Origin of the sequence: Shewanella sp. ENK2, assembly GCF_043568515.1 — a bacterium.
GTDB lineage: Bacteria > Pseudomonadota > Gammaproteobacteria > Enterobacterales > Shewanellaceae > Shewanella > Shewanella japonica.
Genome location: NZ_CP171406.1, coordinates 2,933,500 through 3,048,842 on the forward strand (window position 1 = coordinate 2,933,500; position 115,343 = coordinate 3,048,842).

General features: G+C 41.0%; 93 protein-coding genes and 6 pseudogenes (1 of these 99 running past the window's edge). 53 read left to right on the forward strand and 46 right to left on the reverse strand.

Going from position 1 to position 115,343, the window contains the following annotated elements:
• Positions 1–685, forward strand: the 3' portion of a protein-coding gene (locus ACGEDC_RS12770) for a sensor histidine kinase (RefSeq protein ID WP_394493626.1). 449 nt of this gene lie to the left of the window's left edge; only the last 685 of its 1,134 coding nucleotides appear in the window; its start codon lies off the left edge, out of view; it ends in the stop codon at positions 683–685.
• A gap of 102 nt (positions 686–787) precedes the next feature.
• On the opposite strand, the gene ACGEDC_RS12775 is transcribed toward ACGEDC_RS12770, so the two are convergent.
• From ACGEDC_RS12775 to ACGEDC_RS12800, 6 genes are all read right to left on the reverse strand, one after another.
• A complete protein-coding gene (locus ACGEDC_RS12775) occupies positions 788–3,220 on the reverse strand; it encodes a S8 family serine peptidase (protein WP_394493628.1) in 2,433 nt (810 codons plus the stop codon).
• Positions 3,221–3,784: 564 nt separating this feature from the next.
• On the reverse strand, positions 3,785–4,423 hold the full coding sequence (locus ACGEDC_RS12780; protein ID WP_055022538.1) for a TetR/AcrR family transcriptional regulator: 639 nt from the start codon (positions 4,421–4,423) through the stop codon (positions 3,785–3,787).
• 285 nt (positions 4,424–4,708) lie between these two features.
• Positions 4,709–5,458, reverse strand: coding sequence for a DAPG hydrolase family protein (locus ACGEDC_RS12785; protein WP_394493631.1), 750 nt, complete (start codon positions 5,456–5,458; stop codon positions 4,709–4,711).
• Positions 5,459–6,028: 570 nt separating this feature from the next.
• Positions 6,029–6,736: a tRNA (guanosine(18)-2'-O)-methyltransferase TrmH gene (gene trmH, locus ACGEDC_RS12790; RefSeq protein ID WP_394493633.1), complete on the reverse strand. Its 708-nt coding sequence runs from the start codon at positions 6,734–6,736 to the stop codon at positions 6,029–6,031.
• A gap of 207 nt (positions 6,737–6,943) precedes the next feature.
• A complete protein-coding gene (locus tag ACGEDC_RS12795) occupies positions 6,944–7,771 on the reverse strand; it encodes a mechanosensitive ion channel family protein (protein ID WP_394493635.1) in 828 nt (275 codons plus the stop codon).
• Between the two features lie 328 nt (positions 7,772–8,099).
• A complete protein-coding gene (locus ACGEDC_RS12800) occupies positions 8,100–8,630 on the reverse strand; it encodes a DedA family protein (RefSeq protein ID WP_394493637.1) in 531 nt (176 codons plus the stop codon).
• Positions 8,631–9,462: 832 nt separating this feature from the next.
• On the opposite strand from ACGEDC_RS12800, the gene ACGEDC_RS12805 reads away from it, so the two are divergent.
• The 5 genes from ACGEDC_RS12805 to ACGEDC_RS12825 all read left to right on the forward strand — a co-directional run bounded on the left by ACGEDC_RS12805 (position 9,463) and on the right by ACGEDC_RS12825 (position 15,086).
• Positions 9,463–11,016: an ammonia-forming cytochrome c nitrite reductase subunit c552 gene (locus ACGEDC_RS12805; protein WP_282167970.1), complete on the forward strand. Its 1,554-nt coding sequence runs from the start codon at positions 9,463–9,465 to the stop codon at positions 11,014–11,016.
• 250 nt (positions 11,017–11,266) lie between these two features.
• Positions 11,267–11,827 (forward strand): sugar O-acetyltransferase, encoded by a 561-nt coding sequence (locus ACGEDC_RS12810; RefSeq protein ID WP_394493640.1) that lies wholly within the window; start codon positions 11,267–11,269, stop codon positions 11,825–11,827.
• 18 nt (positions 11,828–11,845) lie between these two features.
• Positions 11,846–12,238, forward strand: coding sequence for a ribosome recycling factor family protein (locus ACGEDC_RS12815; protein ID WP_119967615.1), 393 nt, complete (start codon positions 11,846–11,848; stop codon positions 12,236–12,238).
• A gap of 197 nt (positions 12,239–12,435) precedes the next feature.
• Positions 12,436–13,296 (forward strand): penicillin-insensitive murein endopeptidase, encoded by an 861-nt coding sequence (gene mepA, locus ACGEDC_RS12820; RefSeq protein WP_394493642.1) that lies wholly within the window; start codon positions 12,436–12,438, stop codon positions 13,294–13,296.
• Between the two features lie 182 nt (positions 13,297–13,478).
• Positions 13,479–15,086: an ABC-F family ATPase gene (locus ACGEDC_RS12825; protein WP_082972425.1), complete on the forward strand. Its 1,608-nt coding sequence runs from the start codon at positions 13,479–13,481 to the stop codon at positions 15,084–15,086.
• A gap of 216 nt (positions 15,087–15,302) precedes the next feature.
• Here the strand turns inward: ACGEDC_RS12825 and ACGEDC_RS12830 are convergent, their stop codons facing one another.
• Together ACGEDC_RS12830 and ACGEDC_RS12835 are read right to left on the reverse strand one after the other, a co-directional pair.
• Positions 15,303–16,547 carry a 4Fe-4S binding protein gene (locus ACGEDC_RS12830; RefSeq protein ID WP_394493644.1) on the reverse strand — a complete coding sequence of 415 codons (1,245 nt, stop codon included), beginning with the start codon at positions 16,545–16,547 and terminating at the stop codon, positions 15,303–15,305.
• A 385-nt stretch (positions 16,548–16,932) separates the two neighbouring features.
• A complete protein-coding gene (locus tag ACGEDC_RS12835) occupies positions 16,933–17,787 on the reverse strand; it encodes a PA4780 family RIO1-like protein kinase (RefSeq protein WP_394493646.1) in 855 nt (284 codons plus the stop codon).
• Between the two features lie 179 nt (positions 17,788–17,966).
• Here ACGEDC_RS12835 and ACGEDC_RS12840 point away from each other — a divergent pair, with 179 nt between their 5' ends.
• From ACGEDC_RS12840 to ACGEDC_RS12880, 9 genes and pseudogenes are all read left to right on the forward strand, one after another.
• Positions 17,967–18,482 (forward strand): VF530 family DNA-binding protein, encoded by a 516-nt coding sequence (locus ACGEDC_RS12840; protein ID WP_394493648.1) that lies wholly within the window; start codon positions 17,967–17,969, stop codon positions 18,480–18,482.
• Positions 18,483–18,688: 206 nt separating this feature from the next.
• On the forward strand, positions 18,689–18,979 hold the full coding sequence (locus ACGEDC_RS12845; protein WP_394498338.1) for a hypothetical protein: 291 nt from the start codon (positions 18,689–18,691) through the stop codon (positions 18,977–18,979).
• A gap of 247 nt (positions 18,980–19,226) precedes the next feature.
• Positions 19,227–20,615, forward strand: coding sequence for a DASH family cryptochrome (locus ACGEDC_RS12850; RefSeq protein WP_394493650.1), 1,389 nt, complete (start codon positions 19,227–19,229; stop codon positions 20,613–20,615).
• Positions 20,615–22,198 carry an FAD-binding domain-containing protein gene (locus ACGEDC_RS12855; RefSeq protein WP_394493653.1) on the forward strand — a complete coding sequence of 528 codons (1,584 nt, stop codon included), beginning with the start codon at positions 20,615–20,617 and terminating at the stop codon, positions 22,196–22,198. Before ACGEDC_RS12850 ends, ACGEDC_RS12855 begins: the two co-directional genes overlap by 1 nt.
• A 144-nt stretch (positions 22,199–22,342) precedes the next feature.
• A pseudogene (locus tag ACGEDC_RS12860) lies at positions 22,343–22,468 on the forward strand (DUF2256 domain-containing protein); the annotation flags it as partial.
• A 92-nt stretch (positions 22,469–22,560) separates the two neighbouring features.
• Positions 22,561–24,132, forward strand: a complete 1,572-nt coding sequence (locus ACGEDC_RS12865) for a cryptochrome/photolyase family protein (RefSeq protein WP_394493655.1) — start codon at positions 22,561–22,563, stop codon at positions 24,130–24,132.
• Between the two features lie 154 nt (positions 24,133–24,286).
• Positions 24,287–24,994, forward strand: coding sequence for a flavin reductase family protein (locus tag ACGEDC_RS12870; protein ID WP_394493657.1), 708 nt, complete (start codon positions 24,287–24,289; stop codon positions 24,992–24,994).
• 169 nt (positions 24,995–25,163) lie between these two features.
• Positions 25,164–27,350, forward strand: coding sequence for an OsmC domain/YcaO domain-containing protein (locus ACGEDC_RS12875; RefSeq protein ID WP_394493659.1), 2,187 nt, complete (start codon positions 25,164–25,166; stop codon positions 27,348–27,350).
• 625 nt (positions 27,351–27,975) lie between these two features.
• On the forward strand, positions 27,976–28,953 hold the full coding sequence (locus ACGEDC_RS12880; protein ID WP_394493661.1) for a hypothetical protein: 978 nt from the start codon (positions 27,976–27,978) through the stop codon (positions 28,951–28,953).
• Positions 28,954–29,118: 165 nt separating this feature from the next.
• Here ACGEDC_RS12880 and ACGEDC_RS12885 read toward each other — a convergent pair whose 3' ends face one another.
• From ACGEDC_RS12885 to ACGEDC_RS12905, 5 genes and pseudogenes are all read right to left on the reverse strand, one after another.
• Positions 29,119–29,607, reverse strand: a complete 489-nt coding sequence (locus ACGEDC_RS12885) for a zf-TFIIB domain-containing protein (protein WP_394493663.1) — start codon at positions 29,605–29,607, stop codon at positions 29,119–29,121.
• 408 nt (positions 29,608–30,015) lie between these two features.
• Positions 30,016–32,195 (reverse strand): annotated as a pseudogene (katG, locus tag ACGEDC_RS12890) (catalase/peroxidase HPI).
• Between the two features lie 657 nt (positions 32,196–32,852).
• Entirely contained in the window at positions 32,853–33,743 is an 891-nt protein-coding gene (locus tag ACGEDC_RS12895; RefSeq protein WP_394493665.1) for a sterol desaturase family protein, read from the reverse strand.
• A gap of 9 nt (positions 33,744–33,752) precedes the next feature.
• Positions 33,753–34,340, reverse strand: a complete 588-nt coding sequence (locus ACGEDC_RS12900) for a hypothetical protein (RefSeq protein ID WP_394493667.1) — start codon at positions 34,338–34,340, stop codon at positions 33,753–33,755.
• A gap of 72 nt (positions 34,341–34,412) precedes the next feature.
• A complete protein-coding gene (locus tag ACGEDC_RS12905; protein ID WP_394493669.1) occupies positions 34,413–34,997 on the reverse strand; it encodes a TetR/AcrR family transcriptional regulator in 585 nt (194 codons plus the stop codon).
• A 343-nt stretch (positions 34,998–35,340) separates the two neighbouring features.
• On the opposite strand from ACGEDC_RS12905, the gene ACGEDC_RS12910 reads away from it, so the two are divergent.
• Positions 35,341–36,507 carry an aromatic ring-hydroxylating oxygenase subunit alpha gene (locus tag ACGEDC_RS12910; RefSeq protein ID WP_394493671.1) on the forward strand — a complete coding sequence of 389 codons (1,167 nt, stop codon included), beginning with the start codon at positions 35,341–35,343 and terminating at the stop codon, positions 36,505–36,507.
• Between the two features lie 136 nt (positions 36,508–36,643).
• Positions 36,644–37,135, forward strand: a complete 492-nt coding sequence (locus tag ACGEDC_RS12915) for a tyrosine-protein phosphatase (protein ID WP_394493674.1) — start codon at positions 36,644–36,646, stop codon at positions 37,133–37,135.
• Positions 37,136–37,505: 370 nt separating this feature from the next.
• Here ACGEDC_RS12915 and ACGEDC_RS12920 read toward each other — a convergent pair whose 3' ends face one another.
• A complete protein-coding gene (locus ACGEDC_RS12920; protein ID WP_394493676.1) occupies positions 37,506–37,724 on the reverse strand; it encodes a DUF7661 family protein in 219 nt (72 codons plus the stop codon).
• Positions 37,725–37,979: 255 nt separating this feature from the next.
• Between ACGEDC_RS12920 and gloA the strand changes: the two genes are divergently transcribed.
• From gloA to ACGEDC_RS12945, 5 genes and pseudogenes are all read left to right on the forward strand, one after another.
• Positions 37,980–38,357: a lactoylglutathione lyase gene (gene gloA, locus ACGEDC_RS12925; protein ID WP_080915010.1), complete on the forward strand. Its 378-nt coding sequence runs from the start codon at positions 37,980–37,982 to the stop codon at positions 38,355–38,357.
• Between the two features lie 56 nt (positions 38,358–38,413).
• Entirely contained in the window at positions 38,414–39,514 is a 1,101-nt protein-coding gene (locus ACGEDC_RS12930; RefSeq protein ID WP_055024830.1) for an alkene reductase, read from the forward strand.
• Positions 39,515–39,916: 402 nt separating this feature from the next.
• Positions 39,917–40,768, forward strand: coding sequence for a DMT family transporter (locus ACGEDC_RS12935; RefSeq protein ID WP_394493679.1), 852 nt, complete (start codon positions 39,917–39,919; stop codon positions 40,766–40,768).
• Between the two features lie 268 nt (positions 40,769–41,036).
• A pseudogene (locus ACGEDC_RS12940) lies at positions 41,037–42,062 on the forward strand (IS4 family transposase); the annotation flags it as partial.
• A pseudogene (locus tag ACGEDC_RS12945) lies at positions 42,058–42,194 on the forward strand (cytosolic protein); the annotation flags it as partial. The pseudogenes ACGEDC_RS12940 and ACGEDC_RS12945, both read left to right, overlap by 5 nt.
• Here ACGEDC_RS12945 and ACGEDC_RS12950 read toward each other — a convergent pair.
• Both ACGEDC_RS12950 and ACGEDC_RS12955 read right to left on the reverse strand, forming a co-directional pair.
• Positions 42,191–44,698, reverse strand: a complete 2,508-nt coding sequence (locus tag ACGEDC_RS12950; RefSeq protein WP_394493681.1) for a bifunctional diguanylate cyclase/phosphodiesterase — start codon at positions 44,696–44,698, stop codon at positions 42,191–42,193. The pseudogene ACGEDC_RS12945 and the gene ACGEDC_RS12950 sit on opposite strands and share 4 nt — an antisense overlap.
• Positions 44,699–45,045: 347 nt before the next feature.
• Complete coding sequence (locus tag ACGEDC_RS12955) at positions 45,046–45,966, reverse strand: LysR family transcriptional regulator (protein ID WP_394493683.1); 921 nt, start codon at positions 45,964–45,966, stop codon at positions 45,046–45,048.
• Positions 45,967–46,090: 124 nt separating this feature from the next.
• Between ACGEDC_RS12955 and ACGEDC_RS12960 the strand changes: the two genes are divergently transcribed.
• From ACGEDC_RS12960 to ACGEDC_RS12980, 5 genes are all read left to right on the forward strand, one after another.
• The gene (locus ACGEDC_RS12960; RefSeq protein WP_394493685.1) at positions 46,091–47,998 is read left to right on the forward strand and encodes an alkyl/aryl-sulfatase; all 1,908 of its coding nucleotides are present in this window, start codon (positions 46,091–46,093) and stop codon (positions 47,996–47,998) included.
• 107 nt (positions 47,999–48,105) lie between these two features.
• Positions 48,106–48,426 carry a hypothetical protein gene (locus tag ACGEDC_RS12965; RefSeq protein WP_394493687.1) on the forward strand — a complete coding sequence of 107 codons (321 nt, stop codon included), beginning with the start codon at positions 48,106–48,108 and terminating at the stop codon, positions 48,424–48,426.
• A gap of 185 nt (positions 48,427–48,611) precedes the next feature.
• Positions 48,612–49,154, forward strand: coding sequence for a magnesium transporter (locus tag ACGEDC_RS12970; protein WP_394493689.1), 543 nt, complete (start codon positions 48,612–48,614; stop codon positions 49,152–49,154).
• The gene (locus tag ACGEDC_RS12975) at positions 49,151–50,140 is read left to right on the forward strand and encodes an efflux RND transporter periplasmic adaptor subunit (protein ID WP_394493691.1); all 990 of its coding nucleotides are present in this window, start codon (positions 49,151–49,153) and stop codon (positions 50,138–50,140) included. Before ACGEDC_RS12970 ends, ACGEDC_RS12975 begins: the two co-directional genes overlap by 4 nt.
• Positions 50,141–50,219: 79 nt before the next feature.
• Positions 50,220–51,440 carry an OmpP1/FadL family transporter gene (locus ACGEDC_RS12980; protein WP_394493693.1) on the forward strand — a complete coding sequence of 407 codons (1,221 nt, stop codon included), beginning with the start codon at positions 50,220–50,222 and terminating at the stop codon, positions 51,438–51,440.
• A 162-nt stretch (positions 51,441–51,602) separates the two neighbouring features.
• Here the strand turns inward: ACGEDC_RS12980 and ACGEDC_RS12985 are convergent, their stop codons facing one another.
• From ACGEDC_RS12985 to ACGEDC_RS13000, 4 genes are all read right to left on the reverse strand, one after another.
• Positions 51,603–52,439 (reverse strand): polysaccharide deacetylase family protein, encoded by an 837-nt coding sequence (locus ACGEDC_RS12985; RefSeq protein WP_394493696.1) that lies wholly within the window; start codon positions 52,437–52,439, stop codon positions 51,603–51,605.
• Between the two features lie 261 nt (positions 52,440–52,700).
• On the reverse strand, positions 52,701–54,167 hold the full coding sequence (locus tag ACGEDC_RS12990) for a phospholipase D family protein (RefSeq protein WP_394493698.1): 1,467 nt from the start codon (positions 54,165–54,167) through the stop codon (positions 52,701–52,703).
• Between the two features lie 171 nt (positions 54,168–54,338).
• Positions 54,339–56,408: a carboxylesterase family protein gene (locus ACGEDC_RS12995; protein ID WP_394493700.1), complete on the reverse strand. Its 2,070-nt coding sequence runs from the start codon at positions 56,406–56,408 to the stop codon at positions 54,339–54,341.
• Between the two features lie 290 nt (positions 56,409–56,698).
• A complete protein-coding gene (locus ACGEDC_RS13000; protein ID WP_394493702.1) occupies positions 56,699–58,381 on the reverse strand; it encodes a hypothetical protein in 1,683 nt (560 codons plus the stop codon).
• A 677-nt stretch (positions 58,382–59,058) separates the two neighbouring features.
• On the opposite strand from ACGEDC_RS13000, the gene ACGEDC_RS13005 reads away from it, so the two are divergent.
• Complete coding sequence (locus ACGEDC_RS13005; protein ID WP_394493704.1) at positions 59,059–60,234, forward strand: patatin-like phospholipase family protein; 1,176 nt, start codon at positions 59,059–59,061, stop codon at positions 60,232–60,234.
• 207 nt (positions 60,235–60,441) lie between these two features.
• On the opposite strand, the gene ACGEDC_RS13010 is transcribed toward ACGEDC_RS13005, so the two are convergent.
• Positions 60,442–61,302 carry a patatin-like phospholipase family protein gene (locus tag ACGEDC_RS13010; RefSeq protein ID WP_065109944.1) on the reverse strand — a complete coding sequence of 287 codons (861 nt, stop codon included), beginning with the start codon at positions 61,300–61,302 and terminating at the stop codon, positions 60,442–60,444.
• Between the two features lie 298 nt (positions 61,303–61,600).
• On the opposite strand from ACGEDC_RS13010, the gene ACGEDC_RS13015 reads away from it, so the two are divergent.
• A complete protein-coding gene (locus ACGEDC_RS13015; RefSeq protein ID WP_055024816.1) occupies positions 61,601–62,260 on the forward strand; it encodes a nitroreductase family protein in 660 nt (219 codons plus the stop codon).
• Positions 62,261–62,407: 147 nt separating this feature from the next.
• On the opposite strand, the gene ACGEDC_RS13020 is transcribed toward ACGEDC_RS13015, so the two are convergent.
• The 3 genes from ACGEDC_RS13020 to ACGEDC_RS13030 form a co-directional block, all read right to left on the reverse strand.
• Positions 62,408–63,610: an ammonium transporter gene (locus tag ACGEDC_RS13020; RefSeq protein WP_394493707.1), complete on the reverse strand. Its 1,203-nt coding sequence runs from the start codon at positions 63,608–63,610 to the stop codon at positions 62,408–62,410.
• Positions 63,611–63,892: 282 nt separating this feature from the next.
• A complete protein-coding gene (locus tag ACGEDC_RS13025; protein ID WP_394493709.1) occupies positions 63,893–64,150 on the reverse strand; it encodes a hypothetical protein in 258 nt (85 codons plus the stop codon).
• A gap of 185 nt (positions 64,151–64,335) precedes the next feature.
• Positions 64,336–64,830, reverse strand: coding sequence for a type II secretion system protein (locus ACGEDC_RS13030; RefSeq protein WP_080915027.1), 495 nt, complete (start codon positions 64,828–64,830; stop codon positions 64,336–64,338).
• A 187-nt stretch (positions 64,831–65,017) separates the two neighbouring features.
• Here ACGEDC_RS13030 and ACGEDC_RS13035 point away from each other — a divergent pair, with 187 nt between their 5' ends.
• On the forward strand, positions 65,018–65,662 hold the full coding sequence (locus tag ACGEDC_RS13035) for a TetR/AcrR family transcriptional regulator (RefSeq protein WP_394493711.1): 645 nt from the start codon (positions 65,018–65,020) through the stop codon (positions 65,660–65,662).
• 47 nt (positions 65,663–65,709) lie between these two features.
• Positions 65,710–66,693 carry an MDR family oxidoreductase gene (locus ACGEDC_RS13040; protein WP_394493713.1) on the forward strand — a complete coding sequence of 328 codons (984 nt, stop codon included), beginning with the start codon at positions 65,710–65,712 and terminating at the stop codon, positions 66,691–66,693.
• Positions 66,694–66,768: 75 nt separating this feature from the next.
• Here ACGEDC_RS13040 and ACGEDC_RS13045 read toward each other — a convergent pair.
• Positions 66,769–68,849 (reverse strand): annotated as a pseudogene (locus tag ACGEDC_RS13045) (M13 family metallopeptidase).
• Between the two features lie 478 nt (positions 68,850–69,327).
• Here ACGEDC_RS13045 and ACGEDC_RS13050 point away from each other — a divergent pair.
• A complete protein-coding gene (locus tag ACGEDC_RS13050) occupies positions 69,328–69,618 on the forward strand; it encodes a hypothetical protein (RefSeq protein WP_394493715.1) in 291 nt (96 codons plus the stop codon).
• A complete protein-coding gene (locus ACGEDC_RS13055) occupies positions 69,591–70,010 on the forward strand; it encodes an energy transducer TonB (RefSeq protein WP_394493717.1) in 420 nt (139 codons plus the stop codon). The genes ACGEDC_RS13050 and ACGEDC_RS13055 overlap by 28 nt, the downstream gene beginning before the upstream one ends.
• A 119-nt stretch (positions 70,011–70,129) precedes the next feature.
• Here ACGEDC_RS13055 and ACGEDC_RS13060 read toward each other — a convergent pair whose 3' ends face one another.
• Entirely contained in the window at positions 70,130–71,029 is a 900-nt protein-coding gene (locus ACGEDC_RS13060) for a LysR family transcriptional regulator (RefSeq protein WP_394493719.1), read from the reverse strand.
• A 168-nt stretch (positions 71,030–71,197) separates the two neighbouring features.
• On the opposite strand from ACGEDC_RS13060, the pseudogene ACGEDC_RS13065 reads away from it, so the two are divergent.
• Positions 71,198–72,204 (forward strand): annotated as a pseudogene (locus ACGEDC_RS13065) (aldo/keto reductase).
• Between the two features lie 56 nt (positions 72,205–72,260).
• Positions 72,261–74,087, forward strand: a complete 1,827-nt coding sequence (locus ACGEDC_RS13070) for an alpha-amylase family glycosyl hydrolase (protein ID WP_394493721.1) — start codon at positions 72,261–72,263, stop codon at positions 74,085–74,087.
• A gap of 286 nt (positions 74,088–74,373) precedes the next feature.
• On the opposite strand, the gene ACGEDC_RS13075 is transcribed toward ACGEDC_RS13070, so the two are convergent.
• Positions 74,374–74,553 carry a PA3496 family putative envelope integrity protein gene (locus ACGEDC_RS13075; RefSeq protein ID WP_394493723.1) on the reverse strand — a complete coding sequence of 60 codons (180 nt, stop codon included), beginning with the start codon at positions 74,551–74,553 and terminating at the stop codon, positions 74,374–74,376.
• Between the two features lie 625 nt (positions 74,554–75,178).
• Here ACGEDC_RS13075 and ACGEDC_RS13080 point away from each other — a divergent pair.
• Complete coding sequence (locus ACGEDC_RS13080) at positions 75,179–76,168, forward strand: hypothetical protein (RefSeq protein WP_394493725.1); 990 nt, start codon at positions 75,179–75,181, stop codon at positions 76,166–76,168.
• Positions 76,169–76,283: 115 nt separating this feature from the next.
• Here the strand turns inward: ACGEDC_RS13080 and ACGEDC_RS13085 are convergent, their stop codons facing one another.
• On the reverse strand, positions 76,284–77,159 hold the full coding sequence (locus ACGEDC_RS13085) for a radical SAM protein (RefSeq protein ID WP_065109955.1): 876 nt from the start codon (positions 77,157–77,159) through the stop codon (positions 76,284–76,286).
• A gap of 146 nt (positions 77,160–77,305) precedes the next feature.
• On the opposite strand from ACGEDC_RS13085, the gene ACGEDC_RS13090 reads away from it, so the two are divergent.
• Positions 77,306–77,482 (forward strand): hypothetical protein, encoded by a 177-nt coding sequence (locus ACGEDC_RS13090; protein WP_394493728.1) that lies wholly within the window; start codon positions 77,306–77,308, stop codon positions 77,480–77,482.
• A 45-nt stretch (positions 77,483–77,527) separates the two neighbouring features.
• Here ACGEDC_RS13090 and ACGEDC_RS13095 read toward each other — a convergent pair whose 3' ends face one another.
• Positions 77,528–78,334, reverse strand: coding sequence for an SDR family NAD(P)-dependent oxidoreductase (locus tag ACGEDC_RS13095; RefSeq protein ID WP_055024803.1), 807 nt, complete (start codon positions 78,332–78,334; stop codon positions 77,528–77,530).
• 403 nt (positions 78,335–78,737) lie between these two features.
• On the opposite strand from ACGEDC_RS13095, the gene ACGEDC_RS13100 reads away from it, so the two are divergent.
• From ACGEDC_RS13100 to ACGEDC_RS13115, 4 genes are all read left to right on the forward strand, one after another.
• Positions 78,738–79,007: a type II secretion system protein gene (locus ACGEDC_RS13100; protein WP_394493731.1), complete on the forward strand. Its 270-nt coding sequence runs from the start codon at positions 78,738–78,740 to the stop codon at positions 79,005–79,007.
• Entirely contained in the window at positions 78,986–79,300 is a 315-nt protein-coding gene (locus ACGEDC_RS13105) for a hypothetical protein (RefSeq protein WP_394493733.1), read from the forward strand. The genes ACGEDC_RS13100 and ACGEDC_RS13105 overlap by 22 nt, the downstream gene beginning before the upstream one ends.
• A 165-nt stretch (positions 79,301–79,465) precedes the next feature.
• On the forward strand, positions 79,466–79,786 hold the full coding sequence (locus ACGEDC_RS13110) for a hypothetical protein (RefSeq protein WP_055024791.1): 321 nt from the start codon (positions 79,466–79,468) through the stop codon (positions 79,784–79,786).
• Between the two features lie 341 nt (positions 79,787–80,127).
• Positions 80,128–80,526, forward strand: coding sequence for a YgiW/YdeI family stress tolerance OB fold protein (locus ACGEDC_RS13115; RefSeq protein ID WP_394493735.1), 399 nt, complete (start codon positions 80,128–80,130; stop codon positions 80,524–80,526).
• A gap of 105 nt (positions 80,527–80,631) precedes the next feature.
• Here the strand turns inward: ACGEDC_RS13115 and ACGEDC_RS13120 are convergent, their stop codons facing one another.
• From ACGEDC_RS13120 to ACGEDC_RS13130, 3 genes are all read right to left on the reverse strand, one after another.
• Positions 80,632–81,159, reverse strand: coding sequence for a hypothetical protein (locus ACGEDC_RS13120; RefSeq protein ID WP_192022200.1), 528 nt, complete (start codon positions 81,157–81,159; stop codon positions 80,632–80,634).
• Positions 81,160–81,224: 65 nt separating this feature from the next.
• Positions 81,225–82,289 (reverse strand): YHYH protein, encoded by a 1,065-nt coding sequence (locus tag ACGEDC_RS13125; RefSeq protein WP_394493738.1) that lies wholly within the window; start codon positions 82,287–82,289, stop codon positions 81,225–81,227.
• A 427-nt stretch (positions 82,290–82,716) separates the two neighbouring features.
• Complete coding sequence (locus ACGEDC_RS13130; RefSeq protein WP_394493740.1) at positions 82,717–83,529, reverse strand: hypothetical protein; 813 nt, start codon at positions 83,527–83,529, stop codon at positions 82,717–82,719.
• Positions 83,530–83,818: 289 nt separating this feature from the next.
• On the opposite strand from ACGEDC_RS13130, the gene ACGEDC_RS13135 reads away from it, so the two are divergent.
• Positions 83,819–84,493 (forward strand): Crp/Fnr family transcriptional regulator, encoded by a 675-nt coding sequence (locus ACGEDC_RS13135; protein WP_394493742.1) that lies wholly within the window; start codon positions 83,819–83,821, stop codon positions 84,491–84,493.
• A gap of 79 nt (positions 84,494–84,572) precedes the next feature.
• On the opposite strand, the gene tsgA is transcribed toward ACGEDC_RS13135, so the two are convergent.
• Positions 84,573–85,736, reverse strand: coding sequence for an MFS transporter TsgA (gene tsgA, locus ACGEDC_RS13140; RefSeq protein WP_394493744.1), 1,164 nt, complete (start codon positions 85,734–85,736; stop codon positions 84,573–84,575).
• Positions 85,737–85,775: 39 nt separating this feature from the next.
• A complete protein-coding gene (deoD, locus tag ACGEDC_RS13145; RefSeq protein WP_055024784.1) occupies positions 85,776–86,480 on the reverse strand; it encodes a purine-nucleoside phosphorylase in 705 nt (234 codons plus the stop codon).
• A 161-nt stretch (positions 86,481–86,641) separates the two neighbouring features.
• Here deoD and ACGEDC_RS13150 point away from each other — a divergent pair, with 161 nt between their 5' ends.
• The 3 genes from ACGEDC_RS13150 to ACGEDC_RS13160 all read left to right on the forward strand — a co-directional run bounded on the left by ACGEDC_RS13150 (position 86,642) and on the right by ACGEDC_RS13160 (position 89,373).
• On the forward strand, positions 86,642–87,172 hold the full coding sequence (locus ACGEDC_RS13150) for an NUDIX hydrolase (RefSeq protein WP_394498341.1): 531 nt from the start codon (positions 86,642–86,644) through the stop codon (positions 87,170–87,172).
• A 203-nt stretch (positions 87,173–87,375) separates the two neighbouring features.
• Positions 87,376–87,873, forward strand: coding sequence for a type II secretion system protein (locus ACGEDC_RS13155; RefSeq protein ID WP_394493747.1), 498 nt, complete (start codon positions 87,376–87,378; stop codon positions 87,871–87,873).
• Between the two features lie 303 nt (positions 87,874–88,176).
• Positions 88,177–89,373 carry an alginate export family protein gene (locus ACGEDC_RS13160; protein WP_394493749.1) on the forward strand — a complete coding sequence of 399 codons (1,197 nt, stop codon included), beginning with the start codon at positions 88,177–88,179 and terminating at the stop codon, positions 89,371–89,373.
• A 104-nt stretch (positions 89,374–89,477) separates the two neighbouring features.
• Here ACGEDC_RS13160 and pdxY read toward each other — a convergent pair whose 3' ends face one another.
• The 4 genes from pdxY to ACGEDC_RS13180 all read right to left on the reverse strand — a co-directional run bounded on the left by pdxY (position 89,478) and on the right by ACGEDC_RS13180 (position 95,416).
• Positions 89,478–90,332, reverse strand: coding sequence for a pyridoxal kinase PdxY (gene pdxY / locus ACGEDC_RS13165; RefSeq protein ID WP_394493751.1), 855 nt, complete (start codon positions 90,330–90,332; stop codon positions 89,478–89,480).
• 349 nt (positions 90,333–90,681) lie between these two features.
• Positions 90,682–92,298 (reverse strand): bifunctional aspartate transaminase/aspartate 4-decarboxylase, encoded by a 1,617-nt coding sequence (locus ACGEDC_RS13170; RefSeq protein WP_065109966.1) that lies wholly within the window; start codon positions 92,296–92,298, stop codon positions 90,682–90,684.
• 105 nt (positions 92,299–92,403) lie between these two features.
• Complete coding sequence (aspT, locus tag ACGEDC_RS13175) at positions 92,404–94,107, reverse strand: aspartate-alanine antiporter (protein ID WP_394493754.1); 1,704 nt, start codon at positions 94,105–94,107, stop codon at positions 92,404–92,406.
• A gap of 286 nt (positions 94,108–94,393) precedes the next feature.
• Positions 94,394–95,416 carry a LysR family transcriptional regulator gene (locus tag ACGEDC_RS13180; protein WP_394493756.1) on the reverse strand — a complete coding sequence of 341 codons (1,023 nt, stop codon included), beginning with the start codon at positions 95,414–95,416 and terminating at the stop codon, positions 94,394–94,396.
• A 405-nt stretch (positions 95,417–95,821) separates the two neighbouring features.
• Here ACGEDC_RS13180 and ACGEDC_RS13185 point away from each other — a divergent pair, with 405 nt between their 5' ends.
• The 5 genes from ACGEDC_RS13185 (at position 95,822) to ACGEDC_RS13205 (ending at position 100,540) form a co-directional block, all read left to right on the forward strand.
• Positions 95,822–96,025: a DUF1656 domain-containing protein gene (locus ACGEDC_RS13185; RefSeq protein WP_055024777.1), complete on the forward strand. Its 204-nt coding sequence runs from the start codon at positions 95,822–95,824 to the stop codon at positions 96,023–96,025.
• A 24-nt stretch (positions 96,026–96,049) separates the two neighbouring features.
• A complete protein-coding gene (locus ACGEDC_RS13190; protein WP_055024776.1) occupies positions 96,050–96,913 on the forward strand; it encodes an efflux RND transporter periplasmic adaptor subunit in 864 nt (287 codons plus the stop codon).
• An 83-nt stretch (positions 96,914–96,996) separates the two neighbouring features.
• Positions 96,997–98,556 (forward strand): FUSC family protein, encoded by a 1,560-nt coding sequence (locus tag ACGEDC_RS13195; RefSeq protein ID WP_394493759.1) that lies wholly within the window; start codon positions 96,997–96,999, stop codon positions 98,554–98,556.
• A gap of 273 nt (positions 98,557–98,829) precedes the next feature.
• Positions 98,830–99,780, forward strand: coding sequence for a hypothetical protein (locus ACGEDC_RS13200; protein ID WP_394493761.1), 951 nt, complete (start codon positions 98,830–98,832; stop codon positions 99,778–99,780).
• A 226-nt stretch (positions 99,781–100,006) separates the two neighbouring features.
• Positions 100,007–100,540 carry a hypothetical protein gene (locus tag ACGEDC_RS13205; RefSeq protein WP_055024773.1) on the forward strand — a complete coding sequence of 178 codons (534 nt, stop codon included), beginning with the start codon at positions 100,007–100,009 and terminating at the stop codon, positions 100,538–100,540.
• A 14-nt stretch (positions 100,541–100,554) separates the two neighbouring features.
• Here the strand turns inward: ACGEDC_RS13205 and ACGEDC_RS13210 are convergent, their stop codons facing one another.
• Entirely contained in the window at positions 100,555–101,502 is a 948-nt protein-coding gene (locus ACGEDC_RS13210) for a LysR family transcriptional regulator (RefSeq protein ID WP_055024772.1), read from the reverse strand.
• Between the two features lie 170 nt (positions 101,503–101,672).
• Here ACGEDC_RS13210 and ACGEDC_RS13215 point away from each other — a divergent pair, with 170 nt between their 5' ends.
• Both ACGEDC_RS13215 and ACGEDC_RS13220 read left to right on the forward strand, forming a co-directional pair.
• Entirely contained in the window at positions 101,673–101,891 is a 219-nt protein-coding gene (locus ACGEDC_RS13215; RefSeq protein ID WP_394493764.1) for a hypothetical protein, read from the forward strand.
• A complete protein-coding gene (locus ACGEDC_RS13220) occupies positions 101,885–102,847 on the forward strand; it encodes a sodium-dependent bicarbonate transport family permease (protein WP_394493766.1) in 963 nt (320 codons plus the stop codon). Before ACGEDC_RS13215 ends, ACGEDC_RS13220 begins: the two co-directional genes overlap by 7 nt.
• 32 nt (positions 102,848–102,879) lie before the next feature.
• On the opposite strand, the gene ACGEDC_RS13225 is transcribed toward ACGEDC_RS13220, so the two are convergent.
• From ACGEDC_RS13225 to ACGEDC_RS13240, 4 genes are all read right to left on the reverse strand, one after another.
• Positions 102,880–104,949: a putative bifunctional diguanylate cyclase/phosphodiesterase gene (locus ACGEDC_RS13225; protein ID WP_394493768.1), complete on the reverse strand. Its 2,070-nt coding sequence runs from the start codon at positions 104,947–104,949 to the stop codon at positions 102,880–102,882.
• Between the two features lie 4 nt (positions 104,950–104,953).
• Positions 104,954–105,493 carry a YfiR family protein gene (locus tag ACGEDC_RS13230; RefSeq protein WP_055024768.1) on the reverse strand — a complete coding sequence of 180 codons (540 nt, stop codon included), beginning with the start codon at positions 105,491–105,493 and terminating at the stop codon, positions 104,954–104,956.
• Positions 105,494–105,501: 8 nt separating this feature from the next.
• Positions 105,502–107,535: a TonB-dependent receptor plug domain-containing protein gene (locus ACGEDC_RS13235; protein WP_394498343.1), complete on the reverse strand. Its 2,034-nt coding sequence runs from the start codon at positions 107,533–107,535 to the stop codon at positions 105,502–105,504.
• Between the two features lie 465 nt (positions 107,536–108,000).
• Positions 108,001–109,815 (reverse strand): polysaccharide lyase family 7 protein, encoded by a 1,815-nt coding sequence (locus tag ACGEDC_RS13240; protein WP_394493770.1) that lies wholly within the window; start codon positions 109,813–109,815, stop codon positions 108,001–108,003.
• A 1,044-nt stretch (positions 109,816–110,859) separates the two neighbouring features.
• Between ACGEDC_RS13240 and ACGEDC_RS13245 the strand changes: the two genes are divergently transcribed.
• Positions 110,860–112,326 carry a carbon starvation CstA family protein gene (locus ACGEDC_RS13245; RefSeq protein WP_055024765.1) on the forward strand — a complete coding sequence of 489 codons (1,467 nt, stop codon included), beginning with the start codon at positions 110,860–110,862 and terminating at the stop codon, positions 112,324–112,326.
• A 70-nt stretch (positions 112,327–112,396) separates the two neighbouring features.
• Here the strand turns inward: ACGEDC_RS13245 and ACGEDC_RS13250 are convergent, their stop codons facing one another.
• The 3 genes from ACGEDC_RS13250 to ACGEDC_RS13260 form a co-directional block, all read right to left on the reverse strand.
• Positions 112,397–112,822: a hypothetical protein gene (locus ACGEDC_RS13250; RefSeq protein WP_394493773.1), complete on the reverse strand. Its 426-nt coding sequence runs from the start codon at positions 112,820–112,822 to the stop codon at positions 112,397–112,399.
• Positions 112,823–113,081: 259 nt separating this feature from the next.
• Positions 113,082–114,398 (reverse strand): putative bifunctional diguanylate cyclase/phosphodiesterase, encoded by a 1,317-nt coding sequence (locus tag ACGEDC_RS13255; RefSeq protein WP_394498345.1) that lies wholly within the window; start codon positions 114,396–114,398, stop codon positions 113,082–113,084.
• Positions 114,287–115,009, reverse strand: a complete 723-nt coding sequence (locus ACGEDC_RS13260; RefSeq protein ID WP_394493775.1) for a hypothetical protein — start codon at positions 115,007–115,009, stop codon at positions 114,287–114,289. Before ACGEDC_RS13260 ends, ACGEDC_RS13255 begins: the two co-directional genes overlap by 112 nt.
• Positions 115,010–115,343 lie beyond the last annotated feature (334 nt).

Sequence of the window (115,343 nt, forward strand, 5' to 3'; positions counted from 1 at the left end):
TCCTAATTTTCATTACAGTGAACTAAACACGTTAGCCGACATAGTACAGTCAAGTTTAAGCTCTGTGCAGGAAACCTTAGACAGAGAAAAACGCTTTTTAGGCTATGCAAGCCATGAGCTGCGCACTCCTATTGCAGTTACTCGTACCAATGCTGAGCTATTACGTAAAATGATAACGAAGCAATTGTCCGCAGAAAAACAACTGGCTGTGCTTGATAGAATAGAGCGAGCAGGGCTAACAATGACTGATTTAACTGAAACCTTATTGTGGTTAAACCGTCAAGAAGGCAAGTCATTACCGACCAGTGATGTGGCCGTTGGCGCGTTAGTCGAAGCGATTACAGCAGAGTTACATTATCTTTTACAAGGTAAAACGGTAGAAGTCACTTTGAGTACAGACGATACTGAATTAACCATGTCTGAAGGCTTATATCGGATCATTATTACTAACCTTATTCGTAATGCATTTCAGCATACTTTTAACGGCAAGGTGGTGATTGAGCAGTTAAACGATCATTTATCGATTACCAATTATAACCTTGACCCTGATGATCAAAATCAAGCGGATGATTTGGGCTTTGGATTAGGGTTAGAGTTAACTGAAAAATTAGTGAATCAATATGGATGGCATTATCAAGTGACAGAAGTCGAAGGCGGCCGCAAGGTTGAACTTAACTCTAAGTGATTGATAAAAAATGCCTGCCAGAGGGGAGCTGGCAGGCATAAGAAAGATATAGTGCTACAGCAACATAGGCACTATAACTTGCCCATTACGGACAGGGTCGAGTTATTGAAAACTTAACTCCCAAGCGTTTATTGTTCCAGTATCTCGTCGTGCACTATCAACCGCTTTTAGCGTCCAATCTCCTGATGACTCAACACCTGACATATCAACCGTATAGGTGTTAACTATGTCATTGGCACTGCCGCCACTGTTGTCATGCAATACAGCAACTTGACCAGTAGGGCTATATAGCTCGACTTTTAAATCACCGATGTAAGTATGACTAATATTGACGCTGACGGTGATTTCACCTGAGTCACCCGTGCGTGTTGCAGATAAGGTGCTACTAGCGCCTACACTGCTGTTATCAGGAATGTTATAGCTGGTATTGTTTGAGTAAGTTGCAGCGCCGCCGGTGCCGCCACTGCCACCGCCAGTCGAATCAGTGTAGTTAGCCACTAAACTCACGCCACTAAATGCACTATAACCTCGCACCATGACATGGTATGTCCCCGTTTGCGCTGAAGCGATAGGACAAGATTCAGCATTTCCGCCTTTCCAAGGACGACAGTCATAGCTGCTGGTGGTTGGTGCTGCGCCATATTGCACGTATAAATCAGCGTCACCGCTACCGCCGCTCATAGTAAAGCTTAAGTCTGTAGCACCTGCTGGTACATCAATTGTGTAAAATAACTCATCACCTGTCGCGCCACTTAAATTAGATTTAGCCACACCATTGACCAGCTCATTATCACCGACACCTGTGCCAGGATCTGTTGGTCCATTACAAGAGGCATCCAAATAAGCTTTAGCTGCTTGGGCATCAACCAAACCATAACCGGTTCGGTTATCACGACCTGCAACATCTAAGTCTTCTGCTGTTGCATTAAGCGCAGCACGTACTTGGGCCGCACTACATTCTGGGTGATGACTCCATACTAAAGTAGCGACACCAGATACATGTGGTGTGGCCATAGATGTACCATTGTAGTATTCGTAATCTTCATTATCGGTATTGCTGACAGTTGCAGTAGCGCCGATTTGACTTCGCAGTGCCAGACCTGTAGCGCGATCGACTGAAACAGACACAATAGGGGCTTCGTTATTACTGTCGACTAAAAATGGGTTTTGTAGTCCTGGTAAGGCGGTATTACTGTAGACAATTGACGCGCTAGCACCTGCGGCTTCACAAGCTTTAACTGCGTTAATATCAGGGTAACTTGTCCCTTGGTTGCCAATACGTTCAACTAAACAAATTTTATTGTTCATGTTGCCACAGTTAAAACTACTGCCGTTAACAGTACATTCTGCCAACTCACCCGTCGCAGAGCCGATAAAAGGAGTACTGACATGGTTTGAACCAGAAAGTACATAGCGGTTATGCGGCACAACGCCATTATCAAAATACGATTGGCCGTTAATAGTAATATCGGCTAAACGACCTTCGCCTCGGGTCACCGTTGATAAAATTGCTTCACCAGGACCTGAGATTTCGACTTGCGCAGTGAACTGTGAAAATGCCGCATGGTCTTTATTGCTATCGACCGCCGCTACTGACATGACAGAGTCATAAGATGCTGGGTAGCTCAGAGTTGAATTACCATCATTACCTGCAGCTGCAATCAATAACACACCGTTATTTTCATGGGCAGCGAGCGCATTTCTCTCTGTGTTACTAGAGCCTGAACCACCTAAACTCATGGTGACAACATCAGCGTTGTTATTCACACAAGTATCGACAGCTGCGACTAGATCGGATGAGTAACCCCAGCCAGAAGCATTAAACACTTTAATCACATGGATGTTCGCGTTTTGGTTTGGCATAACACCAACAACACCTTCATTGTTAGCGATAGCCGCAATGGTACCTGCAACGTGAGTACCGTGGGCATTTCCAGCTCCAGGCTCATACCAATTGTTAGTACCAGAGTTATTGGTGCCAGTGACATTGTTGGCGTTTAAGTCGTTATGACCCAAGTCGTATCCAGAATCAATAATACAGATTGTACGATTGCCCGCTTGGCTATCACTGACAGCTGTCGCGCCGACATAAGTCTGACCCCAAGGAGTGCTTTCACTTAATAATCGACGTGGTACATCTTCTTCAACGTAATCAACATCGGCACGATATCTCAGTGCTTGTAGGTTTTTACTATCAAGCTTAACGCTATAGCTATTGCTGCGCCCAATTCGCTTCATTTCTTTCGCTGAAACACTGTTCATGGCGCGAAAGTGAGAAAAGACTTCATTGGTTCTAGGTTCGTATTGGGCATCACTTATGGCATCGGAGGATGCAGATGTTGAAAAGCCAGCTGCTGCAGCATTGGCGTTTTTAAATTTAACGATATAACGCTTTGGCAGTGGGTTTTGTTGGTTGAGCTGAGGTGAATTACTATTCACATTTGGTGTGAAAACAGGTGCTGCGTTGATGCTGGCAGAGATCGAAAGTGCCAACACAGACAGTCCTAGCACTGTTGTGGCTTTATTTTTTGTCATAACTATCTTCCATGTTATTCAGAGTAAAAAATTGTTTATTATAATTTTTGCAGCGTAAAAAGCTGTTTTATCTCGCTGCGACGATCAATGTATCTTTAGTTGTTACAGTTGTAAAATAAATGTAAATAAAATTGAGTGAAGGAGTCGTGCTCGATGAAATGAATTTTTGGTGAATAAATATTCAAATTGAGATGGGGTTTATTGTTCTGTTTTGCGAAGTGTGTGATTTAATATTCAGTGATATGCAGTTTTTATTTGAAAAAGGGGAGCGGGTTTAGGTATTGAGTTAAAGTCAATAAAACTATATAACCATATGATTTATTTAGTTTATATTTTTTTGTGCATTATTTTTGTAAATTATTTTTAAATTGGCCGTCGCAATAGCGTTATTTTGTTTAGGTAATCAAGAGGGCATTCAACTTTGGCGTATATCGGTTTTGCTCAATATCCGCTCCGGCAAATATATGGCAGAGTGGCGATGTTGACAACGACAAAGATTGACCAAGACTTAACTATTATTACAGGTTCATGCTCATGTGTTGGCACTTGTGAAAAAGCTTAGGCTTAATGAAATAATGTCGATAATATCAGTGCTTTATAGTGAGCCCTAAAGTCATCACTATTGATATTAGTTTGGGTTAATGTTTTCTGCAAAATAGGAAATAATGCAGGTGCTGAAATAAGCCCAAGCAGCATTACTAAAAAGGTATCAGCATTATATTTTTGCAGGCAAGGTTCTTTTTCTCTTGCAGCTTCAAATAAGCCAGATACTAAATGGTGTGACTCACTCAATTTAGCTGCTAAGAACAATGCTCTTTTATTGTCCGTATCGTGTTCCATACTCATTAAGCGGACTAATTGTGGGTGCTTTAATAAGGTGTCGATTAGCACTTCAACGGCAGTTTTAAAAATACAAAGTGTACCCACTTCATGACGTATCGCTTGGCCTAGCTTAGTTTCAAGTTGCTTACGATAACTATTGATATTGCGGTGGGCTATGGCATACCAGATATCAATTTTGGCACCAAAGTGGTGAGTTATTGTACTGTGCGTGACTTGTGCTGTATTGGCTATTTCACGTAAAGATGTTGCATCAAAGCCTTTGGTTGAGAATAACTCTGAAGCACTTGCGAGTATTTGTCCGCGGGTTCTTTCTGCTTCCTCGGCATTTTTACGCCCGCTGTTGGCTAAGTTGGGTTTCAAATGTATAGACCTCGGTAAACGTATTATTCGGCAATGATTTAACTAATCGTTAGCTATGACTTGGCTATATATGAGAGTGACAAACAGCCAAGTTTCTATGGTGTTTAATAGTAAGTGAATAGCCGAATAATACATAGATTTTGATGCAATCTTTAACCTTATATTGAGCCTTTTATCTCAAAATTACTTTGAAATATCTCCGACATTGATAGAGACAGTGGTTGTTATAATCACTGTCATTGTTACAGTCATTAAGCCTTTATCTGATAAATATTATTGCTAGAGTTAATGAGAGTGTAACACTTGCTTTGATAGCACTTCTTGTTGATATAGATCAGGCAGAAAGTTTGCTAGAACATTCATTTCTTCGATGGCATGGGTCATTAAATCAATTGAGTCCTGTTTGCTAATAAGAAACATACGCGCCATTGCCGTATTACCTAAAACACTTTCAATAGAGGTTACTGTGTCATTGCCATCACGTTTTTCAACATAACCCATCCAAAAAGCTGAACGCATTTGGGCACCATATTCAGTATTTTGCACGACATGACACATGTGTGTCGCATTGAGAGGCTTTTCAAGTAAACCAGCTCGGGCACAAATAACAAAACGATCGTTTCTAGGCTCATAATCATCGAGTATTTCTTTAGGATCGACAAACTGAATACGTAACTTGTGTAATGTCGTACCGAGATATTCATGGACTAAATGACTGGCGCCTATCACTTCTCCAGGAACTTTGTTTTCCCAGTTCATCCAAACATGTGCGTTAGGATGCCACCTCTTATATTGCTCAGTTGTTTGCAGGTAATCAGCAAACCACCAACGCACCATTTCAGCACTAACATTTGGCATTCTAGTCAGGGCTCTAACTTCATAAATACCATTTGCTTTGCGTTCAGTACCTGTTTCTAGCGAAGTATAAGTATTAGATAGCACCTTAGAACTTTTATTGCTGGTAGCCCAAGGGTTAAAGCCAAAAGCTGCGATGATAAAACTGATGATCCCAAGTGATATTAAAATGTATTTCATTTTCGCTCTCAATATTAGCAATACGACTGTATTGTTATTTTGCAATACGATTGTATTGTTATCAATGGGCGTTGCTATTTTTATGAGCATTATCACAATCAAAGTGAACGCAAAATCAGGTTTTTGAAAGATTAAAAACAGGGAAGATGAAAGACATATATTAATAGAATGAATCAACATTTAGATTTATATTATTGATTAAACGTTAGTTATTACTTTTTGTTATTTGGCAACTTTAGATTTAATCACTCTAGATTTACTGAAAAACAAATCAGCATAACGACTACAGGAGCTCCCATTCAACATCACTGAGGTAAAAGCCAGAGCTAATTACATAATTAAGGCGGGGGCTTGTATTCTTTTGTATAGGTTGATTGACATTGAATATGCAGAAGAAAGCTGCACAAGGTTAAGTTAATGACAAGGTTAGGGAAATGAGAAGACTAGGTAAATCGGGTTTTATGGCAGTGACTATCTGCAGCTTATTTTATGAGATATTGACATATAAAAATAAGCTGCATTCGAGTGATCTGAACTGAACATAAAATATAAGGCTTAAACCACAATTCTTTAAGCTTCAGTATCTAGCGCTTCTGGATCGGGAGCGCGCATGCGATCCCACCAGTCATCATCAGCACTGATTTGTCCTAATTCATCTATCTCAGGGTAAGGAATATTCTTTCTTCGACAGGCTTTAGCGTAAACAGGGTGGCCTTGCTCAAATAACTTAGTTTGGCAATATTCATGGTCTAATTGCCTGTTATTATACAGTCCAGCCTCTTGGCGTTGACGCTGCGCCTCATACATGATCAAAGCACCAGCAACAGAGACATTCAGTGATTGCACCATGCCTACCATAGGAATAATGATATGCTGATCGGCGCAGTCAATTGCTTCTTGGCTAACACCATCTCGTTCGTTACCCAGTACAATTACCGTCGGTTTAGTGTAATCAATCTCACGAAAATCCACGGCTGTGTCTGAAAATGTCGTCGCTAATACCTGCATTCCCTGTGCTCTAAACTGCTGATACGCTTCTTGATAAGTTACATGCTTAATCGTGTTAACCCAGCGGTGACTACCTGACGATGTATTACCTGACACCCACAATGAGTCTTCTGGCATGACAGCATGAATTTGATGAATACCTACGCTGTCGGCAGTGCGGACTGTAGCAGCGATATTATTGGTTTTATGAACCTTATCGAGACACACAGTGAGGTCGACTTGGCGGTTATCAAGCATTTCATTGATGCGGGCTAAACGTTCTGGCGTCATGGGGTTATTTCTACTTCTTTGAATAATAGGATGAATCGTTATCACGATTTTTTGCGCAGGGATTATAACGTTAAAACGGCGATAAACTCGACTGAAATGTGTTTTAAGCGAAGGATTGAGGCTCAAGGGGTAACAATAGCAAGTTATGATAAATAGAAAACGAGCAAGGCTATAGGCGCTTGCTCATTAATGATAATCGCTAATTGACTATTTTTCTTTCTCAATAATGACTTTTCTGTGTGGGAAAGGAATTTCGATTCCCGCTTCATCGAGGGCTTTTTTAACCTGCTCAGGGATCGAGTACAAGATGTCAAAGTAGTGTTCACCATGACAAAATGGCCTTACGAGAAAATCCACTGAACTGTTATTGAGGGTTTCAACTTCAACAAAAGGAGCTGGGTCTTGTAACACATGAGGATGAGCGGCAAGCACTGCATCAATCACTTTTCTGACTTCATCGGTATTCTCTTTGTAAGCCACGCCAAAATGCATATCAACACCACGAATATCATGGAAGGAATGGTTAACAATTTGCGCGCCCCAAATTTGGCTGTTAGGAACAATAATATGTTGATTATCGAAGGTTTTAAGAATGGTTGTGAATAAATCAATTTCTTGAACATTACCGAATCGATCGGCTGCACTAATAAAGTCGCCCACTTTATAAGGGCGGAATAATAACAGCATAACGCCGGCAGCTAAGTTAGACAGCGTCCCTTGCAGTGCTAAGCCAACTGCTAAACCTGCTGCACCTAATAAAGCAACAATGGATGCGGTTTGTACCCCAAAGCGGTTTAATACGGCAATGGCCACAAATGCAAGAATGACATACTTAGCGACACTGCCTAAAAAACGAAATAGGGTGTTGTCGAGTTTATCGTAGCTCTCACCAATTTTATTAATAATTGCGCTTGCTTTGTTAGCGAAATATAGGCCAACGATGAGTATAAGCGCAGCGAGTAATACATTGATCCCGCCATCGATGATGATGGGCAAATATTGATTAATATCGATTTGACTCACATAGTCTTGCATTTAATGCCTCCTGCATAAAAGGGATACTTACCTTAGATTCAACAAATATGCTGTATTGGATTGAACATAACTGAGCTGCTAGTTAGGCAAGTTATTTCAAGCTAATGACTTGATATTATTGATATCAAATGAAGCTTAGCACAACCCAGTGCTATATGTGATGACAAGCGCTTTACGCTAATACTTTTGCTTTAGACAATCAGTAGAAATCATTGATTATGACTTTTAGACTTTTTTGAAAAACGAAACACCATGGCAGCAGTAGCTGATAGCATTAAGCTCATACTCACCACTAAAAATGCTTTATTTAAGGTTTCTTGATAGTCACTTAACAGGGGTTATTCATTACCCATTGACCGATAAATAACAGGGTTGTGGTCCATATCAGTGCACTGGTAACGCTCATTAATACAGTGCGCTTAACGCCAAGCTTTCTGATCCCCATTAGCATTGGAGTGAGTACCCGCACAAAAGGTATAAACCGTGAAAAAAACAGTGCGAGGAAGCCATACTTCTCGAGTAAATCAGATGCCCGCTGTAAGGTATTGTCTGGTAGTCCTTTCTCGATTTTGTTGACCATAGGGTGGTGTGACAGCCATCGTCCTTGCATATAGGCAATAAAGGAGCCTAGACCCGCAGCAACGGTCAGTAATGCGATGGCTAATTGCAGCTCAACAACACCTAAACCGACTAAGCCGCCAACAAATAGCACTAGACCATCACCGGGGAGGGGTAAGAATACAAAGCTTGATTCTAGAAATAAGATTAACGCTAATATCAACATTAAGTGATATATCGAAACAGTTTCCATTAAAGCATCAAAATCTTGATGCCAAATTGAAAGCAGTACATCAAACATTAACTATCCTTAAATTAAATTTAAGCCAAGCAAATAAATAGTGAAGACATTGGCATATTAGGGAAAATATTAATTGTCTAGGGTATCACTCAATATCGTTTTTTTATATTAAATAACGGTCATCTTTATACAGAGTAACCATTAACGAATGTGTCATTTTGTTATTGTTTACTGATACTAAATTAGGTTCTTTTATTATATTTTTTACTAAATTTGCTGTTAATAATATAAGCTGAAATGATAATTAATTTATATTTAAGGTTAAATTAAGCTTGGTGATCTAGTAATTTTATTTTCTGAAAATATTGCAAGTTAGATAGGTTGTTTAACTTGATCTTGATTATATTTAAATGATTTTTGTGAGGTGAAAATGTGCTAACTGTTACCCATTTAAGATTCGAGTGAATTTTAATTACATTATTTTCAATAAATTTAAGATTCTGTTTTTTAATGGATTTTCATTTTGTTTTATTTGATTTTCTGCTTCATCTAAACATTATTGCTGTTTTTTACCTTAATAGGTTGAAAGTTAGGCACGGCCATTTTGAATTTATTAGCAAACCTTACCCCTAAAGGGGTATCTCTTTTAGAGGTAAAAATTTGAACTGAGACAAGTAAATAGCGTTGGTTTGTAGGGGGTCACATTAATATAGCAAAGCCCTGTTTCACCTAGCTCATTATGATAATAATTGTTTTAAATAGTTTAGATTTTTAAATTTTAAAAAATCTCTAAGAGCACTAATTGCTTTAACGAGAGTATTTAAAATGTGTTTGGTAATTGTAGGGGATAACAATGCCAGCATAAATATAATAATCCTAATGAGGAATGATGATGAAATTAAGAAAACTAGCTGTTGCAGTAATGCTTACTACCGCATTTACTGGCTATAGTGTTGCTGGCGAAGTTGATTTATATAAAAGTGAAAACTGGCAAAAAACTTTCCCAGAACAATATAAAACTTGGGCTGAAACAGAAGAAAGCACGCCAGCATCAGGCAAACTTGACGACTTACTTGCCAGTAATCCAAATCTCGTGAGTGCTTGGGCTGGGTATGGTTTCGCTAAAGACTACAACCGTGCACGTGGTCATCACTTTGCGCTAACAGATATCATTAAAACCTTACGTGTAGGTCATCCAATGGTCGGCCATGATGGAAAAATGGTTGGTGAAGCAATGGCTGCAAGTTGTTGGTCATGTAAAACCCCTGATGTAGCACGTATGTATGATGAAGTGGGTGAAGGCAAGTTTTCAGACAATGCATGGTCTACTTGGGGCCACGAAATGTCGAACACCATTGGTTGTGCGGATTGTCATGAGTTAGGTAAAGAAGACTTACGTCTTAGCCGTCCTTATGCTGACCGTGCAATGAAAGCCATTGGTAAAGAGTTTTCTAAGCAAGATGCAACGATGCAAGCAAGCCAAACTTGTGCCCAGTGTCATGTTGAGTACTACTTCGATGGTACTGATGAAAAGAAAGTGAAATACCCAATGGATTACTGGGTGCCAGGTGAGAAAACAGACTACAAACAGTTTGTTGGTTACACAGGTACAGACGGTTTATATGAAGGTTTTGCTGCTGAAGCGCAACTCGCTTACTTTGATAACCGTGGCTTTAAAGATTGGACTAACGCCGTATCTGGTGCCCCAATGCTTAAAGCACAACATCCAGAATATGAGAACATGATGGATCGTACCGAACACGCTATGGATAACCATTTAGAGTTTGGTTGTACGACGTGTCATATGCCAAAAGCAACAAACGACAAAGGGGCTAAGTACTCGAACCATAAAGTGACATTTGAAGCAGATACATTACCGAAAAGCTGTATCGGCTGTCATGATGGTGCTGACTTCAAAGAAATCTTTGCTGAGCGTAAAGCTGAAATCAACAAGCTACGTTTTGAAGCTGACGGTACCGACCCTCGTTTGACTGAAGTTCACTTCAAAGCACAAGCTATTTGGGCTGCCAATGGTGTTGAAGGTTTAGAAGCGAATAAAGGTATTGCTGAAGCTAAAGCGAACTATGAAGCTGCGCTAAAAGCGAAAACCCCACTAGCAGGTGAAATGAATAGCTTACTGATTAAAGTCAGAAATGCGCAATGGTTCTGGGATAGCGCAACTGCGTCTCACGGTATCCATGCTCATAACCCTGAAGAAGCAATTCGCCTACTTGAGAAGTCTAATGCCATCCTAGATGCGGCATTAACTGAAGCAAATGCGTTATTGAAGAAGTATGCGCCTGAGTACAAGTACGATGCGACTAAATACGACACTAAAGAGAAGGTTCAACCTCTTGTCGGTTTAGACTTAGAAGCAATGAAAGCGTCAAAAGCATTGTTCCTAGAAAAACGCGTTGAGAAAGAATGGCCAGCTGAACTTAAGTAATTAAGTTTAGACAGTGTGATTTGAATACATAGACACTCCACTATCACCGTTCAAATCAAATACTGTTACAGCCTAATGCCAGTCGATGTAAATCGACTGGCATTTTTTTATCTTCAAAAACACGATTCTCTTATCTCAAAAAGTTTAGGCATGTCGCTAAATTCACACAAACTGAAAGCATCTCAACCCATTCCCAAGTATTATCTTTGAAAGTGATGAAAGGTAAATAATTGACTGACGAAGGATTAACATGAGCGAGTTTGAAAAAATGACATCGGGTCAGGCATTTAATGGTGGCGATAGAGAATTAAACTCCATGCGTGATGAAGCAACCTTGATGTTAGTAGAGCTTAATCAGACCGTTGATGACGCAAGTCGCCTTGGGCTATTTAAGCGCTTATTTGCTCACTTTGGTGAAGGCAGTGTCATTCGTTCACCTTTTTCATGTGAGTTTGGTAAAACGATTTCAATAGGTGATAACAGCTTTATTAATCTTAATGTCACCATGCTTGATGGCAGTTTTATCACGCTGGGGAATAATGTCCTTGTGGGGCCGAATACTCAGTTTTACTCGGCAAGCCATGATTTAGATTATCGTCAGCGCCAGCAATGGCAGACCCATTGTTTACCTATTGTGGTTGAAGATGATGTATGGATTGGTGGTAATGCAATTATCAATCAAGGGGTGACAATTGGCGCTCGCTCAGTGATTGCTGCAAACTCTGTGGTGACAAAAGATGTGCCTGCGGATTGCCTCTACGGTGGCACCCCTGCTAAGTTAATTCGACATTTATCTGAAAATAACACCTAAGAATAAAATCTAAATCCTATGCATAAAGACGCTATCACTATTTCACTGCCTTCGCTTATTCATCGCATCGGCAGAGAGAGTGTTAATCAAGCAAAAGTGATAGCTGTTGAGCATCATTGTGAACTTAAGCGCGTGCGCCGTTCAAGAAACTGGACTCTAGTAGGAGAGGCTATTAAGGTTCAATCTTTTAATAGTCAACTTAACTCAGTAAGCCAAGAATCCTTTGCCTATCTGAGTAAGAAAATATCAGCGGCGTTAATTGTGCATGCCGATAAACTGGAACCTTTAGAAGCTAAACTGATCCGATTAATCACCGAAACCCCTAGTATTACGCTTGCAGAGCTTATCCAGCAAACGCAATGTACCGAAGTGCAAGCTAGAACTGCCAGATTTGAAGCGGATACTTGGTAACTGCGCAAAACGTTTTGACAGCTTTTTTCATTGTTAATTCGACTTGCTTTATGCTCTGCTATAGCAATCTTCTATTAATTTTAATCAAACAGTAACCACCTTCTTGTGATTCCCCTCTACACTTATAAAACTGAAGCTTAACCTAGCTTTGAGCCTTGCTAGTACCTTGCTTTATGTCCAATTAAAAGAGAGTCGTTATGCGGTATTTTTCTGTTGTTATTATTTTGATGCTACTTATGGCGAGCTCAAATATTCAGGCACGCTTTAACCCTTGGGAGCATACTAAAATACCTTTTGAAGGGCCCGCTGCAGCTATTGGCGAGTATGCAAATGGCTGTTTATCAGGCGGCCAAGCTTTGCCCTTATCAGGCAAAGGGTTTCAAGTGATTCGGCCGCAAAGAGATCGATATTATGGTCATCCGAATTTGGTGAACTTTGTGCAGCAATATGCTGTTCAATTGCAAGCTGAAGGGATTGAGCAAATTCTAGTGGGGGATATGTCGATGCCCCGTGGTGGCCAGTTTGATTATGGCCATAGCAGTCATCAGATTGGTTTAGATGTTGATATCTGGCTGAGACTAACTGAGAAGCCGCTTAGTAAAGCTGAGCTTAAATCGCCGCGTGCGCTGACTGTGGTAGATAACCAAGAGTTCGCAATCGATACCGCAGCTTGGAACCCACAACATAAACTGATGATAAAAGTTGCTGCTCAAGATCCGCAAGTTGCACGAATATTTGTTAATGGTGCAATCAAACAGCAGCTGTGTAATGAGCACACACAAGCTGATGATGCTTGGCTTAATAAAGTCCGCCCTTGGTGGGGGCATAGTGCTCATATGCATGTTCGCCTAGCTTGCCCTGAAGGCGATAGTGATTGCCGACCACAGCAAGCCATTAAACCAGGCCATGGATGTGAGGATATTGCTTGGTGGAAACAACAATTTTACACCGCAAAATCAGCACCTAAAAAAGCCGTAGATAAAAACAAAAAAGTGCAACCAAAACCATTAAAGAAAAAGCCCCAGCAATGTGAACCATTAACAGTCGCCGCGCCTTAATTATCTACTTAGCTATGTGATTTGATGTCGCACTGCTAACATAGCGGTGTTTAGGTTCAAATTTATTTATACCTCCTTATATTTAACTGATCATTGCCCTATCTAATAAACAGCATAATCTGTATACTGCCGCGCTGCTTTTAAGCTCACTTTTTCTACTATTTACCCCGAGGGTTACCACTATCATTAGTACAAACAACATCACCATGCAGTTTGGCGCAGAGCCATTGTTTGAAAATATCTCCGCTAAATTTGGCCACGGTAACCGTTATGGTCTAATTGGTGCTAATGGTTGTGGTAAATCAACATTCATGAAAATCCTTAGCGGCGCGTTAGCACCGAGTTCTGGTAATGTCTCGATTACTCCTGGTTTGAAAGTCGGTACATTGAGCCAAGATCAGTTCGCATTCGAGCAATACAGTGTGGTTGATACTGTGATCATGGGTGATGCAAAACTATGGGAAGTGAAGCAAGAGCGTGACCGTATTTACTCGTTACCAGAAATGAGTGAAGAAGACGGCATGAAAGTCGCTGAACTTGAAAGTGAATTTGCTGAAATGGATGGCTACAGCGCAGAATCTCGTGCCGGTGAAATCCTATTAGAAGCAGGTATTGAAGAGCATTATCATTTTGGTTTAATGCAACAAGTTGCACCGGGCTGGAAACTAAGGGTTTTACTGGCACAGGCACTATTTTCAAACCCAGATATTTTGTTACTTGATGAACCAACCAACAACTTGGATATTCATACTATTTCTTGGTTGGCAGGTGAACTTAATCAACGTAAGTGCACCATGATTATCATTTCACATGATAGACATTTCTTGAACTCCGTTTGTACTCACATGGCCGATATTGATTACGGTGAGCTGCGAATTTATCCTGGTAACTACGAATACTTCCTTGAAGCTTCTGGGTTAATTCAAGAACAATTATTAGCAGGTAATGCTAAAAAGAGTGCCGAAATGGCAGAGCTGCAAGACTTCGTTAATCGTTTCGGCGCCAATGCCTCGAAAGCAAAACAAGCAAGCTCTCGTGCTAAAAAACTTGAGAAAATCAGTTTAGATGAAGTGAAGTCATCGAGCCGTATGACGCCATCACTGCGATTTGATGAAAGTAAAAAAATGCACCGTCAGGCATTAGTGCTTGAAGAATTAGGTCATGGCTTTGACGGTGAAAGCTTATTTGCAGGTGGCGATTTAATATTAGAAGCGGGCGCTAAGCTTGCGGTTATTGGCGAAAACGGTGTCGGTAAAACCACATTACTGCGTTGTTTAGTCAACGAATTAGCTAATAACCATGGCACCATCAAATGGTCTGAAAACGCTGCGATTGGTTACTGTCCACAGGACAGCAGCAAAGACTTTGATAATGACTTGTCTTTGTTTGATTGGATGTCGCAGTGGCGAACGCCAAAGCATAACGATTTAATGGTGCGTGGCATGCTAGGGCGTTTGTTATTCACTGAAGACGATGCCAACAAAAAAGCCCGTAATTGCTCAGGTGGTGAAAAGAATCGCTTGTTATACGGCAAGTTAATGATGCAAGACGTTAACGTATTAGTCATGGATGAACCGACCAACCACATGGATATGGAAGCTATTGAAGCATTAAATAACGCCCTTAAATTATTTGAAGGTACGTTGATTTTTGTTAGCCATGACCGCGAGTTCGTATCGTCATTGGCAACTCATATCATTGATGTGAAAGACAAGCAGTTAGTGAGCTTCCACGGTACGTTTGATGAATACTTAGCAAGCCAGGCAGAAGCTGCAAGTAAAGCGGCATAGTGCCTCAAATACAGTTGAACTGAGCGAGTAAAAGTAATGCCGCTAACCTCAATGACGTTAGCGGCATTTATATGGATGATATTGTGGATTCATTGATATCACTTTGAATTTAACAAATAGCTGTTAATGACCAATACTGCCTCAATGACGTTAGCGGCATTTTTAAGGATGATATTGTGGATTCATTGATATCACTTTGAATTTAACAAATAGCTGTTAGTGACCAATACTGCCTAAGTGTTGTATTAACATCATTCTTATTTCTGTTGGAGTTTCGCTATGCCAAAAACCACCAACATATGCCCATAGTGGGATCATAAATAGCAATGACAGCAGTAATATTGTTAAGCCTCTGGCAGACATTTTAGTTCCCCAACGAGTGCTAAGATGCAGCGCCTCTTGTTTAGGGCAAGCTGAGATGCACTTCATGCAAGCTTGGCATTCGTCGCTACGAATTGTCGTTTGAGTGTGAACGATAATGTTAGCTGGACAAGCGCGAGTACATTTATCGCACTTCATCCCTTTGCCTTCAATTAAACATTGTTCAGTGGTGCGGCGTATTTTGAATGGACTTAAAAAACTGAGTAGCCCTAAAAATGCACCATAAGGGCAAATATATCGGCAAAATCCTTGTTTCTTCCAAGCGGCAATACCAAGAATAATACTGAAACAGATAAGGCTTATGATGGTAGGTTTTAAGAAAAACAGCGCCATCTTTAAGTCCGCGACTTTGTGATAATAACCATCAAGATAATGAGGAATACTGGCTAGCGGCATAGTGAAGACTAATAAAATCAGCGCTGCCATTAGCAAGTATTTAAGCATGCGCAATATCCAGTCTAACCAAGCTGGTGGAGCAAACTCTTGTTTGATGAACCTCTTTCTAAGGGCGTAAAGGTAATCGCCAGCTAATCCAAGTGGGCATCCCCAACCACAAAAGGCGCGCTTACATAATAAGCCTGTGAGTAAAACCACCACTAACATGACGGCTGCAGAAGGGTGGTTTTTATCCCATAATCCCAGCCCTAAAATGGCTTTAAGCTCTATTCCACCTGCAATCGGTAAAAAGGCATCGCCAATATCTGGACGAACCAATATGGGTTCGACTCCTGCTTTAAGCATGGCGGAATTGATGGCAAATTGTACCCCAACAAGCAGCATAGATAACGCCAGTAAGTGCCTTATCATTTCTCGTAATTGGTTGGCTTTGTTATTGCCTCTTGAGCTTTCGCCAGCAACAGCGCCGCCTTGGGCTAGTGCAGGTTGAAACTTATTTAACATTGTCACAGCAATCAGTGCCACGACTAGGCCGACAAATAACGGCCAATGGAGAGTCATTAACAGGGCAGAGCTAAGTAATACAGCGCTAATGGCCGCGCCCCATTTTTGTTTACTCCAGTAAAGTAAACTGATGCTATAGACTAGTGCTAGCATTAAGGTGATTGATTCGATAGTACTCATAAGATGACTTATTTATTGTGTAAGTGCTTATGAGAGCCAAGCTCGCTAATCTAAGTTCGTTATCCCATTTCAGATTGTGAATGAGTTCGTAAATTTAATATAAAAATCACAAATAAAATGCGCAATATCACTAACCTGGAATTAACATTGTTAACGGGGGTAGTATTTTCAAATTGATTTGATAGGAGGGAGAAACTTAGCTAAATAGGCTGGTTGTATGATGAAGCCCAATGTTCAGTGCTCTTGGGCTTTAGTGATTGCTTTAGTGATTGCTTTCGTGATTGCTTTAGTTGAGTTTATGGTTACCAAAGCGAGTGAGTAAGTTGTTTCACTCGCTGGTAGATACGGTTTGCATTCAGGTTTCGCTTAACAATTTTCATTGGCATCAATCTTCATTAGCATCAATAATGCGCTGCAGTCTTTCTTGCTCTTCTTCACGGGCGGCGTTGATTTCTTCAAGTACAGAATCAACATCGGCGATATGTTCACTTTCTGCAAATTCACCAGTGAGCACTGATTCAGGTGTAAGCTCACCCGCTTCAAATAATGCCCACATTTCTTTGGCATATTGGGTGTTAGCAAGCTCTGGGGCAAACTGGCTGTAGTAGTTTGTCATGTTGTTTACATCACGGGCGAACATCCACACAGCATTATTGTTGGCTGCGGCATCAACCGCTTGTGGCAAGTCGATAATCACCGGTCCTTTGTCATCAACCAGTACGTTAAACTCTGATAAGTCTCCGTGAATAAGCCCAGCACATAACATTAATTTAGCGTATTCAATCATACTGGCGTGATCGCGTATGGCATCTTCTTTTGAAAAGACAACATCATTAAGTCGAGGGGCGACAACGCCCTCACTGTCAGTGACGAGCTCCATTAGTAACACACCAGAAAAACAACCATAAGGCTCAGGCACGCGAACACCCGCAGCGGCTAATTTATATAGCGCATCAACTTCGGCGTTTTGCCAAGCTTCTTCTTGCTGATCTCGGCCGAACTTAGAGCCTTTCTCCATCGCTCGGGCGCGACGGCTATTACGAACTTTTCGTCCCTCTTGGTATTGAACGGCTTGTTTAAAGCTGCGCTTATCAACATCTTTATAGACTTTGGCGCAGCGAATATCATCGCCGCAGCGCACAACATAAACACTGGCTTCCTTGCCGCTCATTAATTGGCGCAGGACGTCGTCGACTAAGCCTTCTTCGACCAGAGGTTGGATTCGTTTTGGGATTTTCATTGCGCCGTTATACCGAGTTTATTAGAACAAAGAAAGACCAATTATCGCCATCAGAGTAAAAAGTGTCGTAGTGAACAGAAAAAGCTTTTGGGATAAACACCCAGCGAGATAGCTAAGCGTGTAGATTGCTTGCTATTATGAGGTTTATATTTCGCTCATCGGCATTTTTGGGATCTCTTATGGTTGAACTACAACGAAACAATCCACTACATGGTTTAAAATCAGAAACAATGGTCGCTGAGCTAGTCGATTTTTATGACTGGAAGATTTTATACGCAGCCCTGCGCTTAGAGTGTTTCAATAATAATCCCAGTTTAGAGTCATGCCTTAAGTTTTTAAAGAAAACCGAATGGGCGCGAGAGCGCGTTGAAAGCTTTTATCTGTATCGTTTTAAAAGCATGCCTAAAGGCAATGCTGCCCAGTTTGAGCTAAAACCCCGTGAGCGTGGCTTTGCTGATGGCATCGTGCCACGTAAGCCGCAAGAGCTGACAGTTGAGTTAATTGCAGAAATGCGTGAAAAGGCCACAGCTGATTACGAAGAAATGAAGCGTAATAACAGTCGCCCTAACAACTACGGTAAAGATAAATCCAGAGCGCAAGATAACTATGCTCAAAATAATCATGCTCAAAATAAATCTCGTAATAAAAACCGCCCAGCGCCATCACAAGATCCAAATAACCCTTGGGGTAAATAGGTTGGTTACTTAAGCACTAAGCGTTTTGCTAGACGATATAAGTTACCGTTTAAAAAACTTAGGCTAAGAATAAGTTGCTTAATTTGAATGGGTAGATCAAGCGTCTCATGTTTACCTAGAATAAGGATGTAGAGCACCTAAATACCGATATACGCTCGATTCGAGATATAACTTGCTCAGATTTATTATCAAGGACGTGAACCATGATAAAAAGCTCAACGTTAATAGTGATACTTAGAACTTGTATTTGTTGTGGCATTTGTCTGATTTTACTTGGTATTTATCTACACAACTTTAACCACACTGTTGAAGTGATGGGAGTGAAGGGGATTATTCTCAGCGCCATGTGTGTGGCGATTGGGATGGTGTTGTCATTGCCGACGAAAATGTATTTAACCCTAGTGCTGGTTAATCATGAAAACCATCAACGTGAACTTGAGCAGCAACAAAGTGCCAGTCGCAAGGCTCACACCAAAGGGCAGCCAAACGATCCCTAACATCTCCTTTAGCTGTGAATCAAAAGCCATAGCAGAGCGGCATAAGCCATAGCAGAGCGACTTAACCCTTAGCAAAGCGCTATAAACCATAGCTGAGCGACATAAACTTTAGCAAAGCGGTATAGCCTATTTGCTATTGATGAGTACAGAACTTCCCACCTCTCAATTAATTGTTCACTTTTCTAGTAAACCTTTCTGGTGTGCGCTTCGTATTAATAGCATGTTTGAATAATCTCTAGGGTGTGTTTTGTCAGACAATCGCCGCTTATTTGTGTTTACTCAAGACCTTCGCTTACACGACAACGTGGCGCTGAATTCGTTATTGCGTCACGCGCAATCAGTGCAGCATGGTGGTCGCTCAAACCAGCAAACGCCAAGTTTGGCTTTTGCCTATGTGTTTGATGAGCAATGGTTTACACCAAGATGTTACCAGCAGCAATCAATGGGACCACACAAACTCAGTTTTTTACTGCAATCCTTGGCAGACCTTCAACAACAGCTCAGTGTATTAGGGCACTCATTGCAGTTATATTTTGGTAATCCTGTTGCAGTGATTACTCAGTTGGCCGAACAAAATCGCATTAATGCGCTAGGTTACAGTAAATCAGTGGGCTGGGATGAAAGGCAATCTTGGCAGCAAATAGGTAAAAACCTGCCAGATGTCACTCTACTTGCACAGTGGAATAATGGTTTGTTCAATCAACAGCAAATGACGCCTTATATTGATGCAATGAACAGCTTCTCGCAGTTCCGCCGTAAAGTTGAAAAGGCGAAGTTAGCAGTGGAGTTACCTTGCGATACCTTCAATGGTATTTCGCTACAACCAATCACCTTAGTCAGCCAATATGAAACCGACTTCAGTCAGTTTCAAGCGCCATCTTCCGCTATATTTTCTGGCGGTGAAAAGGCGGCTAATAAGCATATTGAGCATTATTTTTCGAGTCATTACGCCAGCGATTATAAACAAACTCGTAATGCACTCGATGGCTTTGAACATTCGACTAAATTCAGTCCATTTCTCGCTTTCGGTAATGTGTCGGCAAGGGCGTTATGGTCACAGCTAAAGCAATATGAGCGCATACATGGCGCGAATGAGTCTACATACTGGATAGGCTTTGAGCTGCTTTGGCGGGAGTATTTTCATTGGCTTGCTTGGCAACATGGTCCGCAGTTATTTCATTTTAAAGGCCAAGCAACAGTCAAGCCTCTGACGAGTTTTTTCCCTGAGCGATTTAAAAAATGGTGCTTAGGTAATACTCCTTATCCTTTGGTCAACGCTTGCATGAAACAGCTTAATACGACGGGTTACATGTCTAACCGTGGGCGACAGATTGTAGCCAGTTGTTTAGTGAATGAATTAGGCCTTGATTGGCGCTATGGCGCTGCCTATTTTGAGCAACAGTTGATTGATTATGATGTGGCATCTAACTGGGGAAACTGGCAGTACATTGCTGGTGTTGGTGTCGATCCACGTGGTGGTCGCCATTTCAATATCGAAAAACAAACAGCCATGTACGACCCTCAGCATGTTTTTATTCGCCATTGGTTGGGCGAGCAATGGCAGCAAGAGCTTGCGTTTAACTTAGATAGCCTTGATGCTGCGGATTGGCCACAAGAACATCAGGAGGCTGGCTAATGCCTATAGCGGTTGTGTGGCTTAAACGAGACCTACGCCTTTCTGATCACGCGCCTTTATTGGAGGCAATTAATTCGGGTTTGCCTGTATTACTCTTATATTGTTTTGAGCCCATAGTCGTTAACGACAAACACACTTCCGCTCGCCACTTACAGTTTATCAATCAATCCTTACAGGATATCCAGCACCGAGTCCCTCAAGGTGCATTACGTTGCAGCCTTGATAACGTGACAGAAACTTTAACAGACATACATCAGCAATTTGGTATATCGGCGTTATATTCACATCAAGAGGTGGGGCTTAATAGTACCTTTGAACGTGACATCGAGCTGGGGCAATGGTGTGAAATTCAAGGCATTGATTGGCATGAAACACCCTATGCGGCAGTGGTACGAGGTTTATCTGATAGGCAAAATTGGGACAAGCACTGGCAAAAGGTCATGCGTGCGCCCTTAGCAAATATTGATTTATCGGTAATTGATTGGCTGATTGATGATGAAGCGAAAGGTTCATTGAGCCGATGTGCTGCCTCGCTGCCCAACGCTATAGGCACATTTCAATATGGTGGCGAACAATCAGCTTGGCAAACGCTAACGTCGTTTTTTGAAGGGCGTGGCCAATCTTATGCGTACTCATTATCGAGCCCACTGTTAAGCCAAACCCACTGTTCACGCCTGTCGGCATATTTGGCGTGGGGCAATATAAGTTTGCGTCAGGTATACCAGCAACTTTTACAACACTGGAACACCAAAGGCTGGCGGCGCAGTCTGGTGGCGTTAAGCTCAAGGCTGCACTGGCATTGCCATTTTATCCAAAAGTTTGAAAGTGAATCAGCAATGGAGTTTAGACCAGTTAATCGTGGCTACATTGATTTACCACGAGCCGAAGGGGTCGCTGCTATGCTCAAGTTAGAGGCTTGGAAAACCGGTAAAACAGGTATTCCTATAGTGGATGCGTGTATGCGATGTTTAATTCACACGGGCTACATCAACTTTAGAATGCGTGCCATGTTAGTGAGTTTTCTGACCCATCATTTACAGCTTGATTGGCGTTTAGGTGTGCAGCATCTTGCCCAGCTATTTTTAGACTTTGAGCCAGGGATCCATTACAGCCAATTCCAAATGCAAGCTGGGGTTACTGGCATTAATACCATTCGGATTTATAACCCTGTAAAGCAAGGTATCGAAAAAGATTCTGATGGCGAATTTGTCAAAAAATGGTTACCTGAACTGGCAGATATTCCGGCTCCTTTAGTGCATTCACCTTGGATGTTGTCACCAATGGAGCAAATGATGCATCAAGTGCAACTCGGTATTGAATACCCTGAGCCAATCGTCGATCTAAGCCAAAGCTATAAAGCTGCACAAAGCCTGTTGTGGCAATGGCGCAGCCGACCTCAAGTCAAGCAAGAGGCCCAACGCTTATTGCAGCGACATGTTAGGCAGGGAAAAACACAAGGGATAAAAAGCAACTTGCCAGACAAAATATGTGTAGGGCCTGTTGATCTTTCAAGATTATTTTTGCAGCAACTTGTTGGAAATTTATATAAGGCAGCGACTTTGATGTGTGGTTATTCCACATGATAAGTCGTTAACGCAGTAGAAATGACAACAAGTGCTGCCTGTAAGGTTCGTTTAAAAGCACTTTACTCTTTGTTGTGAGCGAATTTGTTTAGATGACTAAACGTCATCGCCACGCCACGATTAAAGTGCTTTTAATTCGAACAAATTCTAATCAGCAAAGAACAACAGGCCCTAGTGTGTCAGCGACCATTTAGTTGGCGTAAAAAATGGAAGCGGGATTGGCCTAATGTGAAGTTCTGCTCTAAGCGCTGTGCGGGTGAAAGACGATCAGTCATTGCAAGCTTAGCGAAAACCGTACCCGTGAATACAACACTGACTAAGGCTGAATTAGCTAATAAGCCATTAGTTAAAAAGGAAACGTCATGAAAACAGCCAATCGATTACGACTGATTTTAGGCGATCAACTTAATGCGTCACACTCTTGGTTTCGCCAGACCTGTCCAGAGACTTTATATGTTATTGCTGAGCTAAAACAAGAAACAAACTACACCCGTCATCATGGGCAAAAGGTGTGTGCTTTTTTTGCAGCAATGGCCGCCTTTGCTAAGGCACTGCAGCAAGCAGGGCATCGTGTGTGCTATTTAACGTTAGATGACACTGCGTCATTTACAGATTTACCTGAATTACTCCATAGCCTGATTGAGCAATACCAAGCTACGCAGTTTGAGTATCAGTTGCCTGATGAGTATCGCCTGCGAGAGCAGTTAGCGAATGACATGAATTTCAACACAGGTGTTACGACTCAAGCCTACGAAACTGAACACTTTTATTTGTCTGATTCAGAGCTCAATGAGTACTTCAAAGCGGGTAAGAAACATCGTTTAGAGCACTTTTATCGCAAGATGCGTAAACGCGTTAATTTACTGATGGATGGAGACAATCCAGAAGGTGGGCAATGGAACTATGATGCTGAAAACAGGAAAAAGTTAACTCCTGCCGACTTTGAACATGTACCCGAAGCGTTAGTCTTTAGTCATGATGTTAGCGAAATAATTGCACGGCTAAAACGCCATGACATTCACACCATAGGTAACATGTCACAGACCTTGCTTTGGCCAGTAACACGTCAGGAGGCACAGGGTTTATTAGTGTATTTTTGTCGCGTTTGTTTAGTGCGTTTTGGCCAATTTCAAGATGCGATGACAGGCCAACTTGATTCCTTGCTTTCTCAGCGACAATGGAGCTTATACCACTCTCGGCTATCCTTTGCCATTAATAGCAAAATGCTCAGTCCACAACATGTGGTCGATACCGCGATTGCATTTTATCGCCAAGCAGAGGGTGTCATCTCAATAGCTCAAATTGAAGGATTTGTTCGTCAAATTTTAGGTTGGCGTGAATTTGTCCGTGGCGTGTATTGGGCCAATATGCCCGAGTATCAACAGTTAAACCATTTAGATGCAACCCAAGCTTTGCCCAGCTGGTTTTGGGACGCTAATACCAAGATGAATTGTCAACATCATGCCATTAAACAATCCCTCGATTATGCCTATGCTCATCATATTCAGCGTTTAATGGTCACGGGTAACTTTTGCCTGATTGCTGGCATTCACCCTGATGAGGTAGACCAGTGGTATTTAGGTATTTATATCGATGCGATTGAGTGGGTTGAAATGCCCAACACCCGAGGGATGAGCCAGTTTGCTGATGGTGGCATTGTTGGTTCAAAAGCCTATGCCGCTAGCGGTAACTATATTAAAAAAATGAGTGACTATTGCACAGACTGCCACTACAAGGCGAATCAAATTGACACAGAGGATGCGTGCCCGCTGAACTCGATTTACTGGCACTTTATGGATAAGCATCAACACCGTTTTAATGCGAACCCTCGCACTAGAATGGTGTACGCCAATTGGCTTAAAAAACCAGAGGCTGACAGGGCTCGTATACTTAAGCATGCCCGCGGATTATTAGCCAATTTAGATAATATCTAATGCTCAGTCTAATGCTCAGTCTAATGCTCAGTCTAATGCTCAGTCTCAGTCTCAGTCTCAATCTCGACACATTGGCAACGAGAACTTTTACTTTAAATCAGGGCTAAGTCTCGCTTGGATTTATTTTACAACTTACAGGAAACGTCACCATATTATGGCAATTAAGCATTTCAGTTCAGCAGACATTAATGGCTTTGCAGATCGTCAACGAGCAAGGTTTATTAATAGCTTATCAGGGTTTAAAAGTGCCAATTTAGTGGCAACAATTGACGAGCAAGGCATCACTAATTTGGCGATGATAAGCTCGGTGTTTCACATTGGCGCATCACCTGCCTTAGTCGGTATGATCATTCGCCCAACCGCTGTGCAGCCTCCAGCAAAAAACACCCTCAAAAAAGCGAACATCAATGACGCTGACAATAAAGCTGTTCCCCGAAATACCTTAGCCAATATCAAACGCACTGGGGTTTACACCATCAACCACGTATCGGCAGATATTTATCAGCAGGCACACCAAACTTCGGCTAGGTACGATGATGCTATTTCAGAGTTTGATGCAGTAGGGCTTACAGAAACCTATATCGATGGTGTTGCTGCGCCATTTGTTCAACAAAGCCAGCTAAAGTTTTCGTTGTCAGTGCGGGAGATTACGCCATTAACTATCAACAATACGATATTGGTGATTGGCGAAGTCTGCCATGTATTAGTGGACAACATTGCAGTGAAAGATGATGGTTATATTGATATCGAGTCGATAAATACCGCAGCAGTGTCGGGGCTTGATAGTTATCATACGACGACCAGATTATCACGCTTGAGCTATGCCAAAGTCGATAGGCCAGTACAAGCACTGGATATTTGATTGTAGCTGATGGCGAAAAATAGCGGATAATCAGCCACAATCGAGTTTTATTTTAATTAATCCAAGACTAATGGAGCAAAAACACCGATAATTTACCCCATTCGATAGATAGGCGCGATCGTTAGCGCTGATTTAAACATATTAGCTAAGCAAGTTGTGGGTGTATTCAATGGAAATCAAAGTTAACTTTCTCGATAACTTAAGGCTCGAAGCCAAGTTTGACGATTTTACGGTTACGGCCGATCAGCCTATTCGCTATAAAGGTGATGGTTCAGCGCCAAGTCCGTTTGATTACTTCCTTGCATCATCTGCGTTATGTGCGGCTTACTTCATCAAGGTTTATTGTAAAGCCCGCGATATTCCGACCGATAATATTCGCCTATCGCAAAACAACATTGTTGACCCTGAAGATCGTTACAACCAGATTTTTCAAATTCAAGTTGAACTGCCTGATGATATCTCAGAGAAAGATCGTACCGGCATATTGCGTTCCATTGACCGCTGTACGGTAAAAAAGGTCGTGCAAACAGGCCCTGAATTTAAAATAGAAACGGTTGAAAACCTCGATAGTGATGCGAATGCCATGTTAATGGGGCAACCTGATGGTGATGAGTCTACCTACATTTTAGGTAAAGACTTACCGCTTGAAAAAACCATTAAAAATATGACCGGGATGCTGGCTGATCTTGGGATGAAAATTGAAATCTCATCGTGGCGCAACATCGTCCCTAACGTGTGGTCATTACATATTCGTGATGCTGCATCGCCAATGTGTTTTACCAATGGTAAAGGTGCAACCAAAGAAAGTGCATTATGCTCAGCGTTAGGCGAGTTCATTGAACGTTTAAACAATAACTTCTTCTATAACGATCAGTTTTTTGGCAACGTGATCGCCGACAGCGAGTTTGTTCATTACCCCAATGAAAAGTGGTTTGAACTTGAAGAAGACGATGCTTTACCACAAGGCATTTTAGACGAGTACACCCTTGAAATTTATAACCCAGATGAAGAGCTAAATGGCTCGCATTTGATTGATACTAACTCAGGCAATATTGAGCGCGGTATTTGCACGATTCCTTACACACGTCACAGCGATGGTGAAACGGTCTATTTCCCATCAAACCTGATTGAAAACTTATTTTTAAGTAACGGCATGAGCGCGGGTAATAACCTGCAAGAAGCCCAAGTACAGTGCTTGTCTGAAATCTTTGAAAGAGCCATTAAGCGCCAAATCATTGAGCAAGAAATTGTCCTTCCTGATGTACCAATGGCCGTATTAGAAAAGTATCCAAGCATTCTTGCAGGGATTAACGGTTTAGAAGAGCAAGGTTTCCCTGTCGTGGTAAAAGATGCCTCACTTGGCGGAGAATTCCCAGTGATGTGCGTGACCTTGATGAACCCTAAAACGGGCGGCGTATTTGCCTCATTTGGCGCCCACCCAAGCTTTGAAGTGGCATTAGAGCGAAGCCTTACTGAGTTACTTCAAGGCCGCAGCTTTGAAGGCTTAAATGACGTGCCAAAGCCGACATTTAACAGCATGGCAGTGAGTGAACCAGAAAACTTTGTTGAGCACTTTATTGATTCAACGGGTGTGGTTTCATGGCGATTCTTTAGCAGCAATTCAGAATATGAATTCTGTGAATGGGACTTCTCAGGTACATCTGAAGAAGAGGCAAACGGCTTATTCGGCATCTTAGAAGCCTTAGGCAAAGAGGTGTATAACGCTGAGTTTAACCAGTTAGGTGCATCAGCTTGTCGTATGTTGGTCCCTGATTTTTCTGAAGTTTACCCTGTGGAAGACCTGATTTGGGATAACACCAATAAAGCCTTAGATTACCGTGAAGATATTTTAAATCTGCATCGTTTATCTGATGAAGAGCTGGTGGATTTGGTTAACCGTTTAGATGAAAGTCAGCAAGATAACTACACTGACATTCGCACCATGATTGGTATTGTGTTTGACGAAAATACCGTCTGGGGACAGTTAACGATTATTGAGTTAAAAATCTTAATTTACCTTGCATTAGGCGCTCTTGAAGAAGCCCTTGAGTTAGTCGAAGACTTCCTGCAATTTAACGATAATACGGTTGAGCGTGGCTTATTCTATCAAGCTGTTAATGCTGTATTAGAAGTTGAATTAGATGAAGAGCTGGAACTTGAGCACTTTATCCATAACTTTACCCGTATGTTCGGTGAAGAAGTGATGCAAAATGTGGTTGGTAGCGTAACAGGTGAAGTGAGATTCTATGGCCTAACTGAAACCAGTATCAACCTTGAAGGCATTGAGCCTCATTTACGCTTGATTGAAAGCTATAAGAAACTGCATCAAGCGCGTAAATTGGCTGCTAAGTTATAAGCTCAACGCTGCTTAATAATGCTAAATAGCGTTTTATTGAAATGAATTTAATGCCCGTTAGTGACTCACTAATGGGCATTTTTATTGTTATTTTTGCAAGTTATTGCTTCATTAATTTTCAGCATTCATTTGATTTGATTTGATTTGATTTGATTTCAGTTCAGTTCAGCTCAGTTCACTCCCTTGCACTAACATTGGCTAACCTCTAGTCAGCTTTAAGGCTGCGCTAACATGAGAGATAGCTTTACGGTGAAGACTTACTCACTCTTAACTAGCACCATCAAAGCACTGTTTATCGTCAAAGCACTGTTTATCGTCAAAGCACTACTTATTCCCAAAGTACTATTTATCATGATTTACATCGCGTTGCGGTAATGTTCGTGTGTACTTTGAAGTTGTAACCTTGTTGTTCAACCATAGTGGTTGCACAAATATACAATTGTTTGAGTAAGGTTTGCTGGTGGGTGTTATTTGATGGTTATGTTGATATTTTTTCTTTATTTTTGTAACTAAGTTGTTGAATAAGAATGTTTTTGGCGGTTTTAGGCTTGTTTATCTTTCAGGTTGATTAACATGATGAGAAATAACAATAAACTCAAAATATTTCTTTCAGAGTGACATGATAATGACAAAGATAAAAGTAACGATGTTAGCTGCTTCAGTAGTGTTTTTACTGGGTTGTGACGATGTTGATATCAATAATAGCTACATTCAAAAAAGTCTAACCGCATCAAATGGCGCATTATACGATCAAAACACCGCCTTTGAAGGTCGTGCGTATATGGACTACGACTTGCCAAGTATTAGTCCTCGGTTAGGCTATTGCTTTAATGGAAGCCTTGCTGTGCAAGTGTGTGCAGAGACATCATTTGATGGCCGAGTAGGGTACGATGAGGATTGGGTAGAAAACTATCAGGCGCTTGATTTAGATAATAAAACCGTGCGTTTTAAAACCTTCAATGAAGCCACAAATCCTGAACAAGATTTGATCCCACTGATTATTAATAAAGCCTATTCCTACAGCAGTGACTGGGAAAGCCGATTAATTGATTCTGCAAAACGTATTGAAAGCACAATTGGTCAGCGGATTTTTCAACGTGAAATACTGTATGTCGATATTCATGTAGAGGATGAATTCGCTGTTAGCCGAGATGATTTATATAACGGCAGCTATATGACGAATGACAGTAAGTTGAGTGCAGATGGTGTTGCTACCTCTTATAAACAACTGATTAAAGAGAATCCACATGTTGCAGGTGGCATTATTATGTCTGTTGGGTCCAATGTGGTTTACAAAAACTGTGGTGATTCTAAAGGTTCGGTGAGCTATGCACCTAAAACAAACTACATTCCATCACAAGTCATAGACTCAGAGGGGTATTTGAGTAATGAAGGCTTTGTGTGGGTCAATTTAGGCGTAGTATCGGGCACGTGTAATAACCTGAATAATGTCAGTAATAGCATTATTGATCATGAGTTAGGGCACTTGATCGGCCTTGCCGATCATTTTGAAGATTATGGTCATGGCGCAGCTTGGGGGATGGAGCCAAAGCAGTGCTTAAAGCGTTATACAACAATCCGCTCGGCACGCCTTATGACTTAATTGAAAAACCATAAAACTGATATCATATCAATGTGAGACACTAACAGTGCTGGCTAAATTAAGTTGTTGATTATGATTTTATTTTGTCACTGGCTTACATAAAAAAGCGAACCTCATGGTTCGCTTTTTAAGTTTATAGAAATTCGTCGATATCACGAATATTTTTTAAAAAACGCTCATAAATAATCGTTGTAATTTTTGAGCTAATGCGTCTTTTTGTTGTATTTTCATATCATGGCTTTTCTGAATATTAGTCTCTAGCATAGCAAGTACAAAATCTTTGCCAGCTTTGTCTCGATCCTGTTGATTAGGGAAGAGCTCCCTAATTTTTGCGAGTTCATTATAGTCAAACCAAATCCCCCCACAGCCAGGACATTCATCCACTTCTACTTGATTTTTCGGACTGTAAAAATATCGGCGCATGACGATATCGGGACATTTCGGGCAATTAATTCTTTGGCTATAATCTATTGCAGATGGGGTAAATTGAGATAAATGCTCTACCAGCACCGAACCGCGCTTTTCATGTTCTTCGTCAAAATGTATCAGCTCATAATTGTCAAAAAAGACACCACCAGAGGCTTTGGAAAACTCGACCATTATACCGCCGACTTTGATAGGTGTTAGTTCAGACGCCGTTCTTGGGCATTTCATGTCGTTACTCCTTTAACTGCTAGGTTTATATGCTTCATTATAAAGATTAATTTGCTGTTAAGTTACTTTTAATGGGTGTATTGGTAAAGCTTTAAAATAGAGTTAGGTTTAGTCAATTGATTACGAAGGCAGTTAAGGGACAGGGTTAGTCAACTGCCAAGAGAGTTATGTTGAGACGTATGGAGTGGTGGTTAAACGGGTAAGCGTTAAAAGTGTTTCGAATAAGAGAGTAATATCGAATAATCATTTCAGAGGTGGAAACTGTCACTAATGACTAGAGTCAGTTAATGAATAGAGCCAGTAATAGATAGAGTCTGTGAGGTAAATTATCCTTGCGAGAATACTACCTTGGTAAAATAGAACCCGCGCGAGCATAAGGGGCTCGCGCGGGTAGCTTAATCCAATAAATTATAAATCAAACCTATCGGCATTCATCACTTTGACCCATGCGGCAACAAAGTCATTCACGAACTTGGCTTTATTATCATCTTGCGCATAATGCTCACAATAAGCACGTAAGATGGAATTAGAACCAAAGACTAAGTCAACACGTGTCGCAGTCCATTTCTGAACCCCACTTTCTCGTTCAACAATATGATAGAGGTTGTTAGCAACAGGCTTCCAAGCGTAGTTCATGTCAGTGAGATTAACGAAAAAGTCGTTAGTTAACTTACCGACATCATCAGTGAACACGCCATGAGTTTCACCGCCATAGTTGGTGCCTAATACTCGCATGCCACCAATTAATACCGTCATTTCTGCTGCTGTAAGCCCCATGAGTTGACTGCGCTCTAACAATAGCTCTTCAGCGGTCACAACATAGTCAGACTTTAACCAGTTTCTAAAGCCATCATGAATGGGCTCAAGAACATCGAATGACTCAGCATCTGTCATTTCAGCGGTTGCATCACCTCGACCTTGGCTAAATGGCACTGACACATTAATGCCTGTTTGAGCGGCTGCGTGTTCAACAGCGCAGCTACCGGCTAACACAATTAAATCAGCCATCGAAATGGATGAATTCTTTTGTGCTTTAATCGCTGCTAATGCCGCGAGAACTTTATTAAGCCGTTCAGGTTCATTGCCTTGCCATTGGTTTTGCGGCGCAAGTTGAATACGAGCGCCATTTGCACCACCACGTCTATCAGAACCACGATAGGTTCTGGCGCTATCCCATGCGGTAGTAATGAGTTCAGCCACCGTTAACTCGCTTTGTAAAATAGCCGCTTTAAGCTCATTAATTTCAGTTTCACTGAGAGTATGAGGATTACTAGGGATTGGGTCTTGCCAAATTAGCTCTTCATTTGGCACATCATTACCTAAGTAGCGAGCTTTAGGGCCAAGATCTCTGTGGGTAAGTTTAAACCAAGCTCGGGTGAACACTTTGGCAAAGTAGTCGGGATCGTTATAAAAGCGCTCGGCAATTTTTCGATATTCAGGATCAAATTTTAATGCCATGTCGGCATCGGTCATGATCGGGTTATGGCGCTTAGTTGGGTCTTCAACATCAACTGGCATATCTTCAGGTTTGATATTGACTGGTTCCCATTGCCATGCACCAGCTGGGCTCTTGGTTGTCCACCAATCGTAGTTTAATAACAGGTGAAAGTATCCGTTATCCCACTGAGTAGGATTTGTTGTCCAAGCGCCTTCAATACCACTGGTGACAGTGTCACTGCCGATCCCACGGTGTTGTTTATTGAGCCAACCAAAACCTTGATCTTCGATTTCAGCCGCTTCTGGCTCAGGGCCTAATTGCGCTGCATCGCCATTACCGTGACATTTACCCACAGTGTGGCCGCCAGCCGCTAAAGCGACGGTTTCTTCATCATTCATGGCCATACGCGCAAAAGTGATGCGAACATCATGGGCGGTTTTAATTGGATCTGGCTTACCGTCGACCCCTTCTGGGTTAACGTAAATCAGCCCCATCATGACCGCTGCTAATGGATTATCTAAATCTCGCTCGCCAGAATAACGGCTATTTTCGTTATCACTGGTGGCGAGCCATTCTTTTTCAGCGCCCCAGAAAATATCTTTCTCTGGACTCCAGATATCTTCCCGTCCGCCAGCAAAACCGTACATCTTAAGGCCCATTGACTCGTAAGCCATGTTACCAGCAAGAATCATTAAATCTGCCCAAGATAAACTGTCGCCATACTTCTTTTAATTGGCCAAAGTAGGCGGCGGGCTTTATCTAAATTGCCGTTATCAGGCCAGCTGTTTAAAGGAGCAAAGCGCTGGTTACCGCGGCTTGCACCACCGCGCCCATCGGCAATACGGTATGTCCCAGCTGAGTGCCACGCCATGCGGATCATCAAGCCACCATAATGTCCCCAGTCGGCAGGCCACCAGGATTGTGAGCTGGTCATTAGCTCAATTAAATCTTGCTTAACTGCATCTAAATCTAATGCATTAAACGCATCAGCATAACTAAAACTGTTGGGCATAGGATCGGTTTTAGTATCGTGTTGATGCAAAATATCGAGGTTAAGCGACTTGGGCCACCATAGCTGATCTTGGCTTTGTTGATTGGTGTTGCCCCCATGCATGACAGGGCATTTTCCGGTTGACTTTGAGCTATCCATTACGCTATTTCCTTGCTGAGTGATGTGATAAACATAATCAAGAACTCCCACTAAATTGGGTGACTTCTTGATTGAACGTACTTAAATCGTTGTTACCATTAAAAAGACAGAGAGATGAAACGGTTATACAGGCTCGGCTAGTTAACAGATGGCTGAGCCTACAGTTAAAGCTGACTTTGAAGCCGTACTTGTGTTTTACCTTTTAGCGTGGGGTAAACACAGCAAGAAATATTTCAAAGCGGAATTATTGTATACGGCTGTTTTGACGTTTTATAAATCTAGATCAATATTTGGCCAATATCCTGTTATTCTTTGCAGTAATTTACATTGGCAAGTCTTTAATCTCTAAAAACAGTCAGTTAAAGGTTTGGTGATGTATTTGGAGAGCGGCTCAAGTTGTAAGGCAAATGAGATTAATCGCTAGTTTTCTCGTTGCTATGTGTCAGCTGTTGCTTATGAGTCGATATGAAGCTGGTCTGCGTCAATGAGGTTGATATCGATACAAAAACAAAAAAAGCGAACGACGAGGTTCGTTTTTTGTGTCTTCATTTGCCAATCAAACGAAACGAATGCGGAAGCTTGAGGATAACCCGATTGCTAACTGCGGCTTAAACAAGACACTAAACCCCTTAACTAAAGACACTCAGTCTAAGCAGGCTACTTTTTATTTATTTGTTCCTGCTGCCAAGCCCACGTTGGGGACTTTATCAGTAAGTGAATGCGGTAACGCCAGCTAGGGGCATGCCATAGCCGCTTGATAAGCGTGACGTAACCAGAAAAGAACACCTTAATGGGGTTTACTGTGTTTATTCTTGGGTAAACACCATATTTCACTGGTTCTTTTTCTTCCGCAAAAGTACCAAACATTTTGTCCCAAATAATGAACATGCCCGCATAGTTTTTATCGAGATATTGTTTATTGGTCGCATGATGCACTCGATGATGAGAAGGCGTATTAAATATGGCTTCTATCGGGCGTGGAAGTTTTTTCACTGTTTCAGTGTGCAGTAGAGTTTGGAATACTTGCACAATGATTTCTGCTAAAAAAATCACAAAGGGGTGAAAGCCTAAAAAGACTAATGGTAAGTAGAAGAACAACGGAAAAAACCAATCCATTGGTCCGTGTCGGTATGCCACCGAAATATTAAAATGGGGAGAGCTATGATGCACAGTATGAGTTGCCCAACCAAAGCCATTCATGTGTAAAAAGCGATGTTCCCAGTAATAGGCAAGGTCGGCAAGTAAAATACAACACAGTATTGTCCATCCCGTTATAGGAAGTTGTACTAGGCTAAAGTGTTCATAAGAAAAAAGAAATACGCCAGCATAACTCGCAGCAACAATCGTAATAATTAACCCAAATAGTCCTAGCGTGACAAAATTGGCTACGCTGTCCCCTAACAGGTTTTTAGTGAACTGCTTCTTTATTCCATATCGAAGCAGTTCAATAATAAATAACCCAATGGCGAGGACAAAAAACCAATTATCAATCCAGACCTCTAATCCCCACACATCATTAGGCGTAAACAGTTGTGATAAATAATCCATCATTGCTCCCTATTGATATGAAACAAGCATCGTTGTCGATGTTGCATTGCCGGAAATATCTAAAAAGTGAGTTTCAAGGACAAAGTTGACCGTTTTACTATAGTCAATTTTCTCCCAGGCTGTTGCCAATTGCGCAGCGGTGTAAGCGTGTTCTGGCAAAATAATGTCGCCATTTTTTGTATCAATACTATATGTGTTGGGATGTTGTTTTAGTTCTTTTACATCATAGCCAATGGTGACATCAGCTCGCTCAAAGCTATTTGTCATTGCTGAATATAAGACAAACACTTTAGTGGGCTGCACAACTAATGAGGCATGTAACTCTGCTTGCTCATTGAATGTTTGCCAAAGCTGGTGGATATCAGCTATGGCAATGTTTTGTCTAATCCCCGCGATGTTAATTTGCTGATTAACCTTGATTGCAGGGGTTGAGTTTGAATCAACTGATGTAGGCTCGATAGTGTTTGACGTTATCGATTTATTGGGCTGTGGAGATGCTTGTATGAGCGCATTGGCATCAGGGCTTTGAAATAGAGCAGCGCCCCAGACTAATATCACTATCAATACTGAGGTTAATATCGAGTTGAACAAATTCATAAATGACACCAATACAAAAAATAGTCAGTGCAATTTACGTTTTTGGATATTTATTGTCAACGTGAAAATTAACTATTTTAAAACAAGTTGCTCACACAGTAGAACAGATGATTGCTTTAACTTGTACATTTCTTCAAACATACCAAGAGGTAACAAGGATTCGCTCATTAAATAGTTTGAATAAATACCATATGCAATTAATTCAATTTTTTCTTGGCTGACTTCTGGGTATTGAGCCGTAAACTCGGTAATTAAATGCTGTATAAACTCATGCATGACTTGTTGCTGATGCGCTTTAATGGCCTCTAACCTTTTAGCCTCTGAAAATATCGCTTCACCTATGACGGTGTTATTGACCATTTCCTTAGTTCTCGTGCTAAATAGGCTATCTACAAGGGCTTGGGCTCTATTTGTTTTGGGAAGCCAATTGAGTACTTCTTGCCATTGTTGCGTGTATCGTAAGGTCCAACGTTCGCTTAATGCGCAGATAATATCATCTCTATTACCAATATAGTGCCTCAAAATAGTACGCTTCATATTTGCGGTTTCGGCGATATTTTCTAAAGACGTTGCTTGAATACCTTTATCCAATATACACGCTTCGAGGGCATCGAGAATTTCTTCTCGACGTTGAGTCGCCATGCTCGGCCTTGCCATACCATTCTCCCTATTCATCAAAGCTAACATGATAGCATTTTGATTTTAATTGTCACCTTGACAATTAACTTTGGTTCAATATAAGCTATAAATTATCAAAGTGAAAATAAACGTATTGGGGGAGTGTGGTTATGTGGTTATCTTTACCTTGGTCTTATTGGTTAGGCTTTGCGTTAATTCTTTGGTTGCTATTCGACCTCGTTAGAGGGAGGCGTATATCTGGGAGTCATATAAAAGAGACACTCAACCAGCCATGTATTGGTTTACCATGCTGATATGGACTGCCGTTGCTGCGAGTTGTTTTATTTATCCTTATTGGCTGTTTGTGTAGTGGCAGGAAAAAATGAATTCAAATAATGGTTTACCTATTGAAGCTTACATTGACTCTCACTTTTTTGAGTTAGAGCAGAAGCATATATTTTCAAATACATGGGCATTTGCTGGATTAATTGAGGACGTAAAAATCCCCGGTGATTACCTAACGGTGCAAGCTGGACTGAGTAACATCGTTATTATTAAAAATGAACATGGAGACCTGCTTGCTTACCATAATATGTGTCGCCACCGAGGGACCCAATTATTGGAAGGTAAAGGAAGTGGCTTGAAAAAGTTAACCTGCCCCTATCATGACTGGACATATCAGTTATCAGGTGAGCTTGTGTCATTACCAAAATCCAGAAATGAATTTGCTGGTATTGAAAAAGATTGTTTGAACCTGAAACCTGCCAATGTTGGGATTTGGCGAGGCATGATTTGGGTACACCCAGATCCCAATTCCACTTCTTTACAAGATTGGTTTGGAGCAATAGAAAATCAATTAGGCCCCCACGAGGTTGAATCGTTAGTAGAATTTAAAGACAGTGTGGTTATTGAAGACATAAATGCTAACTGGAAGGTGATTGTTGAGAACTACATCGACCATTACCACCTTGCTCAGCTCCATGCTGGCACACTTAACATGTATAACCATAAACAAGCTCAGTTTGGTTTTGTGGGTAAACATTTTAAATTCTGGGAGCCACTGACTGATGATTATCAACGCAACCTGCAACAAAATGCTGCCTCACCATTGGTTTATCAATCTGGACTGAACAATATTGGTGTGTGGGTGCCGATGTTATTTCCTGGAATTGGTTTAGCTGAGCTGGAGTCCTCTTGGTCTGTTTTTCACATTATTCCCATTTTGCCATCCAAGAGCAGAGTTATTGTTCGAACTAAAATGAAGGACTGTGGCACACTTGATTACCTTAAACAAAGTCTAAGTTCAGCGGCTTTTTGGGACAAAAAAGTGAAACCGAAATACGCAAGTTTCGATCAAAACCATCCTTTAGGATCGGCAGACTTTATGCGAGAAGATATTTACATATGTGAGCAACTGCAAAAATCATTCACTAGCCCACAATTTGAGTTTGGACCTAGTGCAAGTTTTGGAGAAGCGCCTATCCGGCAGCATCAGGAGCTTATTTGGAATATCATCAAACCCTATTGGGACTCAAGACTCGTTTCGTAAAAAGTTTAAATTACTTGTACAAATGAATGTATCAAGTGACATAATCTACTTAATATAACCCCTTGTATTTTGGCAAACGCTCTTACATCAATGTCGCCAATCACTGAAAATAATTCGCTAAAATTAGGAGATGATAATGTCGACACATCCGTTTGATGCATTAACTTTGGATAACGGTGCTCAGCTGATTTTTACACCTTGCCCTGGCACCAAAGAGGCGTCGTTGACTGACTCTGTTGCCACATTAAAGCAAGCCGGCACAGATATGTTACTGACACTGATGTTCGATAAAGAAATGGCTGTTAATAACGCTGAATCTTTACCGACTGTGTGCAGCGATAATAATATCGTTTGGGCGCAACTTCCGATCCTTGATGATGCGGCACCGAGTGATGATTTTGAAGCTGCATGGGCAACATATCGATCGCAAATTTTGGCGCTGATTGGCAATAAAGGCAAAATCGCTGTGCACTGCAAAGGCGGAACTGGCCGAACAGGTTTGGTCATTGGATTGATTTTATTAGCTCAAGGCTGGCCAGTAGATAAAGTGGTTGCTGAAGTGCAAAATATCAGACCGAAAGCCCTTAGAAACCCTGTCCAATTGGCTTATTTGCATGCCTATGCATAGCTGATTTATTCAAGCTTGCCCTTGGGCGATATGAGCGCGTATTTAAGTAAAAAAGCGAACCCAATGGTTCGCTTTTTTTTGCGTGTAATATTCAGTGGCCAGTTCAAATAAGTCAATTTATCGAGTGGTTAAAAACCCTACATAAATGTCGAGCTGACAAATAATTAAACGTAATTAGCTCAATAGCGAACAGTAATCCAACAACGCTAGCGCATTAAAAAATCAGGTGACCGACCATCCTAATTAAATGGCTGAAACCTAGCACTGGTAAGGGTTTGTGGCATAGTTTGTTATCTGAGCAATGAAGAGGGCACAGGCGAAATCAAGATAGATTAATGATTAATCTGTTGTAGCAAACCAAGATAAAGAATTATTTAATACGGCTGACAGTTAGCTGATTACCTTTGGCATTCTCATGAAAGATATCCGCTAAATACTTATCCAGTTCAGATTCTGCTAAATCGGCGGGGATAACCACATCGTAAATCCTAGATCGCAATCCCGTTCCTGAATCTAAAAATAATTGCCATTCTTGGTTTTTACGCAGTACTGCCATGGTTTTGCCAAACACATCAAACGTTAAAAACATAAAACACTCCGATCTAAACCTTAGCTACAGTGTAGTGAAATGATCCCATGGGATCCATTGATATCGCAGGCACAATTTACGTGATTTTTCCTGCTATTCAATTCCTCAGTTGATAACAAAAAATTATGATTATAAGAATAAATGCTAATTATATTTTTATATTTGATAGGCGTAAAATGATGTTATTCCCATTGAGGCACACTCAAGCAACAAGCTTAATGACTTTTGTTTGAGGCCAACTTTGTAAGGCAAGTTATGAAATTTTTACACACAATGTTACGCGTCGCTGATCTTGATGCCTCTATCGAATTTTACACGAATGTGTTGGGTATGAAGGTACTTGAGCGTCACGAGAATAAAGACTATCGCTACACCTTAGTGTTTGTCGGTTATGAGCAAGGTGGCACCACAATCGAGTTAACCCATAATTGGGACACCAATGAATATGAAATGGGTAATGCTTTTGGTCATTTAGCCTTAGGTGTTGATGATATTTATGCCGCTTGCGACAAGATTAAAACATTGGGCGGTAATGTCACTCGTGAGCCAGGCCCAGTTAAAGGCGGCGAAACTCATATCGCCTTTATTACAGATCCTGACAAATATCAGATTGAATTAATCCAATTAGATTAACATCATCATATTTGCTTTCAGATTATTTTTGCCGTTTTCGATTTTAAGGAATTCCCATGAAAGACTCACTATTTCAAACGATACAGTTAGGTGAACATGCCCTAAATAATCGTATCGTCATGCCACCAATGACACGTTCACGTGCATCACAGCCAGGCAATGTCGCCAATGACATGATGGCGCAGTACTATGCTCAACGTGCGCAAGCAGGATTGATCGTCGCCGAAGGCACGCAAATTTCAGCAATGGGCCAAGGTTATGCGTGGACGCCGGGGATTTACTCAGCCGAGCAAATTGCTGGTTGGAAGAAAACCACTGACGCAGTACATGCTAAAGGCGGAGTGATATTCGCTCAGTTATGGCATGTAGGCCGTGTGACGCATCCTGAAAATATTGGTGGTCAGCAACCGATTTCATCGTCAGCGCTGAAAGCTGAAAATGTGAAAGTATTTATTGATGATGGCACTAACGCACCAGGCTTTGTTGATGTGGTTGAGCCGCGTGCAATGACCAAAGCTGATATTGAAGCTGTTATTGCTGAGTACCGTCAAGCGGCGCTGAATGCGATTGAAGCAGGTTTTGATGGTATTGAACTGCATGCTGCTAATGGTTATTTGATTAATCAATTTATCGATTCAGAAGCCAACAACCGCACTGATGAATATGGTGGCTCGATTGAAAACCGCCTGCGCTTTTTAAGTGAAGTGGTTGCAGCCATGGTTGATGCTATCGGGGCTGATAAAGTGGGCGTGCGTTTAGCGCCGTTTACCTCGCTTAATGGCACCGTTGATGCAACACCAGTCGAGACTTACACCGCAGCAGCTGCATTATTAGAGACTCACAAAATTGTATATCTGCATATTGCCGAAGTTGACTGGGATGACGCGCCTGAAACGCCAATCGAATTTAGAATCGCGGTTCGTGAAGCTTATAAAGGGGTATTAATTTATGCGGGTAAGTATGATGCTGAAAAGGGTGGAGACGCCATTGATGATGGCTTAGCTGATATGATTGGCTTTGGTCGTCCGTTTGTATCAAACCCAGATTTACCGAATAGAATTAAGCATGGCTATCCGTTAGCGGCACACGACCCTGCTACCTTATTTGGCGGCGATGAAAAAGGCCTAACAGATTACCCTGAATACAGCCCATCATGAAAAATACTGGTTAGTTAACCCAGCCGTATTTAGGCTAACATAGCCTAATAAATAGCAACCTTGCAGATGCAAGGTTGCTTTTTTATGTTTAATACGCCACACAATTACTGACAAATGAATTAACACAAACTCGATATAATTGTTGATTTCACAGTTTATTGATTCATTGTTCGTCAGTTGAGCCTTTATCGTTTATAACAACCTCAGTTTATTATTTGTCACTAGGGCCTGTTGAACTTTGCTGGTTAAGTTTTGTTCGAAATAAAAGTGTTTTAATTGAGATGGATGGATTGATGCCTTGATGCCTAGTCATCTAGGCACCTTTTATTCACAAAGATGCATCCAAAACTCGCGACAAAACAACCTTGAAAGATCAACAGCCCAGCCATTAAGAGTCTTTTTATGCGCGGAGCATTGTTTTTATTTATCGCCACCTTGTTGGCAGCATTTGGCTGGATTGCCTCGAAAATTGTGGTCACTGAAATGCCCGGTGAAAGTTTTATTGCCAGTCGTTTTTTGCTGGCAAGTCTAGTGCTGCTGCCATTTTGTTATAAAAGCCTGTGGCGACTTAGAGCGAAGCAAATCTTACTTGCTTGCTGTGTCGGCGTCTTTTTGGGGTTAGCTCTGCTGGTATGGGTACATGCGGTATCTGTGACTGCAAGTTTATCGGAGGGGGCATTTATCATGAGCCTAGCGATGATCATCGCACCGATGACAGCATGGCTATTGTTTAAGATTAAGCCCAACAAAGCCTTTTGGTACGCACTGCCACTCAGCGTAGTGGGGATGATGTTGATGACCTTGACCAATGGTTGGCAAGTGGATGAATCTCAGTGGTACTTTTTATTTGCATCAGCACTTTTATCGGTGCATTTTGTATTAAACAAAAAAATCAGTAGTCGTATAAAACCATTAGATTCCATTTGTTTACAGCTCTTTACCGTTGGTCTCGTGGGCGGTATTTACGTGCTCTTTACACAACCCGCCGCTTTTGAGCTAAACAGCACCTTACTGGCGTGGTTTGTTATATCGACAGTCTTTGCCACATCGATGCGTTATTTGCTGCAAACATTAGGACAATACTCAGTGAACATGGAAACAGCGGCACTTATCATGATCCTAGAGCCGATATGGACACTCTTGCTGAGTGTAATGGTGCTTGGTGAAGCGATAGAAATTCAAAAACTGGCAGGTGGTTTGGTCATCTTTTTATCTTTGTTTATGTATATTAAGTTATCTAAACGACCCAATTGATTGCTCGCTTAAAGGGTAGGCTTCAAGTTTGTTGGCACACTTTCGCTACTTTGAAATTGCACCCACAGCTCACTCATAAGCGAGTAGTGGGTGAGGTAGAAGAGGGATATTAAAAGCATTGCTAACGAATAATTAAGTTTACTCTGACCCTGACGAATCCCCACGAAATAACATACAGAAACAATAAGATATTTAAATTAGGTTGGAACATTCATGGCATTTGGTGATCAAATTTATCGCCAAACAAAAATTACCACGAGCAAATGCCATGAATGCAAAGCAAGTTTTATCAAAATGCCTATCACTTGTCACCCCAATGATGCACAAAACTCGTCGACTGAGCCTATTTACTGCCATCGAAAGTTCGATGAATGGGGGCTCTATTTCTGTTACTGGTCTTGGTCGAGACATTGATAGTAAAGCCATGGAAAAGCACAAGATTAAGCGTGTAGACAGGCTTTGTAGTAACACTCATTTACATCGTGATATTGAGTTTATCTATAGCCGTATGGCCTATCTGCTAGTGGGGAATATTAAACAGCCAATTATTCATATTGATTGGTCTGATTTGGATGATCGTAAACAGAATTTCCTCATCCGTGCATCCCTTGCTGCTCAAGGACGCTCACTTACGCTATACGAAGAAATACATCCTATTAATAAGAAAGAGAAGCCAAAGACTCACCTACTATTTCTGACAAAATTAAAGACGATGCTGCTCAGTGATTGCAAGCCTATCATCGTCACCAATGCAGGCTTTCGCATACCTTGGTTTAGGCAGATACTATCGCTTAAATGGGATTACGTTGGGCGCATTAGGAATAGAACACACTGCAAAAAACTCTCAGAGCAGCATTGGTACCCAGTTAAGAAACTGTATGTTCAAGCAAGCTCTAGAGCCAAATGGCTTGGGGAATTTCTATTAGGTGAGAACTCGCCATTTCAATCTCGGTTGGTGCTTTTTAAGCGAGCAGTAAGAGGACGAAAAGATAAAAATGCTGTTGGCGATAAAGCTAGAAGTAGCAAGCGTTCTCGAGCCAATGCTGAGCGAGAAAAAGAGCCTTGGTTATTGGCAACATCTCTTTATCAGTCGAAGGCTAGCGCTAAGCGTGTTGTTCAAATTTATGCGACCAGAATGCAGATAGAGGAAAGCTTTAGAGATGTTAAAACAGGCCTAAAATTGAATGATAGTGGTACTCGAATAATAACTAGACTTAGCGTATTACTAATGATTGCCTCCTTGTCTCAATTTACACTGTACCTCTTAGGGTTAGCGGTGAAATCTGCAGAAAAGTCAGGATAACGAAGAAGATTTGAACCCACAGTTTGCCTGCATAGTTGAAGGGCGTGGTCGGGGGGTATCTATCACGGCGGCTTTGTTGCTTTTGTGGATGACGAACACACGCTTATTACCCGAATGGACTAACCATGTGATGCAAACTCAGGGGTAAAGTACTTTTGTTGTAGTTGCTCTACTGTCAGCGGCTTATCGAAGTAATACCCTTGAATGAGGTCACATCGGTATGATTTTAACGTTAAGAACTGCCTTTTTTCTTCAACGCCTTCAGCGACAACACTGATGTTGTAAGCTTCACTTATGGCAAAAATTGCTTTTACGAGTGCATTACTTTGCTTACTGCTATTAATATTATTAATAAAGCATCGATCAATTTTGATTTCAGTAATCGGTAGCTCGTTTAAATAACTTAATGAAGAGTAGCCAGTGCCAAAGTCATCAAGGGAAATACCAAATTTTAGTGCCTTTAATTCATTTAAAATTATGGCGGTCATTTTTAAATCTTGAAGCACTAAGTTTTCAGTAATTTCTAAGGTAATACGATGAATATCAATACCCACTTCACTGACGATTTGGGTCACTGATTCTACGAAGTTGATATCCACTAATTGCTTAGGTGAGATATTGATTGAGACATTGATTGCACCATGCCCATTGGGCGATGTTGCTAAGATATCTTCACAGGCTTTACGAAAGATAAATAAACCAATATCAATAATCAGTCCGGTTCGTTCTGCAAGGTTAATAAACACGTCGGGTGAAATTGAACCAAGCTTTGGGTTATTCCAACGAGCAAGCGCTTCAACGCTTTGTATTTTCACATTGCGGGTATTGATTTGAGGTTGATACAAAACGCTAATTTCATTGTTGTCTAATGCCTCCCTTAGTTGCTCTTCAAGCTGATACTCATAACTGACCTGAGCATCAACTTCTGCATTAAAGAATGTGACTGAGCCGTTTAAATTGGTTTTAGATTTATAAAGTACGATGTCAGCTTTTCGGATTAAGCCTTCAGGATCTTGGCTGTCTGAGGGATACATACTAATACCGATACTGCACTTAATCATATGTTCAGTGTTATTTACCGTATAGGCTTTATTTAAGATCGTTTGTATTAGCGCAATTTTTTGATGCACTTGTTGGTTGTTATCTAAGTTAGGAAAGCAAAATGCAAACTCATCGCCACCAAAGCGTGCCAAGGTATCGATAGGTTCAATTGATTGCGCTAGGGCTTGGCTTAATTTTTTAAGTAATTCATCTCCTGATGATTGGCCATAAATATCATTAACCTTTTTGAAGTTATCAATATCAATCAGCACCAGCGCGAGCTTTTTATGGTGTTTTTTAGCAGATTTAAGATCTTGGTTAATCTTGTCTAATAAACACATTCGATTAGGAAGCCCAGTTAATGCATCATGCATTGCCATATGTTTCATGGTGGCTTTTGAGTTGGCTAACTTAGTAAAATCCTTTTCGATACGGTGTTTAAACTTCTTGAATCGATTCGCAATAAGGTTACTTGCAAATAAACAGCCTCCCACCATGAGAAAAGTGGAGATGATACTTAATGTCAGTACCTTCATTAATTTCTCGTGGTTATTGAGCAGCAAGGCTTCTTGCTTGCTCATAAGGTAAGCTTCAAAGTCATGGGAATTGAAATGAGAGCCAACAATCCAGCCCCATGGTTCAAACAGTTTGGCATAAGTGATTTCTACAGGGGTTAATGCAAACTCTGTTTGGCTCGATAAATCAAACTCCACCAAGTTACCTTCAGTGGTTACTTGGGAAAGTAGCTGTTTCACCATTTGTTGCGTTGTATCTTCATGGCGCTCAATAAAAGCATGCTCGTTATGCGTGATAGGGTTAGCGAGTGAGTGACCTTGTTTGTCAATGACAAACAGGCGTTGATGATTACCGTAGTCGTATTCAGAAATCCAATTCAGTAAGGTTGCCTTCTCATCATTTTCAACATCGGCGATATACTCTCCAGTCCCGATAAACCAATTAAATGGGGTAAATTGTTTACCAAAGCCGACTTTTTCGAATTCTTGTGTGGCTGGGTACCCTGGTTTTTGGTACCACCAATGATAAAAGGCTTCACCTTGTTGGCGTTTTATTTTATTGATGTGCTCTTGCAGGATGAAAGTGCCGCGTAAATCTTGGGCATCCCATACTGAGGTGCCTTCCAGATGGGGCTTTAATCCATGTAGGATATTATTGCCCTGCATGTCAAAAATGAAAAAATACCCTCTGCCATCATTAAAGCGTATCGGCCTTAACGCATTGATAATCATTTTTATGACGTCTGATTTCGGCTTGTCAGGATTATTAACGAATATACTTTGCGCGATTGAGTGGGCTTCATCGACCCGTGATTTGGACTGTTGTTTTAGTTGTGATAACACCAGGTTGTTTTTGAATTGAATGACATTGATGACTTGATTTACTTGTTGATTAATCTCTTTTTTCTGACGAGAAATAACGTCTTCTCGAAGGGATAGGATGCTTTCATTTTCTTTTTGTTGGTTGTCATGAATGATGACCGCATTGATCACTATCATAAAAAAGCATACCGTTAGCGCAGGGGCATACTTGATTAAGTTAATCAGTTTTTGGTCATTCCATAGCAGCATAATCTTCCTTGAATATCCTTTAATTTCTGTTTTAGCTTAGACTAATCATAGAACAAAACTCAATGCCCCTTATTAAGATAAATAATATCGATATCAATTACTTTGGATTATGTGAGAATCATCAAGCTATTGATGGTATTTAATGAGGTTTGGTTGCTTTTTCATCAAGGTTAAGTGCTGAGTTAACATGTCCCATGATATTTCGATAAGTGTCGACCCACAGGTGTCTTGATTATCTGCTAAGTATTGTAATACCTCTTTATGGGCTTGATTGCTGACACCTCGTTACTAACGATTGTTGCGATGAGGAGCGCCAAATAAAATAGCGTTATCCGATATCATTCAACTTAAACTCTACTATATTTTTGGGTCGCTTTTTCAAGTTGGTTACGTAGCCATTTATGGCTTGGGTCATTGGTTCTTGATGAATGCCAGTACATGGCGACTTCCACTGGATCTTGTAAAAAACTGGCGTCGAGCTGTTTGAGGTTGAATACATCAACGTATTTATCGACTAATCGCTGCGGTAAAATGGAGATGTAATCACATTGCTCAATCACTGGAAGCATTTCAATAATACTGCTAGCTTGCCATGCGATTTGTCGTTTCCCTAAAGTGCTTTCATCTTTTAATCCACGTCCCATCAAATAACCGTCTTGTTGATCTAATTGAGAATGAATCACATGTTTTTCTGCGAGGAAGGATTCAATGGTGATTTTATTATCTTTGAACCTTGGATGCTCCTTACGACACATCACACACAGGTTGTCTTTCATAATGACTTTAGAGCGTAAATCACTGTGTTGATTCGAGTGCGCCTCAATGACTAAGTCGCATTGTTGTGAACGCAGGATATTGGTGAGGTCATGGTTAAATAGCGGTTCGACTTTGACACTGGCTAATGGCGCTTCATGGCTCATTAAGGCTGCAAGCTCAGGGAGCAGGGTATAACCGAATACACTTAATGACGAAATAACAAATTGTTTGTCACATTTTAGCGGATCAAACTTTTTAAATTCGGGCATGGTATAGGCGATATTTTCCACTGCGCTTGCCAATGTTGGATAGATATCAAAAGCAAACTGAGTGGGTTCAACTCCATGGCTGCTACGAATAAAAAGCGGGTCTTTAAAAACGTCTTTAAGCCTTGTCACACCTTGGCTGACAGCCGATTGGCTAATGCCTAAACGCTTGGCTGCTTTGGTGTAACTTTTCTCTTCGACTATGGCTACAAAGGTCGGAATAAGACTGTAATCTGAATGCTTCATTTCTTAACTTAAGTGTCATTATCGCTCTTGATATAAGTTAACTTATATCATATATCAGCTAACTTCTGCAGTATTTATATACGATACCTCCATCAAATATTGATAATTATGAAACGAGGTTTATATGAAACGATCTGTCATTACGTTATCTGTTCTTTTAGCTACTTCTTTTTCAAGCACAACACTTGCAGCTGATGCACATCAACATAGGTTTGATGGTGTGAGTGTCGATATTCCAACGCTTTCTCATGATTATTACTTGGGAGAAAACTCAGGTGCCACTCATTTTTGGCACGGTGATACCCAAGATATGACTTTCATTCCAACTGGCGGTAATGACGCCTTTGACGCTGAATCTGACAAGGTTCACCCACAGTTAACTGCTCACTCAAAGAAAATGGACAAAGGCTTATTTGTCTATAAAGACAAATTTTATCAAGTCTATGGTTATGGCTTAACGTCGCCGATGATTGTTGATGGTGACAAGGGGTTATTGATTTTTGACCCTGTTGAGTCAGTGGACAAAATGCAAGCTGTAATGGCTGATTTTCGTAAAGTGACTGGCAACGAAAAGCCTGTTGCAGCTGTGATGTATTCTCACTGGCATCCAGATCACTACGCTGGTGTTCGCGGTATTGAAGGTGTAGAAAACGCTAAAATTATTGCCCACGATACCTTTATGAAAAACGTAGTGAAAGGCTCTATGGGCGGCACAGGCCCAGCACTTGGTTTCCGCGTTGATTATTCATTAGGCACGTTACTTAATGTTGAAGAAGGCGGCCGTATTAATGGCGGCTTAGGCCCTGACTTTGAAATCCGTGAGCACAGCTTAATTAAGCCAAATACCTTAGTTGAAGGAATGTTTGGAAAGTTAGAAATGGAAATTGAAGGAGTAAAAGTAGAATTTAAACATGTACCTTCAGAAGCTTCTGATGAAATCACCGCTTACTTCCCTGAATTTGACATGCTGTTTGGTTCAGAAGTCATCCAAGGTGAGAGTTTCCCGAACTTACACACTATTCGTGGCACCCAGTATCGCGACCCAAGTGTGTGGTTCCCAGGTATTGATTTGCTACGTGAATACAAAGCGAACACTATGATGTTATCTCACGGCCGCCCAGTTAATGGTGCTGCCCATGTAGATGACACTTTAACGTCTTATCGTGACGCGATTCAATTTACCTATGACCAATCTATTAAAGCCATTAACAATGGGGCGACACAGGAAGATTTAATCCGTCAAATCACCTTACCTGAGCACTTGGTTAACCATCCTTGGTTAGGTGACTTCTACGGATCTATTCGCCACGCAGCAAAGCAAATCTTTGTTGGTGAAATGGGTTGGTTTGATGGTGACCCAACAACACTTAACCCAACTTACTCAGTTGAAGCATCTCAGCGTTATGTTGCGATGGTTGGCGGCAAAGACAAGATGATGGATTTTGCGGTTGATGCTTGTGATAACGGTGACTTCCAATGGTGTGCAGAATTAGCAACCCACGCCATTCGAATCGATTTGAACGATATGGAGCCTCGTGAGCTAAAAGCGATGGCGCTAAGAGAGTTAGGTTACAGAGAAACCAACAATAACTGGCGCAACTGGTACTTAACCTCAGCGCAAGAGTTGGATGGCACAATTGATTACTCGAAGAAGATTAATCTTCAAGCACCTGACTTAATGGCTGAATTTGAGCCATCGCAGTTAGTCAATGCATTACGTTTCAGCTTGAACGCTGAGCGTAGCCAAGACAAACACTTTACGGTTGCATTTGAATTCGGCGATACCAATGAAACCCATGCTCTTGAAGTGCGTCGCAGTGTGGCCCAGTTCCATAAAGACTATGAAGGTGAGCCAAAGGCTACAGTTAAGTTAACTAAAACTGTGTTCTTAGGACTACTGGTCGGTAAAGTCGATTTCGTTAATGCGGTTCAACAAGGATATATCCAAGTGAGCGGCGATGCGACTGCGGTACCTGAGTTCTTCGGTTTATTTGATAAGCCAGCAGAATCACCAAAAATCACTCTTCGTTAGTCCTCGTAAAGGTTGATTAAGCAGAGTATGCCAGCAGATAGGTTGGCATACTCAAACCTTAACGCTTATCAAAGCATACTTAAGTTGAATCACAAGTAAGGAGCTAGATGATGAAAAGCAGTTTATTGACTACGTCATTTTTGTTCGTCATCAGTGTATCTGCAATGCCATTGACTGTGAGTGCATGTGGTGGCGATGTTGATATGTCTGTCCCGCATATTCATGACGAAAATGGCTTTATGATTGCGATTAAACAGGCTGATAACCAACCGTTAAAGCACATTGATATTAATCAGATTTTTGCTGGAGAGTTAGCTAATCATGATAGCCACGATAGCCATCAGCATCATGGTAATAGTCATAGTCATCATGAGCATAATCAACATCATGACGAGCAACAGGTTAATCATCTACACGCACCTGAGTAATACCAAAGCAACTAGCTTAGTCATTACATGAGCCAATGAAATCAGAAGGCATTTCTCAATGTCGTCACATGGAAGTTCACTGATCTTCGCGACGTTATTAACACTTGCACCCAGCTAGCGCGAGTCGTTATTGACCTCACTTTTCAACATGTTTGCACCATGGTGAATGTTAAAGAGGAAAGGATATGAACGTTTTAAAAAGTATTTTCCGAGTAATATTTATTATATGTAAAGTATTACTGAAGTTTATGAGCTTTATGGCAGTTATGATTGCCGGCGCTTATCTACTTGCCCCAATGGGCACAATCAACTCTAAAGATATCGATTTAACCCAATTCAGTAACACCCCTAATGACGCCATGATGATGATATTTAACTCTGAGTATTTCAGTGGTTATCTGTTTTCAGTCACCATTGCGCTAGCCCTATTTGTCGCTTACCTATTGTGGGACCTTCATGAAGTCGCGGTACATAAAGCCGAAGAGAAGAAGAGCTCGCATATTCAATTAGTGTTTGCCTTGTCTCTTTGTGGCTTGTTTGTCCATAAAGCTTGGTGGGTACTTGCCATCATTATCGCTTTTGCTAATTGGGAACAATTAGGAAAGTCACTCACTAATATTCTTCGTAATAGCCGCTTCGAAAAGGAGCTACAAGATGTTGTCGATAATGCTGACAATCAAGTATTGGCTATTAATCAGTCTGAAACAAAAGTTGAGGTGAAGTCATGAAAGAAGTGATGATCCCGTACATTTTATTAATGTGGATTTTAATCTCTACCGGTGCAATTAAGTGGACACTGAAAAGTGCATTTTGGATAGTTTCTGGTGGGGTATTAATTCTGGTGTTGTTAGGTGTGTTATCGCGCTTATGGGCACCTGTGGATTTAACCTACTCATCGACCATTAAAGCCCCGCATTCAGTACTTTCAACAGTACTTCGCGAACAGATAGATGAGATCCATGTAGAACATAACCAGTACGTCGAAAAAGGCGAGGTGATTTACACCTTAGTCGATACTAGCTCAAATGCTGACATGGAAAATATCAATGCATCAATCGTGACTCAAGAAGAGTCTATCGCCCAGATGCTACGTGATATTAAGCGTGCGGAGATTTCTCCTGAAATCTTTAAAGAACGTGATATTGAGAGTTACCAATCGCAATTACGTATTGCCCGCTCAAATTTAGTATCGCTGCACGCTGATTATAAACGTGTTGAATTTGAACAAGACAGAAAGACGGTTCGCGCCCCTTTTGATGGTCAAGTTGCAGTGGTCAATGTCGCCGATGGCAGTCGTATGGGTAATATGCATTTATATGATACTTCTCGTAAATTTTTAGAGATGCGCATACCAGACCAAACCTTTAGATATGTTGAAAAAGGCCAATTTGCTGAGTTTTATGTTGATGCATACCCAGGCGAAGTGTTCCGCGCCAAAGTACACAGCTTTACCGCGGGTACTGGTGAGTCATCTATCTCGCCACTTCAGGGACCGCAAAGTGTACGTCAACATGTTGGGGCAAATACCAGTTCTCATGGTCGTACTGTGATTTTAGAAATCTTTGAACCTGAAGGGAAAATTATTCCAATTGGGGCGACAGGCTCGGCGTGGATTGCAGCGAAAAAGCCACATGCTTTCTTTGGTTTTATTGACGTAATTGGCGCAGCCACAGTCAGACTTCATTCTTATAAATCTTATCTCAACGCCATGTAATTGTGCTGGCTAGGTCTTCACTGGCATTAACTGAAACCTAGCCTACTCATCCATCAAAGATGACTCATTTGGAATAACCATGAAACAACATACTATTTCGATTATTGCGCTATCAATGTTAGTCGCAACCAACGCTAATGCTGGTGCTTATATGTTCCCAGAATTAGGAATGATGAGTAACAGCACAGCTGGAGCAGGAGCACAAGCAATTGCAGAAGGCGCTGAAACAGCTTTTGCTAACCCCGCAGCTATGTCTGAGTTTGATACGCCAGTGATGGCATTTAATATTCAAGGCATGGTATCGAGTATTGATTATACCGATAGCGGATCAACGGGTGTTTTTGCTGGTGGCGATGATCAAACTGCCGCTGGCACTAGCATGCCTGTAGGTTCTTTTTATTATATTCAACCTATTAATGACAAATGGACTGCTGGTGTCGCCTTGGCTTCAAGTGGCGGTTCGTTGATTGACTACGGCCCTGATTATGCAGGCGCTTTATTACTACAAGATGCGCAGTTGCTGACTGTGCAACTTAACCCAAGTGTGTCATATAAAGTGAATGAACAGCTGTCATTTGGCGTTGGGTTAGTGTCTGAATTGGGGGTGTTGGAGCAGAGTTTGGCTGGGAGCACCGACGGTATTATTCCGAAAATTGAAGTCACTGGTGACAGTCTAGATTTTGGTTATACCTTGAGTAGTTTTTATAAAATCGATGCGAATAACCAAATCGGTTTTACATATCGCTCGGAAATCGATCATGAATTAGATGGCGAGATAACCGCTTTAAGTGCCAGTAACGACTCATCAATTAATGTGGTCATGCCTGCGATGGCATTATTAAGTGGTCATCATCAAGTGACTGCAGACACTGCAATGATGTGGAGCGTAGGCTGGACTGATTTTAGTAAAGTTGCTGAAACCCCTGTGACACTAACCAATGCAAGCGGCGGCATTGCTCGCGATTGGAAAGATACCGTTTCAGCCAGTGTTGGCGTGCATTATCAGCTTAACAGTAAGTGGCGTTTAGAAAGTGGTGTTTATTATGAGACATCACCTCAAGACGATCCAACTTATCAGTACCCTGATGTACCAACTGGTGAAATCTGGAAGTTGGGTATGGGCGCAAGTTATGAGCTGAACTCGCAATGGCGTTTACAGATGTATTACGAGTATTTATATGCAGGTCAATCGAGTATTGAATATACCTTGTTAGAAGGTTCACCATTGGAGAGTACGCTACAAGGCGATTACGACATTGACTTGCAATTCTTTGGCTTATTAATGAACTATCGTTTCTAGTCATTTATTGCTTACAGTCATTTATTTTTATAGCCAATGAGCGCTTAAAACAGGGCTTAAAGCAGGGCTTAAACAGTTAGAACAATATAATCTTAGCCGCTATTTAAATAGCGGCTTTTTATATCTAGCTTTGGTAACTGATTTGTTCAATTGGGGGAGTTCTTAATTGACTGTAACGGGCGCAGTGGCAAATTGCTGTTGCACATGCTGCATAATATTTAAATAGCTATCGACCCAAAGGATGTCTTGGTTGTCAGCTAAGTATTGCAATAACTCTTTATGAGCTTGATTACTCACAGTTAAATAATCCCCTTCAATGCCATGAAATATAATATTGGCTACACCGCCTTGCGCTTTAGCTTTCTCTACAAAATCAATTAACGTTTGGCCGTCGACATTGTCTGGCATGAGCAGTAAATCAAATTTAGGAGGGAATTGTGGGTTGTAGCCTTTTATCGCGACAAAGTTATTACGGATAGCATCAATATAATTGCCATTAGCTGCAATAAAATCCCCACAGGGCGGAGTAAAAGTGCGCTGGGTTTGTTGGTCTATGGCGCGTAAAAATGTGTTGGCGGTCATGACTTCTTGCTGCAGTTGTAACACGGTTTTGCTGTCGAGGTTATTGTGCGGCGCGACCCATTCACGGTCGTCGAGTTTTTTACTGCATGCATGGAACAAGGTGTGGTTACCTAACTCATGGCCATTTGCAGCAATCGCTCGCCACTGCTGAAGTCCTGCTTCAGTACCAGGATTTGCCAAGGTAAGATAAAAAGAGGCTTTAAAGTTGTATTTATCAAGGGCTGGGATAGCATATTCTAGCTGACTCATTAACGCGTCATCATAGGATAAACTCACCGCTGCTTGATAATGATTAGGCCAGCTAAATTGTGGGTTTATGTTGGCAGAGTAAGCATTATGAGTCGTAAATATTGTTGTAAACACTATCTTAAATAATATGACCACAATGATCAGTGCAAATCGACATAGAACCTGCATGAATAGCTTTCTCCTTGCTTTCTATCAACGAGTTCATGAACTAAATCAGTGACTCATTCAATGAGCTAATTCAATATACTGGCTCAATGACTAATTCAATGTATTAGCTCAATGGCTCATCTCATCAAAGCAGCTAATACAATTTCACCACTGTGTTTAAGTGGTATTCCTGCTGTTACAAAAAGTAATTACAACAAACTACTACAACAAGCTATTGTGCACAAAAAAGCGCCTGTTTAACAGACGCTAATATCATCAATATTATAGCTCGGACTCACCATCCATTTGCCTAAATAGCCAGTCGGGTAAACTATGCCAGCCGCCATAATTGGGATTGGATAGGTGAACTTCATCTTTTGAACGCCACTCTATTTGTCCATCTTGTTGGGTCACATGCCAATACAACGCTTGTTTTTGACTGAATAAGTAATCATTTAACTTTGCAGCAAATGCTTCACTATCGACAAATAAACCAAATTCGACATTTAAAAAATCGGAGCGTGGGTCAAAGTTAGATGAACCCACATACGACACTTTATTGTCTAAAATCAGCGTTTTATTGTGATAATAAGTATCGGCATGATACAGGTGATCTTCGTTTTTAGCTTTATCTTTATACTCATAAATATCAACGCCTAAATCCAATAAGGTTTGACGGTGCTTTTGGTAGTAAGCAGGAATAAATAGTGAGTCATTCGAAGCCGATGAGTTAGTGACCACACGCACTTCAGCACCTTGTGCTGTCAGCTGCTCAATGACATCAAAATGGCCATTAGTTGGCACCATATAGGGCGATGAAATCGTTGCTTGCTGTGTTTTTGCAAGGTGCTGTTTCATCGCTTGTTCTGCACGAGCTCTAAAATATGGCAAGCTATCATCCATTTTTTTGAGTGAGTCAAAAATGGGTGTCACAGTGACATCAATAAAACTTGGCGGCGTTAAGCTGGCTGTCGTTCTCTCGATGTCGGCGACAATGGATTTATGTTTTTGCTGATGCTTTTTAAGTGCCTTATTAAATTCGACCATCTCAGTTGTTGGCTTAACATTAATTAACTCAGCTACCGCCACGACATAAGGTGACTGCCACTGCTTATCATAGTTGTCGGCAAATGCGGCAATGACTTCACCTTGAAATAGCACATCAAGATCGAAAAAGTTGGCGCTTTTACTGTAGCCAAAATATTCATCACCAATATTTCGCCCGCCTAAAATCATCTGCTGGTGGTCCACGTTGAAATACTTTTCATGTAAACGATTATCTAGGTTTTTTTGATGCATCTGAAAGTCTAGAGCACGGCCAATCCAACCTGATTTACGTGAGTTAAACGGGTTAAAAATTTTAATCTCAATGTTGGGGTGACTATCAATATCAGCAAGCCATTTCTCGTTAAAGACCAATAAGTCATCTAAGGTCAGTCTGACTTTAACGCCGCGCTCTGCAGCAAGGTATAGCTCGTTTAATAGGGTTAAACCTAATGTGTCACCATTCCATGAAAAGTAGGTCATATCGATGCTAGATTGTGCCTGTTGTACTAGCTCAATTCTGCGTGCAAAAGCTTCATTAGCGGCAGGGATTAAGTAGGCCTTCGCTTGGTATTGACGCGATTTGGCATTGGCTTCAAAGTTTTCTGGCACGCTTGGATTCGGTGATGCGCAGCCCACTAAACTTACTAGCGTAATAAGTGCTGCCCATAAGGGGAATTGTCGGTATCGAGTTAAGCAATTCATTGTCGTTATCTCGTTGTATTGCTACCAGTATTTGAGGCATGACTTAACCCAAGTGCCTGTGAGGTACTTGCTGACATGCAAAGCAAATTGAAGTGATAACAATTGATAGAATTTGAGTGATAAAAAGGCCAGCAAGGCTGGCCTTTTATGAATTAACGTTGGCTATATTGATTAGTTGATATATGGACTAATCAAATCAAGGTTTTCAAGGCCAGTTAAACGTCCTTTACGTAGTGCAGGGTCAAGGCCTTGATGAGTCTGTTGATCCCAGCCTTCCACATAAGATTCGTTACCGTCTTTGTCGAAGACTAGAACACCATCACCATCAACTGTGTATTGGTATTGCTCAAACAACTCGTCGCTAAACCAAAGGCGAGACATTTTTTCCATTAACGCCGTATCTTTTTTACTTGGTGAAACGGTTTCACCATCAAGTTTTAGCGCTTTGTTGAAAACAAATGGCAGCTCTGATGCGTTACAGGCGCCGAAAATACAGCTAACTGACTTAATGATATCGCCAATATCTACATTACCTTCAGGGCCATCAGTGTTGTAAGTCCACACGTTAAAGCTTGGTTGGTAGCCAAAGTGGTAAAAGGTTGCTTCAACGTTATTTGCCTGTGCTTCACGGGCTTGAATACGAGCAGGGCCACTGAATAAGGTGTCATTTAGCATCATGTTAAATTGACTTCTGTTTGCTAATCCACCGCTTAAGTCGCCTTCAGAGTTAGGATAATAGTCAGTAAGGCCAAGTAGTCCGCTAGTTAAGTCACCATTGCCTAAGCCATAGAAGAAGGTCGTAATGGCGCTATATGCTGTGATGTCACCAAGATCTAGCTCTGCGCGTACATCATCAGCATTCATGCTAGATAACTTTTGCTGAGCCAGTGCTTGGTTTTCTTCATGGCTTAACCATTCGATAATGGCCTCAGGTGTTAACTCTTCACCTTCTTCAGGATCAGATAGTAAACCACCAATTAAAAACGTTAAGCTTGGTAGCATAGCAATAGTATTAGACTCTTCACTGTTAACGCCAACCACAGTCGGCACAGTAAAGTGACTTAATGCAGGTTGCTCTGTTAAGTGGTGTCCCTCGATTGCAGAGCCAAAAGTTGGTTTATAGTATTCAACATAAGGCGCGAATGGCATAAGGTTAGCCATTGGTGATGCTTCACCAGATATTTTACTGGTCAAGCACAAACCACTGCCTACGAGGTTATCAAGATCGACACAGCTAAGGCCGGTCCAATCTCCAATACGGCCTAATGGAGAATTCACTTTAGCTTGCAACTCCATTAACTGTTCAACTGGCATGTCGGCAATATTAAGTTCACTGAGCTCTGGCATGTCAGCTTGAGTGTCTTCAATTTTGCTAGCAAAACTTTTTGCTTGGCTGTAAGTGCGATAGTCAAATCCGTATGGGTTACTTTGCATAATAGCGCGTCTAAAGTACTCACCTGCTATCGGCTCTTCAGTGGCTTCTTGTTGTAATATGCCCACAGACATAGCACCAGCACCTTGACCAACTAAAGTGACATTGTCAGCTGCACCACCGAAATCACCAATATTTTGGTTTACCCATTCAAGGGCGCGTTTTTGATCGCCAAGGCCAAAGTTGCCGCCAAGGCTATCTTCACCGCCTTTGTCTTGCCAATAGCTACCTAGCATGCCTAAACGGTAGTTTATGGTGATTGCAATAAACTGATTATTTTCTACGGCACCTTGGGCAACCACTGTATCGCCATGAATTAATGGCTCTGAGTTAGCGCCGTATTCGAAATCACCACCGTGAATGAAGACATAGACAGGTAATGATTCATCACCTGTTAAATCTGCTGGTCGCCAAATATTAAGGTTAAGGCAGTCTTCAGCTTGTGCTTGAGTTGTGGTTTTTAACTGTGGGCAAGCAAAACCAAATTCAGTGGCATCAATATCAGCGGCTAACTCAGTCACAGTACTGTGCTGAAAACGCTCTGCTGTGGCGTAAGTAATGCCCTTGAATGTTTCGATACTGGCAAGTGATTTTTCACCTGTCACTGAGGTAACAACATGAGACTCTTTTAGGGCTTCAACCTGACTTTGGCCAATGGTTAACGTGACCTCTTCAGTCGGAAGTGGCGTGACTTCTGGTGGTGGTGGCGGTGGCGTCGGTGTTGTTTCGTTATTATCATCGCTGCCAGAACAAGCTGCTAATGTGAATGCGATTGAAACAGCAAGTATGGTTTTATTGAATATTGTCATTTTCGTGTCCTGTAATGGCCTAATCGTCCAAACGTAACCTGTTATTTGCTAATGAGGCTGATTGATTATTGTTAAGGCCTGATAGCTAGGTTGTTTGCAAATGTGGCTGTATATTAATTGTTCAACGCCTACATGCGTAATCGGTTATGTAGGATGAAACCCTCATGAAAAATCAGCCCTGAATGTCAGCCTTACCCGTTGAGGTGCGTGCAAGGAGAAATGACTCACTCAGCTTGATAGAGTGAGGTCATTTTTTTCTCAGGTAGTGTTTTGGGTTACATCAAGTCAATTTAGAAGTGGTAACCGAAATTCAGTGTGACTGCATTACGGGTTTCGCCTTTGTTATACAGCACGGTTAAGTTGTAGTGCTTACCAAATTGTTTGTTAAAGCCAACAAGGTAAGCCCACTTATCTAGGTCAACTCCCACGTTGTAGAAGAACTCTTCACCGCCAAGTTCGACGCCTTGGATAGACCCTTCCATGTTAGGTTTTAGGCCTTGATATTCAGCACCAACAAAGATTTGTGCGCGGTAATCTGCTAACTGGTACCCCAGCATTGGTTGAACGGTTAAAACGCCGTCGCCCCACTTATCTGTTCCGACCATTCTTGTTCTCGAGTAGCTACCTGTAACAGAAGCAAAGAACTGTTTGTAACCAACCGATAAGGTTGTTCCAACCCCCATTAGGTCGTATTCAAGATGCAGGGGTACGTTTAAGGTGCCAGAGTTACATAGTGCTGATAGCTCATTACAGAATGCATTACCTAAACCAGGTAACTTGTTGTTTAACTTATCTTGTAACTGACGACCAATTTCACCTGTGTATTCAGCATCAACTTTGGCATCAACATTAATTTTTCCGACGTAACCAAATACATTCCAAAAAGGCAAAATATTCACATCACCACGTAAACTTAAGCTTTCCGCATTCACTTGAGCTACCGATTTAAATGGGTCAAAGAACTCATTTAAATTGGCGCCCATAATGTCAAAGTCACTAAAGCCAAAATTCATATCTTGATTACGGTAAGCAACAGACACACCGAACGGTAAAGGCACATCGATACCTTGACGGCGGACTAAATCCCCCATTAATGGGAATACGCGGTCTAGCTTCACGCTTTCTTCACGGTAACGAGGATCTGATACTTGGGACAGACGTTCTTGGTTAACAACGGTAGCTTCCATGTCACCATCGTAAAAGGCCACAGGTTCAACGATGGTTGCGATGCTAACGGCTGTGCCTTTTGAGTTTTCACCATTGGCTTCGATGCGCTTGTTTTTAACGCCAACGTTACCATTGTCATAGGTTTCAAAATTGACCACTTGATGATAGTCATTAATGCGGTAATTTTGATATGCAAAGTCACGGGTATTCTTAATAATCATTTTTACAGGTTGGTTATTCTCAACCGTGATTTTGACTCGCATAAAACGAAAGTAAGCAATATCTTGCGGTAAGCCAAACTTAGAGTAATTGAATGCGATTTCTACTTGGCCATTACCTAGCTCTGTTGCGGTAACAGAGTTCGGATCATAACTTTGGGCATAATTACGTAAGCGATACTCAATTTTAGTATTCGCTTCGATTTCTTTAATAATGTCTTCGTTTTCATCAAGCTTTGCTGGGTCATATTTGATACGAAGGTCAATGTTGCCTTTCTCGTCAGTATTTTGAATTAAAAACACTTCGGATTTACGCTCTTCATCGCCGACTTTGGTTGAGCGTTTGACGTGCTCAACCAAGTGCTCACCTTGCACTAATGAATTCAACCCAAGCTTAGGTAAGTCATCTGCAATGCCGTATTTTTTGAAGATGGCTTTACCTGTCAAAATTTGCTGTTGCTCGCTCTCTTCAACAGGTTGAAATTCTTCAGCTAATGCATTCACTGGAAAGTTGAGTGCCATTACGCTGATGCCTATGGATAAAGCTTGCTTCGGGAAAGAGGTTATCCAATTTTTAGTAAAGGTCATGCTGTATTTGCTCCTACTGAACCGCAAACCTATGCGTATTCAATCGTTATTGATGTCAACTAACCGTTCATTTGTTAGTCGTGAATCTCATACAAACCTCGCTAAAAAGGCTGCAGTCTTTTTTGTGCCGCTAGCGCTTTTTGCATTGATGAAACTGTGTTGGCGAGCATTCTAGTGAGGAAGATTAAATTTAGTTAATCGCGTTTGTAGGACGAAACCCTCGGTTTGTTTTTTATACAAATTGATTGATAAATGACGAAACACAAACTGTTGAATGGGTTACTTGAGAGAAGGAATTAATTCCGTTTGCAGCTAGGAGTTAAGTGCTGAAGAAATGGCGTTGAGAATGGAATTAGGGAAGTGATGCATTTTCCATTGAGTCATTGGGGCTGTAACACGAAACGCTAGAGACTTGGTCAATACAGGATGAGGGTTTGATCCTTCATATGTGATTCTGCTTAGGTCATTTCAGTCTCTATAATGCGTCAAATCAACCTGCTAACCTTAGGTGTTTCACTATAAAGTTACTGATTTAAAGGCTTTTTATAATAAGTGGTGTGTAGGTGTGACAAAGTGGATTTACCCCATTAAGCGTTATTTTCTGTGTTGTAGCCACAAACGGCGGACCAACAGAAGAGAAGGCTTGTTGCAATAAACAGAACATATAGAGAGAAGCAATGAATCACGTTAAACAGATAGCAGCCATTTTATTATTGATGCTTATCGCTGGCTGTAGCACCACACATACTTTGGATCTTCGAGTTCCTGAACAGGGTTATGAGCAAGCGACCGTTGACGGCGAAGCAAAATCACCTAATGCTGAGCCGCTGCGCTTTTGGGCTGGTGAACCATCCACTTTTTTATATTCTGATTTAACAAAATCCACCCCGTTAACTGTTCAGGGCGATGCGTTAAACACTTTAGTGTTATCAGGAGGCGGGGCTAAAGGTGCGTTTGGTGCAGGTGTCGTTAATGGCTTATACGATCGTGACCAACTTGAACAATACACAATCGTGACAGGCGTTAGTGCGGGGGCATTAATCGCACCATTTGCGTTTCTAGGTGGCGATGAAGTGCCTAGATTAAAGCAGGTGATGCTAGGCATTAATGACAAAGAGATCATGGGCAAACGTAACTTTTTAAATACGCTATTTAAAGATGCTTTTACCAACGGTGACAATATGCTGGAGTTCATTGCTAGCGTGTACACCCCAGAAATGATAGCTGATATCGCTAAGCAGCATAATGCAGGGCGTCGATTATTTATCGGCACAACACAGTTTGATTCTGGCCGTTTATCAATATGGAATATTGGTGCGATTGCTAACAGTAATATCGACAATAAAGCTGGTTTTATTCATCAAATTTTAGCGGCGAGTGCATCGATCCCTGGTGTGTTCCCTCCGCAGTTTATCAAGGTCGATTATCAGGGTGAAGCGTATGAGGAATTGCACGTCGATGGTGGTTTATCTGCACAAATGTTCTTTGAGCCAGTAACAACTGATTATGGAAAACTATCAAAGGCACTTGGGCTAACTCAACAGCCATATATTCATGTTATCCGTAATGGCATGTTAACTATGCCTTATGAAGTGATACCAGATAAGGGCATGGCATTACTGACTCGAAGTTTAAAAAGTTTAACAGTGCTGCAAAGCAGAGGTGACTTATACAAAATGCTTTATGACAGCCAATTACAACAAATCGATTTGAGCTTCACTTATGTGGATAACGAATTTGATGCACCAGTAGAAACTAAGGCAATGTTTGATTTTGAATACATGCAAGCACTTTACAATTACGGCTATGACAAAGCAGTGAAGGGGCAAGTGTGGTCTAAAAAATTACCTTAATAGAAACGGGTTTTAAGCCAATTAACAATACTCAGTTTAACCATAAAAATACGAGATAAATCGACTTTTATTACCAACCCTAATCGTTGATTACAGCTTTACCTGTCCATGTGTTGTGGCACAAGGTGTAGCAAATTTGCGTAAAAGCACTTTTGGTAATCAATGCACGGAAGCAGCTTGTTAGCCGGACATCTTGTCCGGCTTTTTTTAACTAAAACAGGGCTTCGCAAGTAAGGTATCTGCAGCTGTGATTCCCATTTGATATCCTGCCTCTAAAACCGCTTTATCAGTGGTTAATCTACCGACGTTAAAATCATCTGGCGGGGCGATAATATGGATTTTGCAGTCTGCTGGTGGCTGCATGATAAAGTCGATGGCTTGGTTATAATTGGTTGCCCGGTTCACCATGGCTTCTGCAAGTTTAGGGTGTCGTTTGAGAGTTTTAGTGATTAGCCAAGGTATTTTGGGCGCCTTTTTGCGATAACCTAATGGTCTAGATAATACTACTGTGATCTCTTTGGCGCCCATTTCGTAGGCTTTAATAACAGGTATTGAATCGGCAATGCCGCCATCTGTCATAGGAGCACCTTGATAAGTAGGAAAGTCTCGATAAGCGATAGGCACTGAACAGGATGCTTTTAAAATCTGTTCGAGATTGTCTTCAGTGCTTTTTATATAAACCGCTTCACCTGTATTGATGTTGGTTGTGACCACAAATAAAGGGATCGGCTGTTGCACAAACGCTGCCATATCGTAATAGCATTCTTTTGCCAAAATATCCCATAACCAGTCAAGCTCAAGCCAATGACCGCCACGAATAAAACGGCCAAAATCAATAAATTCAGGCAGGCATGAATAATGGGTAATGATACGGTAATTGCGCTGCTTTTGATGAGATAACCAAGAGGCTAAATTTGTTGAACCAGCTGACACGCCGATACAAAAGTCGAAAGGACGATATTGTTGTTCAATAAACCTGTCTAACACGCCAGAGGCAAAGATCCCTCTCATTGCGCCGCCTTCTACTACAAGGGCGTGTTGATTTTTCGTTGTGGTATATGCATCCATTGCGGTTTCTTTATCGCTCAATGCGATTATCTGATTCGAGTGATGTCATTATCTTAATGTTGATAGAGTAAAGACTCAATATTTGTCATGGGATCCGCCAACGATATCGTCAATTATTATGGATTAATAAGTCCATAATGTTTGGTGCTGGTGGCTATGTCGAAATTAGCCATTTTTAACTAGTATTACTGCAACAAGATTTTAAGCGACTTTATTCATGGGAATGGTAATAACATTCTCTTGATTCATGTTTGTCTCTTGATTCATTTTTTGACATTGCTTATTGAGGAAATACTTTATGTCTCATCAAATTATTACAGATCTTAACAGCCGCTATACAGCTAAAAAATATGATGCTTCTAAACGGATTTCTGCAGAAAATATGTCAGTACTTAAAGAGGCGATGCGTTTATCTGCTTCTTCGATCAATTCGCAGCCTTGGAAATTTATTGTGCTTGAAACGGATGCTGCCAAACAACGTTTCCACGATACTTTTGCAAACATGCATCAGTTTAATCAGCCTCATGCGACTGAAGCATCACACATTATTTTATTTGCTCACAACCCGTATTACACCAAAGATGACTACCGTAAAGTGGTTGACGCAGAAGTGGCATCAGGCCATTTACCGGCAGAAATGTACGACAACATGTTAAATGGTGCTTATGCCTTTGCTGATTTAAATACTGATGAAAATGGGTTTAACGGCAACTGGACTAAAGCGCAAACATACATTGCGATTGGTAATACGCTGCACGTTCTAGCGCGTTTAGGTATTGACTCAACGCCAATGGAAGGGGTCGATCCTGACTTAATTGGCGAGATTTTCAAAGAAGAACTAGCAGGTTATGTGTGTCAATTTGCATTAGCGATTGGCTACCACAAAGGTGGTGAAGATTATAACCACGGTAAACCTAAAGCTCGTTTACCTGAAGCTGATGTGATTACTGTTTTATAATCGCATTGGTTTACTAAAAAAGCTCAAGCAATTGCTTGAGCTTTTTGGTTTTCGTCACTATTTTATGCTGTCACTTATCGGGCTGAAAACAGGGCAGAACCTTTTTGATAAAAACAGTCATAAAAACAGCTATAGCAACTGACTGAACTACTTGTCAGCATTGGTTGAGCCAATTTTGTGAATGGCTAAATCAGCGCCTATATATTCATCTTCTTGGCTTAAACGTAAGCTAGCTATTTTATGAACAATACCGTAAACAATCACGCCGCCTACGATGGCAAAAGCAACACCAACAAGTGTGCCAACCAATTGCGACATAACGCTTACACCACCAAGACCGCCTAAGCTTTGTTGTCCAAATATTCCTGCAGCAATACCACCCCAAACACCGCATAATCCATGCAAAGGCCAAACACCTAATACATCATCAATTTTGGTGCTGCGTTGAAGTTTAGTGAATACAAAAACAAATAAGCCACCGGCAACACCACCGACGACAAAAGCGCCAACTGGATGCATTAAATCAGAACCCGCACAAACAGCAACTAACCCAGCTAGTGGACCATTATGGATAAACCCTGGATCATTTTTACCAACAATTAACGCGATAATCGTGCCGCCGACCATGGCCATTAAACTGTTTAGGGCCACAAGGCCACTTATGCCATCTAAGGTTTGTGCTGACATGACATTAAAACCAAACCAGCCGACAATTAATATCCACGACCCTAATGCCAGAAAGGGAATGTTAGATGGAGCAAAGGCAACTCCCGGCTTACGGCCACCACGAACACCTAAAAAGTACACAGCAACTAATGCTAACCAACCGCCCATACCATGTACGACAACAGAGCCTGCAAAGTCATGAAACTCTGCGCCAAAGGTGTTGCCTAACCATGCTTGAAATCCATAGTTACCATTCCAAATCATGCCTTCAAACAGTGGGTATACAAACGCCACAATCAATGCAGAGGCAAACAAGAAGGGGCGAAAGCTACCACGCTCAGCAATACCGCCAGAAACAATGGCGGGAATAGCGGCGGCAAAGGTGAGTAAGAAAAAGAACTTCACTAAGTCATAGCCATTATTAGCAGCTAATGTCTCTGCACTGACAAAGAAGTGGCTGCCGTAAGCGATTTGATAGCCAATGACAAAATAGGCTACAGCTGAAAAAGCAAAGTCGGTTAAAATCTTAACTAATGCATTTACTTGGTTTTTATGTCTAACAGTTCCCACTTCTAAAAATGCAAAGCCTGCGTGCATCGCTAGCACCATAATTGCACCAAGAAGGATAAAAACGGTATCCGCACTTTGTGCAATTACCCCGATCGCGTCACTGATATTGTCCATTTATGCTCCCCAAAGCTATTCTCTTATTTATAATTCAGTCACTTAGTGAAGCAAGAATTATTCCTATGTTGTTAATTTGTTAAATGTTGGTGGGACTAAAATGGTGCGGTTAGATAAAAATTCCATCATAACAATAAGTTCTACGATCGATATTGGTGCGATTTTTCTGCAGCTTTAGGTTGAGCGATTAACTTCTGTTCAGTAAATGAGCGCATTTTGTTTCATAATGGTGCGATGGCTGAGTCACCACAGTGCAGCGCGTTATCAAACAGTGCAGCGTTATCAAATAGTGTGGAGCGGTTTATTAAGGCCATTTAATTTGATGTGTTCTAATGCGCTAATCGCTTTTAAGATGCCATCTGAATTATCAACAGCGTTGAGATCAACATGGGTTTGTTGGCGGACTTGTTCTAGGATTACAGATCGCTTAACTCGATATTTTTCAGATACGCAAACGGCACAAGAGCGTGCACTCGATGCTCGATAAGGAATAGGGCGGCTTGTATCTAATGCACGTTTACGGCTAGAGCTAAATGACATTATTAACGGTATTTCATCGGCTTAGGTATGCCACTCATGGCTGAAGGCTCATCGCTTAAGGTTCATCGCTAATGGCACTTTACTAAGAGTGCCAAGTTAGCTTGATGATATATCGTTTATTGCTTTGTTTTACAGCAGTATTAATAACATTTACAAATGGCTTTTAGCCGTTTTTTCATCGAGGTCTAACAATCGTCAGTATATAAAGTGGTTTTAGCGGGATAAGTTGCTCCACGAGCATCAGTCCACTGGTGGCTGTATTGTACGAAGCAGTTGCCAGCCCCATCACCAATGGTAGGGTGGTCAGCAGGATGAATTCTCATGTTTACTTCATTGGTTTTTTCCATTTCCCATGCACTTGGGTCATCAATACCTTCGACAAACATCACTAAGCTTGTTTCATCAGACTGCATGCTGCCATATATGAGCGTTGCACCTGCATATTCATCGCCAATTGCAGCAGCATCTATCGACGCTTCTTTTTCAACACCATTAATCGCAGACTTCGAGTAAACCAAGCTGTTTGCGCTATCAATGGCTCCTGCCATCGCTTCAACGGTAGCAGTATGGGCATCGCCTTTAAGATCGATAAACTTTGGCGCTGCGACCACAGATAAAATACCCAAAATAATAATCACGACCACTAATTCAATTAGCGTAAAACCATTACTGCGCTGCATTATAAAACCTCAAATAGTGAATTTGTGGCTATTATTCCTCAATGAAAACTTGAAAAGTTACCATTTGGTGCCAGGTAGAGGGTTTATGGCATATCGCAAGGAAGCATAGTGAGAGCAACTAAACAAAAAAGGCAAAGGATCTGAAATAACATTGCATTTTAATAGGCGATCGGTCTAATATCATTTTATGACAGAATCAATTGTAGAAAACATCACTAAACCACGACGTGGTAGGCCGCCCAAGCAGGCGAGAGAGAGTCAAGATACTCGGGCGGAACTAATTCGCAGTGGTCTTGAGCAACTGACTGAGAATGGCTTTGCCTCTTCTGGAATCGATCAAATTCTTAAAAAGGTCGGTGTGCCCAAAGGTTCGTTTTACTATTACTTTGCGAGTAAGGAAGCATTCGGTCAGGCTGTGATTGAAAACTACGCTACCTATTTTGCTTACAAACTTGATAAGTGCTTGCTAAACGAAGCTTACTCATCGCTTGAACGTATTGGCCTTTTTGTTGAAAGTGCGATGGATGGTATGGAGCGCTATCAATTTAAGCGTGGTTGTTTGGTTGGCAATTTAGGCCAAGAAGTGGATTTATTACCTGAAAGCTACAGACAGCAATTAATTGATATATTTTTAGATTGGCAGCAAAGATTAACGGCTTGTCTAGAGGCTGCCAAAGTTGAGGGCGAATTATCCCCAACGGCTAACTGTGCTTTATTGGCTGAGCATTTTTGGGTTGGCTGGGAAGGGGCAGTAAGCCGTGCAAAGTTAGTTAGAAGCACTCAGCCACTGCAAAATTACCTTGAATGTTTTATCGCAGGATTACCGCGATAAAATTTTTTAACTATTTATAGACGAGCGGTCTATATTGAGGAGTGACCATGTTTAACGGCTTATTAATTGAAAAAGATGACCAAGGATATCGCGCGGCAGTTAAGGAAATTGATGAGAGTGTTTTACCCGATGGCGATGTAAGCGTAAAAGTGATTTATAGCACGATAAACTATAAAGATGCATTGGCAATTACCGGTAAAGGTCCTGTGGTCAGGCAGTTTCCTATGGTGCCTGGTATTGATTTAGTGGGGCTTGTTGAAGCGTCCGACACTGATAAATTCAAAGTTGGCGATTACGTGTTACTCAATGGCTTTGGTGTTGGTGAAGTGCATTGCGGTGGTCTTGCTGAGCGGGCGCGTTTAAAAAGTGAATGGTTGATCCCATTGCCTAATGCCTTTACACCAAAGCAAGCTATGGCGATTGGCACCGCAGGTTATACCGCAATGTTGAGTGTGATTGCGCTGGAGAAAAATGGCGTCACTCCTGAAAAAGGTGAAATTCTGGTGACAGGCGCTAATGGCGGTGTAGGCAGCTTTGCTATCGCCATTTTAGCCAAACTTGGCTATCAGGTTGTGGCATCAACAGGGCGAGCAGATCAAGCCGCTTATCTTGAAAAGCTTGGCGCTGCAGAAGTGATTGACCGTAACACCCTATCGGAGCCAGGTAGACCATTAGCCAGGGAGCGCTGGGCTGGGGCGATTGATTCTGTTGGTAGTCACACCTTAGCCAATATCTGCGCCAGTACAAAATATGGCGGCACTGTGGCGGCTTGTGGCTTGGCACAAGGGATGGACTTTCCTTCTTCTGTCATGCCATTTATTTTACGTGGTGTGACGCTAGCGGGTATCGACAGTGTTATGCGTCCTCTTGAAGACAGACTTGAGGCATGGCAACGCTTAGCTGAGATTATTGAACCACAAATGTTTGATGATATTTCAGCAGATATTGGCTTAAATGAAGTGATAAGCACGGCAGAAGCGTTAATGGCAGGTCAAGTTCGTGGCCGCGTTGTGGTCGATTTAACTAAGTAGCAAAAGTACACTTTCATCGACTCATAAAAAAGCCAGTCAATTGACTGGCTTTTTATTTATCGGGTGATTGACCGATTACCAAATACGAACGCGTTGGTCTTCTGGTAAGTAAAGCTTGTCACCTGGTTTCACGTCAAACGCTTTGTACCATGCATCATGGTTACGTGGCGCAAGTGCGCGGTAACGGCCAGGTGCATGAGTACCTGCACGCAGCTGACTTAACATGCTTTGCTCGGTGCGTTTTTCTTTCCACACTTGTGCCCATGCTAAGAAGAAACGTTGATCGCCCGTCAGGCCATCAATAATCGGTGCTTCTTTACCATTTAAGCTTAACTGGTATGCATGATAGGCCATGGCTAAACCACCTACATCACCAATATTTTCGCCTAAGCTGTTACGGCCATTTACGAAGTTGTCCGGTAGTGGCTCGTATTGACTGTATTGATCTGCAAGCATATCGGCTTTCGCCTCAAATGCAGCTCGGTCACTGTCGGTCCACCAGTTACGTTGAATACCGTTAGCATCAGATTTAGAACCTTGATCATCAAAGCCGTGTCCCATTTCATGACCAATCACAGCGCCAATGCCGCCATAGTTCACAGCTGGGTCGGCATTTGGATCGAAAAACGGTGGCTGTAAAATGGCTGCTGGGAACACAATCTCATTGAACGAGCTATTGTAGTATGCGTTGACGAATTGTGGTGTCATGCCCCAACGGTTACGGTCAGTCTTTTTCAATTCTTTAGCAACGCTATCGGCATGGAAGTATTGGCGTAAGTTTTGGATATTAGTGATTAAATCTTTGTTGGTTAATGTTAGGCCATCGAATTCTTGCCATACATCTGGGTAACCAATCTTAGGTTTGAAGGCGGCAAGTTTAGCGTGGGCGTTTACCTTAGTTTCATCACCCATCCAATCAAGACCATCAATACGTTGACCTAACGCTGTGCGAAGATTTTCAACCAATTCAGCCATTTGCTGTTTTGATGACTCAGGAAGTAACGCGCTACATACACTTTACCAATAGCAAAACCTAACGATTGGGTGCCAGACATTTCGGCTACTGCACGTTTCCAGCGCGGTTTAGGCTCTTCTTGTCCGCTCAGTTCTTTGCCATAAAAAGCAAAGCTTGCGTTGTAGATATCTTCAGATAGTAAGCCTGCATTGTTACTGACAGTGTGGAAGGTCAGGTAGTCTTGCCATACATTCAACGGCTCTTTATTGATTAGCTCAATCATCGCTTTGATAGGCTCAGGCTGAGACACGTTAAGTTGTGGGATTTGGTAACCTGATTGCTCAAAGAATAAGTCCCAGTTGAAGTTAGGGTACTCATTATTTAAGTCTGCACGTTTAACCTGATTTAAGGTTAAGTCACGGTTACGGCGTTTCTCACGTGGCCATTGACCTTCAGCAATTTTAGTTTCTAACGCAAGAATAGCTTCTGCGCGAGCTTGGCCATCTTTAATGCCAGCAAAAGCTAGCATTTCAGCAATGTGGCTCACATAAGCGGTGCGAATTTTTACAAAACGCTCGCTGTCTTCTAGGTAGTAAGAGCGATCAGGTAAGCCTAAACCGCCAGCGCCAATAGACAGTTCATATTGGTTTGGATCTAAACGGTTGAACCACATACCGCCATAAATTGGCGATTCAGCATCGGTGAGCCACGCGTTACCAAATACCTTGGTTAAGTCATCAGTGTTTTTAACTGCGGTAATAGTATCTAATGTGCCTTGAATAGGGGTAATACCCAATTTATTGATGGTATCAGTGTCCATGTAAGACTGATAAAAATCTGCAATTAACTGCTCTTCAGCATTTAAATCACTACGACTAGCGATATCATCAATGATTTCTTTAACTTGTTTCTCGCTGCGCTCACCTAATGCAGTGAAAGCGCCATAACGGGTTTTATCCGCGGGCATTTCAAAGTTGTCATACCATGTGCCGCTGGCATACATAAAGAAGTCGTCACCCGGTTTTACCGCTTCATTTCGGGCGGTTAAATCAATCCCGAAATCGCCTAACTCAGCGGGGGTGTTGGTGGCTTTTGTTACTGTAGCTTCTGCCTTATTCGTGTCATTGACTTTGACATCTGAACTGCCGCAAGCACTCAAAAAGGTTGAGGCTAGTGCAACTGCAATTAGCGTTTTTTTCATTGTGGTCTGCTTCCTTACAAAAAATGGGGTTCATTTTTGTTTTTTATTGGTTTTATTTTGATTTTTATTCGGGCGATCTTTTTACAACGACAATTTTTTACTGCAATTATCTATAGGATCCATATCTAATAATCGCCACCATATTCTAAGACTGAGCCAAAAAGTCAATCTTATAATTGTTAGCAAATCTTGTTACGTATATAGCCAGCTTGAGCTTAATACTTAGGTATGAATCTAAACTGAAACAATGAGGTGAGCATTTGGGAGATAAGTGTTAAATATTAATGCGAAACAATAATGTTATTTTGAAAGCGCTTTCCGTGTTTATTTTTTGTTAATTAATTGTTTTGTTTTATGTGTGGTTCTGGTTGTTTTGGCTAAATGTAACAAAATATTTGGTAAGTGCGTTAATTGACGACTACAGGTTAAAAGGCAGCTTAATTGTTTGTATTAATTCTACATTACACAAGGAATGTCTATGACCTCAGATCAAACTGCTTTTCAAAATAGTTCAGCTTTTTACTCAAACTCTGTGAATTTTTTCCATTGTATTACCTCATCTCGTATAGTGAGTCATGTGAGTATTTTACTCGTTGGTGGGGCTATCACGCTTGCCTTGTTTGTATTCATGGCCCAGTTGATAAAAAGCGATGATGTTTATGTGGAAGAAGTGCAACCGAGCCCAATCATTGATTATTTTGAGAGGCCAGCAGAGCCGTCAAAGCCGATAAAAAAATTAGATTGGAAAAGAAATCAATACCGCCCTTAGTTAAACGCGATACGGTTGCGACAACCAGCTCGGATACGAATAATACTTTTGATGACATCTCGCCAGAAATGACGACGCCGATTCAAGAAACGTTTACTCCGGGCTTTAATGAAGGGGACGCAATGCCTGTAGTACAAGTCTCACCTCAGTATCCTATGGATGCTGCTCGTGACGGGAAAGAAGGTTATGTGATAGTGATGTTTGATATCAGTAGCAGTGGGGCGGTTATCAATGCACAAGTGCTGGAGGCTGAACCTAAAAGAACCTTTAACCGTGCAGCTTTGCAGGCGATTAATAATTGGAAGTACAAACCAAAAACGGTCAAAGGTCAGGGCGTGATCCAACGTCATCAGCAAGTAAGATTAGACTTTACGCTCGATCATTCTCAGTAATAATACTCAGTAATAGCGCTCAGTAATTGCACTCAGTAATCGCACGTAGCCGTATTGGCGGTTTTATTCGGGTTAACCTAGCTCATTAAGCTGCAGAGTTAGGTTAATCTGCGAAACCACTATTGTCGCTGTGATGGCGGCAGGTGACGACTTATCCAGTCTGAAGTAAAGGTAATAAAACTCGCTAATCTTGCTGATTGATGTATCAGTTGTGGATGAACAAGGTAAGTAGAAGAGGCCTGTGTGGGCTCATTGACGAGTAAAGGCATTAAGTTGCCAACTTCAAGTTCTCTATCAACCAAATACTCAGGCACAAAAATGATCCCTTGGGCATCAAGTGCTAACGCTTTTAGCATGTGATTATCATTAATGCTTAAATGACTTTTCACCATCATCGGTTCTTGACCTATATGCCACAGGCTTTGTTCTTCAGAGGTTAAGCAATGATGTTGTGTCAGCTCTTCAATTGTACTTGGAGCACCGTGTTGTTCAATATAAGCGGGTGCCGCGCAGCATACATACTGGTAAGAAAATAACTTTTTAGCCACCATATTTTGTGGTGGTGTTTTGGTTGCTCTAATGGATAAATCAAAGTCATTTTGGGTTAAATCGTAGGTGGTGTAACTACTGTCGAGCGTAAACTCAATGAGTGGATTTTGCTTTTGAAAATCACGGCAAATAGTTAATAGGTAACGTTGGGTAAACTGGCTGGGTGCTGTAATACGAATTCGACCCGCAATACTGTCATTGTCATGGCGTATCTGCCTATCTAACTCCAATAACGATTGTTTTACCTGTCCCATCTTCGCCAATATTAATTCACCTTGAGGTGTGAGTTTTACACTGCGCGTACTGCGGATCAGCAAAGGTCTGCCAAATTCCTTTTCTAATTGGCGGATCTGTTCCGAAAGATAGCCTCTGGATATGCCTAAAGTCGCCGCTGCTTCAGTAAAGCTGAGCTGTTTTGCGACTTCATTAAATAGAAATAGTCGCTCAAATTTCTTGTGCTCTCGGCTCATTAGCTTAGTCCTTCATAAAATATGTATGATAGTTTTTGTTCTTTAAAGTGAATTGTATTTTGTTATTGGTAGCTATATCAAATAATGATTTTGGAGAATACGGTTCCACTGATGGGCTTAATGTTGAGAATATGCATCATCTTAATACTTAACATCAGTGATTAAACCATGAAGTCTGTCGTTAAACCTTTGGCAAATGTTAGCCCTAATCCTTTACCTCTTAATCAGCACTTACCTCACGCAAGCCCTTTAGTGTATGGCTGTATGGGGTTAGGAGGGGCTGGAATAATAATGGCATAAATGCAAAAGACTTAGCGCAGGCACATGATGTGGTGAATACCGCTTTAGACCAAGGGATAAACTATTTTGACCATGCGGATATTTATACTTTTGGTAAAGCGGAACAAGTATTTGGTCAAGTTTTATCGTCTCGACCTGAGCTAAGAGAGCACATGTTGATTCAAACTAAATGCGGTATTCGATTTGCTGATGATAAGGGGCCTAAACGCTATGATTTATCGGCACAATGGATAGGCCACAGTGTGAATCAAAGTCTGAAACACCTGCAAACTGACTACCTAGATGTACTGGTATTACACCGACCAGATCCGCTAATGGATGCAGAAGATGTTGCCAAAACCTATCACCGACTTCGTGACGAAGGCAAAGTGAGATTTTTAGGTGTCTCGAATATGCAACACCATCAAATGCGTATGCTGCAACAGCATTTAGATACGCCTTTGGTCGTGAATCAGTTAGAGCTGAGTTTACACAAACAGCATTGGATAGATGAAACTGTTTATGCCGGAAATCAGCTTGGGGCTGATATTAATTTTACCCCTGGCACATTGGAGTATTGCCAACAGCAACACATTCAAGTGCAGTCGTGGGGAAGCTTATGCCAAGGACGATACAGCGGCGCAGGTGTCAGTGATGAGCCAATGCGGGTTAAACAAACCTACGCATTAGTTTGTCAGCTTGCCGCTGAATACAGTGTCAGTAAAGAGGCCATCATTCTTGCTTGGTTAATGCAGCATCCGGCTCGAGTTCAGCCAGTGGTTGGAACAACCGACTTACAACGTATTGCAGCATGTCAGCAAGCAGTGGGGTTACAGCTAACTCGAGAGCATTGGTATGCTTTATATGTCAGTGCAAAGGGGCATGAACTGCCTTAATTTCAGCACGTTATAGGGCTGATTTGGATTATTCATTAATGGATTAAGAAGGTGTTATGAAACAAATATTTTTCACGAGTTTGGCTTTACTGTTATTGGCCTTCCACATACACGTACACACTACGCCTAAGGTAAACGATGCGAAAGCAACGGACGACAAAGTGATATATCAGGATTATCTTCATCGTGATATTCGAGATGACATTTTTTATTTTGTTTTACCAGATCGTTTTAACAATGGTAATCAAGCCAATGACAATGGAGCCGTATCTGGTGTATCTCATGGCGGGTTTGATCCCCTTACTGAGCGAGGTTTTCATGGCGGTGATATTAACGGTATTGAACAGAAACTTGCGTATCTTGAATCGCTTGGCATTACAGCAATATGGATGACACCACTGCTAAGAAATAATGCGATTCAAAAAGACGGCATTGCTCACCATGGATATTGGATTGTCGATTTTACTGAAATCGATCCGCACTTTGGTACAAACGATGACCTGAAACAATTGATTGATGCGGCGCACCGACGTGGCATGAAAGTATTTTTTGACATTATCACTAATCACACTGCAGATATCATTCGTTATAAAGAGTGCCATCAACTTGATGGTCGATTTATTGAAGGGCTAACGCGTTGTGAATATAAGCCAGTCAACACAGCAATGAGTGAGCAGTATTCGCCATTTCTATTGGATGATGAAGCCAATATAAAAACACCATCTTGGCTAAATGACCCACAGTATTATCATAATCAAGGCGACAGTAATTTTGAGGGAGAAAGTTCATTAAACGGTGATTTTAATGGTCTAGACGATCTGAATACTTTGCATCCTAAAGTGCTGTCTGGGATGGTCGAGATATATCAAAACCTCATTGCTGAATTTAAACCTGATGGATTCAGAATCGATACCGTGCGTCATGTTGATTTATCATTTTGGCAAACATTCAGCCCTGCTATTGTTGAGTTTGCCAAGCAGCAGGGGATCCCTCAGTTTCATGTATTCGGTGAAGTCTATGATACCAACCCTGTTAATTTGAGCTTATACACCACAGATGGAAAACTGCCGTCGGTATTGGATTTTGCTTTTCAAGACGTGGCAGCAAAAATCTTTTATCAAGGGCAAAGTCCGCTGCTTGCCAAGCAATTATTTGAGCAAGATGATTTGTATAAAGATGAAGATAGCCAAGCAGATTTACTGATGACTTTTTTAAGTAATCACGACATGGGACGAGCAGGTTACTTTATCAATGAAGCTGGCATTGCCAGCACAGAAGCAGAAAAATTACAGCGCAGTATTTTATCCCATGCCTTTATGTTTTTATCTCGAGGGATTCCGGTGGTGTATTACGGTGATGAGCAAGGGTTTACTGGCGATGGTAATGATATTGATGCCCGAGAAGACATGTTTGCCTCACATGTCGCAAGCTATAACGACAATTCGTTATTGGGCACTTTGGCAACAACGGCTGATGACAACTTCGATATAGCGCATCCTTTGTATAGGGCCATTGCCGCACTGAGTGAGCTACGCAAGACTGAGCGGGTTTTACGTCGTGGTGAGTATCAAGCTCGATTTTATGCTGATAAAGAGAACGCAAGTCATGCCGCTATGTTTGCTTTTTCAAGAATAGATAGCAGCACTGGTGAGGAGTTATTGATGGTATTTAATACTGGTACCAGCTTGGCTTCGGCAACGATTCCTATGCAGGTTACTGAAGTGGATTCACTCCTTAATACGCAGGCTTTAAAAGAAGCGGCAACATCATCAAAGACTGCTATATCAACGAGTCAAGTCAGGATTAATGAGCATGATATTAAGGTCTCACTCGCAGGTTTAAGTTTTGAGGTGTATCGAGTGACTCATCGCAACGACTATTAGCAACGCAACGACTAATAGCAAGGAGTCAATATAGACTCAGATTGACGATAAAACCTCACTAAGGAGCTTTCCCCTTTTTACTCCTGACCACTGTAGGCATGAGTTTACAGTGGTTTTTTATTGGATAAGCGTGATGCAACGATTGCGCAGTGATTAATGAAACTAAGTGGGGATTATTGGATAATTCATTAAGCTCAGAAACCAATGAGCTTAATGAATAACAAAGCGTGGTGGGAGATGAACGCCTGTATTGGAAAATGAAATCGTTAGTTAAGAATGTTAGGGATTACGCAAAAAAATCATCCTCACCCATTGCACGTTTGAGTTGTTGTGCTTCGAGGTAGTCTTCAAGACGTCTTTTTACTTCACGTCTGTGTTGTATATCTTCTTTTGCTTTTGGATTAGATGGTTTTTCAACCCCATCTATTTCTGTGTTACTTGGAACAAATTCAATAATTTCAGCCATAAAATATCCTCATTATCGAGTCGAATTTTCTTGGTGTTTCATGGGCCAAATGGCGCTGATGGTATTCAAGAAAACCTGTCGATATCAAACATAGAGACCAAACTACAAGCATTTAGTATTGGTAAAAATAAACACTACATTAGTGTATGCTTAAGCTGGAATTTATCAGGAGTTTCAAAATAAAAATGCGATCCGTATAACAATTTTATTTTAAAGTTTCAAAAGGAGATATTCGTCATATTTTAAGGGGATAGGCGAATTATTTTGCTAACTATCTAGGGCATGTTGCTCTTTCAAGGTTATTTTTTTCGAAACAAAACATAACCAGCAAAGATCAACAGGCCCTAGTCACTATATTCATTTATTCAATACAAGATTAAGGTCATTAAGGCACGCATAACTAACAGAGGTGGCAAAGGGTCAAGTGAGTCACTTCATCATTCATCATCTGCGTTTTTTAAGCTCAATACGCAGTAATTCTCATTGTGTGCCACTTATGTCAAAGCTTAAAAGACTGTAAAGCTGCTAGTGATTAGTGTCTTGCTAGGGTTAAATAACCTTATTCAATATTTTTATGAATAGCCTATTATTAACCAACACACTTATTTGATTGACTGAAGGGCCTATGAAAAACGAATTGTTTAAAAACATCCTATTTTCAGTTGGCGGTATCGTCATGATAGGAAGTACAGCGATGAGCTGTGCTTCTGATGATATTCAAATGCACCATGATGACTATCTCGGCTTAGGGAGTATTACCCAAGGCGCTGCGACTACCGTCGTCAGTAATTTGTTTACGTGTCAAAATGGTCGTAGCCGCGTTGCAGGTATAGGTGAGATTACTGATGCGCAGGGCGCAGTATGGACTGTACCAGGCAGTAATCAATTTAGCAGTGCGCCCAAAGCAATGGATTTATATGAACAATGCGCTGGTATTACCCCTAGAAATTTAGCCGAAGTTAATCAAGATGATGTACCTGTGGTGACAGTTGACCCGCAAGGTGAGGTGATTACTGGGTATATTTTTGCAGATAATTACTTTGAGCTTTATATCAATGGCAAATTAATCGCCGTTGATAGCGTGCCATTTACGCCATTTAATTCAAGTATTGTAAAATTTAAGGTCAGTAAACCTTATACCATTGCAGTTAAAGTCATTGATTGGGAAGAAAACCTAGGTATAGGTTCTGAGAATAATAGAGGTAATGCATACCATGCTGGTGATGGGGGCTTTATTGCCAGCTTTAGTGATGGCACTGTGACAAATCGTGATTGGCAAGCGCAAACTTTTTATACCTCTCCAATTTTAGATTTAAGCTGCTTATCTGAAAAAGACGGCGCGAGATTATCTACTGATTGTGGTGTTACGGATGAGAAAAATGGACAACAAGCGTATGCCGTGCATTGGACGATGGCTGATAATTGGATGAATGAAGATTTTGATTCAAGTACTTGGCCGCGCGCAAGCTTATACTCAGATGATGAAATAGGAGTGAATAATAAAAAAGCCTACATGAATTTTATCGAAAAATTCAGTGGAGTGGGAGCCAGCTTTATTTGGTCTACTAATGTGGTGTTAGATAATGAGGTATTGCTACGGTATACCGTGAACTAATGCGTGGTTGATATGACATTCAGTAAAGTAAAAACAGTGGCTTAAATAATGGCAAAGTGTTGAGGGGGAATCCCAACACTTTGCAAGGTAATAGCTGTTAAATTAGCATGTTAGCCTACCAAGAAAACGTTTGAATGATGTCTTGTTTTGTCACTGGATTGGTTGCTATTTCATGTTCAATTCTATCTTTAAATGGCACTCTAGCTTGAGGTAACATGCCTCGCATTGGCGAGATATTATTACCGTGATCGCCCCAGTAATAGCAGTCAAAGTCCGCTAAATTTTCCAGTAAGTACTTCTCTTCTTCCAGCACTTGTAATGGACTTGGCATAACAAATTCACCACGCAGTACTTGCTGTTCGAGTTCAGTTCCTGGCTGAATTGCAATGGCCATTGGCGCAATTTCTTCCGGCTGCATAATGTTTAAAATATCTGTAGTCGCTTTAATGTGCTCTTTTGAGCGATGACGGCCACCTAGTCCAAATATAAATGAAGCCAGCACTTTAATCCCTGCCTCTTTTGCCATCGCCATGCCTTCAATGGCATGTTCAGGTTTCATCGCCTTTTTGATGTTATCGAGGACAATAGGATCGCCAGACTCTAAGCCTGCGTATGCCATTGTCAAACCCGCTGCCCGCATTTGTTTAAGTTCTGCCACAGTTTTACGGCGAAAATCATTAAAGCCTGCATATAAAGCAATATTTTGAATTTCAGGGAAAGTCTCAGTAATTTTATTGAGAATCGCCAATAAAAATTCGGTTCTTACAGCCATGACATTGCCATCAATCAAAAAGATAGATTCAACGTGAGCGTGGATTTTTCTGGCCTGTTCAATATCACTAAAAATATCTTCTAGTTCACGAATTTTAAATCGTTTATCGCTGAACATATTGCAGAAAGTACATTGGTTGTTACTGCAACCTAATGTGGTCTGAATGAGGATGCTGTCAGCCTCGGGCCATGGACGATAAACTTTGCCTTCATAACGCATAACGTTTCCTTAAGACTGTCGTCTTATTGAGAATACATCACCTAGAAGTGGAGACACTCTAGGTCAACGCTAGATGAAAAGACACCTAGCAATACAATGAGGGCGATCTTAGCAGTAGATTTTTAGCTTGATAATTAAGCACTATATTGAATCAGTTTATCGATTTTGTTGATAATCGCTTTATTGCTAAGTCACAGGACTGTTATGCAACTCAGGTTTTTGCCGTGATGAAAAGGCGTTGTGCTTATGCTGAAGATGACAGATTTTATCAAAAGAATGAGTCATCGCAGGGCAATAAAAAAGCTAAAGGCACGGGCCATTAGCTTTTTTAATATTAAGGTTTTTGTAATTGAAGCTGAGCTTAATTATTAGCTTAGCTCTGTAAGAACTCGCTCAAGCACAGCAACCACTTTTGCGGTTTTAGCTACATCAAGTGCATCAGGGTGAGGTGATGCAAATTGGCCTCTGTCATTATCAAAATATTGCCCAGTTGCTTGAGCAAACTCTTCTGATAATGCCGCTCTGGTTAGAATGTCAGCACCAATTGATAAATCTCCGCCAGCCACACCGTATGCTTGTTTAACCATTTTACTGCCTAACATCGAAGCAGGATTGACCGAGACAATCATAGGTCCATGACCTTGAACTGATAAGGCGAGATCTCGTGACCACATTGTCAGCGCAAGTTTACTTTGGGCATAGACAGTACTATCAGATAACTGACTTGGCTGTGCCATGTCGCTAGCTAAAAAAGCGGCTTGTGCAGCTGAAGATAAATTCACAATGCGGCCGCTATTATCCATGATCGGCATTAACAACTTACTAAGCAAATAAGGCGCAAAAGTGTTTACTGCATAGCGTGAATCTAAGCCGTCTGAGGTGATTAACGTCGTAGGGTTATAAACTCCAGCATTGTTAATTAACACATCCAGTTTACTGTGTTTTTCTTTAATGTTTGCTGCTAACTTTTTGACATCACTCATGCTAGATAAATCGGCAACATACGTTTCGATTTGTGCGGCAGAGGAGCTATTAATAAGCAGCGTTTCCACATCGGCAAGTTTGTTAGGGTTACGTCCATGAAGTAAAACTTTATGGCCTTCAGCGAGTAACATTTTTGCTGTTTCTAATCCAATTCCATCTGTTGAACCAGTAACAAGAATGATTTTTTGCATGGTGTATTCCTAATGATATTAATCGCCGCTGGGGCGCTGTCCACTGTTTAGATTCATTAATATTAGCACTTATTGAGTGTTTGATAATGGCACTAAATACAGAATCACTTTATAGATTCGGTTGATAATAGAGCACTGAAAATAGCTGCAATAGATTGGTTAAAAATTAACTTTATTTAATTTGCACAATCACAAAATTGAGTCCAATGCTGATTTAGGGTCTTTACTCTATTTGGTTTTGTGGTTGATACACTTGTCGTTTCAATTAAGTCGTTTCAATTAAGAAAAAATAGAGTGATGGTTATAAGGTGGATTAACTCCAACGCTAGGATGGCATTCGAGGTTTAAGATGACTTAAGCCTTCATCAGAGAGACGAAAATGTCTCTATAGCGAGGTATCACTATGAAGTTATCAATGGTTACAAAACCGAATTTTTCAATGTCGACAACTAAGTCGACAACTAAAGCGCAAGGCGGCTTCACTTTAGTCGAATTAGTGGTTGTCATCATTATTCTTGGCATTTTAGCTGTCGTGGCCGCGCCCAAGTTCATTAATTTGCAGGGTGATGCTCGCGTGAGTTCGCTTGCTGGAATGAAAGCGGCGATTCAAAGTGCTAATACATTGGTGTATTCAAAGCCAGTCTTGCTGGAGTGGAGAAAGAAGCAGATGTGACGGATTTAGATATCGGTACAGGTAATGATTTGTTCACAGCCTACGGTTATGTGGTTGCTTCTGAACTAGATTTAGATAATTTGCTACAAAATGACTTTAACTCAGCCGTTTCTGAAACCGATCCAACCATGGCTGTTGATAGAGGTGCTGAATGGACAATGTATGAAGGCAATGGGCAAGCGACTATTTGGCAAGTCGGTGCGCCTGCAGAATGTAAGTTAATCTATAAGGAGGCAAAAAGTACAACAGAATTACCAGAGTACATAATAGAAACTGATCCAAACAAGTGTTAAGGAGGCTGAGATTTATAGATTGAAATATAAAGCAGTCTCATGTGTTGAGGCTGCTTTTAGTTGTAGCTAAATCCTATGTTTTTCGAACTGATTTAGCTTAGTAGCGATTGCTTTTCACTAATAACCGCTTATGCTAATGCCATGTTTATTTTTCGCTAAATTATTATGCCTACAGCTAAAAACGCTAACCTTGTATCTGTCGTCGTTATCATCGGCTTGCTAATTGCTGTTATCACATCAGTTGTGATGATCAATCAGTCTAATCAACATAAAGGCCCTGAAGTTTGGAGCTCATTTGTGTATAAAAATGGTTATGATTCTGCCGCTTATGAAATGGATACAGATTTTGTAGATTACCCTTCATGTAAAGCTCATGCACAGACAGTATCGGCAGAATATAACAATGCACCATGGCAGTGTGGTTTATACTGTCGATTCGATTCTATGAGACAAGGCTTCGAATGTGAGTCGATGTTAAATGACTAACCCATATCATTGCTTCTCTTTTTTGTTGATATATTTTCTATTTATCTTGCTGACATCATATGAGACCACAGTGGCGTAAAGTGGTAACTAGGTATCAATAATTCTTCATATCATAGCCACATCAAGCATAACTTTAATGGTTGAGGCGCTAATACACCTTAATAAACCAATGATGAACAATGTTTCACATTAACAATCGGTCATCTTGGACTTTAACACTCAGTAATCGCGTATTATTCCGCCAACAACAAAAGGTGTTAACCAATGTTTCAGCTTGTGCAAAAAGAGCGTGTTTGTCGCAAACCTTAATCTATTAGCCAATGATGTTAATGAGGATAGAAATGAAAAAATTATTAGTATGCAGTGTGTTATTTATGTCATCAGCAGCAATGGCAAATCAGTCTGAAGGTTATTCTGATAATGCTGCCGTAACGACACCAGCGTTAAAGCAAGCTGGTGGATTCAGTGGACCAGTTGCTGGCTCTGCTCATACGGTTGCTTCTGCATTAGAGGCAAAAGACGATGCTCCAGCCATACTAACAGGGTTTATCGTCGAGTCTTTAGGTGATGAAGAGTATCGATTTAAAGATGACAGTGGCGAAATCATTGTCGAAATTGATGATGACAAATGGAGTGGTATTCATGCGACTCCAGAAACCAAGCTGACTTTACAAGGTGAAGTGGATAGCGAGTGGACTAATACGTCTTTAGATGTCGATGTTGTTCGTTTAGCTGACTAATACAGGTTAACCGAGTTTAATAACTAAGATTATTAACGAGGTTATTCATTAAGAAAATAAGAGGCGAATCATCCTAGTGATGGTTCGCCTTTTTGTTTTGAGAAATTAGTCTGCAGAGGCATTAAGTAAGGTTTTAGACGACTGATCTTTATCGATAATAAAGGTCTGTTTTTGCTTATCATGTTGGCGGGTAATCGTCATATCCATTTGTTGCTCAGGCAAGTGACGACCAAATAAGCGATTGGTAAACGTTAATTCGTCATTGGTGTTATCTAGGGGGTATTTACCCATCACAATTAAGTGTGATGACGGCTTTTTGGGATTGCCATGAGATGCTAATGAAATGATTAACCCTTGCAATGGTAGCTTGGCTTTTGAGTCACTAAGCTGCACATTTTCATGTATTAATTCAGTTGCTTGGTTTTTGTATCGTGTAAGTTCGGCAGAGGATGCTTTGCCATCATTGTCCATATCTAAACCTTCAAAGGCAGATACGGGTAAGGACAGCACCATAAAGGCGCCTTTATCAACAATATTGATGGTGCCGTGCTGCGCAACCATCATATGTGCGAGTGCGTTGGCACACATTAGAATACAGATTATTAATATCGTGATAATTTTTAATAACATCATCTTGGGTATACTCTTAATTGATGTAAGTGTAATCGTGTTATTGGCTTCAATCAGATAAATAGAGACTAAACCTCGCCTTTGACACAACGCTGAAAGTACGGATAACTGTCGGTGGCGTAATAGTGGTAAATGCCATTAGGGAATTCAGGTGTGACTCCAACTCGTCCATTGCATTCATCTAAGTCACCGAAACCCGCTATATATTCCCAATCTTGAGCAAAGGTCCCGAGTGGATAAATCTCGGTCGAAGGCCTGCTTTCACTCACCGTGGTGACTAGCTGATAACTCCCTTGTATGGCTTTGAGCTCTGAACTGGCGTCATTGGCATCGCTGTAACCATATCGGGCATATATAGGAAACCCATCAGCAGCCCAACCTATGAGGGTCATTTTGTCATTACCGCCTTGCTGAAGTTCGATAAAGCCTTCTGGCATTCCGTGATAATGGTATTCGCCTCCAGGTTGAACGTGGGCGTTATTATCGTCGGTACCAAAGTTAAAGTTGCTTTGGCCTAATGCCTCAATATTCCAATTACCCTCGTTGCCTACTAAGCTGCAGTTATTTCCAGAATCATCACAAGTACCCGCTGTACTGTCATCAATTTTTACTCCATTGAGTACATAACCTAGGGTGCCTCTTGGGCCGCCTAGAACGGTGGCAGTGTTAGTTTCGACAGGCGTTAAGCTGAAATTAGCTGAGATATCTTGCTCGAAAATCATATTTGGGTTGTTGGCATTGGGGAAAGTGCCGACATCATGGTCAGGGATCCCGTTTGCTTCTAATAAGCGTTCACCTCCCTCGCATGACCATTCGGCGTTACTGGTGTTATAAACCGATTCAGATTCGTTATAGGTGCTATTTACATAGTCGCAAAGCACCCCATCAGTTGAATCTGCTCCTTCATCATCAGCACCTGAGCCGTCAGAGTCATCACCTGAGTCACCGCCAGTGTTATCATCACCTGAATTGTCATTGGGGGTTGTGACCGTTTCTTGGGTTTCATCTGCAATCTCTGCATCACTATTACTGTCACTACCGCCACAAGCAGTTAATGTGCAGATAAGTAATAAAGATAGCCAGTGCAGTATTAGGTTGGCATTTATATTATTTGAATTAACTGTCAGTTTCATCGCAACGATTTCCTATGTAATGCAAAGGGTAAGTTAGCGTTTGCTCATATAGTAAGGTCTATCGTAGCGATGAAATGTGCAGCAAATGTGTAGAAACGAAGGAGAAAGTGGATAAATGTTAGTTTTTTGTTGTTAAGCGGTCATCGCCATCAAAGTCATGTCGATGACACTAAGCAACTCATTGGCGGAAGAGCATAAACTTACTGGGTTTAAAATCTTGCATTTAAATCTAGGCCAAATAGCAAGGAGTCTTGGTTATCGTCATTGTCATTAAATAGCTTACTTGCACTAAATTTGGCAGAAAAATGGGATGATATCTGCCACCAGTAAGCCGTGTTCAGACCGTAATTATTGACACTGTCAGAGACTTCAATTGTATCCCCCTCAGGGGGAAGCTGCTACTATTAAATTGCTTGATATCAATATCTTACCAATCGTATTGCGCGCCTATTGACCACGACTTATTGATGTAAAAATCAGCGGCTAGAAAAATGTGGTTGAAGGTATTATCAATGTCAGTGGTGAAGTAGCGTTCTGGCAAAAAAACATCTTGCGCGAGTCGATAATAGTAATATTGACTCGCATCTGTGTACTGCCAACGTGCAAACAAATTCACCCCATTAATTGATTCCATTGGGATATAACTTTGAGTCTCTATACCGAAGGTATCGGATTGGTTATCAAAATTAGCTGCTAATAAGCCGATTTGGAAATTCTGACCACTGCCACTTGTGTGTTGATAACTATCTGATCCACTTTGGTTTTGGTAAAAAATGGAGATTTGCGAGCTTTCGTTAAAATAATAACCTAGCTTAAGACCATAAAGTGACTCGTCGTAATTATATGGCCAGGCAAAGGAGTCATCGTCATCATTGATTTGCTGATAATTTGCGCCAATGAACCAGTTTGATTCAAAAACATAAGTGCCATCGACTTGATAACTGCTGGTCTCGGCTAGATCTGATTTAAGGTAGTTTACGCCGAAGTTTGAAGATTGAGCCAAAAAGGTATTTATGGCCCAAGGACCTAAATCAGTGCTCACGGCATCAAAATAATGATAACTGGCAAATAGATAAGCGTTGTCGCTGTTGTCTGTATCAGTGATATATGAAGCACTAGTATCGTGATGAAAACGGTTGTTAGCTGATGCTAGCGTATCATTAGCTTGAGCAGAAAAAGCCACAAAGCTAATAGCAATCGCTGCGGTCAGTTTGAGTGGCTGAGAGTGGCATCGTTTCATATCTTACATCCTTGTTTGTTTACTGATTTAAATAACAAGATTGACTGTTGCTATTTGGTAATACTTGTGTGTAATTGTATCAATTGTTGTTATTTATCAATTTGTTATGCTTTATTTGATTTGTATAAAAGTGTGAGCGGTGTAAAGAGTGAAGTGGTGAGGCTTGAATTGTGTGGTTTCGTTTCTTAGCGAATTTAAGCTATTTATTGGGCTTGAATGGCAGTGAGATTACGTAAGCTATCAAATAGCCGTTATAATCGAGAGAAAATGAGCTTATATAGACGTTGATATGCAATTAAAACCGCTTGCGAAGGGAAGGTTTCGAGATCAGTGGCAGCAGCATCATGATTCGATTGAGAAGATCATGAGGCAATGTATTACAGAAACGAAAACGGTAGAGCGTCACTATAAATTAATGGAGCAAGGTCAGCAGGTGAATGAGCTGATTTATGTTTCAAGTGGCAGAATTTCTATGGGCTATACCGCCAGAAATGGTCGTAGTTTCCAACTCGGTACCATGACATGTGATTCGCAAATATTTGGCGAGATGGAGTTTTTTACTCAATATCTTTGTCAGTTGGATATTATTGCTGAAGAACCATTATCTATATCAATTATTCATGGCGATAAGTTACATGAGGCATTAGTTAAAACCCCACAGTTTGCATTATTTTTTGCCAGCGCAATTGCAATAGACTACCAAGATACCGTGGATATTTTGACTCGAAGAATGCTGTATCCCATTGCCTACAATATTGCCTACGATTTATATCATCAGTATCTGCATGACCAGCCCGTTGAAGGATTTAATCGGTGTTACTTAGAGGCTGAGCGCTTTGCTACCACTGACAGAGTATATCGAAGAGCAGTTAAAAAGCTGGAAGATTTAGCACTGATCAAGCGTGAAAAAGAAGGCATTATTATTCAAGACTTAGCTGGACTGAAAGCTTTCATCGCACAATAAAACGATTACATTAACGGTTTATATAAAAGCCTCTTTATCATTTTGATATCAGAGGCTTTTTTGACGATTTATTTTCCGCTTATGCTGTTGCCAATGACGCTTGTTGGCGACGAGAAGCAATTAACATCATAATAATCAATGCATAAATAACAGGGATAGCATACATCACAGTTTGCAGGCCAATGATGCTTTCAAACATTGAACTAATCGCTGGGCTGAACATTGCGCCAGCACTACCACTGATTAAGATATAAGACACATTTTTGCTACTTGCTTGTTTGACGAATGATACGCCGTAAGCAATGAAAGCATTATACAGCGCCGCACAAGCAAAACCGTAGCCATAGGTTAAGTAGCCAATCCACTCTAAGTTAGTTGTCGTTACAATTAAGCTGGTAATCACTAACGCAAGGGAGATCATTCCCATAATAAAGTGCTGAATTTTAACTCGCGATACAATGGCTGTTGAGACTAACGCACCGATTAATGCTGCTGACCAGTACTGAGTAATAATATTGCCAGCTTCTTCAAATGGGATAGTAAATTTTTGCGACACAAATGTCGGTGCCCAAGTGAGGAAGGTATAGAGGCTCAGCATGCCCAGAAACAAGCCTACACCACCACTAATGATGCCAAGGTTCCATTCTGACTTTTCTTCAGCTTCATCGGTAGCAGAGGTAGACTCACAGAGGTCAAAATTGGTTAGCAGCGCAATAGCAGCTGTAGCGAGTGCAACGATACCCACAGCTAAATAACTGTAACTCCAAGAGAGTGCATTAGTTAGGGCGTATGTGGTTATCATTGGGAAGATGACACCTGCAACATTGAAGGTGGCATCTTGTACTACAAGCATGGTGCTTTGAATTTTATCTTTCCAGACTGATACCACAATGGTGCCCGCGATACATAGCCCAACACCTCCACACAAACCAATGACTGTCATGGCAATCATGACAACGGATAGTGAACTGGTGAAATGCAGCGCAGTAGCACTTAATGCGATAGATACGTAACTGATCAGTGTGATGCGTTTGACGCCGATTTTTTCAATCAAAAAGAAAGCGGCAATGGTACCTGCTAATGCGCCGCCATTGAGTAATGAAAAAATAGAAGCTACTTCATTGATGTTAGCGGAAAACTTATTGGCAATTGGCTCGATTAGCATGCCAAATTGCGTAGCAAAACCTGCCATCACAAAGTTGGCTAAGAAACTGAGCAGAGTTAAGGATATTTTATTTTTCATAATTGGTGCCCTTTATGCTGTAACAACCCTAATGTTGTTTTATTGACTTGCTGTTTCTAATGCCAGCTTTATCATTTGGTTAAAGGTTAATTGTCTTGCTTCTGCGGTGGTTTCTTCGCCCGTTAAGCAGTGGTCTGATACAGTCAAAATCGCTAATGATTCAATTCCGTGTTGATGGGCTAACCCGTAAAGGCCTGCGACCTCCATATCGATGCCTAATACACCAAAACGTTCAAGTGCTGGGATCATATCTTCGTCTGGATCGTAATACAGATCGCCAGTGAAAATATTGCCCACCTTAACGTTAATCTGTTCTTGTTGAGCAATAGTGTAGGCTTTGTTTAATAGGCTGAACGTTGCCGATGTAGCCATTTGATAACCACTACTGCGTTTTGCGTTGGTTGGTGAGTCGGTGCCTGCTGCTTGGGCTAAAATAACGTCGTTAATTTTTACATCATGTTGCGTCGCACCTAAACTGCCTACTCGAATAATGCGCTTTACGCCAAAGTCATTTACTAATTCATGGGCATACAGCACCATCGACGGGATCCCCATCCCGTGTCCCATGACTGAAATTCTTTGGCCGTTATAAAAACCGGTATAACCCAACATGTTTCTAATGTTGGTCACTTCGACTGCATTGTCTAAGAAGGTTTCAGCGATGTATTTAGCGCGTAGCGGATCGCCCGGCATAATAATGGTTTCGGCAAAATCACCCAGTTTGCCATTGATGTGTGCGGTCATTGTATTTCCCCTTTTTTAATTAACTCGATAATAAGTGGCGAGAACTTAAGCTGTGAGGACAAAAGTCCGCATAGGTTGAAAGATCAGCAAAAACTATCAGTGGATCACAAAATTGGCGTATGATGCGCCTTTTCAACTATTGTGATTCTCGTTACTTGCTTATGCGCCATTTAAAAACCACTCATCATCCAGATACCCCCATTGAATTTGTGAACGATACAAATAACGTCATGCTAACTCGACGAGCAGCAAGGGCGATTGTGCTACAAGGTCAGAAAATACTGATGTTGTATACCGCCCGCTATCATGATTACTCATTGCCAGGCGGTGGTGTTGATGATCACGAAGATATTGAGCAAGGCTTAGTCCGTGAGTTGAGTGAGGAAACGGGCGCGCGTGATATTCGAAATATTAACGAGTTTGGTTTATATGAAGAGTACCGCCCTTGGGCTAGGAATGCGGCAAACCTCATGCATATGCTGTCTTATTGTTATACCTGCGAAATAGATCAAGAGTTAGGTGATACCCAATTTGAGCAGCATGAAATTAATAATGGCATGAAGCCTGTCTGGATGGACATTGATCAAGCCATTCAACATAACCTTGATACGATGGCCAATAGTGACAAGAAAGGCTTATCCATTGAGCGTGAAACCTTTTTGCTGAAGTTAATTAAACAAGAGCTACTGTAATACGCTGGATGTTTGATGGCTTAAAAGTACGACTTGTGTAACAAAAGCGTAATTCTACCAACAATTTAAAACCTTTTTGTTACGTATGTAGTGGCTGAGTGTACGGACTTCATATATGCTGCGGCTATTATTAATCATATTGATTTTGATAGGGTTTGGCTTGTTTTAAACCTATTGAAATATCATGTTATTTGAGAAGTATTATGAGAAGCAGTTATTCACAACGTGGCTTTACGTTAATAGAACTTGTGGTCGTCATTATTATTTTAGGTGTGTTAGCTGTTGTGGCTGCACCTAAGTTTTTAAATCTGAAAACAGACGCAGTGACTGCCAACTTACAAAGCTTACAAGCGAGTTTACAATCGGCGAATTCACTGGTTTATTCAAAAGCGGCTATCGACTCGCAAACGAGTCTGGCTTCTGGAGAAATTGATTTCAATGGGGTGAAAATTGCCACAACAGTGGGCTGCATTACTGCATCTAAAGTGAATATTCCTAAAGCTGTAGAAGGGGACTTTGCTGAGTTAGCCAGTCCAGCGGAAGCATTTACTCAAGATTGGGGGATCTATGATGTACCCAACTCTGGTGTGTACATTTTCCCACAAGGATACGATATCAGCAGCAATTGTAACTTACGCTATAGCGTGACAGCGAATGCTGCAGAGCCAGCGTTTTATGATTTAACCGTTACGGGTTGTTAATTTCATCGAAAATGAAAAAGCCTGAAATTTTTATTTCAGGCTTTTTTTGGCTGCTTATATTCGGATTACATATTTTGTTAGCATAAAACTAAAATCGATATTGGTTATTTAGCAAATTATATATGAGGTATTACTGAAAATACCTATTTCGAGGTATGCTAAATTAGTATTAGTTAATGATCTTGTTCACAATTATTGATACGTAATTGCAGTCTTTTTGTAACATTGTTTTAGATCAATATTTATAGTTTATTTCACCTATATAACATCACTCGAGATGATGAAATATAAGGATTACAATAAATGAAATTAACTACCCTCACATTAGCTGTTCTTGCCGGATTAGCGACATCTGCAGCTTACGCTGAATCAGAAAGCGTCGATCCATTAAAAAAAGCGTTTATCGATGACTCTTCAGTGAATGTGCAGTTTAGACTTCGCTATGAAGATGTCGATGTGGCGAATGTTGACCAGCAAAATCAAACCACATTACGTACTCGTTTAACTTATCAAACCGGTGATATTTATAATCTATTTGCTTTAGCAGAAGTTGACGATGTGCGTTCAACCGATAATGAACCTTTAATTGGTGATTACAAATATACTCAAATAAACCAAGGCTTTATTGGTTACAAAGGGCCTGCTGAAACCTTAGCTAAATTAGGCCGTCAACGCATTTTATTAGATAATCAGCGTTTTGTTGGTGGGGTTGGCTTCCGTCAAAATGAACAAACTTACGATGCGGTATCTGTTAAAAATACGGCGATTGAAAACCTCACTGCCTATTATGCGTATGTGGCCAATGTGAATCGTATTTTCCCAGAAGGCTCAGGTAAAGAAGAACACGAGAACGAAACCAGCTTAATCAATATCAATTACAAAGGACTCGAGTTTGTTAATTTAAGTGGTTACGGCTATCTGATTGATAATACAGATGTTGCTGCATTCTCAACTGATACCTTTGGTGTTCGTGCAACGGGTAATATTAAGTTAGATGCACTGAAAGTGAGCTATGAAGCTGAATATGCTCAGCAGTCTGAAGGCGGTGATAACCCAGTAAGTTACAGTGCTGATTATTACAAATTAGGTGCCGGTATTGATTTTGATGCTTTTGGCGCAAAAATTGGCTACGAAGTACTTGGTTCTGACGGCGGCAAAGCTGGCTTTATTACACCATTAGCAACATTACATGCCTTTAACGGTTGGACTGATAAGTTTTTATTTGGCGGTAAAGGTAACTGGGATAATGGTTTAGTTGATACCCATGTGATTGTAACGGGTAAAATTGCCGGCCTTAAACTTTTGGCTAAATACCACCAGTTTGAGTCAGATTATGGTGATATCGATATGGGTACTGAGTGGGGCGTTGCTGCTACATACCCATTTGCGAAGCATTATAGCCTAGGCGTTAAATATGCAAGCTTCAGTGGTGCTGACGAAGGTTATGATTTCTCAAATGATACCGATAAATTATGGCTGACATTCCAAGCTAACTACTAAGTTGTAAACATCTAACCAACGGCAGTTTAGGTGAGCTGTCGTTGTTGACGCTCCCCACCTAGTTTGCAGGAATCGATTAGATTCCTGCTTTTTTATGCCATTACTTATACCGCTTTAGCGCGAAACTTCTCGCTCGGATTAACTAATTCATTTTGCGCAGCAATGGTTTGCAGTTCCCATTCTTGTCTTTGGTGAGTCTCTTTTAATACGCCGTAACAGGCATTAGTTGCATGCTCAAATGCATCGACTTCGCTCATGCCATTTAATAATCCACCAGTGAATAAAGCGGAGATTAAGTCACCGACACCAACAGGTTGTTTATCAAATTCAAGTTGTGGGCGCTGGGTAATATAACAACCTGATTTAGTGGCGAGCATCATGGTAAAAGTCTGATCAGCAACAGAGTGCAGGTGTTTTACCAACACCATTTTAGGCCCCATCGATAACGCTTTTTGACAAGCGGCTTTGGCTTGCTCAAGGTTGTTGATTTCCATTTTAGTAAACTGTGTTAACTCAAATTGATTCGGCACAATCACATCTGCAATCGGCATCACTTCATTTATCAATTGTTCGGTAATACCATCTGCGAGAATGCAGCCCTTTTCAGGATCGCCCATCACAGGATCGCACACATAAAGTGCAGCTGGATTTTGCTGTTTGACAGTATTGACCGTGTTAATAATAGCTTGGCATTGTTCTGCGCTACCTTGGTAACCTGATAATACCGCCTGACAGTCTGCTATTTTGCCTATATTGTCGATACCAGTGACTAGCTGATTGATATCATCTGCTGAAAAAGCGCGGCCTTTCCACCCTTGTGAATACTGGGTGTGATTAGAAAATTGTACGGTATGAATAGGCCAGACTTCCATTCCCATGCGTTGCAGCGGAAATACTGCAGAGCTATTGCCAGCATGGCCAAATACCACATGAGATTGAATTGAAATAATGCCTTTCATTTATGACCTACTTTTATTGAGTTGTTTGATGCAGTTATCGCTTGAATTGAGCTTAATACACAGCCTGATGTGCTGACTGAGCTAGTTACTTTTTAAGTGTTATAAGTTTTAGCTTTTAAGATGCTAATTCATGGTTAGCTTATAGTCGCTTAGTATGGATATATCAATATTAGTATGGATATATCAATAATAGAGATAGTAGTCTGTGATCTTGAAGTGTTTAAGCTACACATAAACCACAACTTAAGCGCTGAGCTCATGGCAAAACCTGCATGAATAAACGTAATAAAACGCCAATCTTATGATTGGCGTTTTATCGTCATGCTAATAGATTAACTTATTAAATCAATTAAGCTTGAGCGGCTTGGTATTCAGCAAAGTAGTCATCTAATACTGAGCGAGTTTCACGGCCAATTAACTCATATTCATAGTGAGTTAAGTTAGCTAGAGAAACACGTACAGATGGATGAACAACATCAAAGCCTTTACCTGGTAGTAAAATCACGCCAGTTTTATGGGCTAAACGGAATAGGAAGTCTTTACCTTTACCGTGTTCTTTAAACCAGGTGACAAACGCGTCACCATAAAGCTTGCCGCCTAGTGTATCGAGCTCAAGTAGTGTGTAGTAATCAACACGGTCTTCGTTATCTTCAACTTCAACACCCATGTTTTTATAGAGTGTGATGTAACGTTCACGAATAATACGTTTACAAGCCGCTTTGTAGTTATCTTCTAAGTCCATTAAACAGTTTAGAGAGAATAACGCCATTTGCACTTGCTGTGGTAATGCTAAACCGGCAGTGTGGTTTAGTGCTACCGCGCGGCTATCTGCAACGATACGATCGATGAATTTGATGCTACGTGGATCTGGCGTGATTGTTTTGTAACGGTTATCCAACTCTAGTTGATGTGCTTCAGGTAAAGCGCGCATAGCATCATCAAAGACATTGCTGTGATGAATACCAATGGTGCCTAAGCGCCAGCCGGTTGCACCAAAGTATTTTGAGAATGAGTAAACACATAAAGTGTTGTATGGCAGTTTGGCAAACAAAGACACAAAGTTATCGGCAAAAGTGCTATATACGTCATCAGTAATGATGAATAAGTCGCTACGTTGGGTGTTTACAAAGTCAGTTAAACGGTTAAGTGTATCGTTTGAAAACTTAACTGATGCTGGGTTAGCTGGGTTAACAACACATAATAGTTTGATGTCAGTATCCGCTAATTTTTCAATTTCTGACTGTGGTAACTGCCAAGTGGTTTCGTCTAGACGGATTTCAACAATTTCAAGGTCGTACTCAGCTAGCTCTGGGATCTCTAAGTAAGGCGTAAAGATTGGCGTGATTAACGCAATTTTATCGCCTTTCTTAAGTAAGCCATTGTTAGCCATTGTCGCAAAAGTATAAGTCATTGATGCTGTGCCACCTTCGGTAGCAAACAGGTCAAAGTTAGTGGTCATTGGCATATCGCCATACATTTCTTCACCGATGTACTGTTTTACGACTTTCTCGATGTTGGTTAGCATGCGTGAAGGGACAGGGTAGTTACAGGCTAAAAATGCGTTTACAAATTCGTGTAAGAAAGACTGCTTTTCAATGCCTAAACGATCTTTTGCGTAGCTGATGGCTTTTTGTAAAAACTCAACGCCTTCTTTGCCTTGATTCGCTTTCGCAAACGTATCGAAACGTTCAACAACGCCTTCGCCATCAGGGATACCACCAAAGCCTTCATTTAAGTAAGAATAGCTGCGCTCTGATTCTTCTAATGCAAAGTCACCTAAGCGTAAAAATGCTTTACGTGGCAAGGTTGCTAGGAAGTTTGGGTTACCACGACCTGCATCTAATAAGGTGCGATCAGGTACTGTTTGTGCCACTTCAATCAACTTATCTTTTAGCTCAAATGGGCTTAAGTTAGCGAATTGAGTGAAGTCGATAGCCATTGCTGTATCAGTGTGTTGGTTATTCATAATGTTTACCTGTTTATATTTAATAAAATTAATCTGTTGGCGAGTAAGTTGAGTTGAACTCACTCGCCGAATTCATGCTATTGAGTAGAAATTAATGAGTAGAAACTATTGAGTTGAAATGATGCCGACAATGATTGGGCCCCAAAGGGTGAGCAATACATTGGCAATGGCATAGGTCACGGTGAAAGCAAAAACCGGTGTTGCGTTACCTGCTTTTTCAAGTAAGGCTGCGAATGCTGGGTTTGCGCTTCTGCCACCAGATACACAAGCTAATGCTTCAATTGGGTTCTTAATTTTCAATACGTAGTAAGAAATAAAGAATGAAATGATTTGCGGAATAATGGTTACCGCCATACCCAAGAACAATAAAGTTAATCCATGTTCTTTAATGGTATTAATGGCTTCTGGCCCCGCTTGTAGGCCGACAATACCGACAAAGACTGCTAAACCAAAATCACGTAAGAAGTTAGAAGCACCTAAAGGCAGAGAGCCTATTGCTGGTTTACGACTACGTAACCAACCCACGAATAAACCTGAGATTAAACAACCTGCACCAGAGCCTATGGTGACCGGAATGCCAGCAATTTCGAAGCTGATTAGGCCAATTAACAGGCCTGCAACCATACCTAGGCCAAAGAAAATAAAGTCAGTAGCAAAGGCTGAACCCAAACGTTTACCGATAGATTTTTCAACACGGTTAATGTCTTTTGCGTTACCAGTTAGTTGGATGATGTCGTCTTTCGCTACGACGAAATCAGCACTGATAACTTGTGAATGACCACCACGGATAATATCGGTGATATACACACCACGGTATGTATCGATATTGGCTTGTGCTTTTATTTGCGCAATTGTTTTACCGACCAATTTGGCATCTTTAGCAATCAGTTGACGATTTTCTTCGATTAACACTGTGCCTGTCGGAATAGCGACTTCACTAGTGGCTGCCCCCATATGACCCGCAATCGCTTCACGGCGACCCGTAACAATCACTATGTCACCGGCCTTGATTGAAACCGCTTTGTCGAGCTCTATGTCGCTGCCATCTCGAGCAATCATTTCGATAGCAATAGCAAGCATGTCTTTATTGATTTGCTGAATCGTTCTGCCAATAAATGGATTATTCTCATCAACTTTATAAGCACGTGAAACTAAATCAGTGATGGCGTTAAACTCACCAGGTGCCAGTTCAGGTTTACCCCCTGACATTGATTCAGCTAGTTTGATTGCTTCACCACGGATATCCCATTTCATAAAGGTAGGAATTAACCATGACACCATCAAAATTGGACCTAAAGAACCAAAAATGTAGGTAACGGCATAACCTACAGCCACATTGGTCTGCATCATTTGTTTGGCTTCTTCAGTGACATTACCTAACTGAGATATTGCATCACCAGCGGTACCAATGATGGCTGATTGAGTGAGACCACCTGCAGCAAGACCTGCGGCGGTGCCACTATCAAGATCAAACATCATTGCTGCAGCAAGTACACACAATAAGCCTGTTACAGTCATGACAACTGCTGATAGGAGGATATTAATGGTTCTAAAGCTGAGCGCACTGAAAAATTGTGGCCCGCCTTGATAACCGACGGCGTAGATAAATAACGCGAAAAAGATGGTTTTTACACCAGGATCTATTTGAACTCCGAATTGGCCAATTAGTACACCCATGATCAAGGTTCCTGCCACACCACCTAGCACAAAGCGGCCTATAGTGATTTTACCAATGAGGTAACCTAGAGCGAGTGTTATAAATAAAGCGATATAAGGAGATATGGCAAATAGTTGTTCGATAATGCTCATAGTATTTGCTGCCTTAAAAAATAATAGTTCTTTAGTGAATGTTCACTGATTTAGTTGAAACTCAAACCAATTCACCGAAGAACTGAACTTGTAAGTGAGGGGGCGTGGTTTCGGCAGCAATGTTAGGGGGATAAATTAAACACGTTTAATCTTATATGAAGGATCAAACCCTCTATAAATTATTAGTAAATTTGATGAATAACTGGAGGTGATTTTTAAGCTAATGATTATTAGAGATAAAGTGCCTAACCTTGGTAAGGTCGCCGAAAATACATATTTAGAGTTTTTACTCAAATATATCCATTAAGAGATATAAAAAAAGCCAGATAAATATTGAAGATGACGAAAATAGAGTGGATTTAGATAAAAAAGACCGCAGCTTATCCGAGAATAAGCTGGTGCTAGAAATGGTGCTAAAAAGCTTAACCTTGGTAATTGGCGAATACCTTAACGATATTTTTTTAATCGGTGCTACTTGTTTTGAGTGTGGGGACCACATTGCAATCGGAACGTTCAAATGGTCTTGTATTTCATCGCATTCAAAGGTTACGAGGTTCTCTTTAAAAAGTTGAGAGTTGATGACTGAACTCGGTAACACCGCCCAGCCAATATTCTGCTGCACAAATTTTATTACCAATGCCATTTGATCAATGGCTTCATAATCGGCAGATAAAACCACTTTTTCTTTCATGTCGTCATCAATCATCGACTTGAGCACGAGCTGTCTTGATGATTTCATCACAGATAAGGCTTTATTCTTTGGGGTTGTTGCTAGTGGGTGTTCTTTACCAGCATAGAGAAGAAACTGTAAATTTTTTAAAAACGTAAAGTCGATGCTATTAACGATTTTACTGCTATAAACGTTGACTATCGCAACATGGATAGTCCCATTTTCAATGCCTTTCTTAATTTCCGGTTTGGTTCGAACAACAAAGTGAACTTTCATATTTGGAAATTCGATATCAAGACTTTTACGTATTTCAGCTAATATCCCTTGGGGTAAAAAACTGCAATACGCAATAGTGATAGATTCAAGCCCACCATAAGATAAACTCAAGGCGACTTTATCAAAGGTCAGTGCTTGTTGTACCGTGGTTTTAGCGTATTGATAAAGTAACTCACCATCTTCAGTGGCTTCAACACTTCTACCAATTCGATGAAATAACTCTACTGCAACCTGATCTTCAAGGTTAGTGATAACTTGCCCGATGGTTGTGCGATGTTTTTCAAGTTTTACCGCTGCTTTACTGAATGATCGCTGCTCATATACTGCAACAAAAGCGCGTAACTGCTCTAAGCTAAAATTCATTGGTTATTGGCTCCTTTATCAATTCAGTACACAAGTTGATGCTGTGCTATTTTTACGAGATTAAACACAAAGTTAATTAAGTTTTTACTCATCGTTTTAGTGTAATCAAGCTTGAGACTAAATGATACTGTTTGGCTATCACTATGCAGTGAACGGACTATTCTTTATTGGTTTGTGAACTGGATGAGTGCGGTGTTAAGCAGCTTGTTTAGAGACTGGTTACATCAGGTTACGCATCCCTCACTAATAAGCGGCAGAAGGTGATGGTTAAGATTGAAGGGTCAAGTCCTCCCAAAGCGATTACGGCAATGTCCCATACTCCCATAAAATAACGCCATTAATGAGTGAAATGACATTGTGTCCTCTGTTTTTGCTCTTTCGTATATAACCTTATTGGTGACTCAGATGCCTCATGAATTTGCTATTGGAGAAGTGTATTTTCCGCCCCTGCTCATTACTGTGATGTTGGCTTATTTTATAACCGTCGCGTTGGTCTTTATTGCAAACAAACTCGGTTGGCAAAGAGTGATCGTTATGCCTGCTTTAGTCGAGCTTTGTCTGGTGGCGATTATCACCGTGTTATTAAGCAGATTTATTGCATTTACCTAATTCATCAGATTTTTGGAGTTTGTTATGTTTCGTATAATTACTACGCTGGTGATGGTTGCGATTGCTGCCGTTGCAGTGTTAAGCCAATACCAAGATTACAGTGCTAATCCGTGGACTCGAGATGGTCAGGTAAGAGCTCATATTATTCAGATAACCCCAAGAGTGACGGGGCCTGTGACTCAGGTGTTAGTGGAAGATAATAGTCAAGTAAAGAAAGGGCAATTGCTGTTTGAGATTGATCCTAGCCTTTACCGTGCAGAGTTAAGCAATGCTAAAGCAAAACAGTTGCAGGCTATGGCTTTATTAGATAAAGCTAAAAATGAGAATCACCGGGCTATGGCGCTTGAAAGTCGTAAGCACGGAACGGTTTCTGAACTTGATTTAAATAACTTTCAAAATGCTGTGCAAACCGCACAGGCTAATTTGGCCGCTGCAGATGCTGTTGTAGAGCAAGCTGAACTCAATATGGCCTATACCCATGTCACAGCACCTACCGATGGCTTTATTACTAATCTGAATTTAAGACAGGGCGCCCAAGTTGTGGCAAATAATCCTGTTGTAGCCTTGATTGATCAAAATAGTTTTTGGATTGAAGGCTTCTTTAAAGAAACGGACTTACAAGGCGTCAATATTGGAGACAAGGCTCAAGTCACCTTAATGATGAATCCAAATAGCCCTATTAATGCTCAAGTAGAAAGTATTGGTTACGGTATTGCTAAATCAGATGGCAGCACGGGTAATACATTATTACCAAACGTGAACCCTAACTTTCAGTGGATCCGTCTCGCACAGCGCATTCCTGTCAAAGTGCATCTAGAGCAAGTGCCTGAGAGTGTGCAACTACGAGTGGGGACAACGGCATCTGTACAAATATATACCGGTGTTTAATTTCAGGTTAACCGAACCGTTTATATCGATGAATTGAGCTGCATGAGTGGGTTGTGATACTCACTGAAATTGGGGATGAAAAAATGTTAAGTCGCGCAATGAAAGAAGCGATTAAGGTTTCGTTAGCCTTTACCAGCGCAATTGTACTGGCAATATTTTTTGGCTGGGACAAACCCTATTGGGCGGCCATCACAGTCGTGACCTTAGCGTCAAATGAGTCATTTAGCCACTCCATTAAAGCTGCGCATAACCGTATTTTAGGTACGTTTGTTGGTGCCAGTATGGCGATTGGTTTGGTTGCTTTTTTTGCTCAAGATCGATTCCTGTTTATTGGCAGTTTTATACTGCTGGCTGGCATATTTACTGCGATGTCTTATGACCGTAAGAATGGTTATTTTTTCAGAATCGCATTTGTTGTCTGTGCACTAATAAGCTTTATGGGCAGCTTTGATGATGCAATATCAGTCAAGATTATCTTTTTAAGGCTACAAGAAACCATACTAGGGGTTGTTGTATTTTCATTGGTATATCAATTTTTATGGCCAATGAATTCAGAGGTAGAGTTTTACGAGCAGCACAAAAGTACATCAAAGGGTCTACATGATTTGGTGTTGGAGTTGACCGAATGTGTCAGTGGTAAAAGAGCCTACACCCAAGAAACATTAGCTGACTATCAAGCAAGATTATTGGCAATGTCGAATAATATTAAGTCTCACAGTTTAATTTTAGATTTACCTGCTGCAGGTAGCTATCAGCTGTCACAACAACGTAAGCACTGGAGAAAACTGACTCTTGCTAGCTATGAAGCCATTGTTAAATTACAAGCTTGGTTAGACAAAGCGGCGCCATTAGTGAATAACACAGCACTTCCATCTGACTCTGAACATCAACAGGGGAGCACTCTACTTAGTGAACTTGCGAATGAAGCTGTGATTATTGAATTGAATGAACAGCTAATTGAAATCAGTGACACGGTTAGTTTAATTCAAGAGGCAAGGCGTGAGCTACACAAGTCAGCAGGCCAACTGAATCATTCTTTTGATGCCGTCGAAAAGATTAAAGTTACGAGTCATTGGCAACATGTTATTAAGCAATGGAATAATCCAACACCGTTATCAATACGGCTTAAAGACTCGGCGATTGTGATGGTGTCGCTAATGGCCAGTTTTGCTTTATGGATATATTTGCCGCTGCCAAATGGTTATATGTTCCCCATGTTAGCGGCGGTATTCGCCATAAACCTTGTTGCGATGCCAAAGTTCATCGTTAATCAAGCATTGGTAGGGATGTGCGTATCAGGCACGTTAGTGCTACTACAATATACGTTCATCATGCCTGCACTGACTGAAATCTGGCAGCTTGCAGCATTCTATTTTATAAATTTACTGATTATTTGGCGGGTATGTTCAACGCCTGAATTAGCGGTTCAAAAAGTGATTGGAGCGAATTTATTAGTTGTATTAACCATGAGTGCATTGTATCTCACCCCGAGTTTCGATATTACCGCCTCACTTAATATGTTCGTACAGGTATTTTTAGCCTTAGGCGTTATTCGCTTTTTATTGCTTGGTGCAAAGAGGGATAAACAATTTGATGAGTCTAGTGACTTAATAATCGCTAGGCTTATTTCGTCATTGGGCTAGAAAATACCATAAAAGCTGACTTTTAAATGTTAATTTCAATTAATTGCTTGCGTCATTAAGCTTACGAGGATGTGATTGTTTATTGAGCTTAACTTTGCAAGGCTTAACAAAAAATCGTTTTACCCACGCTGCTTTTTTACACAGTTTACCCTCGGTTAACATTAAAGGTAATTACACTTTTATTCTCAAATTAGTCTTGTAGCATGCCAACAAATTATATTGTTCCTTCGTTTTTTTCGTAAAGATGATGTGTGCTGAGTTGGGAATAACACCATGCTTATTGAGCATCAAACTGTTCGTTTACAAGTTGATAATGTACTAGTGCAGTATCATATTTTTGATACGAATGAACCCGTGATGGTGACTTTCCCACCTAACTGCCAAGCTTTAACACAAGATCAAGTTGATGCCGATAAGCAGGTTTGGAGCTTTCAATTTTTTAGCAAGCGGAAAATGAATATTATCGCCTTTAATCATATTGGTGGGGACGATCATTATTTTGATTCTTTTATTTTTGCGCAATTTCTTCAAAAATTGTCAATCGCGCTGCAGCAATTCCCGAAAAGAATAGGCTATGGCGTGAGTAAAGGTGGCTTTGCTACCGCCTTTCATGCCGACACGCTAAAGTTGGATAAAGCGTTACTGTTAATGCCGGTGAGTACCTATTGGCAGCCTGCAGCGCCTTGGGATCCTAAACTTGAGAAGCATTTTCAACTGCAAAAAGGCAATATGTCCCATCTCAATGCGAGTGAGTGCAAAACGCCTTTGACCATCATTTATGATCCTTTATACAAACCTGATGCTAATCATAAAGCCAGCTTCAAAAGCTGTATTGCCAGTTATCGATTACCTGGTGTTGGGCACCGAATTGCAAGAGCATTGGCTGATATAGGTTTATTAAAAGACATTATTCTAGCATTCAGGGAAGGTGATATTGATTCTGCACGTTTTTACCAAGCGGCGCGCAAGAGAAGGTATTTATCTTATTACTTTCGTTCTCTTGATAAAGTGCATGTCGGAACCGTTTCCAAAAAACGTTTAGCAATAATCTACTTACACAAGTTTTATCGATATAAAGAACAAAGTATTGATCTTGATAAAATCAAAGCTAGATTACAAGAAAGTGTGTGTAAACGCCTAGATTATGTATGTTGCCTTGTACACGGGAAAAAAATACTTGCCATAAGAAATGTTGCAGCCGGGTCGGCATTGGTTTTCTGTTAACGGGTGTAATTATGAAAGGATTAAGTTGAAAACGAACTAAGGTTCGTTTTTTTATGTCTGTCTTTTCTTGTACTTAAATTTATTTTCTTCCTCTTTCGCTGATTCTGATTCTGTTCCTTTATTGATTATTGAGATAGTTATTGCTCATCTGGCGTAAATTGATAACTATTGCAGTGATAAATAGGTGATTATTTGTTCATCAAATACGTCGCAAAAAGGAAATAAGATGCCTATTACTTACAAAAAGTCGCTGACTACACTTGCGGGAATATTGTCGACTTTTGCGTTTGCCACCGCGATTAACTTATCAACGGTAAATCACAGTATGGCCGCCCAATATGTATTTCCTCAGCAAAACCAAAGCACCGAACAGCAAGCGGCGGATGAAGCCAGCTGTGATACCTGGGCGACGATTCAAACAGGCTTTGAGCCAAATGCTGCCGCCTCGACGACACAAGCGGCTCAAGTAGTTGAACCAACAGCTGAGCGAGGGTCGGGTATGCGTGGTGCGATAGCTGGGGCAGCAACAGGGGCGATGATTGCTGAACTGGGAGATGATGACCGCAGCAATGCCGCACAAAACGGTGCTGCAATAGGCGCAGTGGCGGCAAGAAGACAAAGCCGCCGCGCATCAATCCAACAAGCCGAACAACAGCAAGCTGCTGAGCAGCAAGCACAAGCAGCTAGTACTGTTGGAGAAGATAACTTTTATCAAGCACGAGCGGCGTGTTTAGAAGGCAAAGGTTACAGTGTCAATTAACGGCATTAACTCGATTACGTATCAATGCCGTTTCGTTGAAGCTCATCTTCAAGTAATTGTTTGCCGTTGGTTTGCACATGATTTAAGAATTGATCCGCGATTAAGGTTTGTCTTTTTGATTTAGACCAAACAAAAAACCATTTTGCATTAATGGGTAAAGCGCTGACAGGAAGACGAACCAAGCCATGCTGTCCGCCGTATGTCAGGGTATGGGCAGACAATATAGAAATACCTAGCTTTGCCATCACACAATGTTTAATTGCTTCATTACTTTCAATGGTCATCTTTACATTGGGAGTTACATCATGCTCCTTAAAGAACCCTTCAATAGCATGACGCGTACCCGAACCTGTTTCTCGAATTAAAAAGGGGGCTTGGCATAATTGCGTTAAGCTAACGTGTGGCTGTTTTGCTAATGGATGATCTTGATGTGCAATGGCGACCAGTGGGTTTTGTAATAACTCAATACTGTTAAAGTCTGCATCGATTGGTGGGTGACTGAATACGTAAAAGTCATCAATACCTTGCTTTAAACGCTCAATGGTTTGTTCACGGTTACCCACATTTAATTGAATATCAATTTCAGGAAACTGCTCGCAAAAAGGGCCCAACAAATGCGGAATAAAATATTTGGATGTCGTGACAACGGCAATACGTAGCGTCCCCGTTTTACATTCACGTAAATTACCTAACGACATATCGAGTCTGGCAAAACTGTCTAATACTTCTACCGCTGTTTTGACCATTTCTAGGCCAACATCGGTAAAGACAAGCTTTCTATTTGATAAGCGGTAAATGGGTTCACCGACAGCATCAGCAAGCTTTTTCATTTGAATTGAGACGGTTGGCTGAGTCAGAAATAATGCTTTAGCGGCTTCGTTTATGCCACCTTTATCATGAACAGCTAACAGAATTTCTAATTGCCTGATGGTGCCAATGTGGGCGTGTAATCTTGATTGCATGTTAACGACTCTTAGATGTGAACGATTACTTTTCGATTCAATTTGCTTTGTGAGCTTACTTAAAATCTAATATAGATAATAGTCTATTTAAGTTATAGGTAATATCAATTTTTATCTATTTGTATCTGTTGTCATAATGCCGTCGTAAATATCATTGAGCAGAGGTGGACATGATGGATAGGCAATGGGTGTTTTGTGTGGTGGTGGCAGTGTTAATGATGTTGCTTGGTGCTTGGGTCGCAAAAACAGACGCTGTTGGCTTAGGGTTAATGGCTGCTGGATTAGGATTATTTCTATTGAGTTTTTTTACTGCATATTTAGACCGAGATAAGCTAAAAACACCAGATTTAGCTCAGTCCGTTATAAAGGATAAAAACGAATTATGTTAATTAACATTGGTTTTTTCCTGTTGGGTGTTTTTGCTGTTTTGTCAGGAACCAAAATCGCTTTCCCTAAAAGTTTCTATCAAGCCTTAATGCTGTTTTTAATGATTGCCATTGGGTTAAAAGGGGGCGTGGCACTGGCTGAACACGCGTCATGGACATTATTTACTCAGTCTTTATACATATTAGCTTTTGGTTTGATACTACCGTTTATTGCCTTTGCTATTTTGTATTATATCGGTTTGTTTGAACGTCATGACGCCGCATCAATCGCTGCACATTATGGCTCAGTGAGTGTTGGCACATATGCTGTCGCCGTGGCGTATTTAGAAAGTCAGCAAATACGCTATGAAGCTTACATCCCGTTATTTGTCGTCCTACTTGAAATGCCTGCAATTGTGGTGGGTATTATGCTGGCCAAACCGAGTTTGTTTAGGCAGAAAAAATCAATAGTCCAAGAGGAAAATGATAAACACGCTAGTAAAGCCTTATTACATGAAATGTTTTTCAATCAAGGGATAGTATTGATGGTGGGCAGTTTAGTGATTGGATTTGTGGCTGCCGATGAGATTCAATCAATTACACCAGTATTTTTTAGTTTATTTAATGGTGTGTTGGCATTGTTTTTACTGGAGATGGGCATGGTTGCAGCAAGTCGTTTAGAAGATATTAAGCGAGCTGGAAGCTTTATTTTAGCCTATAGCATGGCAATGCCGCTCATTGGCGGCTTGTTAGGTTGTGGTTTAGGTGTGTTGATGGGGCTTTCAAGTGGCGGGGCGATATTAATTGCTGTCTTGGGGGCAAGCGCGTCATATATTGCCGTACCCGCTGCGATGCGAGTCGCATTGCCACAAGCAAATCATAGTTTATCTATTAGTGCCTCTTTGGGGATTACGTTTCCGTTTAATGTGATGATTGGGATCCCTGTGTATACCGTGATGACGCTGTGGTTTGTCAATTAACGTTCCCATTACTGCGATGGCAGGGAAGCTGTTTAATGGGATGAAAGGCTGTTGCTAATTGAAGCGATATCTTCACTGCCTTTTACATATAGGCGATAGAATTCTGCTTTAGTGAGCGGTTTTGAAAACATAAACCCTTGTAGATAATCACATGACAGTTGTTTTAATAACTGTTGCTGAGCTGGTGTTTCAATGCCCTCGGCGACGACTTTAACACCTATGTTATGTGCCATTGTCGTGATTGCTCTGACTAGGGCTGCACTGCTCTCATTGGTGGTGATGTTGGTGATAAATGAACGATCAATTTTAATGATGTCGATATCGAGTTCTTGTAAATAGGCTAACGACGAATAACCTATGCCAAAATCGTCAATTGCGACTTTGATGCCGTTGTTATTGAGCAGTTTTAATTGCTGTTTTATTGATGAGTCCGGTGTCATTAAGGTATTTTCAGTGACTTCAATGAGAAACGAGCCATGGGGAAGCTTGGACTTGTTACAGTCTAAAATCCATTGGTCAATCCATGTGCCAGAACGATCTATTTCAATAGGGGATGTATTGACACTAATTTGAATGACGTTCCCACTGGTTTGATAAAACTCAATTGCATCGGCAATGACTTGCTTACGCACCCAATTGCCTATGTCGACAATTAAGCCGTTCTCTTCAGCTAGAGGAATAAAATCATCGGGTTCTATTGTGCCTAGTTCAGGGTGCTGCCAGCGGATTAAGGCTTCGACTTTTTTGACTACAGAGCCATTAATATCAAGAATAGGCTGATACATTAATAGGAATTGCTCTTCTTTTACAGCTTGCCTTAACTCCTCAGTTAATCGCCTTTTACCAAGGGCTTGTTCTTCCATGGCGAATGAGAAAAACTCATAACGATTACGGCCTTTATTTTTTGATAAATACATGGCTTGATCGGCATGCTTGACCACATCTTCTATGGTTTCCCCATCGCTTGGATAGAAGGTTAATCCGATACTGCTGGTAATATAAACCTGCTCATCTTTAATGGTGATTGGCTGCACTAAGCTGTTTTTGATGACTTCTGCAATTTCGCTAGCGCGGCGCTGATCTTTGATGCCTTCAACAATTAATGTGAATTCATCGCCACCTAGGCGAGCGACAGTGTCATGGCCTCTTACACAGTTTTTTAAGCGCTTAGCGACTTGCTGTAATAGTAAGTCGCCATAGTCATGACCAAGGGTATCGTTAATCTCTTTAAAGCCATCAAGGTCAATAAAGATTAATGCGAAAATCATATTGTCAGTGTCAATTAAGGACTGAAGTTTCTCATAAAAATAACGGCGATTAGGTAGGTCTGTTAAGCCATCTTGATAAGCATATTGGTGTAACTTTTCATTGGCGCTTTCAAGTTCTTCAGTGCGACTTTTTACTTGGCTTTCTAGGCGTTTGTCCCGTTGTTCAATGGTTTCAAGCATGTCGTTAAAGTGCGAGCTTAATTTTCCGACCTCGTCATCGGATAGCTCCTTCGCGCGTAAGCTATAGTCGTTAGAGTCAGACACTCGCTCCGCAATGGTGGCTAGATGTAAAATAGGGCTTAAAAAGCGTCGACGTAAAATTAACGATATTGAAAAACTGATCCCGAGTGCGAATATCAATAAAATAATAATAAATTGACCGTAAAATTTCACTCGGGTGTTGATGTAGCTGTCATCGGCTAATATTTGAATTTGGCCATATTCTTGTCCATCTAAGGTCAGCGCATTACTAATCTGTGTCACATTTAGCGCAGTGCTGAGTATGCTATTGGAGTCATCGGTTTCTTGGCTGACAAAAGCAATGACGTTGCCTTGGTTATCCGTCACAGTCACTGAAACAATGTCACCACGAAGCAAGATAGGGGTAATTAATTCATTGATGGCATCTTGATCATCAAATAATACCGCCGCAGTAATATTAGGAGACATCATCTTAGCTAATGTACTTAGCCCATCAATTTGTTCTCGTTTTGCGGTTGTTAATTCGTAGGCACTGAACACAAAAGTGACTGTGATAATGGAGGCGAAAGACACCCCCATTAAAATCATGAGTAACTTTTTGCTGATGGTGTTCATTGAGAATAATTTAGTCATCACATCACCTTTCCAGCACGCGACCAAGTCGCAATACTTTAGAGCTCATAGTGATGCCGGATTGCTGTAATTGCTGCGGGGAGACTTCAAACCTGACTTTACCGCTAGCAATGAAAAAACGAATATGTCCGCCAGCCTCAATTAACCCCTTTGATTCGCCCACAACCATTGTGTTTTCAGCAATATAGTCTTGCTGTTTTTGCCAGCTTAACCAATCAGAAAGCGACGCAGATGAAATGAAAAGTAATTGGCATTGATTCACTTGCTCTAATTCAAATTGAATATGTCGAATAGTAATCGGGCGTTTATCGACTGAGCGTTGGTTTAATACTGACTTGGCGGTTTCTGTAAATGATGCATCAGGGCTACATATGACAAATTTATCAGGACTTAATGCGCTGTCATGCCATTCACCGTAACGGGCAAAATTATATAAAAAGCCGGCTTTAAGTGCGTATTCTTGCTCAGCAGCAACTGCACTTTGGCTAGTGAATAGCAAAAATGAGAATAGTAATACATGCAGAAGCTGAGTGATTTTATGCATTAATTCATTTAAAAATTAGCTGTGACTTTGAACAGCACGCTTTCATCTATGTAGTTGGGGATTGTGTAGGTTTCTTGTCGGTTTGCATATTCAAGATGACTACCAGCAAATAAGTTCTTCCCAGTGACTGAGACTCCCCAATGCTGACTTACTGCCCAATTCCAGGTTAAATCTAACAAGGTGTAATTTTCCGTAAGGTATGCATCGCTATTTTCTACTCTGACAGTGGCAAAGATATTATGGCTGTCAAATAGGTGAACATCGGCTTTAGCAAAAATCTGTCGAGTCGTAGAGTCTCTGCCAATGGCCGGAAACGTATTTTCAGGAAGGTTGTACTCAAAGGTGTTATAGCTATAACCAAGTTCAGCGTTAAACATATCTGCAGGTACCCAAGATAAAACGATATCGCCACCTTGGGTTGTTAGTTCGGCAGTCGATACAATATCAAATTGAATTGTCGTTTGCGTTAAGGCTTGTAATGCTTGCTGTAGCTGGCCCGATTGAAATAGGGCAAGGGCCGGGTAAAACTGTTCAACATTAGGGTTGATATCAATAACGGCAACATCTTCAGTCTCGGTATGATACAGCGAGACATCAAGGTTCCATGATTGCTGTGATAATCGATAACCTAACTCGTAGGATAACGATGTTTCAGCTTCAACGTCATCGTTACCGTTTAAATAGGTTTTAATATGGTATTCATCAATCGCTTCTATGCCTGTAGAAAAAGGTAAAACCTCACTGACTTTTTGACCATTAATCGCGTAATTGTCATTAAATTCAATTAAAGATGGAATACGAACGCTTTGAGATACTGCGCTCCATAACACTTGGTTGTCCTGCGGTTTCCATAATAACCTTGCTAATGGTTGGTATTCCCAATCAGTTAAGTCATTGTGCTCGGCTCTTGTGCCGAGAACAAGGTCAAGCTCCTCTGGAATAAGAGCAAACTGAGCTTGTATAAAGCCACCATATTGCTGCAGGTTATCGAACTCTTTGTCGCTATGCAGGAATAAACTGTCTTCAAAAGAAATGGTACTGTAGCGGTAATTTAAACCCCAATCGAGTTGTAATGCTTGATAAATAAAGTTCATCTGATAGTCGACATCAAATGATTCGAACTCTTCTTGTAGGTAGGTTTGCGAGCCAGATTGATTAAGCCATGATACTTGCAGCATTTGATTCGCTGAGTCCGACATTCTGTTTTCAAGTCGCGCCATGACCCGTGAGTCTGTTCGCTCTAGTTTGTCAGTAAAAGTGATGTTTCGGTTAGTGTCATCAATCACACCACGATAATTTTGCCCCAATTTTGATTCAGTTATATCGCCTTGCACGAAACCTGACCAATGGTCGCTGGTTGAAAAATCCATCCTCCCACCAAACGAGTACTGCTGAGTGACATCATTAGGCTCTAGTACCAAGCCTTTTTCAGATGCGTCACCATCTTTTACATGACCATAAACCCGATAGCTGCCTATATCACTGATGTCATTACCATAACGGATATTTGCATCAATATTAACTTGGCTGCCACTGGCGGCATCAGCATATAAACCTCGTGTATCTAAACTGTTTTTGGTAATGATATTAATCACGCCATTGTTGGCGTTACTGCTCCAAAGCTGTCCACCTTGGCCACGAATGACTTCAATGCGTTCAATATCATAAAGCGGTACGTTTAACGTTTCCCAGTACACCGCGGAAAACTGTGGCGTGTAAAGGCTTTGACCATCAATCATGACTAACATTTTACTGGAGAATCTTGATGCAACTCCTCGCGCTGAAATTGCCCACTGATTGTTATCAAGTTGACGTACAACTAGGCCGGGTACCATTTTTAATGCTTCTGGAATAGAGGTTGCGCCCGAGTGGGTAATTCGTTCTTTACTGAGGACATAAATTGAGGTGGCAGTGTCAAATGCGGATTGAGATCGTTTCATTGCCGATGTCACTTGAATGTCCATCGCCATCAGCGACTCTAAATCTAAATCATCGAGGGAGCCTGCGGCATAAGTCATTGGTGACAAAATCACTAGAGGCATTAAAAAAGGTAAATGTGTTCTCAATATTGCATCTCCGACAGTCTATATATGCACGAATTACTTCATGGCGCATTGTGTGCGGCTGTTACATTTTACTTTATCATGTTGAGAAAATGTTAGCAGTCTCGTCTGGTGAAATTATTTCCTTTTGCGATATGGATCGGCTAAAACCTTGACCAAGCTGAACGTTTGAGTGTTGATGATGGCACCAATGTTGATGTTACCAATAAGTGTATATCAAACATCGTCTTTTTGCGTTTTCTTGAGGCGTGAATGTAATAAAAGCCAACAAATGATTTTTGTTGGCTTTTAAGTCAGATACAACGTAGACCGCTGGACTCAATAAAATCAATAATAAACAATCAACCTAAGTCAGTCAGAGCAGACCGTTTGAATTGTTTAAATGAGTTTCCACTTGCTTATATGCTCAATATGTTAATGAGTCAACTTTCAATCTGTTATTGATTAATAGGCATATCCATCATGCTTATTGCTCAAACTATAAAATGTCGCTTGAACATAATCATCTGCGTCACCAGTATTGTTTTGGTTATAAACACCCGCTTTGAAGTACATGTATTGATTGCCAGCATCGTAAGAGCTAGCACTCATATCGACTTCTTCAACAACATCAGCTTTACCTTCGCGCATAATTGTTACGGTTAAGATATTACCCACCACTTTGACTCGGTAACTAAACTTTTCATCAAGGCTGATACCATCAGCTGGGTTTGAAGCTGAGCTGCTACGTGAACCAATCATTTCGTAGTATTGCTCAGATCCAGTAATGGGTTCATGGGCAATGTAAATTGAGCCTTTGCTATTCGATGGCAATTTACGGTAATAAAGGCGAAGAGGTTCGTCATCGTTAGCATGGATCTGCCCAACAATCACACGTCCCACTTGGCTACTATCTCCGGTGGTGGTGACATGGTTGACGGCAAGCGTTGCTTCTAATGTACCGTCGACACCACCTGCTTCGTTTTGATCTGATGAAGGAGCGCTGCTGAACACCCAGTTATTGCCTCCGACACCTTGAGTGCTATAACTGGTATCTCCGCGGCGTAGCATTTCACGTAACTCAGTACGAGCATAACTGGTGTTAGTAGAGGTTTTTGGTGCATCAATAGGGCATCTGAACACCATGCCGCCATCTGCTGCGGTGTAAAAGTATGGGCTTCGAGTATATCCACTGGATAATTCAATTTCTTTAATGGTGTCTGACTTACCATCGTTGTTTTCATCAACAGGCACACCCAATGTCCAATCCACTAACTCGAAGTTACCTGACGGTGGTAAGTCAGGGTCTAAATTTCCTACTGGGTTGCTGGGTTCTGTAGGCTCAGTTGGCGCACTGCCATCAGAACAGCCATTGATTTTGGTTTCAACAATGCTGTTCCATGTATTTGAAGAGTTGCCATAGCCTATGATTTGGACATACTGCGCGCTTGTATCAGTAACATCATATTCTTCAAGGCCAGAATTACTTCCGCTAGACTCCCCGGAAGCTAAGACGGAAATCCAGTTATTGCCATCTGATGATGTTTCAATATCAAAGTAAGATGAGCGTTCATTACCTTTAAACCATGCTACAGAGACAGATTTAACTTCTGATTGGACACCTAAATCGTAAATAATGGTTTTGCCCTCACCATTGGATGACCAGCGTGATTCGGTGCCAAAATTATTGTCGATGGTATTCGCAGGTCCATGGCCATCGTTGCTACCATTATCGGTTGCTGAGGCAATGGTTAACGCACTGCTACCTGTGCAGGTGACTGGTGTGATTGGCTCTGTGGGTTCTGTAGACTCTGTGCTGTTTGATGTTTTTTCTAATCCAAATGAGTCAAAGCGACCTTCACTACCAAAATACTCTCCATAAATAGTGATAGTATTTGCTGAGTCACTATTAAATGACACACTGACTTGTTGCCATTCACTTGTGCTTACCGTAGTTGATTCACTTACACCGCTGCCAGAAACCCCTAGCTTTCCGCCACCAGACACGTACGCTGTAAGGGTATAGTTACTATTGGCATCGACAGTGACGTTTTGTTCAACCCTGCCGTTATTGCCAGACATTTTTGCTGATTTACTGCCTTGATAAGCCACACCAGAGACGGATGAAGGATCGATATCTGTCCAGCCTTCAAAGCTATTTTCAAAGCTAGGGTTGTTAATGTTGATGGTTTCAGTGTGAACAAAACCGCAGCTGAAAGTGCAAGTAAGTGCTGTCGCCAGGGTAATGGCAAGTTTATGCTTTTTATGATGTTTTATCATTTTTGTACCTTAAGTCGTTTCCCCATTTGAGTTAACAACTTATTCAGTAAAATCTCTTACTTTATCTCAGCAGTTAGATCAGATCATTGTATGAAAAGCGAATACAACTGAATAAGTTGTTGCTACCTAATACATAAAATGACCTCAGTAATGTAATACACTATTTGAAGCATTAGGTATTACTGGTTATATGATCTTGTTACCAATTTGTAAAACTTATTTGTATCTAAATAAGGTAAATTGGTTATAGTTTAAAGTGGGTTGAATAGGTTTTATATTGTTATTATGTGCTAGGTTTCTGATTTTAAAGGGTGTGTATATTTTTATAGCCTTGTTATTTACATAGCTGGTTCTTATATCATTTTAGAATAACTATATAAGCGATTGCTTATTTTTTTATTTTATAAGTCAAATTGGTAAGGTAGGTTTATGCTTTTGAACGGTTCTTTAACTGTTAATCAGGAAAGTCTCTGCATATTCACAGTCTGGTAAGGTTTAGAGTGACAATGTTGAGCTTGATAGTGCGGAAGAAAGCGCTAAGCGAAAATCGCTCAACTTTGATTAAGCGTCAAATCGCTAGTGTATCCAGTTTGCTGTTATCACTGACGAGATAATCGTTTAGCGGGTGAGTTAGTTCATTTTGCAATAATACGGCGCTGGATTAATCATTTTTTATTAGAGCTTGATCTAATTTTTGGACATTAGTTGTACGTATTTTCGCCCTAACCGAGTGTGACAGAATTAACTGTTTTGAAAGAAAATTTAATTAACATTTTTGGCACTTGCAATCGTGCTAGACGAGGTGGGTATGGCACTTTTGCTAGTAAAAGCCTTGTGGCTAGTGCATGTGCCTAGCATTGGCTTGTTTGGTAATATATTGAAGGTTTGCTGAGTTTACAATTAACTAACATTCCCCTTCGGATAAGGCATATAGCCTGACAACCCCTACTTTAGTATAAGGTCTAGCTACTTGACCAATGGCACGTAGTGCATGACACTCAAAGCTATTCTAATACCCTACACAGTTACGGATGGCTCAATAAAATGCTAATTTTCCTCCTTTGTATTGCGTTATTGATCCTCGCTTACAAGTTTTACAGCCCTTTTGTAGAACGCCAAGCAGGCATTAATCCCAACGCAAAAACCCCACAACAACGTTTTGAAGATGGTGTCGACTATGTTGAAGTTCACCCTGTTAAAGCGTACTTAATTCAATTCTTGAACGTTGCAGGTGTTGGTCCAATCTTTGGTCCCATCTTAGGTGCCTTATATGGCCCAATTGCACTTGTTTGGATTGTACTGGGTAATATCATTGGTGGGGCGGTTCATGACTACTTCTCTGGTGTATTAAGTATCAAAGAAGATGGTAAGAGTTTACCTGAAATTGCTGGACATTATTTTAATGTTTACTTTAAAGGTGTCATGCTGATATTCACGGCAATGTTATTGTTCTTCGTGGGTGTCGTATTTATTATGAGCCCAGCAGGATTATTAAGTAACCTTGATTACTTTGAAGGCACTATTTTAGCCAATAACGTCTTTTGGGTATTAGTGATTTTAGGTTACTACTTCTTAGCGACCTTACTGCCTATCGATAAAATCATTACTAAACTTTACCCGTTATTTGGTTTATTAATGATTGTGATGACGACATCTATTGCGGTGGCGTTATTAATTAGTGCACCTCAGTTGCCTGAAATGGGCGATATTTTCGCTTACTTTGACCATAGCCATTACAACAATGATTTATTAGAGCCAAACCCAGATGGACTACCTGTATGGCCATTGCTGTTTGTGACCATTACTTGTGGTGCAATTAGTGGTTTCCACTCGACTCAAGCCCCTATCATGGCGCGTTGTTTAACCAACGAAAAATACGTGCGCCCAGTTTACTACGGTGCAATGATGTCAGAAGGCATTGTTGCTTGTGTATGGGCAACTGCTGGTATTGCGGCTTTCCCTGGTGGATATGCAGAACTTAAGAGTATTCTTGATGCTGGTGGTCCTGGACTTGTTGTTAATCAAGTTGCAACCAGCTACTTAGGTGTTGCGGGTGGTATTATGGCAATTATTGCTGTTGCTATTTTCCCTATCACGTCTGGTGATACAGCATTCCGTTCATTACGATTAACCATTATTGATGCATTTAAAATTCCGCAAAGTATACGTAACCGTTTACTTGTGGCATTGCCAATTTTAGTGATTGCTTACTTCATGACTAAAATTGACTTCTCGCTGATTTGGCGTTACTTCGCCTTCTCAAATATGCTGCTTTCTACCAGTGTTTTATGGTTGGCGACTAAGTACTTATTTGACCGTGGAACTTTCCACTGGATTGTGAGCTTGCCTGCGATTGTCGGTACTTGTGTCACCGTATCTTATATTATGACTGCGGGTATTGGTTTTGGTTTACCACAATCATTAAGTCAACCTGTCGGGATTGCCACCGGTATCGTTTGTTTAATTGGGTTAATCATTGCCCATAATAAACGCAAACCTGTGACTGAATAACCTCGATAAGAAAAACAAAAAGGACTGCAATTGCAGTCCTTTTTTGTATTTGTCCGCACTAGAAGTCATTTTACGTTTTATTGCTGATAAACGCTTTGAGACGTTCGCTCATATCAGAAAATATGCTAAATATCCTGACAAATCCGTAATAAAGATATCTAAGCTGAAAGTCCCCCAAATAATACAAAAACACGTCATCAGCTTGTTTTCGAGTAATCGGAATCTCATGCCGGTACTGGCACAAAACGTCATGAACCATCGAAGCGTAATAGGTGATAGGTTTACCTGTATTAACCAGTTTTCGACCATCTGGTACACCCAGTAAGCATAAATCAAAGCAATTCACTTTTGGTGTGCAACCATCCCAAGCATAACCCTTTTCACGGCTTCCCTTTACAGTGATATCGCCAGCGGTATTGATCTCTAAAAACGTATCTTCTTGGCTGAATGCTTGCTTAATTGTGGTTGCGTGGAATACCACATCTTCATGGACCACAAATTTATAAATGCCTTTTCTTTTTTAGCGGGGCTGGCTGTAAGACTCATGCTTCCTCTCCTCCTTGAAGATGGATTTATGGTGCATCGTTGTTGTGCTAGTGATTAATCTAGCAGACTTGGTCAGTAAAAAAATCAGTAGAGAGGATGTTTTAAAGCGCTAGTGAAGTGTTAAAACAAGTTACCACAGCCTCAAGTACGGCTGTGGGGCGAGTAAAGTGAGTTTAGGTTGTTGTGCAGGCATTACTAAATAAAGTGGCTTAGGCCGCTTCTGTAGGTGATTTAGGAGTACAAACTCCAGTTCCTGTGAGCGCAATATGATTTAAATTATTGCGAATCACCTTGGAGCCGACATTGTAAGATGATTCAGGTCGGCTAATTAAAAATCCTTGCACGCAATGAATGCCTAGATTTTTAACTAGTTCAAATTGCGATGCGACCTCGACACCTTCTGCAACTATTTTTAAATCTAATTGCTTGCCTAAGTCACTAATGGAATTAAGAATTTTTTCATATTTTGGGTTGATAGTTGCTTGATCGATAAATAGTTTATCAATCTTAATAATATCTACGGGGAGATTACCTAACGCAGATAATGAGCTAAAGCCGGTACCGAAGTCATCAATGGCTATCTGCACGCCTTGTTGGCGAAGGCGCTCTAAATCATCAATGATTTTTTCTGAAGCATGGATCAAGCAAGACTCAGTGATTTCCAATAGAAGAGCGGTTGGAGGTAAGCCTGTTTTCGCTAACGTGTCCATCACCCATTCATAAACGGGTAAATGTTTTAATTGAATCCCAGAAATGTTGACAGACATTTTGACTTTATTCATGCCTGCATTATGCCACGCGGACATTTGGCGGCAGGCTTCAAACAAGATCCAATTACCTAACTCAATAATGAGGTTAGAGTCTTCAGCGATAGGAATGAATTCGGCAGGTGAGATAGGGCCTTCAACAGGATGATTCCAACGAGCTAGTGACTCGAAGTAATCAATGCTGAAATCATCCACATTCACAATTGGTTGGAACGACAAAGTAAAACTTTGACTGGCAATAGCAAGGCGCAGCTCTTCAATCAAGTAATGGTAACGTCTAATTTTATTACCCATTTCTGGCGAGTAAACTCTAAAAATACCTCGGCCATCCGTTTTAGCTCGGTACATGGCAACATCAGCCATTTGTAATAGGGTGTTAGGGCTAGAAGCACTATCAGGGTATGTGGCAATACCGATACTGGCGCCAATTTTAATCACCTTATTACCGAGTACAAAGTCACGTTCAATCTCATGTAATACATTTTGGGCAACATCAATTGCACGATTTTCATCTTCAAAGTCTTCGATAAAAATGGAAAACTCATCACCGCCAAGTCGTGATAAATTGAGCTCGAGTTTTACGGTTTCGCTAATTTGACTTAAGCCTTGATTGCGAACAACCGTGGCTAAACGCTGAGCGACCTGAATTAAGATTTCATCACCAAAGCTGTGACCAAAAGAGTCATTAACCTGTTTAAAACCATCAAGATCGATAAATAGTAGGGCTTGCTTCTTCTGCTTTTTTCTGCCAGTGCTAATTGCTTCTCAAGGTGTTCTAGATAGGCGTGACGGTCTATTAGCCCTGTTAATTTATCTTGGTAAATTCCTAATAAATTCTGAGTGGTTTGCTGCTTAACGTGTTTGTTTAATTCATTAAGAGCCACACTGATATGCGAGAGGGTATTTTGTCCGTCATTTTCAGGCGGAGCGATATTATAACTTTTGAGTAATTTATTGGTTTCGTTGTTAATAAAACTCAATGATGCACTGTTTTTACGATCGGAACGTGATTTTATATAAAAGGGAATCAAATAAGCTAAAAAAGCCAATAGCAATAATGGAATATTGCTGAACATCATCATCTCACTCAGTACATCTTTAATTTTGACGACTTCTAGTACATCTGATTTTTTAGATAATACGGCGTAGTAATGCTGGCCTGATTGAACCAAATTGTTATCAATAAATAATAACTTTTGCCAATGAGTGGGTAGGTTACTGGCTTCACTCAATGGGATTTGAGTAATTTTATGATGGAAAATATTGCTATGAATACCTTGCAATCCATGATTAAAACTTAGCACCAATAATACGTACAGCATGCAAATAAAGCTGACGATGGTAAAGGTAAACTTAGATAATTTAGTCATAAACAAACTTCATATTCTTGATGGACTGCATTGCCGTGTAAGTGACATGTTGCACAAGGTTAATTGCGTTATTATATAGTTTAAGCATTGTAAGCACAATTGTTTGTGACATGTTAAGTGGTTAAAAGTCCAATAAAATTAGTTGTTTAGTTTGTTTTGCTTGTGAGTGGGCTTTAGCAGGGGAGCTAATTGTAAAAACGTGCTGAGCGGTGTTTAGCATGCAATATTTGCAAGCTTGTTTCGGGGTAAAGAAACGTTAAGTTTTTATCGACTGCGTAAAAATTACCTTGAGAAAGAATTGATAAAAATCGATTCTGATAATTGGTTTTTAACG

Coding starts and splice junctions, on each gene's coding strand:
- ACGEDC_RS12775 (WP_394493628.1), bottom strand. CDS start 3,220: ATGACAAAAAATAAAGCCACAACAGTGCTAGGACTGTCTGTGTTGGCA.
- ACGEDC_RS12785 (WP_394493631.1), bottom strand. CDS start 5,458: ATGAAATACATTTTAATATCACTTGGGATCATCAGTTTTATCATCGCA.
- trmH (WP_394493633.1), bottom strand. CDS start 6,736: ATGACGCCAGAACGTTTAGCCCGCATCAATGAAATGCTTGATAACCGC.
- ACGEDC_RS12795 (WP_394493635.1), bottom strand. CDS start 7,771: ATGCAAGACTATGTGAGTCAAATCGATATTAATCAATATTTGCCCATC.
- ACGEDC_RS12800 (WP_394493637.1), bottom strand. CDS start 8,630: ATGTTTGATGTACTGCTTTCAATTTGGCATCAAGATTTTGATGCTTTA.
- ACGEDC_RS12805 (WP_282167970.1), top strand. CDS start 9,463: ATGAAATTAAGAAAACTAGCTGTTGCAGTAATGCTTACTACCGCATTT.
- ACGEDC_RS12810 (WP_394493640.1), top strand. CDS start 11,267: ATGAGCGAGTTTGAAAAAATGACATCGGGTCAGGCATTTAATGGTGGC.
- ACGEDC_RS12815 (WP_119967615.1), top strand. CDS start 11,846: ATGCATAAAGACGCTATCACTATTTCACTGCCTTCGCTTATTCATCGC.
- mepA (WP_394493642.1), top strand. CDS start 12,436: ATGCGGTATTTTTCTGTTGTTATTATTTTGATGCTACTTATGGCGAGC.
- ACGEDC_RS12830 (WP_394493644.1), bottom strand. CDS start 16,547: ATGAGTACTATCGAATCAATCACCTTAATGCTAGCACTAGTCTATAGC.
- ACGEDC_RS12835 (WP_394493646.1), bottom strand. CDS start 17,787: ATGAAAATCCCAAAACGAATCCAACCTCTGGTCGAAGAAGGCTTAGTC.
- ACGEDC_RS12840 (WP_394493648.1), top strand. CDS start 17,967: ATGGTTGAACTACAACGAAACAATCCACTACATGGTTTAAAATCAGAA.
- ACGEDC_RS12855 (WP_394493653.1), top strand. CDS start 20,615: ATGCCTATAGCGGTTGTGTGGCTTAAACGAGACCTACGCCTTTCTGAT.
- ACGEDC_RS12865 (WP_394493655.1), top strand. CDS start 22,561: ATGAAAACAGCCAATCGATTACGACTGATTTTAGGCGATCAACTTAAT.
- ACGEDC_RS12870 (WP_394493657.1), top strand. CDS start 24,287: ATGGCAATTAAGCATTTCAGTTCAGCAGACATTAATGGCTTTGCAGAT.
- ACGEDC_RS12875 (WP_394493659.1), top strand. CDS start 25,164: ATGGAAATCAAAGTTAACTTTCTCGATAACTTAAGGCTCGAAGCCAAG.
- ACGEDC_RS12880 (WP_394493661.1), top strand. CDS start 27,976: ATGACAAAGATAAAAGTAACGATGTTAGCTGCTTCAGTAGTGTTTTTA.
- ACGEDC_RS12885 (WP_394493663.1), bottom strand. CDS start 29,607: ATGAAATGCCCAAGAACGGCGTCTGAACTAACACCTATCAAAGTCGGC.
- ACGEDC_RS12895 (WP_394493665.1), bottom strand. CDS start 33,743: ATGGATTATTTATCACAACTGTTTACGCCTAATGATGTGTGGGGATTA.
- ACGEDC_RS12900 (WP_394493667.1), bottom strand. CDS start 34,340: ATGAATTTGTTCAACTCGATATTAACCTCAGTATTGATAGTGATATTA.
- ACGEDC_RS12905 (WP_394493669.1), bottom strand. CDS start 34,997: ATGGCAAGGCCGAGCATGGCGACTCAACGTCGAGAAGAAATTCTCGAT.
- ACGEDC_RS12910 (WP_394493671.1), top strand. CDS start 35,341: ATGAATTCAAATAATGGTTTACCTATTGAAGCTTACATTGACTCTCAC.
- ACGEDC_RS12915 (WP_394493674.1), top strand. CDS start 36,644: ATGTCGACACATCCGTTTGATGCATTAACTTTGGATAACGGTGCTCAG.
- ACGEDC_RS12920 (WP_394493676.1), bottom strand. CDS start 37,724: ATGTTTTTAACGTTTGATGTGTTTGGCAAAACCATGGCAGTACTGCGT.
- gloA (WP_080915010.1), top strand. CDS start 37,980: ATGAAATTTTTACACACAATGTTACGCGTCGCTGATCTTGATGCCTCT.
- ACGEDC_RS12930 (WP_055024830.1), top strand. CDS start 38,414: ATGAAAGACTCACTATTTCAAACGATACAGTTAGGTGAACATGCCCTA.
- ACGEDC_RS12935 (WP_394493679.1), top strand. CDS start 39,917: ATGCGCGGAGCATTGTTTTTATTTATCGCCACCTTGTTGGCAGCATTT.
- ACGEDC_RS12950 (WP_394493681.1), bottom strand. CDS start 44,698: ATGCTGCTATGGAATGACCAAAAACTGATTAACTTAATCAAGTATGCC.
- ACGEDC_RS12955 (WP_394493683.1), bottom strand. CDS start 45,966: ATGAAGCATTCAGATTACAGTCTTATTCCGACCTTTGTAGCCATAGTC.
- ACGEDC_RS12960 (WP_394493685.1), top strand. CDS start 46,091: ATGAAACGATCTGTCATTACGTTATCTGTTCTTTTAGCTACTTCTTTT.
- ACGEDC_RS12965 (WP_394493687.1), top strand. CDS start 48,106: ATGATGAAAAGCAGTTTATTGACTACGTCATTTTTGTTCGTCATCAGT.
- ACGEDC_RS12970 (WP_394493689.1), top strand. CDS start 48,612: ATGAACGTTTTAAAAAGTATTTTCCGAGTAATATTTATTATATGTAAA.
- ACGEDC_RS12975 (WP_394493691.1), top strand. CDS start 49,151: ATGAAAGAAGTGATGATCCCGTACATTTTATTAATGTGGATTTTAATC.
- ACGEDC_RS12980 (WP_394493693.1), top strand. CDS start 50,220: ATGAAACAACATACTATTTCGATTATTGCGCTATCAATGTTAGTCGCA.
- ACGEDC_RS12985 (WP_394493696.1), bottom strand. CDS start 52,439: ATGCAGGTTCTATGTCGATTTGCACTGATCATTGTGGTCATATTATTT.
- ACGEDC_RS12990 (WP_394493698.1), bottom strand. CDS start 54,167: ATGAATTGCTTAACTCGATACCGACAATTCCCCTTATGGGCAGCACTT.
- ACGEDC_RS12995 (WP_394493700.1), bottom strand. CDS start 56,408: ATGACAATATTCAATAAAACCATACTTGCTGTTTCAATCGCATTCACA.
- ACGEDC_RS13000 (WP_394493702.1), bottom strand. CDS start 58,381: ATGACCTTTACTAAAAATTGGATAACCTCTTTCCCGAAGCAAGCTTTA.
- ACGEDC_RS13005 (WP_394493704.1), top strand. CDS start 59,059: ATGAATCACGTTAAACAGATAGCAGCCATTTTATTATTGATGCTTATC.
- ACGEDC_RS13010 (WP_065109944.1), bottom strand. CDS start 61,302: ATGGATGCATATACCACAACGAAAAATCAACACGCCCTTGTAGTAGAA.
- ACGEDC_RS13015 (WP_055024816.1), top strand. CDS start 61,601: ATGTCTCATCAAATTATTACAGATCTTAACAGCCGCTATACAGCTAAA.
- ACGEDC_RS13020 (WP_394493707.1), bottom strand. CDS start 63,610: ATGGACAATATCAGTGACGCGATCGGGGTAATTGCACAAAGTGCGGAT.
- ACGEDC_RS13025 (WP_394493709.1), bottom strand. CDS start 64,150: ATGTCATTTAGCTCTAGCCGTAAACGTGCATTAGATACAAGCCGCCCT.
- ACGEDC_RS13030 (WP_080915027.1), bottom strand. CDS start 64,830: ATGCAGCGCAGTAATGGTTTTACGCTAATTGAATTAGTGGTCGTGATT.
- ACGEDC_RS13035 (WP_394493711.1), top strand. CDS start 65,018: ATGACAGAATCAATTGTAGAAAACATCACTAAACCACGACGTGGTAGG.
- ACGEDC_RS13040 (WP_394493713.1), top strand. CDS start 65,710: ATGTTTAACGGCTTATTAATTGAAAAAGATGACCAAGGATATCGCGCG.
- ACGEDC_RS13050 (WP_394493715.1), top strand. CDS start 69,328: ATGACCTCAGATCAAACTGCTTTTCAAAATAGTTCAGCTTTTTACTCA.
- ACGEDC_RS13060 (WP_394493719.1), bottom strand. CDS start 71,029: ATGAGCCGAGAGCACAAGAAATTTGAGCGACTATTTCTATTTAATGAA.
- ACGEDC_RS13070 (WP_394493721.1), top strand. CDS start 72,261: ATGAAACAAATATTTTTCACGAGTTTGGCTTTACTGTTATTGGCCTTC.
- ACGEDC_RS13075 (WP_394493723.1), bottom strand. CDS start 74,553: ATGGCTGAAATTATTGAATTTGTTCCAAGTAACACAGAAATAGATGGG.
- ACGEDC_RS13080 (WP_394493725.1), top strand. CDS start 75,179: ATGAAAAACGAATTGTTTAAAAACATCCTATTTTCAGTTGGCGGTATC.
- ACGEDC_RS13085 (WP_065109955.1), bottom strand. CDS start 77,159: ATGCGTTATGAAGGCAAAGTTTATCGTCCATGGCCCGAGGCTGACAGC.
- ACGEDC_RS13095 (WP_055024803.1), bottom strand. CDS start 78,334: ATGCAAAAAATCATTCTTGTTACTGGTTCAACAGATGGAATTGGATTA.
- ACGEDC_RS13100 (WP_394493731.1), top strand. CDS start 78,738: ATGAAGTTATCAATGGTTACAAAACCGAATTTTTCAATGTCGACAACT.
- ACGEDC_RS13110 (WP_055024791.1), top strand. CDS start 79,466: ATGCCTACAGCTAAAAACGCTAACCTTGTATCTGTCGTCGTTATCATC.
- ACGEDC_RS13115 (WP_394493735.1), top strand. CDS start 80,128: ATGAAAAAATTATTAGTATGCAGTGTGTTATTTATGTCATCAGCAGCA.
- ACGEDC_RS13120 (WP_192022200.1), bottom strand. CDS start 81,159: ATGATGTTATTAAAAATTATCACGATATTAATAATCTGTATTCTAATG.
- ACGEDC_RS13125 (WP_394493738.1), bottom strand. CDS start 82,289: ATGAAACTGACAGTTAATTCAAATAATATAAATGCCAACCTAATACTG.
- ACGEDC_RS13130 (WP_394493740.1), bottom strand. CDS start 83,529: ATGAAACGATGCCACTCTCAGCCACTCAAACTGACCGCAGCGATTGCT.
- ACGEDC_RS13135 (WP_394493742.1), top strand. CDS start 83,819: ATGCAATTAAAACCGCTTGCGAAGGGAAGGTTTCGAGATCAGTGGCAG.
- tsgA (WP_394493744.1), bottom strand. CDS start 85,736: ATGAAAAATAAAATATCCTTAACTCTGCTCAGTTTCTTAGCCAACTTT.
- deoD (WP_055024784.1), bottom strand. CDS start 86,480: ATGACCGCACACATCAATGGCAAACTGGGTGATTTTGCCGAAACCATT.
- ACGEDC_RS13150 (WP_394498341.1), top strand. CDS start 86,642: ATGCGCCATTTAAAAACCACTCATCATCCAGATACCCCCATTGAATTT.
- ACGEDC_RS13155 (WP_394493747.1), top strand. CDS start 87,376: ATGAGAAGCAGTTATTCACAACGTGGCTTTACGTTAATAGAACTTGTG.
- ACGEDC_RS13160 (WP_394493749.1), top strand. CDS start 88,177: ATGAAATTAACTACCCTCACATTAGCTGTTCTTGCCGGATTAGCGACA.
- pdxY (WP_394493751.1), bottom strand. CDS start 90,332: ATGAAAGGCATTATTTCAATTCAATCTCATGTGGTATTTGGCCATGCT.
- ACGEDC_RS13170 (WP_065109966.1), bottom strand. CDS start 92,298: ATGAATAACCAACACACTGATACAGCAATGGCTATCGACTTCACTCAA.
- aspT (WP_394493754.1), bottom strand. CDS start 94,107: ATGAGCATTATCGAACAACTATTTGCCATATCTCCTTATATCGCTTTA.
- ACGEDC_RS13180 (WP_394493756.1), bottom strand. CDS start 95,416: ATGAATTTTAGCTTAGAGCAGTTACGCGCTTTTGTTGCAGTATATGAG.
- ACGEDC_RS13185 (WP_055024777.1), top strand. CDS start 95,822: ATGCCTCATGAATTTGCTATTGGAGAAGTGTATTTTCCGCCCCTGCTC.
- ACGEDC_RS13190 (WP_055024776.1), top strand. CDS start 96,050: ATGTTTCGTATAATTACTACGCTGGTGATGGTTGCGATTGCTGCCGTT.
- ACGEDC_RS13195 (WP_394493759.1), top strand. CDS start 96,997: ATGTTAAGTCGCGCAATGAAAGAAGCGATTAAGGTTTCGTTAGCCTTT.
- ACGEDC_RS13200 (WP_394493761.1), top strand. CDS start 98,830: ATGCTTATTGAGCATCAAACTGTTCGTTTACAAGTTGATAATGTACTA.
- ACGEDC_RS13205 (WP_055024773.1), top strand. CDS start 100,007: ATGCCTATTACTTACAAAAAGTCGCTGACTACACTTGCGGGAATATTG.
- ACGEDC_RS13210 (WP_055024772.1), bottom strand. CDS start 101,502: ATGCAATCAAGATTACACGCCCACATTGGCACCATCAGGCAATTAGAA.
- ACGEDC_RS13215 (WP_394493764.1), top strand. CDS start 101,673: ATGATGGATAGGCAATGGGTGTTTTGTGTGGTGGTGGCAGTGTTAATG.
- ACGEDC_RS13220 (WP_394493766.1), top strand. CDS start 101,885: ATGTTAATTAACATTGGTTTTTTCCTGTTGGGTGTTTTTGCTGTTTTG.
- ACGEDC_RS13225 (WP_394493768.1), bottom strand. CDS start 104,949: ATGACTAAATTATTCTCAATGAACACCATCAGCAAAAAGTTACTCATG.
- ACGEDC_RS13230 (WP_055024768.1), bottom strand. CDS start 105,493: ATGCATAAAATCACTCAGCTTCTGCATGTATTACTATTCTCATTTTTG.
- ACGEDC_RS13235 (WP_394498343.1), bottom strand. CDS start 107,535: ATGCCTCTAGTGATTTTGTCACCAATGACTTATGCCGCAGGCTCCCTC.
- ACGEDC_RS13240 (WP_394493770.1), bottom strand. CDS start 109,815: ATGATAAAACATCATAAAAAGCATAAACTTGCCATTACCCTGGCGACA.
- ACGEDC_RS13245 (WP_055024765.1), top strand. CDS start 110,860: ATGCTAATTTTCCTCCTTTGTATTGCGTTATTGATCCTCGCTTACAAG.
- ACGEDC_RS13260 (WP_394493775.1), bottom strand. CDS start 115,009: ATGACTAAATTATCTAAGTTTACCTTTACCATCGTCAGCTTTATTTGC.